Below are 111930 nucleotides of genomic sequence, written 5' to 3'. Positions count from 1 at the left end.
GAACGCGGCGGGGGTGTTGATGCCGGTGCCGACGGCAGTGCCGCCCAGCGGCAGCTCGCGCACCCGCGGCAGCACCGCCTCGAGTCGTTCGACGCCGAGGCGCAGCGTGGCGGCGTACGCCCCCATCTCCTGGCCGAGTGTCACCGGGGTGGCGTCCATGAGGTGGGTGCGCCCGGCCTTGACCGTGTCGGCGAACTCCTCTGCCTTCGCCTCGAACGACGACGCCAGCCGCTCCAGCGCGGGGACGAGGTCGTCGACCACGGCGAGCGTCGCCGCGACGTGGATGCTCGTGGGGAAGGTGTCGTTGCTGCTCTGGGAGGCGTTGACGTGGTCGTTGGGGTGCACCTCTACGCCGGCCTGTGCGGCGAGGGTGGCGATCACCTCGTTGGCGTTCATGTTGGAGCTGGTGCCCGACCCGGTCTGGAACACGTCGAGGGGGAACTCTCCGTCGTGGTCCCCGGCGACGATCGCGTCGGCGGCCGCCACGATCGCGTGCGCCTGCTCGTGGCTGACGACGCCGAGCGCGGCGTTCGCGCTCGCGGCCGCTGCCTTCACGTGCGCCAGCGCTTGGACGTGGCGCGGCTGGAGGGCCAGTCCGCTGATCGGGAAGTTCTCGACCGCGCGCTGCGTCTGCGCCCGCCAGAGTGCCTCGCGAGGAACCTCGACCTCGCCCATCGAGTCGTGCTCGGTGCGTGTCTCGCTCACGACATCGACCGTACCCCGGCACGATGGAGCCATGCGTTCACTCCGTCTCGGGATGGCCGTCGTGCTCGTGGGGGTCGCCTCGGCCTGCTCCGCGCTCGGCGGCGACGACACCGACCCCGCCGCTGATCTCGCGACCGACCTCGCCGCGGCGCTCTCGGAGCACTCGCTGGGGGAGGTGCCGCTGAGTGCCGAGACGCAGCGGGCGGCCTTCGCGGAGCTGGTCGCGCCGCTCGACGAGGTGCCGGTCGCCGTCGACGTCGTCGACGTCCTGGAGGTGGAGGAGGAGGGGCGCGCGGAGGCGACCCTCGCCTGGCGATGGGACGTCTCGGACACCGCGGCGTGGGAGTACGAGACCACCGTGGGGCTGACACAGGGTGGCGACGGCAGCACCTGGGCGGTCGCCTGGTCACCCGACGACCTGGCTCCTGGGCTCGCCGAGGGCGAGACGGTCGGGTTGCGGACACTGGCTCCGCAGCGCGGCGACATCATCGGCGACGGGGGAGAGGTGCTGGTCACCGAGCGCCCGGTCCTGCGCTACGGCCTCGACAAGACCAAGGTGGAAGGCCCGCAGGTCGCGCGCAGCGCGCGCCGGATCGCCCGCGTCCTCGACGTCGACGCGGCGGCGTACGCCGAGCGCGCGGAGGCGATGGGGGCGGAGGCCTTCGTTGAGGCGCTCGTGCTCCGCGAGGACGATGCGCTCGAGGTGCTGCCCGCCTTCCGCCGGGTGCCCGGAGCCCTCGCGGTCCGCGACACCCTGCCGCTGGCCCCGACGCGGGAGTTCGCCGCCGCCCTGCTCGGCCGGGTGGGCCCGGCGACCGCCGAGGTGGTCGAGGAGTCCGGTGGCAGCATCGTCGCCGGCGACGAGGTGGGGCTGTCGGGCCTCCAGGCGCGCTACGACGAGCAGCTGCGCGGCAGCCCCGGCACCGCTGTGGTCGCGCGGGGTGCTGACGACGTGCTGCGGACCCTCTTCGAGGTGCCGGCCACCGACGGCACCGACCTCGTCACCACGCTGTCGTCGGAATTCCAGTCGCGTGCCGAGGTCGCGCTCGCCACCCTCGGCGCAGGTGCTCCGGCTGCCGCGCTGGTCGCGATCCGCCCGTCGGACGGGGCGATCCTCGCCACCGCCAACGGCGAGGGTGCCGCCGGCGCCGACCTGGCGGCGACCGGACAGTACGCCCCCGGCTCGACCTTCAAGGTGGTCAGCTCGCTGGCGCTCCTGCGCAGCGGGCTCGCCGTCGACGACGTCGTGTCGTGCCCGCCGACCACGGTGGTCGACGGCCGCTCCTTCAAGAACTACGACGACTACCCGTCCAGCGCGATCGGCGACATCCCCTTCGTCCAGGCGATCGCGCAGTCCTGCAACACCGCCCTCATCGCGAACGCCGACCGCCTCGCCACGGGTGACCTCTCCGCGGCGGCGGCCGCGCTGGGGCTGGGGGTCGACCACGACCTCGGCTTCGGCGTCTACTTCGGCCAGGTGCCGCCGGCCGAGACCGAGACCGGTGCCGCAGCCGACCTCATCGGCCAGGGGACCGTGCTCGCCAGCCCGTTCGCGATGGCCACGGTCGCCGCCTCCGTCGCCGCGGGCCGCACTGTGCTGCCGGTGCTGCTCCCGGACCACGAGGTGCAGCAGGTCGCGCCGGAGGTGCCGCTGACGGGCCGGGAGGCCGGCACCCTCCGTGGGCTGATGCGGGCCGTGGTGACCACCGGCTCGGGCCGGTTCCTGCTCGACGTACCGGGCGAGATCGGCGCCAAGACCGGCACCGCGGAGTACGGCGAGCCGAACGCTGCCGGCGACCTGCCCACCCACGCGTGGATGATCGCCACCCGCGGCGACCTCGCGGTGGCGGTGTTCGTGGAGACCGGCGTCTCGGGCTCGCAGACCGCCGGGCCGGTGCTGGAGGCGTTCCTGCGCTGAGGGCTCAGGTCCGGCGCGCGAGGTAGAGGAAGTAGTCCTCCGGGCGGTCCTGGAGCAGCACGTGGTGGGCCTGCTCCTCGGCCGTGCCGAAGACCTCCCGCAGCACCGCCAGCAGCTCGGGTGAGGCGCTGGCCGACCACACCACCAGCACCCCGCCGGGGCTCAGCAGCTCGCGGCAGCGGGTGAGGAACTCCGCCTGGTAGACCGACTCGTTGCCGTCGTGGACGAGGTAGCCCGGTCCGTTGTCGACGTCGAGCAGCACCAGGTCGTAGGTGGAGCGTGCCTCGGCGATCGCCATCGTGATGTCGGCGTTGAGGACCGTGGCGCGGGTGTCGGCGAGCACCGCAGGCCCGTGGGGCACGGTGCCGTCGCGCATCCAGCGGACGAGCACCTCCTCGATCTCGACCACCACCGCCCGCTCCACGCGGGGGTCGGCGAGGACGCGCTGGAGGGTGAAGCCCAGTCCCAGCCCGCCGATGAGCACCGACGAGGGCTGCTCGACGAGGGCCAGCGCCTGGGCGGCCAGCTCGATCTCGCTGGTCGTCTCGAGGGTGTCCATCACGAAGACGCCGTTGACACGCAGCTCCAGCACGTCGGCCGCGCTGTCCGACGTACGCCGTCGCAGCACGACCTCTCCGCGCTCGGTCTCGGCCCGGGCGATCTCGACGTTCCCCACGCTGCTCACGCTGTCCACGCCACCATCCTGCCCACGTCGGCGCGGTGCGTCCTCACCCCGGGGTGTCCGCGGGCGGCGCGAAAGTCCTTCTCGCGGGGCGGTCCGCGTTCTACGGTGGTCAGGTGTACACCGTCGGGAGGGCCGCAGCGCTCACCGGCGTGCCGACGGGGACCCTCCGCAAGTGGGAGCAGCGCTACGGCGTGGTGGTCCCGCAGCGGTCCCGGGGCAACTACCGGCTCTACGACGACGACGCGGTGCGTCGCCTCAGCGTCATGCGCAGCCTCGTCGACGCCGGTTGGTCGGCGCAGGAGGCCGCGCGCCACGTGGTCGAGGACCCGGCGGCGGCCGAGGCGCAGCTGCCGCGCCGGGAGGCCACCAGCACCGACGGGCGCGTCGAGGAGCTCGTGGCGTGCGCGGTCGACTTCGACGTCCCGCGGCTGGAGCGGCTGCTCGCCGACGCCTTCGCGGACGCCGACCTCGCGCGCGTGGTCGACGACTGGCTGATGCCCGCGCTCGGCGGCCTGGGGCGGTCGTGGCAGCGCGGTGGGGTGTCGGTGGCCGGCGAGCACTTCGTGACGGCTGCGGTGCACCGCCGGCTCGGCCTGCTCTTCCAGTCGCTGCCACCCGCCCCTCCGACGAGTCCTCGCGTCGTCGTCGGTCTCGCGCGCGGGTCCCGGCACGAGATGGGGGTCCTCGCCTTCGCGGTGGTGCTCCGCGCGCACGGCGTCGCCGTGACCTACCTCGGCGGCGACCTCCCGCTGGAGGCCTGGATCGGGGCGGTCGGGCTGGTCCGGCCCGAAGCCGTCGTGCTCGCCGTGCCGTCCCTCGAGGACCTGCCCGCGGTGCGCGAGGCGGTGGAGGCGCTGGGGGAGCTCACGCAGGTGCTCGTCGGCGGGGCCCACCAGGACGCGGTGTCCGGTGGGGAGAGCCTCGGCCACCTGCCCGGTGCGGCGGCGGTGGCGCTCGCGCAGCGGCTCCACCACGCCCCGGCGCGGGCCTGACGAGGTCAGTTCGCGGCGCCCTCCGCAGGACGCTCGGAGGCGTCGTCGCAGCCCTGGCCGGTCCAGGCATCGCCGACGACCTTGATCTGGCACGTGCTGTCGGTCGAGGGCAGCTCGGACGCGGCCGGACCGGCGAAGAGGACCGAGCCGAGGGCGGCGGCGGCGATGGCGGCGATGCCGGCGGAGCGCAGCCACACGCCGAGGCGCTGGTCCTCTGCAGTGAGCTGGTAGGTGTCCGACATGGTCGCGCTCCCGGGTTGTCCACAGTTTGTCCACTGTTGTGGGTAAGCCGAACGTAGAGGGTCTGTACAGGGTTTGTCCAACGTGGTGTACCTTTTGGGGTGTGTACACCGTCGGCCGCACCTCGCAGCTCACCGGCGTACCCCGCGAGACGCTCCGCAAGTGGGAGCAGCGCTACGGGGTCGTCGAGCCCGTGCGCTCCGAGGGCAACTACCGCCTGTACGACGACGAGTCGGTGCGGCGACTGGCCGTGATGCGCGACCTCGTCGACTCCGGGTGGGCCCCGCGCGAGGCAGCGAGGAAGGTGCTCGAGGACCGGGCCGGCGCCATCGCCGGCGACGCGCCGCCGCCGGGGTCGCCGCTGTCGCACCTGGACGAGCTCGTGACGTGCGGGCAGGACTTCGACGTGGTGCGCCTCGAGAGCACCCTGGACAAGGTCTTCGCGCAGGCCGACCTCGCCGACGTGGTGGACGAGTGGCTGATGCCCTCGCTGGTGCGCCTGGGCGAGGCCTGGCAGCGCGGTGACGTGACGGTGGCCGGAGAGCACTTCGTCAGTGCCGCGGTGCTGCGGCGCCTCTCGCAGGCCTTCCACCAGCTCCCGCACCCCGACGAGGCGCCGCGCGTGCTGGTCGGGCTGGCACGTGGCTCGCGCCACGAGCTCGGCGTGATGGGCTTCGCGATGGTGCTCCGCAGCCGCGGGGTGCAGGTCACATACCTCGGCGCCGACCTGCCGGTCGAGGCCTGGGTCGAGACCGTGCGCGAGCTCGGCCCCGACGCCGTGGTGCTCGCCGTCCCGACGGTCGAGGACCTCCCTGCGGTCCGCGAGGCGGTGCAGGCCATCTCCACGTCCACGACCGTCCTGCTCGGTGGCGCCCACCAGGGGCGCATCGAGGGTGCCGAGGCGCTCGGGCACCAGCCCGGCGTGGCCGCGGCGTCGCTGGCGGACCGCCTCACCGCACGCTGAGGACTACTCCGCCGAGCGCACCCGGATCCCGGCGGTCAACGAGCTCAGCGGCACGGTCACGGCGCCGGACGGGTCGGTGAAGAAGTCGTTGCCCTTGTCGTCGACGACGATGAAGGCGGGGAAGTCCTCGACCTCGATCTTCCAGACCGCCTCCATGCCGAGCTCCTCGTACTCCACGACCTCCACGGACCGGATGCAGTCCTGGGCGAGCCGGGCGGCCGGGCCGCCGATGGATCCGAGGTAGAAGCCGCCGTGCGTGCCGCACGCCTCGGTCACCTGCTTGGAGCGGTTGCCCTTGGCGAGCATCACCATCGAGCCGCCCGCGGCCTGGAACTGCTCGACGTAGGAGTCCATGCGACCGGCGGTGGTCGGGCCGAACGAGCCCGACGGCATCCCCTCGGGGGTCTTGGCCGGACCGGCGTAGTAGACCGGGTGGTCCTTCAGGTAGGCCGGCATCTCCTCGCCGGCGTCGAGACGCTCCTTGATCTTGGCGTGCGCGATGTCGCGCGCCACGACGAGCGGGCCGGTCAGCGAGAGGCGGGTCTTGACCGGGTGCTTCGACAGCTCGGCGAGGATGTCCGGCATCGGCTGGTTGAGGTCGATGGGGACGACCGCGCCGCCCTCGATGTCGTGGGCCAGGCCGGCGTCGGGCATGTAGTGCGCGGGGTCGGTCTCGAGCTGCTCGAGGAACACGCCCTCCGGCGTGATCCTGCCGAGCGCCTGGCGGTCGGCCGAGCACGAGACGGCGATCGCCACCGGGCACGAGGCGCCGTGGCGGGGCAGGCGCACGACCCGGACGTCGTGGCAGAAGTACTTGCCGCCGAACTGCGCGCCGATGCCGAAGGACTGGGTGAGCTCGAAGACCTTCTCCTCCAGCTCGACGTCGCGGATGCCGTGGGCGCTCATCGAGCCCTCGGTCGGGAGGTCGTCGAGGTAGTGCGCGGAGGCGTACTTCGCGGTCTTGAGCGCGAACTCCGCACTGGTGCCGCCGATGACGACGGCGAGGTGGTACGGCGGGCACGCGGCGGTGCCGAGGGAGCGGATCTTCTCGTCGAGGAACTCCATCAGCCGCGTCGGGTTGAGGACGGCCTTGGTCTCCTGGAAGAGGAAGGACTTGTTGGCCGAGCCGCCGCCCTTGGCCATGAAGAGGAACTTGTACTCCGGGACGTCCTTGGCGGGCGTCGCGTAGAGCTCGATCTGCGCCGGCAGGTTGGTGCCGGTGTTCTTCTCCTCGAAGGTCGTCAGCGGCGCGAGCTGGGAGTAGCGGAGGTTGAGCCGGGTGTAGGCGTCGTACACGCCGCGGCTGATGGCCTCGCCGTCGTCGGCGCCGGTCAGCACGCCCTCGGACTTCTTGCCCATCACGATCGCGGTGCCGGTGTCCTGGCACATCGGCAGCACGCCGCCGGCGGAGATGTTGACGTTCTTGAGCAGGTCGAGCGCGACGAAGCGGTCGTTGCCCGAGGCCTCGGGGTCGTCGATGATCTTGCGCAGCTGCGCCAGGTGGCCGGGGCGCAGGTAGTGGCTGATGTCGTGCATCGCCTCCTCGGTGAGCCGGCGGATCGCCTCGGGCTCGACCTTCAGGAAGGTGCGTCCGTCGACCTCGGTGGTGGAGACGCCCTCGGTGGTGATCAACCGGTAGGGGGTCTCGTCCGCGCCGTTGGAGCCGGCGGTCGGGAGGAGGTCGGAGTAGTGGAACTCGGGGCCGGTGGCAGCGGTCGTCACGGGACCTGAGCGTACGCCGCGCCCCGGCCGTGGTGCGACGCGGCTCAGGTGCCGTCGTGCTCCCGCACGTGCACGGTCGCCCCGAGCTTCCTGAGCTCCTCGCGCAGGATCCGGCGCATCGTCTCTCCCATGGCCGGATCGATCCCGCCCTTGCAGTCGACGTAGCCGCGGACGCCGGCGTCGGTCACGATCGGTTCTGCGGTGTAGTTGGGGGTGTAGAGGTCCTCCCCGTCGTGGGCCTCGAACGCGGCGTCGAGCGCCGCGCCGTCCGCGTGCTCCCGCCCGAGCTCGTCCACGAGCATGAACCGGTCGTTGGCCCGCCTGACGGCGGCCACCACGGCCGACTCGGGCGCGGCGCTGGAGACCAGGAAGGACTCCGACTCCGCGTCCAGGACGCCCTCGTCGATGACCACCTCCGGTGGAGCCGGTGCCGGCTCCGGCTTCGCCGTGCGCCGCTGGCTCTCCGCGCGCTCGCGCACCTTGCGCAGGAACTCCTCGTCGGCGGCCGGGTCGGCGGCCGCGAACCGGCCGGGGCGGTCGTACTCGGGGTAGGCGCTCGCGCTCTGCTGGTGGGGGCCGTGGTGGCGTGGGCCGCGCTGCGGGCGGCCGGCGACGAGCCAGGCGATCGACCCCACGAAGGGGAAGAACAGGATCAGCAGGACCCACCAGGTCTTCTGGAGGTGGCGCACCTGGTCGTCGCGACTCGTGATCGCGTCGACGAGGCAGTAGATGCCCAGCACGAGTGGGACGAGGAACAGCACGATCCGCATGTCAGGGCCCCCGCAGGTCGGCCCTTCCGGGGCCGCGGACGCCGACGACGGTCCGGCGCGGCGGCAGCGTAGCGCGCAGGGGGCGCCGCCGGGGCCCGATCGGCGCGCCCGGACCGGCGCAATTGGCGACCAGTGTTCATCGGTCGGACGCGCGACGGCCACGCGGGAGTAGCCTCCGGACCGACGGGACCTACGAGGCTCCGCGCGGCACACCCCGCCGATCCCCGGCAGATGCTCACTGGAGGTCCGATGAACACCCGCAAGATGATCGTCTCGCTCACTGCGACGGCCACGCTCATGTCCGCGGCGGCCTGCGCCGCCCCCGAGCAGGAGAACGACACCACCACCGAGAGCGGGGTGGACGCGGCAGCCGCCACCTCGGCCGAGGACTTCGGTGGCCTGGACGAGCTCGTCCGGGCCGCCCAGGACGAGGGCGAGCTCAACGTCATCGCCCTCCCGCCGGACTGGGCCAACTACGGCGAGGTGATCTCGACCTTCGAGGAGAAGTACGACATCGAGGTCAACTCCGCCCAGCCGGACGCTGCCTCGCAGGATGAGATCAACGCGGCCAACGAGCTCGCCGGCACCGACCGCGCGCCCGACGTCTTCGACCTCGGCCAGTCGGTCGCCCTCGCCAACACCGACATGTTCGCGCCCTATCAGGTCGCGACGTGGGACGACATCCCCGAGGAGTTCAAGGACCCGGACGGCGCCTGGGTCAACGACTACGGCGGTTACATGTCGATCGGCTACGACTCGGCCGTGGTCCCCGAGGTGACGTCGTTGTCCGACCTGCTGGAGCCCGAGTTCAAGGGCAAGGTCGCCCTCAACGGTGACCCGACGCAGGCCGGCGCGGCCTTCAGCGGCGTGATGATGGCGGCCATCGCCAACGGCGGGTCCGCCGACGACATCGCACCCGGCGTGGACTTCTTCACCGAGCTCAAGGAGGCCGGCAACTTCCTCACCGTCGACCCCGACTCGACCACCATCGAGCAGGGCACGACGCCGGTCGTCATCGACTGGGACTACCTCGGTGCGGCCGCCGCGGCCAACGTCGACACGTGGAGGACCGTCGTGCCCGAGGAGGCCGTCGTCGCCGGCTACTACTTCCAGGCCATCAACGCCGACGCGCCGAACCCGGCCGCGGCGCGGCTGTGGCAGGAGTTCCTCTACAGCGACGAGGGGCAGAACCTGTGGCTCGAGGGCGGCGCCCGCCCGGTCCGCGGCGACGCGATGGCCGAGGCCGGCACGATCGACGCCGAGCTCTGGGGTGCTCTCCCCGAGGTCAGCGGCGACCCGGTGGTCCCGACCGACGACCAGACCGTCACGGCCGGCGAGTACCTCGCAGCGAACTGGTCCAAGGCCATCCGCTGAGCGCGCCGACCACCCGTGAGGGGCGGGGACGACGGCTCGCCGTCGCCCCCGCACTCCCGCTCCTGCCGTTCCTCGTCTTCGTCCTGGTCTTCCTCGTCGTCCCGACGCTCACCGTCGTGCTCGGCGCGTTCCAGGACGAGGACGGCGCGCTGACGCTGGGCAACCTCGACGCCCTGACCAGCGAGGCAGCCGTCTCGGCGCTGAAGGGATCACTGATCCTCTCGGCGTCGACGGCGCTCCTCGGTGCGGTGCTGGGCGCTGTGCTCGCCTACCTCGTCGTCTCCCTGCCTCCCCGCAGCCTGCTGCGCCGGGGCACCCTCGCGCTGAGCGGCGTCCTCGCCCAGTTCGGGGGAGTGGTGCTCGCCTTCGCCTGGATCGCGACGATCGGCCAGGTCGGGATCGTGACGCAGCTCGTCAGCGACCTCTTCGGCGCCGATCTCTACGGCTCGGGGTGGCTCTTCGGCCTGCCGGGGCTGGTCGTCGTCTACTGCTACTTCCAGATCCCACTGATGGTGATCGTCCTCGCGCCCGCCTTCGAGGGACTGCGCCCCCAGTGGCGCGAGGCCGCGGTGAACCTCGGGGCGAGCACCTGGTCCTACTGGCGCCACGTGGCCATCCCGCTGCTGACGCCGGCCTTCCTCGGGGCGCTGCTGCTGCTCTTCGCCAACGCCTTCGCCGCCTACGCGACGGCGGCGGTCCTGGTCAGCCAGGGCCAGCCCATCGTGCCGTTGCTGATCCGGCAGGCCATCACCAGCGAGGTCATCCTGGGCCAGGCCAACGTCGGCTTCGCGCTCGCGCTGGAGATGATCGTCGTGGTCACGGTCGTGATGGTGGCCTACAGCCTGCTGCTGCGGCGTACGTCGAGGTGGATGCGATGACCCCGTCGAGGAGCTTCCGGATCGCCCGCGCGGTGCTGCTGCTGGTCTTCGCGGCCTACTTCTTCGTGCCGCTGCTGGCGATGTTCGACTTCTCCACCCAGGTCCGTGGCAGCGCCCCCGGGCGCACGTGGGACAACTGGACCTTCATGTTCCGCGACGAGGACCTGCGGTCCTCCATCGTCGCCTCGCTCCTGCTCGCGCTCCTCACCGTCGTGCTGATGATCGCCCTGCTGGTGCCGACGATGGTGTGGGTCCGGCTGCGCGTGCCCCGCGCCAAGAAGCTGATCGAGTTCCTGTGCCTGCTGCCGCTGACCATCCCGGCGCTCGTGATCGTGGTGGGCATCGGCAACGTCTACTCGTGGGTGACCTACCTGCTGGGCGACAGCGCGCTGGTGCTGACCTTCGCCTACGTCGTGCTGGTGCTGCCCTACTCGTTCCGAGCCATCGACGCCTCGCTCTCGGCGATCGACGCCACGACGCTGTCGGAGGCGGCCAGGTCGCTCGGCGCGGGCTGGTTCACCGTCGTCGTGCGGGTCATCATGCCCAACATCTCCGGCGGCATCCTCGGCGCCGCCTTCATCTCGGTGGCCCTGGTGCTCGGCGAGTACGTCTTCGCCTCGCTGCTCCGATTCGACACGCTGCCGGTGGCGATGGCCGCCCTCTACAAGAGCAACGGGCCCGCCGCCATGGCGGCCGCGCTGGCCTCGATGCTGCTGGTGTCCGCGCTGCTCGTCGGCCTCACCTTCCTCAGCCGTGACCGGCACCGACGCAACCCAGGAGCCTCTTCATGACCGACCACACCTCGTCGCACGGTCTCGCCGTCGCGCTGTCCGACCTCACCCGCGTCTACGGGCCCGTGAAGGCGCTGGACGGGTTCACCCTGGACCTCGCCCCCGGCGAGCTCGTCGCCCTGCTCGGTCCGTCGGGCTGCGGCAAGACCACCGCGCTCCGCATCCTCGCGGGCCTGGACCGGGCCACGTCGGGCACGGTGTCGGTGGGCGGCAAGGACCTGACCCGGGTGCCGGCCAGCAAGCGCGACATGGGGATGGTGTTCCAGGCCTACAGCCTCTTCCCGCACATGACGGTGATCGACAACGTCGCCTTCGGCCTCAAGATGCGCGGGCGCGACGGTGCCTCCCGGCGCACGCGGGCCGGCGACATGCTCGACCTGGTCGGCCTCGGCGAGCACGCCGACCGCTACGCCCACCAGCTCTCCGGGGGACAGCAGCAGCGCGTGGCGCTCGCCCGGGCGCTGGCGATCGAGCCGTCGGTGCTGCTGCTCGACGAGCCGCTCTCGGCCCTCGACGCCAAGGTGCGCGTGCAGCTGCGCGACGAGATCCGGCGCGTCCAGGTCGAGGTCGGGACCACGACGCTCTTCGTCACCCACGACCAGGAGGAGGCGCTCGCCGTCGCCGACCGAGTCGGGGTGATGAACGCCGGTCGCCTCGAGCAGCTGGCCCCGCCCGCAGAGCTCTACTCCGCCCCGGCCAGCCGCTTCGTCGGGGAGTTCGTCGGACTCAGCAACCGGCTGCCGGCCGAGGTCAGGGACGGCGTGGCCGCCCTGCTCGGACGCGAGGTGCCGGTGCTGCCCGGATCGACGACGGGCGCGGGGCACGCGCTCGTCCGTCCCGAGTCGGTGTCGGTCGTGGCCGACGCCGCGGGGACGGCCACCGTGGCGACCGTGATGTTCCTCGGCCCGCTGTCGCGGGTCACCAGCACCCTGGCCGACGGGACGGACGTCGTCGCCCAGCTGGCCAGCTCGGACGCGCTGCGGCTGCAGCCCGGCGACGCCGTACGCCTCGAGGTGGCGCCGACGCCGGTGCTGGTCGTGGCCTGACTACTTCCAGGGCGCGACGAGGGCGGCGAGGTCGGGTGAGAGCTCCTTCTGCAGGAGCGGCCCGAAGGTCACCCGGTGCACGCCCATGACCTGGAGGTCCTCCAGCGATCCGGCGGCGGAGCCCTTGCGGGGGTTGGCGATGACGTTCACCGGACCCGACAGGGCGTCCAGGAGCCGCTGGAGCGAGGGCGCGTCCGGGGCACCGACGGGGTAGGAGCACCGTGAGCCCGCCTCCTCGCACGCCAGCATCCGGGTGATCGCCTCGGCCACCGGGTCCTCGAACCGTTCGGCCTTGATGAAGGCGTCCGTGCGGGCGTTGATCACGAGGTCGACCCCTGCCGCGTCGGCCGCCTGGCGCAGCCCGCCGATGTAGTCGGCGTGCTCGGCGACCGACCGCAGCCGACCGCCCTCGGAGTGCACGGTGTCCTCGACGTTGAGGCCGACGGCCCCGGCCTCGAGCAGGCGCTCGACCAGCTCGGCGGGTGGGACGCCGTAGCCGGCCTCCATGTCCGCGGTGACCGGCACGTCGGGCACCGCGGAGCAGATGCGGCGTACGCCGTCGAGGGCGTCGTCGATCGTCATGTCCTCGTTGTCGCCCTGCCCGCGCGAGTCGGCGAGCGGGTGGCTGCCGATGCTCAGGGCGGCGAAGCCGGCGTCGGCGACGACGCGGGCCGACCAGGCGTCCCAGACGTTGGGCAGGACCAGCGTGGAGCCGGTGTGGTGGAGCTCGAGCAGGGTGGTGGCGCGAGTGGCGGTGTCCATGTCCCGAGGCTCCCACGGTGCTGGGCGCGAGAACAGGGCGGGCATAGATGCTGCGGGTCGCGCGTTCAACCGGCGTGGAGGTCTGGGACTCGCTCGTCGTCGGCGCCGGCCAGGCCGGCCTCGCGTCGTCGTACTTCCTGCGACGTCGCGGGATCGAGCACCGGGTGCTCGACGCCAACCCCCGTGCCGGGGGCGCGTGGCAGCACCGCTGGGAGTCGCTCGGCATGGACGACGTGCACGGTGTCGCGGACCTGCCCGGCTCCGAGGCGCCGCGGGTCTCACGGCTGCCGGCCAACGTCGTCGTGCCGGACTACTTCGACGACTACGAGCGACGCCACGACCTGCCGGTGGTGCGGCCGGTGCGCGTCGATCGTGTCGACAGCGAGGGTGACCTGCTGGTCGTGCGGACCGACCGCGGGGAGTGGCGCACCCGCACCCTGGTCAACGCGAGCGGCACCTGGACCCGGCCGTTCGTGCCCTACTACCCGGGCATCGACACGTTCGCGGGGGAGCAGGTGCACACCGCGGACTACCCCGGGCCCGCGCACTTCCGCGGCCGCCGGGTGCTGGTCGTGGGTGGTGGCGCGTCCGCGGTGCAGCACCTCGGTGAGCTCGCGCCGGTGGCCGACACAATCTGGGTCACGCGGCGCGAGCCGGTGTGGCGCGAGGGCTTCGACGCCGAAGCCGGGCTCGCCGCGGTGACCGCGGTCGAGGAGCGCGTACGCCGTGGGCTGCCGCCGGCGAGCGTGGTCAGCGTGACCGGGCTGGCGCTGCGGCCCCAGGAGCAGGAGGCGGCCCAGCTCGGGGCGTACGACCGGCTGCCGGTGTTCGCGCGCATCGAGGCCGACGGCGTCCGCTGGGCAGACGGCCGCTTCGAGGCCGTCGACGCGATCGTGTGGGCCACCGGGTTCCGTCCCGCGCTCGACCACCTCGCGCCGCTGGGCCTGCGCTCGCACGAGGGCGGGATCGCCCTCGAGCCGGTGCGCGGCAACGTCCAGGGCGCGACGACTGCCGTGCGGGACCCGCGGGTGCAGCTGGTCGGCTACGGCCCCTCGGCCAGCACCGTCGGCGCCTCCCGGGCGGGTCGCCAGGCGGCCCTCGCGGTCTCGCGGCACCTGGCCGCGGTCGCCGCCTGACCTCGAGTCGGGCAAGGCTGGACAAACCTTCACCACCCGTGGGGCACACTCGAGGAATGAAGGGACGGGGGCGTCACCGTGCAGCGGCGGTGGCCTGCGCTCTCGTCGCCTCCGCCTGCACCTCCGCGCCCGCTGGCGCCCCGGGCGACCGGGCCGAACCGTCCGATCCCACGACGAGCAGCACCGCCACCGCCCAGCCGGTCCGCGAGGGCGAGGTCACCCTGGCGTTCGGTGGTGACGTCCACTTCGAGGGAGGGGTGGCGCAGCTCCTCGAGCGTCCGCGCGAGGGTCTGGGTGCGATCGGACGGACGCTGCGCGCCGCCGACGTCGCGATGGTCAACCTCGAGACGCCCGTGACCCAGCGCGGGAGCCAGGACCCCAAGGAGCTCGAGTTCGCCGGCGACCGCTACTGGTTCCGCACCGGCCCGCGGGCCATCGACGTGCTGGACGCGGCTGGTGTCGACGTCGTCAGCGTCGCCAACAACCACGCCGGCGACTACGGAGCCGTCGGGCTCCAGGACACCCTTGCCGCCGGGCGGCAGGGCGGCATCGCGATGGTGGGCGCCGGTAGGGGCGCCGCGGCGTACGCCCCGCACGTCGTCGGGGTGGGCGACCTGGAGGTCGCGTTCCTCGCCGCCGACGGGGTCCAGCGCGAGGGATCCAGCGACGTGTGGTCGGCCCGCCCGGGCGCCCTCGGCACCGCCTCCGCCCGCGGGAGCAACGCCGCCGCGCTGGTCTCCGCGGTCGAGGCCGCATCGGCGCAGGACCAGCTCGTCGTGGTCTACCTCCACTGGGGCAAGGAGTACGAGTCGTGCCCCACCCACTCGCAGCGCCTGCTCGCCCGCGACCTCGCCGACGCCGGCGCCGACGTGGTGGTGGGCAGCCACTCGCACGTCCTCGGCGGTGCCGGCTGGGCAGGTGACGCGCTCGTGGCGTACGGCCTGGGCAATTTCGTCTGGTACCACGATCGCCAGGCCCAGACCGGCGTGCTGTCGGTGACCCTCGACGCCGACGGCGTGGTCGCGAAGTCGTGGACGCCCGCCCGGATCTCGCCGGTCGACGGCCGACCGGTGCCGGTGACGGGAGCAGACCGCGCGCAGGCCGTCGCGGACTTCCGCGCGCGCCAGCGCTGCACCGGTCTCGCCGCCGAGCGTGGTGACGCGCAGGCGGACGACCCGGCGTACGAGTCGTCGGTCAGCCGGATCGACGCCGACCTCGCCCAGCGGATGCGACGCAGCCACCGGCCCGGCTGTCCGGTGCCGCTGCGCGACCTGCGCTACCTGCAGATGACGCACCGCGACTTCGACGGCCGCGCCCGCACCGGCGAGATGGTCGTCCACCGACGCTTCGCCGGTCAGGTGCGCGGGCTCTTCGGTCGTCTGTACGCCGCAGGCTGGCCGATCGCGCGGATGCGGCTCGTCGACGACTACCGCGCCGACGACGACCTGTCGATGGCGGCGAACAACACGTCGGGCTTCAACTGCCGCCGCGTCGCGGGGCAGACCAACTGGTCGCAGCACGCCTACGGCGAGTCGATCGACATCAACCCCGTCCAGAACCCCTACGTCCGGGCGGGACGCGTCGATCCACCCGCCGGTCGCCCGTACGTCGGGATCGACCGGAGCCGCTCGGCCCCCTTCCGGCTCGGCGTGATCAAGAACGAGGACCTGGTGGTGAAGGCCTTCGACCGCATCGGCTGGGAGTGGGGCGGCTACTGGGTCAGCTCGAAGGACTACCAGCACTTCGCGGCTCCCTGACGACTGTCACGGAGCAGCTCCGAGCGGCCTCGCTATCCTGACCGTCATGGGGGAGATCGAGAACCGCCCGCACGACCCGTCGCAGATGCGCATCTCCGACGCCGACCGCCAGCGCGTCGCGGACGTGCTGCGCGACGCGGCGGGCGAGGGTCGCCTCGACCTCGACGAGCTCGAGGAGCGGCTGGAGCTGACCTTCGCCGCCAAGACGTACGGCGAGCTGGTGCCGATCACCCTCGACCTCCAGGCCGCCGGACCGGTCACGCCGCCGGCCGGCGCTCCCGTGCGGCGTACGCCGTCCGGGGTGCCCGCTGTCGGCCACACCTCGTCGACGGCGATCATGGGCGACTGCACGCGCCGCGGCGTGTGGCACGTGCCGGAGCACCACTCGGCGTTCTCGCTGATGGGCAGCGTGACGCTGGACCTGCGCGAGGCGATCCTCGCCGGGCCGCACATCCAGATCAACGCCAGCGCGATCATGGGCGACGTGAAGATCCTGGTCCCCGCGCACATGCACGTCGTCGTCGACGGCACGCCGATCATGGGCGACTACGGCCAGGGCAAGGACCGGGTGCCGGCCGCGGTGGGTCCCGACTCGCCGACCGTGCGGGTGCGCGGCGTCGCGCTCATGGGCTCGGTGCAGGTGCAGCGCCTGCCCGCGCCCGGTACGCCCCGCAAGTACCTCGGCACCTACTGAGGAGCTAGTGGGGGACCTGCTGACGGGTCCGCCTGCGCGAGCGCGCCGGCGCCGCGGTGGACCCGCGCACCACCAGGTGCGTGGGCAGCGTGACCCGGTCCTGGGCCAGGTGGTGGCCGGCGAGGAGGTCGAGCACCATCGTGCTCGCCGCCCGCGCCTGGTCGACCACGTGCTGGTCGATGGTCGTGATGTCGAACAGCGCGCCGAGCTCGTGCCCGTCGACGCCGATCAGGGACACGTCGTCCGCTACGCGCAGTCCGTGACTGCGCAGCGTGGTGGTCGCGGCCACGGCGATGTCGTCGGAGTAGCAGAAGACCGCGGTCGGCGGGTCGGGGAGCGCTAGCAGCTGCTCCATGCCCACGGCGCCCGCGTCGACGCCATACGCGGCCGTCACCACGAGCGCGGGGTCGAGCGGCAGGCCGTGGTGCGCGAGCGCCTCGAGGAAGCCGGCGCGCCGGTGGGCGTCGCTGGCCCACGTGGCACCGTCGGTGTCGCTGGTGCGGATCATGCCGATGCGGGTGTGGCCCAGCGCGACGAGGTGCTCGACCGCCTCCCGGCCGATCGCCACGTCGTCGACGCTGACCGAGGGGAAGTCGCGCAGCCGCGACCCCGCGACCACTACCTCGACGCCCATCAGGTCGAGCCGTTCCTCCTCGTCGGCCCGGATGGGCAGCGTGATCAGCACGACCGCGTCGACCTTGCGGCGGGTCGGCAGGTCGCGGAAGAAGTGGCTGCGCTTCTCCTCGGTGCCGACCTGGTAGACGAGCACGTCGAGGTCGGCCTGGCGCAGCGTCGACTCGACAGTGGCGAGCATCGTGGAGGAGAACCAGCTGTCGAGGCGGGGCAGCACGACCGCCACCCGACGCGTCGCGCCGCGCAGCGAGGACGCGGCGGGGGAGACGACGTAGTCGAGCTCCTCGACCGTGGACAGCACCCGGCTGCGGGTGCGCGGACTGACGCCGGGCAGGCCGCGCAGGGCGCGTGAGACGGTGGCGATGGACACCCCCGCCCGACGCGCGACGTCGGCCATGTTGACGTGACTGGTGTGCATCCCGGGGGCGGGATCGGGCTCTTCGGGCATCAGCGTCCGCCCTTCCGCGGCGCCACTAGAGTGTGAGCGTGACCACGCCCACCACCCCGTCCCCGCTCTCGCTCGGCGTCGCCACGGCGTCGTACCAGATCGAGGGGGCGGTGGTCGAGGACGGCCGCGGCCCGTCGATCTGGGACACCTTCACCGCCGAGCCCGGCCGGGTCGTGGGCGGCGACGACGGCGCCGAGGCCTGCGACTCCTACCACCGCGTCGAGGACGACATCGCCCTGATCCGCGGCCTGGGCGTGGATGCCTACCGCTTCTCCCTGGCGTGGCCGCGCATCCTGCCCGAGGGACGGGGCCGCGTGGAGACGCGCGGGCTGGACTACTACGAGCGTCTCGTCGACGGGCTGCTGGAGGCCGGTGTCGAGCCGGTGGCCACGCTCTACCACTGGGACCTGCCGCAGGCACTGGAGGACGAGGGCGGCTGGCTCGCGCGCAGCACCGCGGAGGCGTTCGTCGAGTACGCCGGTGTGGTGCACCAGCGCCTCGGTGACCGGGTGACGTCGTGGGCGACCCACAACGAGCCGTGGTGCGCGGCCTACCTCGGCTACGCCGCAGGCGTGCACGCGCCGGGTCGCCGTGAGGGCGCAGCCGGGCACCGGGCCGCCCACCACCTGCTGCTGGGTCACGCCTGGGCCCGCGAGGCGCTGCCGGGCGCGCACGTCGGGATCGTGCTCAACCTGGCGCCCGTCTGGCCGGAGACGCCCGAGGCCGCGGACGTCGCCGACGGCGTCGACGCGATCCGCAACCGCGTCTGGCTGGGGCCGCTGGTCGACGGGGCGTACGACGAGCGCCTGCTCGCGATCGCGCCCGTCCTGTCCGACCCCGAGCTCGTCCGCCCCGGCGACCTCGACGCGATCAAGGGCTCCGCAGACTGGCTCGGCATCAACTACTACACGCCGATCCGTCCGGCCCTGGGGACCGGCGAGGGCGAGCACCCCGAGCAGGGTGCCTACCCCGGCGTCGAGCGGCTCGACCTGGTGGTGCGCGAGCCGCGCACCGACATCGGCTGGGAGGTCGAGCCCCGCGGCCTCGAGGAGCTGCTGGTCGAGACCCACCGCCGCACCGGGCTGCCGCTGGTCATCACTGAGAACGGCGCCGCGTGCGCGGACGCCGAGGTCGTCGACGGCCGGGTCGAGGACACCGACCGCATCGACTACCTCCGCGGCCACCTGGCCGCGGTGGACCGTGCGCGGGAGGCCGGCGCCGACGTGCGCGGCTACTTCGTGTGGACCCTCCTCGACAACTTCGAGTGGGCCGAGGGGTACGCCAAGAAGTTCGGTCTGGTGCACGTCGACCGGTCCTCTCCGTCTCTCACGCGGACGCCCAAGGCGTCCTACCACTGGTTCGCCGAGCAGGTGGCGGCGCCCGCTCAGGGGCGTGGCGCCGCCGGCCTGCTCACCCCTTGACGCTGCCGGCCAGCAGGCCGCGCACGAAGTAGCGCTGCAGCGACAGGAACACGATCAGCGGGACCACCAGGGAGACGAACGCTCCTGCCGAGAGCAGGTGCCAGTCCTCGCCCCGCTGGCCGGCCAGGGCCGCCAGGCGCACCGTCAACGGGGACACCGACGGGTTGCCGCCGGCGAAGACGAGCGCGACCAGGAGGTCGTTCCAGACCCACAGGAACTGGAAGATGCCGAACGCCGCGATCGCGGGCGTCATCAGCGGGAGCATGATCTTGGAGAAGATCTGCACGTGCCCGGCGCCGTCGACGCGGGCGGACTCGATCAGTTCCCCGGGGATCTCGCGCATGAAGTTGTGCAGCAGGAAGATCGCGAGCGGCAGCGCGAAGATCGTGTGCGAGAGCCACACGGTGTAGAAGCCGCCGCCAGGGGCATCGTTGCCCGCCAGCGGCATCAGGTTGAACGGCGGGTCCACGTAGAGCCGCAGCAACGGGATCATCGTCACCTGGATGGGGACGATCTGCAGCGCGAAGACCGCGACGAAGAGCGTGTCGCGTCCCTTGAACGGGATCCACGCGAAGGCGTACGCCGCCATCACGGCCAGGCTGATCGGGATCAGGACCGCGGGGATCGTGATGACCACCGAGTTGATCATGTAGGTCGCCAGGTCGATGTCCGCACCGCTGATGACCTGCCGGTAGGAGTCGAGCGTGAACTGCGGGTCGGTGAGCGCGTTCCACCAGCCGTTGGTCTTGACCTCTCCCTCCGGACGGAACGAGGAGACCAGGAGGCCGAACGTGGGCAGGGTCCACACGATCGCGATGACGATCGCGGCGGCCGAGGCCCAGCGTCCGGAGAGGCTCTCCCGGGCCGCGCTGCTCGCGCTCTTGGGGGGAGCGGTCTTGAGCCCGGCCTGCGGAGCCGTGGGTGTCGTGGTGGTCATCGTGCCTCCAGTCGACGCATCTGACGGATGTTGTAGACGACGATCGGCGTCACGAGGACGAAGATCAGCGTCGCGAGCGCCGCACCCAGGCCGAAGTCGAAGGAGCGGAAGCTCTGGACGTAGAACTCGTAGGCCAGGACGCTCGTGCCGAACTGACCACCCGTGGCGGTGCGGACGATGTCGAACACCTTGAGCGTGGTGATGCTGATCGTGGTGAGCACGACGATGAGCGACGGTCGGATGCTCGGGACCGTGATGTAGCGGAAGAGCTTGAGCCCGTTGACCCCGTCGAGCTTGGCCGCCTCGACGATGTCGTCCGGGATCGCCTTGATCGCCGCCGACAGGATCGTCATCGCGAAGCCCGCCTGGACCCAGACGATGATCACGATGAGGAACAGCGTGTTCCACGGCTCGGTGAGCAGGAAGCGGTAGGTGTCGAAGCCGACCGCCTTGAGCATCGCGTTGAGGACGCCGATCTGGTCCTGGTCGGAGCCCTTGTAGTCGTACATGAACTTCCAGATGATCGACGCACCGACCAGCGAGATCGCCATCGGCAGGAAGATCAGCGCCTTGGCGAACTTCTCGAAGCGCGACCGGTCGATGAGGACCGCGTAGACCAGGCCGATGGTCGTCGCGACCAGCGGCGTGAGCACCACCCACAGGGCAGTGTTCTGGAGGACCTGGAGCAGGTCACCGTTGGTGAAGATCGTGCGGTAGTTGTCCAGTCCGACGAAGTTGCCGCCCTCGCCACCGAGGATCGGTTGGTAGGACGAGCCGAAGAAGGACTGGTAGATGGTGCCGGCCGCGGGGTAGAGCAGTCCCACGGCGATCAGCAGCAGCGAGGGGGCGATGAAGGCGGCGGCCTGGACCCGCTCGCCGTTGCGCGAGCGCAGCCGGGCGGTGAGGACCAGGATCAGGCCGGTCACGGCGAAGAAGAGCACGACGGCGATCGCCATCTGGACGAGCTTGTCAGTGGATGTCATCCGGACCTCCTGGTTCGGGGGAGGGAGAACGGGGCGCCCGGGCCTCGGCCCGGGCGCCCCGCTCGCCTGGTCAGCTGGGCCAGGAGTCCTCGATGTTGTCGAGGGTGGTCTGGGTGTCAGCACCCGTGATCCAGTTGGTCATCTCCGACCAGAACGAACCGGCACCGACAGCACCCGGCATCTGGTCCGAACCGTCGAAGCGGAAGACCGCCTCGGGGTCCTGGAGGATCTCCGCGGAGAGCTGGTCGATCGGGCTCTTCAGGTTGGCGATGTCGAGCCCGGTGTTGGCGCTCACCCATCCGCCCGGGGTGGCGATGGCCTTCTCGTTGGCCCACACGTCGGAGGACAGGTAGGTCTGGAACGCCTGGACCTCGGTGCGGTCCGAGAACGCCGCCACGAACTCGCCGCCGCCGAGGACGGGGGTGCCGAACTCGTCGCTGGTGGTCGGGAGGTAGAAGGCGAACACGTCGCCGTTCTCCGACACGTCGGTGCCCTCGGGCCACTGGGCGGCGTAGAAGGACGCCTGGCGGTGCAGGCCGCACTCACCGTCGAGGATCGGCAGGCCGCCCTCCTGGAACGCGGTGGTCGCGATCGACTTCACGTCGCCGATGCCGCCGTTGACGTAGTCGGCGTTCTTGAGGATGCCGCCGACGCGGTCGAGCGACTCGACGATGGCCGGGTCGTTGAAGGGGATCTCGTGGTTGACCCACTGGTCGTAGACGTCGGGGCCTGCGTCGCGCAGGACGGCGTCCTCGAGCCAATCGGTGGTCGGCCACCCGGTCGCGTCACCGGACTCGATGCCGGCGCACCAGGGCTTGACGCCCGCGTCGACCATGTCGTCGGAGAGCGCGAGCATGTCGTCCCACGTCTCCGGGACCTCCCAGCCGTTCTCCTCGAACTGGCCGGGGGAGTACCAGACGAACGACTTCACGTTGGCGCCGAGCGGAGCGGCGTAGAAGGTGTCGTCGACCGTTCCGTAGGACTTCCAGTCCTCGCCGAAGAACTCGTCCACGTTCTCCGAGACCGGGTCGGGCGCCTCCACGACGGCGTCGGTGTCACGGACCAGGGTCTGCAGCAGGCCGGGCTGCGGGATGTAGGCGATGTCGGGGGCGTTGCCGCCCTGCACGCGCACGACGAGCTGGGCCTCGAACTCCGAGGAGCCCTCGTAGGCCACGGTGGCGCCGGTGCACTCCTCGAAGACCTTGTAGGACTCCTTGTGGACCGCATCCTCGGGCGCGATGATCGAGGTGTAGACGCTCACCTCCTTGCCGGTGAGGTCTCCGAACTGCTCGAGCTGGGCGCACTCGGCCTGGCCGGCGCCGGGAGCTTCTCCGCTGACCTCGCCGCCGCCACCGTCGCCACTGTCGTCGGCGCAGGCTGCGAGTCCGAGGCTCGACATCGCGATGACCGCGATGGTGGCCAGTCCCTTGCGGGTCCGTTGGTTCTTCATTCGACGTTTCCCTCTCCTTGGGTGCGGCCACGGCTGGTGAGGTGCCTGGCGCGTCAATCCGGGTGCGATGACCGCCACTGGTGTGACACCCATCACGAAGATGAAAACGTTTGCGCACAGTTTCGTCAACGGTGGCTCGGGTCACGGTTGGGTAACTCTGGACCAGTGGGCGTCCGCCGGACGGCTGCCGGTGACGGCGTCGCCGCAGAAGGCTAGAGTGTCGACCTGTGTGACACGCATCACGCGCGTCCGCAGCACACCTTCCACTCGGATCGTCCGGCACGTACCTGCCGGTGAAGGAGAAGAACAGCTATGGCATCAGTGACGTTCGACAAGGCCCAGCGGTGGTATCCCGGGGCCGACGAGCCGGCAGTCCCCGGCATCAGCCTCGAGATCAAGGACGGCGAGTTCATGGTGCTCGTCGGCCCGTCGGGCTGCGGCAAGTCCACCACCCTGCGCATGCTCGCCGGCCTCGAGGAGGTCAACGACGGGCAGATCTACATCGGTGACCGCGACGTCACCAACGTCCCGCCCAAGGACCGCGACATCGCGATGGTGTTCCAGAACTACGCCCTCTACCCGCACATGTCGGTCGAGGAGAACATGGCGTTCTCGCTCAAGATGGCCAAGGTCCCCGCCGAGGAGCGCAAGCAGCGCGTGGCCAAGGCAGCGGAGATCCTCGGCCTGACCGAGTTCCTCCAGCGCAAGCCCAAGGCCCTCTCCGGTGGTCAGCGCCAGCGCGTGGCGATGGGTCGCGCGATCGTCCGCGCCCCGCAGGTCTTCTGCATGGACGAGCCGCTGTCCAACCTCGACGCGAAGATGCGCGTGCAGACCCGCACCGACATCGCCCGCCTCCAGCAGGACCTCGGCGTCACCACCGTCTACGTCACCCACGACCAGGTCGAGGCGATGACGATGGGCGACCGCGTGGCCGTCATGAAGCTCGGCGTGCTGCAGCAGGTCGACACCCCGCTCAAGCTCTACGACAAGCCCGCCAACCTCTTCGTCGCCGGCTTCATCGGCTCGCCGCAGATGAACCTCCTCGAGGGCATCGCTGCCGAGGACGGCACCGTCAAGGTCGGCGGCTACGCCGTGCCGGTCGACCCGACCGCCGAGCGCAAGATGAAGGGCCGCGTCACGGTCGGCGTACGCCCCGAGAACTGGCGCCTGGTCACGGCCGAGGAGGGCGGTCTGCCCGTCAAGGTCACGGTCGTGGAGGAGCTCGGCGCCGACAGCTTCGTCTACGGCACGTGCGACGTGGAGGGCGTGCCCTCCAACGTGATCGTCCGGATCGCCGGGCGCCACCACCCGCAGAAGGGCGAGATCCTGCACGTCACCACGGACCCCGAGCACGTCCACGCTTTCGACACCGAGACCGGTGAGCGCCTGTCCGACTGAGCGTCCCCGGTCCGTGGCGCGCGGGTCCGACCGACCCGCGCGCCGCGACCCGGCGCCATCGCACAGCGCGTCCCCTCCACCCACGTGACCTCCCGTGACCCGGGTCCCGACCCGGGCTTCGCCGCCCGGCTCGAGGCCCACCTGCCCGACCTCCGCGCCACGCTCGAGCGTGTCTACGGCGACGCCGCGCCAGACGTCGCCGAGCGCCTCGTCGCGATCGCGCGTGCGGCCCACGCCGAGCGCCCCGACGACCTGCGCGCGCTCGACGACCTGCGCCTGCGCGAGCCGGACTGGTTCCAGCGACCCTCGATGGTCGGCTACGCCGCCTATGCCGACCGCTTCGCCGGCACCCTCCGTGGGGTCGGTGAGCGGGCGGCGTACCTCCGCGACCTCGGGGTGGGCTACCTCCACCTGATGCCGCTGCTGACGCCCCGCCCGGCACCCAACGACGGCGGCTACGCCGTCATGGACTACCGCTCCGTGCGCCCCGACCTCGGTGACGTCGACGACCTGCGCGCGCTCACCACGACGCTGCGCGCCGAGGGAATCAGCCTGTGCCTGGACCTGGTGCTCAACCACGTGGCCCGTGAGCACGCGTGGGCCGCGGCGGCGCGCGCCGGCGACCGGGACCGGCGCGCCTACTTCCACGTCCACGAGGACCGTGCGGTGCCCGATGCCTACGAGGCCACGCTGCCGGAGGTCTTCCCCGACTTCGCGCCCGGCAACTTCACCTTCGACGACGAGCTCGACGCCTGGGTGTGGACCACCTTCAACGACTACCAGTGGGACCTCGACTGGTCGAACCCCGCCGTGCTGTGCGAGTTCGCCGACATCATCCTGGCCCTGGCCAACGTGGGCGTCGAGGTGTTCCGGCTCGACGCGATCGCGTTCCTGTGGAAGCGGCTGGGCACCGACTGCCAGAACCAGCCGGAGGTGCACGAGCTGACCCGGGCGCTGCGCACGGTGGCCCGGGTGGCCGCGCCCGCCGTGGCCTTCAAGGCCGAGGCGATCGTCGGCCCGGCGGACCTCCCGGCCTACCTCGGCGTCGGCGAGCACGCCGGTCGGGTGAGCGACCTGGCCTACCACAACGGGCTGATGGTCCAGATCTGGTCGATGCTCGCCTCGGGGGAGGTGGGGCTGGCGACCCACGCCCTCCAGCAGCTGCCGCAGCCGCCGTCCACCACCGCCTGGATCACCTACGTCCGGTGCCACGACGACATCGGCTGGGCGATCGCCGACGATGACGCCCGCGCGGTCGGCATCGACCCCTCCGCGCACCGCCGCTTCCTGTCCGACTGGTACAACGGGTCGTTCCCCGGATCGTGGGCGCGCGGCCTGGTCTTCCAGCACAACGAGGCGACCGGCGATCGGCGCATCTCCGGCAGCACCGCGTCCCTCGCGGGGCTCGAGGCCGGCGATCCGGGCGCGGCGGCGCGGATCCTGCTGGCCTACGCCGTCGTGTGCTCCTTCGGGGGCATCCCGGTGGTCTGGATGGGCGACGAGATCGGCCTGCTCAACGACGCCGGCTGGGCCGACGACCCCGCCCATGCCGACGACAACCGCTGGGTCCACCGTCCCCGGATGCCGTGGGAGGTCGTCGCGGCGGGGAAGGACCCGCACGGCGTCACGGCCGGGCTGCGGCACCTGCTCGGCGTACGCGCGAGCCTGCCGCACCTGCACGCCGCCTTGCCCACCGAGATCTGGGACCCCCGCGACCCGCGGGTGCTGCTGGTCGTGCGCCGCCATCCCGACGGCCCCCTGCTGGCCGCGCACAACGTGTCGGGCGAGGAGGCCTGGGTGGCCGCCGACGTCCTGCTGTGGCTCGGCCTCGACCCCGACGACCTGCGCGACGCGCTGACGGGTGCGGCGCCGTCGGTGCACGACGGTGCCGTACGACTCGCGCCGTACGCCGCGGCCTGGCTGCACGCCGAATCCTGAAGCGCCTACTGACACGGCTCCTGACCTGGCGGGGCCCCGCGAGCAGTGCTCGCGGGGCCCCGGTTCCGCGCCGACCTGCGGGGCCGGACGTGCGTGGTGCGGGTCAGGTCAGGTCAGGTCAGGTGGTGGCCTGGTCCGAGGCCGGCTTGACCTCGTCCTGGGCGTGCCCGACCTCCTCGGCCTTCGCCATCGCGTTGCCGCCGGGGATGATGCCGGCGTTGTCGCTGTCGATGGTGAGGTTCTCACCGGTGGCCGGGTCGAAGAGGTGGATCTTGCGGGCATCGACCCAGATCGTGGCCTCGTCGCCCTCGGCGATCCGGCTGGCACCGTCGAGGGAGACCACCAGCTGCGTGCGCAGCGACTCGCCGTCGAGGTCCTTCTCGAGCTGGGTGAGCTGCTCGCGCACTTCGTCCGGTGCCTCGAAGGGGATGTAGGCGTAGGCCTCGTTGCCGAGCCACTCCACCACGTCGACGGTGGCCTTGAAGGTCGCCTCGTCGGTGACCTTGTCGGCGTCCACGACCGAGGCGTCCTCGAAGTGGTCGGGTCGGATGCCCGCGATCAGCAGGCCCTTGCCCTGGGCCTTCGCGGCTCGCTCCTCGGGGATCGTCACCGTGCCGAACGGCAGCTCGACGCGGTTGCCGTCGACCTTCGCGGGCAGGAAGTTCATCGGCGGGGAGCCGATGAAGCCGGCGACGAAGAGGTTGGCGGGGTTCTCGTAGAGCTCGCGCGGCGTGGCGTGCTGCTGGAGCACGCCACGCTTGAGCACCGCGACCCGGTCGCCCAGCGTCATCGCCTCGGTCTGGTCGTGGGTGACGTAGACCGTGGTGATGCCCAGGCGCTTCTGGAGCCGGGAGATCTCGGTGCGCATCTGCCCGCGGAGCTTGGCGTCGAGGTTGGACAGCGGCTCGTCGAAGAGGAACGCCTCCGCGTCGCGCACGATCGCCCGCCCCATCGCCACGCGCTGGCGCTGGCCGCCCGACAGGTTGCCGGGCTTGCGCTCGAGGTGCTCGTCGAGCTCGAGCGTCTTGGATGCCTCGCGCACCTTCTCGTCGACCTCGGAGTCCGACTTGTTGGCCAGCCGCAGCGGGAACGCGATGTTCTCGTAGACGGTGAGGTGGGGGTAGAGCGCGTAGTTCTGGAACACCATCGACAGGTTGCGGTCGCGCGGGGCGAGGTCGTTGACCTTCTTGCCGCCGATCATCATGTCTCCGTCGGTGATGTCCTCCAGGCCCACGATCATCCGCAGGAGCGTGGACTTCCCGCAGCCCGAGGGCCCGACGAGGATCAGGAACTCGCCGTCCTCCACGTCGATGCTCACGTCGTTGACGGCGGGGAAGCCGTCGCCGTACTGCTTGACGATGTTCTTCATCTCGATGGCAGCCATGAGCTGATCACCCCTTCACTGCGCCGGAGGTGAGGCCGGCGACGATCTTGCGCTGGAACAGCAGGACGATGACGATCACCGGCAGTGTGACGATGACCGACGCCGTCGCGAGCTGCGCGTACGGCGGGTTGAACGGGTCGGGTCCGACGAAGAACGACATCTGTGCCGGCACCGTCCGCGAGGACGTGGTGGAGGTGAGCGAGATCGCGAGGACGAACTCGTTCCACGCGAAGAAGAAGGTCAGGATCGCCGCGGTGAAGACGCCGGGTGCGGCGAGCGGGACGATGACCTTGCGGAAGGCCTGCCACGACGTGGCGCCGTCGACCTGGGCGGCCTGCTCCATCTCCCACGGGATCTCGCGGAAGAAGGCGGAGAGGGTCCAGATCGCCAGCGGCAGCGTGAACGACATGTAGGGGATGACCAGGCCGGGCCAGGTGTTGAAGAGCCCGAACGTGGTCCACATGTCGAAGAGCGGACCCACCAGCGCCACGACCGGGAACATCGCGATCGCGAGGGCGAGGGAGAGCACCAGGCGCTTGCCCTTGAACTCCAGGCGGGCGATGGCGTACGCCGCCAGCGTGGCGAAGATGACCGACAGCAGCGTCGCGATCAGCGAGATGCCGAACGAGTTGATCAGCGCCCGGGTGAAGTCGGGGTTGTCGATGATCGCCTTGTAGTTGTCGAAGGTCGGCTCCTTGGGCAGGAACTGCGCGCTGCCCGCGGCCGTCTCGCCCTCGGACTTGAAGGACAGCGAGATGATCCACGCCACCGGGAACAGGCACCACAGCATGATCAGGGCGAACCCGATCCAGGTGCCGACAGCGGTCTTGCCGCTCGTGTTGCCTGCCATCAGCCCTCACCCCTCGCCTGGGCCAGGTCGACCCGGAACAGCTTCACGATCAGCCATGCCAGGAGCAGCACGGACAGGAACAGCAGCACCGACATCGCCGAGCCGAGGCCCAGCTGCATCTGCTCGATGACCTGGCGGTAGGTGAGGAACGAGATCGACTGCGTCCCCTCCGCGCCCTTGGTCATCACGAAGATGTTGTCGAAGATGCGGTAGGCGTCGAGGGCACGGAAGAGCACCGCCACCATGATCGCCGCGCGCATGTTGGGCAGGATCACCTTGGTCAGCCGCTGCCACCAGGTGGCGCCGTCGACCTTGGCGGCCTCGAGCATGTCCTCGCTGACCTGCGCCAGCCCGGCCAGCAGCAGCAGCGCCATGAACGGCGTGGTCTTCCAGATCTCCGAGACCATGATCGCGAACATCGCGTGCCAGTAGTCACCGAACCAGTTGGTGTCCTCGGCGATCCACGGCAGCCAGCTGAACCACGCGTTGACGAAACCGTTGTTGAGCGAGAACGCGAACTGCCAGGCGAAGGCCGAGACGACCGTGATGATGCCGTAGGGGATGAGGATCGAGGTCCGCATGAGCCCGCGGGCGAAGACGATGCGGTGCATCACCATCGCGAACGCGAAGCCGATGACGAGCTCGACGGCCACGGTGACGACCATGATCAGCACCGTGGTGCCGGTGCTGAGCCAGAACTGGTCGTCGCTGAGGATCGTGAGGTAGTTGTCGACGCCCACGAACGCCCGGTCGTCCGGCGCGGTGAGCCGGTAGCGGAACAGCGACAGGTAGAGCGCCTGCAGCATCGGGTAGGCGGTGACGAGCAGCATGAGCACGACGGCCGGCGCGACGAGCTTGAGCCCGAGCCGGTTCTCCGCCGACGTGCGGTCGCTGACCACCGGCTTGCTGCCCTTGCGGTGGTCCTTGCCGGACTTCTCGGTCTCGGGTGCCACGGCGGTGCTCACAGCAGGTCACCCCCCTTCAGTACGTCCTCGATGAACGTGGTCGACCGCTCGGGGGTCTCGTCGTCGACGGACCGCGGCGGGTGCCAGATGTTCTGGATGGAGCCCGACACGTCGCTCCAGTAGGGCGTCACGGTGCGCGGCGCGGCCGCGTCGACGCTCGTCTGGAAGAGCTCGAGCAGGTCCGCCGGGAACGTCTCCTGGAGGGCCTCGTACTCGTAGCCCTCCGTGCTGGCCGGCATGTTGCCGGTCAGGTCGGCGTTGATGCCCTGGCTCTCCGGGTCGACCAGGCACTGGGCCGCCTCGAGGGCGAGCTCCTGGTCGTCGGAGTAGGCGCTGACGCCGATCCCGATGCCACCGTAGGGCGGGCGGGACTCCTCGCCCTCGACCGTCTGCGGGTAACGGGTGTAGCCGATGTCCTTGGCCACGTCCGGGGCGGTCTCGTCGTAGTTCTTGAAGATGTAGGTCCAGTTGACCAGGAACGAGCCCTGGTCGGAGCCGAAGGTCGAGCCGGCGGTGCCCTCGTTGGACACGCTCAGGTCGGCCGGGGCCGCCTCGGAGGAGGCGAGCTTCTCGATGATGCCCGCCGCCTTCTGGCCGGCCTCGTCGCCGAGGGTGATCTCGGCGTCGACGCCCTCCTCGGGGTTCTCCAGGATCGTGCCGCCCGCGCCCTCGACGAGCGCGTTGATCCACACGACGTAGCCCTCGTACTTGTTGGCCTGCACGCCGATCTTGCCGCCGTTCTCGCTGGCGGCGTCGATGATCTGGTCCCACGTGACGGGCTGCGACATGTCGATGCCGGCCTTCTCCACGAAGGACTTGCGGTACCAGAGGACCTGCGTGTTGGACCAGAACGGGAAGACCACGAGCTTGTCGTTCCAGGTGGCGGCGTCGAGGGCGCCCTGGAAGGTGCCCTGCTGCTCGAGCTGCTCACGTGCGTCCTGCGGCACCTCGGCGAGGAAGCCGGCGTCGGCGAACTCCGCGGTGAAGGGCGGGTCGAGCGACATCAGGTCGATCTCGGGGTCCTTGGCCGCGAGGCGACGGGCCAGCTGGATGCGCTGCTGGCCGGCGTCCTGGGGCAGCACCTGCGTGGAGATCGTGTAGTCGTCGGTCGAGCACTTCTCGGCGACCGCGTCCTGCCCTCCGCTGTCCGGGTTGATGTACCAGACCAGCTCGGGCGTGCCGCTGTCGCCGCCGCACGCGGCGAGCAGGCTGCTCGCGAGCGCGAGCGCGGCCATCGACCCTCCGATCCGCCTCGCTCCTGGTCGACCTCGTGTGCGGGTCGTGGATCGGGATGCCATGCGTCCTCCTCATGAGTGACTCCGGTCACTGGTCTAGCGGCTGGCGCTAGTGTTTGGCAACCGCACCACCGCCCTTCGCATGAGCCCCCGGAAGGACCTGTCGTGAGTCGCTGGATCGCGCCCGGACGCATCAACCTCATCGGTGAGCACACCGACTACAACGACGGCTTCGTCCTGCCCTTCGCCCTGGAGGCCGGCTGCACCGCCACGGTCACCGACGCGCCCGACGGCTGGGCGGTCTCCTCCGCACAGGCTCCGGGCGACGTGGTCGTGCGCCCCTCCGGCCTGGCTGACCGGGAGTCCGTGCCGGACTGGGCGGCGTACGTCCTGGGTGCGCTGTGGCTGCTCCACGACGACGGCGTGGTCGTCCCGCCGCTGCGCATCGATGTCGACTCCGACGTCCCGACCGGTGCCGGTCTGTCGTCGTCGGCGGCGCTGGTCTGCTCGGTCGTGTGCGCGCTCGACGACCACCTAGCGCTCGACCTCGGCCCCGACGGCCGGCTGGCCCTGAGCCGGCGGGTCGAGAACGACGCCGTCGGCGCTCCCACCGGCGGGATGGACCAGCTCGCCAGCCTGCGCGGGGAGGCCGGTCACGTGCTCTTCTGCGACATGCGCGACCTCACCTCGCAGGCCGTGCCCTTCGACCCCGCGGCCTCCGGGCTCGCCGTGCTGGTCGTCGACACCCGGGCGCCTCACCGCCACGCCGACGGGGAGTACGCCGCGCGCCGCGACGGCTGCGAGGAGGCCGCGCGCCGCCTCGGCGTGCCGGCGCTGCGCGACGTGACCGCCGCCGACCTCGACGCCGCGCTGGCCGAGCTGAACGACGACGAGCTGCGTCGCTTCGTGCGCCACGTGGTGACGGAGGACGACCGCGTCCTCGCGGCAGTCGAGGTGCTGCGCGAGGGCCGGGTGGAGGACCTCGGCCCTCTGCTGAGCGCCTCCCACGTCTCGATGCGCGACGACTTCCGCATCACCGTGCCCGAGGTCGACACGGCCGTCGACGCCCTCCACGAGTCGGGGGCGCTCGGCGCCCGGATGACCGGCGGCGGGTTCGGCGGCTGCGTGATCGGCCTGGTGCCCGACACGCTCCTCGACGCGGCCGCTGACGGCGTACGCCGTGCCTTCGCCGAGGCCGGCTTCGGCGAGCCGGCGCTGTTCACCGCGGCGCCGGCGGCCGGGGCGCGGTCGCTCTCCCCGGATATCCGGGGAAACTGAAGCCTCGCCCCCGAAACTTCGCACTGGAACCTCCAGGATCCCCGGATGTCCGGGGATCCCTCGAGGGTCAGGACGCCCGGTCGGCCGTCCGCGCGATCGCCTCGACGAACGTTTCGAACAGCTCCGCCGGCAGGTCGTGGCCCATGCCGTCGACCAGCAGCAGCTCGGCTCCGGGGATCGCGGAGGCGGTGGAACGGCCACCGCTGACGTGGACCATCTTGTCGGCCGTCCCGTGGATGACCAGGGCCGGCACCCGCAGGCTGCGCAGCCGCGGGGTGCGGTCGTCCTGGGTCAGGATCGCGAGCATCTGGCGCACCGCGCCGCTGGCGCTGACGCCGCGGTCGAAGGTGGCCTCGGCGCGGGTGCGGAGCACGTCGGGGTCGGACGCGTAGGCGGCGGAGCCGATCAGCGACCACATGACCAGGCTGCTCTCGACGTAGGCGTCGCGTCCTGCCTTGCGGGGAGCGATGAGCCGCGGCAGGAGCGAGGGGTGCTGCCAGCCGACCGTGCGGCGGCCCGTCGTGGAGCTGATGCTCGTCAGCGACCGCACCCGGGCGGTGTGCTCGATGGCGACGGTCTGGGCGATCATCCCGCCCATCGACACGCCCACGAGGTGCGCGGACTCCAGCCCGAGGTGGTCGAGCAGCGCGACGGCGTCGCCGGCCAGGTCCGACATCGTGTACGGCGTGGTCGCCCGGCCGGTGGCGAATGCCTTCACCAGCTGGTCCGGGCGGGCCGGGGCGTTGATCCGCGACGAGCGGCCGGTGTCGCGGTTGTCGTAGCGCACCACGTGGAAGCCGGCCGCGGCGAGGTGGGCGCAGAAGACCTCGTCCCACCACGTCATCGGCCCGCTGAGGCCCATCACGAGCAGCAGCGGCTCGCCGTCGGGGTCGCCGAAGGTCTGGTAGCACAGCTCGACCTCGGTGCCGACGGGGGCGAACAGCTCCGCCGAGACGGAAGGATCCTCGGTGCTGGGGCGACGCGGTGACATGCCTCCAGTGAACACGACGCATCACCCCAACAGGGGGAAGAGTGACCCACGTCCCCCATTCCTTGCGGGGTCTGGGCTAGGTTCGATGATTGTGACCCAGCGCACAGTGGCGTCGTTCCTGACACCGGAAGGCTTCTCCCAGCCGTCGGTGGCAGCGGTGCTGCGCGAGGGATCGCTGGTCACCGAGGCCTCGCGCTACGCCGTCCAGGCCCTCACGACCCGCGGCGCCCGGCGTCGTACGCCCTACGGCTCGCGCCCGGTGCGCGTCGGCGAGCCGGTGCTGCTGGTCCCGGGGTTCCTGGCCGGCGACTCCTCGCTCGCGCCGATGAGCCGCACCCTGCGCCACGCAGGCTTCCGCACCTACCGCGCCGACATCCGCGCCAACGTGGGGTGCACCCTGGCGGCCGCGGCCCAGCTCGAGGAGCGGCTGGAGGAGATCTCCCAGCGCCGTGGCTCGCGCGTGCGCGTCGTGGGCCACAGCCTCGGCGGCATGCTCGCGCGCGGCGTCGCGGCCCGGCGCCCCGACCTCGTGTCCGGGATCGTGACCATGGGCAGCCCGATGCTCGCTCCCGGCGCGCACCACGCGTCGCTGGCGCGGAGCGTCGACCTCCTGGTGCGGCTCAACCGCGCCGGCCTGCGCAACCTGATGGCCGAGGACTGCGTCGCCGGCCACTGCGCTCAGGAGAGCTTCGAGCAGGCGCGCGCGGTGCTGGGGGCCGACGTCGACTTCACCGCGATCTTCTCGCGCCGCGACGGCATCGTCGACTGGCGCGCGTGCGTCGACCCCGCGGCCGTCGCGGTCGAGGTGCGCTCGTCCCACGTGGGGATGGCCTTCGACCCGGTGGTGATCGCCGCGGTCGCGGTCGCGCTGCGACCGGTCAGCGCGCCGTCAGTTGTCGAAGTCGATCGTGGAGAGATCGCGTAGCTTCGAGAGCCGGTGCTCCGCGGTGATCTCGCGCACCGTCCCGCTGCGCGAGCGCATCACCAGCGAGTGCGTCGTGACGCCCTCGCCGCGGTAGCGCACGCCGCGCATCAGCTCGCCGTCGGTGATGCCGGTGGCCACGAAGAAGGCGTCGTCCCCGGTCACGAGGTCGTCGGTGCCCAGCACGAAGTCGGCGTCGAGGTTGTGCCCGGCGTCCAGCGCGCGCTGGCGTTCGTCGTCGTCCTGCGGCCAGAGCTTGCCCTGGATCTTGCCGCCGATGCACTTCATCGCGCAGGCCGCGATGATGCCCTCCGGGGTGCCACCGACGCCGAGCATCAGGTCGACGCCGGTGTCGGGGCGGGCTGCCATGATCGCGCCGGCCACGTCGCCGTCGGTGATGTACTTGATGCGCGCACCGGTCTCGCGGATGTCCTCCACCAGCCGGGCGTGGCGCGGGCGGTCGAGCAGCACGACGGTGACGTCGTGGATCGACAGGCCCTTGGCCTTCGCCACGCGGGCGATGTTCTCCTTCACCGGCAGGCGGATGTCGACGACGTCCGCGGCCTCGGGCCCGGTGACCAGCTTGTCCATGTAGAAGACCGCGCTGGGGTCGTACATCGTGCCGCGCGGCGACACCGCGAGCACCGCGATGGCGTTGTTCATGCCCTTGGCGGTCAGCGTGGTGCCGTCGATCGGGTCGACCGCGACGTCGCACTCGGGGCCGGTGCCGTCGCCGACCTCCTCGCCGTTGAAGAGCATCGGGGCGTTGTCCTTCTCGCCCTCGCCGATCACGACGGTGCCGCGCATGCCGATCGTCGAGATCATCTCGCGCATCGCCTCGACCGCCACGCCGTCGGCGTCGTTCTTGTCGCCGCGACCCACCCAGCGGCCCGCGGCCATGGCGGCCGCCTCGGTGACCCGCACCAGCTCGAGGGCGAGGTTGCGGTCGGGCTTGCCTGCAGAGGGGCTCATGGCGCGCATGTTATCGACCGCTCGCGGCGCTCAGGCACGGGCTCCGTAGCGGCTCACCGCCGTCGCCTTGGCCGACAGCCACACGTCGCGGCCGGGCGCGAGCCCGAGCTCCGCGGCCGCGGCCGGTGTGAGGTCGGCGAGCAGGTCGGGAGAGGCGTGCACCAGCAGGCGTACGGCGTCGCCGTGCGGCGCGAGGGTGGCGACCGGGCCGCGCCAGCGCAGCCGCGACGACCCCTCCGGCTCGGTCAGCGACACCGTGACCGCGTCGGGGGTGAAGGCGATCAGCTCGTCGCCGTCCGGGACGAGGTTGAGTCCGACCAGGCGCGCGACGTGGGGCGTACGCGGCTCGGCGGCGACCTCGGCCGGGGGACCGACCTGGGCCACCCGGCCCTCGTCGAGCACGAGCACCCGGTCGGCCAGGGTGACCGCGTCGATCGCGTCGTGGGTGACGAGCAGGGTGACGCCGGTGAAGTCGCGCAGGTGCTTGCCCAGCTCGTTGCGCAGCGCCATCTGGGCGGAGACGTCGAGGCCCGTGAAGGGTTCGTCGAGGAGCAGCACGTCGGGGTCGGTGGCGAGCGCTCGGGCGATGGCCACGCGCTGCGCCTGGCCGCCGGAGAGCTCGCGTGGCCTGCGGCCGGCGAGGTCGGCGATCCCGAAGCGCTCCAGCCACGCACGGGCGGTGGCGTCGGCCTCGCGCCGGCCGAGCCCGCGGGCCCGCGGTCCGAAGGCGACGTTGTCGAGGGCGGACAGGTGCGGGAAGAGGCTCTGGTCCTGGAAGACGTAGCCGACCCGGCGGCGGGGGACCGCGCGGTCGGTCCAGTCCTCGTCCCCGACCCGGACCCGCCCGGGCTCGAGGCCGGCGATCGCGCGCAGCAGCGTCGACTTGCCGGCGCCGTTGGGTCCGATGACCACCAGCACCTCGCCGGCTGCGGCGCTGACGTCGGCGGACACCCTTCCCGGGAGGTCGACCCCGACGTGGATCACCGGCCCACCGCCCAGCGCTCGCGCAGCAGCACCAGCACGCCGACCGACAGCACCAGCAGGATCAGGCTGAGGGTGCGCGCGACGGTCGGGTCGGAGTTGAGCGCGACGTAGATCAGGCTCGGCATCGTCTGGGTGGTGCCGGGGTAGTTGCCTGCGAAGGTGATCGTCGCGCCGAACTCGCCGAGGCTGCGCGCCCAGGCCAGCGCACTGCCCGCGAGCACCCCGGGCAGCGCGAGCGGCAGGGTGACGCGGCGGAAGGCGGTCCACCGGTCGGCGCCCAGTGTCGCGGCCACGACGTCGTACGACGCCCCGTGGGTGCGCAGCGCCCCCTCGACGGCGAGGACGTAGAAGGGGAGCGACACGAAGGTGTGGGCGACCACCACGCCGGAGGTCGTGTAGGGGAGCGTGAAGGGCAGGTGCTGCCCGACGAGCCCGCTGCGCCCCAGCGCGGTGACGAGCGCGACGCCCGCCACGACGGGCGGCAGGACCAGGGGGACGAGCACGAGGGCGCGCACGACGCGCCGGCCGCGGAAGTCGACGCGGGCGAGCAGCCAGGCCAGGGGGGTGCCGAGCAGGACGCAGGCCACCACGGTCAGCAGGCTGCTGAGCGCGGTGATCGCCAGCGCCTCGCGCACCACCTGCGAGCCGAGGTGCTCGGGCAGGGTGCGCCACGGGGTGGCCAGGACGAGGGTGGCGAGCGGTACGACGAGCAGCGCGACGCCCACCACGGCGGGGACGAGCAGGACCGCGGGTGCGCGGCCGAGGCGGGGCCCGGTCACGGGGCCGCGACCTCGCCGAAGCCGGCGTCGGAGAAGACCGCCCGTGCCTCCTCGCTCCGCACCAGAGCCACGAAGTCGGCCGCCAGGTCGCCCGTCGCACCGTCGGCGCCGGACAGCGGGGCGACGACGTAGGTGGTGGTGACGGCGTCGGCGTCGGCGATCGCCACCTCCGCCACGTCGTCACCGGCAGCGACGGCGTCGGTGCGGTAGACCAGCCCGGCGTCGGCCTCGCCCTGCACGACCCGCGCCAGCACGGCCTTGACGTCGACCTCCTCGCTCGCGGGCGGGGCGTCGATGCCCGCCGTGGCCAGCAGGGTCTCGGCGGCGGCGCCGCACGGCGCGGTGGAGGCGCAGACGACGTAGTCGACCCCGGAGCCGTCGAGGTCATCGAGGGACGTGATGCCGGCCGGGTTGTCGGGCGGGGTGACGACGGTGAGGCTGTTGCCCACGAAGCCGACGGGTGCCCCGGCGAGCACGCCGGCGTCGTCGGCGACACCCATCGAGGCCTCGTCCGCGGTGGCCAGCACCTGTCCCGGTGCACCGTCGGCCGCCTGCTCGGCGAGCGTGGTGGAGGAGCCGAAGACGAGCTCGACCTCGACGTCGGGGTGCTCGTCCTCGAAGGTCTCGGCCAGTTCGGTGAAGGTCTCGGTGAGGCTGGCGGCGGCCAGCACGGTGAGGGTCTGCCCGTCGTCGCCGTCGGCGCCGCACGCGGCGAGCGGCAGGAGCAGCAGGAGGGCGACGGCCGCGCGCATCACGGGACCTCGACGATCACGTTCGTCGACTTCACGCTGGCGATCGCGCGCACGCCCGGCTCGAGCCCCAGCTCGTCGGCGGCGTCGCTGCTCATCAAGGACACGACGCGGTAGGGCCCGCAGATCATCTCGACCTGGGCCATCACGTGGTCGCGCTTGACCCGGGTGACGATGCCGCTCATCCGGTTGCGCGCGCTCACCGAGCTGGCCCGGGTGCGGTCACGCTCGGCGACCTCGCCGGTCTCGGCCAGGTGCGCGGCCAGGTCGGCGAGGTCCGTGCCGGCCACGGTGGTGCGCCCGCCGTCGCGCTGCGAGGGGAGCCGGCCGGCGTCCACCCAGCGGCGTACGGTGTCGTCGCTGACGGCGAGGATCTCCGCAGCCTCCGCGATTCGGTAGGTGATCACGTCGGCAGTATGCCGCACCTGCGGTCATCACGCGCTGATTCATCCGCTGCTGCGGATGCATCGTGCCCCGCTGGCTGTCGGGCTACCGCGGGGCTGGGAGGATGGAGCCCGTGAGTGCGCAAGGACAGCCGGGCAGGTACAACCGTTCCTTCGGCGGCATGACTGGCGCACTGATCGTGACCGTGCTCTTCGTGCTCGCCTTCGTGACCTGGCGGGGACTGTTCCGCGGTGAGGTCGACGACACCCCGGTCGCCGTCGACTGGCGCGACAGCGTCGAGGTCGCGCAGCAGGCGAACCTCTCGGTCGTGCACCCGCGCGACCTGCCGGCGGGGTGGACCGCGACGAGCGTGGAGCTGGCGGCCGGCGACGACCCGCGGTGGGGCCTCGGGGTGCTCACCGACGACGGCGACTTCGTCGGCGTCCGCCAGCAGGACGCGTCGGTCGACGACCTCGTGGAGCTCTACGTCGACGAGGACGCGGACGCCGGCGACGAGGCGAGCGTGACCTCCGAGGTCGCCGACACCTGGCAGACCTTCACCGACGACGGTGGGGACACCGGCTACGCGACGGAGATCGGCGACGAGGCGCTGCTGGTCTACGGCTCCGCGCCGGCCGGGGACATCGAGGCCTTCATGGGGCTGCTGACCCGTTAGTCCTCGGGCTCGTTGCCCATCGCCTCGTCGAGCCGGGTGCGGGCACCGTCGAGCCAGGACTGGCAGACCTTGGCGAGCGCCTCGCCGCGCTCCCACAGCGCCAGCGACTCCTCGAGGGTGGTGCCACCGGCCTCGAGGGTGCGGACCACCTCGATGAGCTCCTCGCGCGCCTCCTCGTAGCTGGGCTGGTCCGGGGCGGGCTGGGTGGGAGCGTCACTCATCGGGGTCCTCCTGGACGGGGTCTGACGTGCGGGCGTCGGGCTCGACGCGGTCGGTGGTGGCGTGGATCCGGCCGTCGGCGACCCGCACCGAGACGGCCGCACCCGCGGTGGCCTGGGCGACGGACGTGACGACGTGCCCGTCGGCGTCCTGGAGCACGGCGTAGCCCCGCTGGAGGGTCGCGAGCGGCGAGAGGGCCTGGGCCCGGGCGCGCTGGTGGCCGATGTCGTCGGCGGCGCGGTCGAGGCGGTGCGAGAGCGTACGCCGGGCGCGCGCCAGCAGCTCGTCGACCTCGTCGGACCGCACGGCGAGCAGGTTGCGGGGGTCGGCCATCGCGGGTCGTGAGCGGACCTGGACGAGCCACTCCTGCTCGCGCGCGATGCGCTGGGTGATGACCTGGCGCATGCGGTCGCGGGCCCACGTCACGCCCTGCGCCTCCTCGGCCATGTCGGGAACGACCAGCTTGGCGGCGTCGGTGGGGGTGGAGGCGCGCACGTCGGCGACGAGGTCGAGCAGCGGCTGGTCGGGCTCGTGACCGATGGCGGACACCACCGGGGTGCGCATGGCGTGGACCGCGCGGATGACGGCCTCGTCGGAGAAGGGCAGCAGGTCCTCGATCGAGCCGCCACCGCGGGCGACCACGACGACGTCGACGTCCGCGTTGCGCTCGAGGCGCTGCAGCGCCTCGATCACCTCGGCCGCGCACCTCTGGCCCTGCATGGCTGCGTAGGCCACCTCGAACTGCACGGCCGGCCAGCGGCGGCGCGCGTTCTCCAGGACGTCGCGCTCCGCCGCGCTGTTGGGCGCGGTCACCAGGCCCACCCGGCCGGGGAGGAAGGGCAGGTCGCGCTTGAGCTCGGGGGCGAAGAGCCCCTCGGCGGCCAGCAGCTGCCGGCGGCGCTCGAGTCGCGCGAGCAGCTCGCCGAGGCCGACCATCTTGATCTCGCGCGCGGCCAGCGAGAACGAGCCGCGGTTGGCGTAGAAGCTGGGGCGCGCGTGGACGACCACGCTCGCCCCCTCGACCAGGGGCGGGTTCATCGAGTCGAAGAGCGAGCGGGCGCACGTGAGCGTCACCGAGATGTCGGCGACCGTGTCGCGCAGGGTCATGAAGACGGTGTTGACCCCGGGGCGCCGGTTGACCTGGGCGATCTGTCCCTCGACCCACACGCCGCCGAGCTTGTCGATCCACTGCGCCACCGCGTTGGCCACCGCGCGCACCGGGGCCGGGGACTCGGCCGTGGCGTCGCGGAGTGAGGGCACGCGGCGAGGATAGGCGAGGGGTCGGACACTGGTGGGTGGGCCCGTAGACTCGCACCCATGAGCACCGACCTCGGCCTTCCTCCCGTCCTCGACCCCGAGAGCGCGAAGAACGTGCTGCTGGCGGCCCCCCGCGGCTACTGCGCCGGCGTGGACCGGGCCGTGATCACCGTGGAGAAGGCGCTCGACCTCTATGGCGCGCCCGTCTACGTCCGCAAGCAGATCGTGCACAACAAGCACGTGGTGGCCAACCTCGAGTCGCGCGGGGCGATCTTCGTCGAGGAGCTCGACGAGGTGCCGGAGGGCCAGACCGTGGTGTTCTCCGCCCACGGTGTCTCGCCGGCGGTCCACGCGCAGGCCGCCGAGCGCAGCCTCAAGACCATCGACGCCACCTGCCCGCTGGTGACCAAGGTCCACCACGAGGCGCGCCGCTTCGCCTCCGACGACTACGACATCCTGCTCATCGGCCACGAGGGCCACGAGGAGGTCGAGGGCACCGCGGGCGAGGCGCCCGAGCACATCCAGCTGGTGCAGAGCCCCGACGACGTCGACGGCATCGTCGTACGCGATCCTGCGAAGGTGGCCTGGCTCTCGCAGACCACGCTGAGCGTCGACGAGACGCTCGAGACGGTGGCGGCGATCCGCAAGAAGTTCCCGCTGCTGCTCGACCCGCCGAGCGACGACATCTGCTACGCCACCCAGAACCGCCAGCTCGCGGTCAAGGAGATCTCGCCGTCGGCCGACCTCGTGATCGTGGTCGGCTCGCGCAACTCGTCGAACTCGGTGCGCCTGGTCGAGGTCGCCCTCGAGGCCGGCGCGAAGGCGTCCTACCTCGTCGACGACCACACCGAGATCGACGAGGCGTGGCTCGAAGGCGTCGACACGGTGTCGGTGACCTCGGGTGCGTCGGTGCCGGAGGACCTCGTCGAGGGCGTGCTCGCCTTCCTCTCCGAGCGCGGCTACCCCGATGCCAAGGCCGTGCACTCGGCGGAGGAATCGCTGATCTTCGCTCTGCCCCCGGAGCTGCGCCGCGACATGCGCGCAGCCCAGAAGGCCTGAGCAGGAGCCGGTCATGGCCCGCTACGTCGACATCCACCCCGACAACCCACAGCCGCGGCTGGTGTCCCAGGTCGTCGACGCGCTGCGCAGCGACCAGCTGATCGCCTACCCGACCGACTCGGGCTACGCCCTCGGAGCGCAGCTCGGCAACCGCGAAGGTCGTGACCGGATCCTGAAGATCCGCGAGCTCGACGACCGCCACCACTTCACGCTGATGTGCAAGGACTTCGCCCAGCTCGGGCAGTTCGTGCACGTGGAGAACTACGCGTTCCGTGCGATCAAGGCGGCCACGCCGGGGCCCTACACCTTCATCCTGCCTGCTACCGGCGAGGTGCCGAAGCGGCTGATGCACCCGAAGAAGCGCACCGTCGGGGTCCGGATCCCCGAGCACACGCTCGTGTGCGCGCTGCTTGAGGAGCTCGGCGAGCCGATCCTCACCAGCACGCTGATCCTGCCCGGCGAGACCGAGGCGCGGACCATGGGCTGGGAGATCAAGGAGGACCTCGACCACGTCGTCGACGTCGTGGTCGAGTCCGGCGAGGTCACCGCCGAGCCGACCTCGGTGATCGACTGGTCCGAGGCCGAGCCCGTCGTCGTACGCCGCGGGGCCGGCGACGTGGAGCGCTTCGAGGCCTGAGTGGGCGCTTCCTCGCGCTGGGAGCCGCCGACCGGGCACTTCCTCGCGAAAGGGATTGCCCGGTCGGCCCGGTGCAGCGCAACGAAGTGCCCGGTCAGCCGGTCGGCTCGGCGAGCTCGCGCTCGAGCTCGGTCGCGATGTCGGCCTCGCCCTCGCGGTGCAGGCGCCAGGCGAGCCAGCCCAGGCAGAGTGCATAGCCGACGCCGAGGGCGATGCCGTGGGTGGCGACCCCGGAGATGACCGCCTGCAGCACGCTGTCGCTCGGGTCGGCGATCGCGTCGCGGGCGACCAGCGCGACGAAGACGAAGACGGCCGTCATGAGCACCGGTGGGAGCAGCGCCACCATGAAGAAGTCGCGACGGCGCACCAGCGCGGCGAGGCCCAGGCAGAGCACCATGAAGCAGAGGTCGAAGAACAGCGTCAGTCGTCCGACGAGCAACACGTCGATGCTCACCGCGGTGAGGGTGACCGCGACGCCGAGGGACACCACCTGACGGCCGGGCTCGCGCCCGACCTGCCACCACGCCTCGGCCAGTGTCACGTCCTTCAACCTAGGACCGGTCTCACGCTCCCCGGGCGCGGCGCGCCGGGGGCTCACCCGACGAGCGCGCCTGCTGGGAGAGCAGGTCGTCGATCGTGGGCTCCTGCGTCGCACTGCGTACGCCGTCGAGCGCGGCCAGCTCGGGGGCCGCGGCCGAGCGCGGGACCGTCTCGACCTGGCGCGGCTCGTCGAGCGGGACGGTCGTCACGCCGAGCTCGGCGAAGCGGCGTGCGGACACCAGCACGCGACCCTCGAGCGAGCCCATCGCCTGGTTGTAGGCCACGACGCTGGCGTTGAGGGAGCGGCCGACCTTGTCGAGGTGGCCGGCCATGGACCCGAGCCGGGCGTGGAGCTCCTGGCCGAGCCGCTGCACGGCCTGCGCCTGCTCGTTGAGCACCTCGTGCTGCCAGCCCTGGGCGACGGTGCGCAGCAGCGCGATGAGGGTGGACGGCGTGGCGAGCACGACGTTCTTGGCCGAGGCCTGCTCCACCAGGTCGGGCACCGCCTGCAGCGCGGCCTGCAGGATCGCCTCGCCGGGCACGAAGAGGACGACGAACTCCGGCGTGCCGGACAGCGCCTCCCAGTAGCGCCGGGAGCCGAGGTCGGCGACGTGGGTGCGCATGTGCTCGCCGAGCCGGGCGAGCGCCCGGTCGTGCTCGGCCGCGTCGTCGGTCCCGGTCAGGTCGAGGAACGCTGCGAGCGGCGCCTTCGCGTCGACGGCGATGGTGCGCCCGCCGGCGAGCGTCACGACCAGGTCCGGGCGCAGCCGACCGTCGTCCATCCGGACCTGCTCGGCGAAGTCGCAGTGGTCCACCAGTCCGGCCAGCTCGACGGTGCGGCGCAGGTGCAGCTCGCCCCACTGACCGCGCACCTGCGGCTTGCGCAGCGCCGTGGCGAGGGTGGTCGTCTCGCGGCGCAGGGTCTCGGTGGACAGCCGCATGTCGGCGACCTGCTGGTGCAGCTGGGCCTGCCAGGCGACCCGGTCGTGGGCGAGGTCGCTGAGCTGGTCCTGCAGCCGCTCGAGGCCGTCCTGGACCACGGCGTGGTCGGCCACCCGTCGCTCGAGCGCGGCGACGGCCGCGTCGTCGCCGGGGCGGCTGCGGGCCCACAGCACGCCGATCAGCGCGCCGAGGGCGAGGCCGACCGCGAGGGCCAGCGCCAGGACCATCAGGAGGGGGAAGGTGTCCATGGGGCCAGCATGGGCGTCACCACCGACAACGTGGCGGATTTCGTGCGCTCGCTGACCACCGGGCCGCTCGCGGGAGCGGGTGCTCCTCGGCCAGACTGGCACGCGTGACGACCACGACTCCTGCCGGGCGCCCCGCCCCGGGGCCCGCGGACCGCGACCAGCGGGTGCACTGGGCCTGGGTAGTGGCGGGCGTCGCCTTCGTCACCCTCGTCGGCGCCGCGGCCTTCCGCTCGGTCCCGGGGGTGCTGATCGAGCCGCTGAACGAGGAGTTCGGCTGGTCGCACGGCCTGATCGGCTCGGCGGTCTCGCTCAACCTCATGCTCTTCGGCCTGATGTCGCCCTTCGCGGCCGCGCTCATGGACCGCTTCGGCGTACGCCGGGTCGTCGCCGCCGCGCTCACCCTCGTCGCGCTCGGCAGCGGCCTCACCGTGTTCATGACCGAGCCGTGGCAGCTGATCCTGTGCTGGGGACTGCTCGTCGGGCTGGGCACCGGATCCATGTCGATGGCCTTCGTCGCGACGATCACGAGCCGCTGGTTCGTCGCCCGCCGCGGCCTGGTCAGCGGCATCCTGACTGCCGGCAACGCGACCGGCCAGCTGGTCTTCCTGCCGGTGGTGGCCTGGCTGGCGACCGAGCACGGCTGGCGTACGGCGGCGCTCCTCGCGGCCGTCGCCGCGCTGGCGGTGATCCCGCTGGTCCTGCTGCTCCTGCGCAACCACCCGGCCGACCTCGGCCTGCGTGCCTACGGCGCCACCGACGCCGACCCCGGCCCGCCGCCCCACCAGCAGGTCGGGTCCAGCGCCGGGCGCGCGCTGGGCGTGCTGCGCGACGTCGCGCGGAGCCGTACGTTCTGGCTGCTCGCCGGCGGCTTCGCCATCTGCGGGATGACCACCAACGGGCTCATCGCCACCCACTTCGTGCCGGCCGCGCACGACCACGGCATGCCGGCCACGACCGCCGCGTCGCTCCTGGCGGTGGTCGGGATCTTCGACGTCGTGGGCACCATCGCGTCGGGCTGGCTCACCGACAAGGTCGACCCGCGGCTGCTGCTGGTCGGCTACTACGTCCTGCGCGGGGTCGGCCTGATGACGCTGCCGGCCCTGATGTCGCCGCACGTGCAGCCCACGATGTGGGTCTTCATCATCGTCTACGGGCTCGACTGGGTGGCGACGGTGCCGCCGACCGTGGCGCTGTGCCGGGAGTGGTTCGGCGCGTCCGCCGGGCCGATCGTCTTCGGCTGGGTCTTCGCCAGCCACCAGGTCGGCGCCGCGGTCGCCGCGACCGGTGCGGGAGTCGTCCGCGACCTCACGGGCGGCTACGACCCGGCGTTCTACGCCGCCGCCGGCCTCTGCGCGCTCGCCGCGGTGATGTCGTACGCCATCCGCCGCGCGCCGGAGCCCGAGCCGGCGCGGCCCCCGGCCGCGGTCATGTGAGGTCGACGATCACCGGCGCGTGGTCCGACGGCGAGCCGATGCCCTGGGCCGGGTCACGCTCGTCGCGGTCGATGAAGGCCCCTGTGACCCGCGAGGCCAGGTCCGGGGAGCCGAGGACGAAGTCGATCTTCAGCCCGCGGTCGCGCTCGAAGCGCTGGCGGTAGTAGTCCCAGTAGGTGTAGCCCGGCGCGTAGGCGCGGGTCGTCTCCACCCAACCGTCGTCGAGGAAGCCCTGGAAGGCGGCGCGCTCGGGCGGGGTGACGTGGGTCGACTTCGCGAACTGCCGGACGTCGAAGACGTCGTCGTCGGTCGGGCAGATGTTCCAGTCACCGACGAGCGCGGTGGGCACGTCGAGCCACTCGCTGGCGCTCTCGCGGAGCCGGGCCAGCCAGTCGAGCTTGTAGGCGTAGTGCGGGTCGTCGGGCTTGCGCCCGTTGGGCACGTAGAGGGACCACACCCGCACCCCGCCGCAGGTGGCCCCGATCGCCCGCGCCTCCGCGGCGGCAGGGTCGCCGTACGGCGGCATGTCGGCGAAGCCGACCTCGACGTCCTCCAGGCCGACACGCGACAGCAGCGCGACGCCGTTCCACTGGTTGACCCCCGCCACCGCGACCTCGTAGCCGAGCGCCTGGAGGCCCATCAGCGGCAGCTGGTCCTCGCGCGCCTTGGTCTCCTGCAGGGCGAGGACGTCGACGTCGTGGCGCTGGAGGAAGGCCTCGACGCGGTCGATGCGGGAGCGGAGGGAGTTGACGTTCCAGGTGGCGATGCGCACCGCTCCACCCTAGGGAAGGGGTCCCACGCAGGACGTCACGGGGCGGATCCCTCTTGACGCAGGAAACCCTTTACAGATGCGGCCTCCGTGGTGGAGGTTCATCCGCAACGCACTTGTCTCGGGAACTCGTGCCCACCTGCTCGACCCTTTCCGAGATGGAGTGTGTCCACATCCCCCCATCTAGGAGAACAACCACCATGCAGCGCACTCGACTCGGGGCGATCGCCCTCGGTGCAACGGCCCTCCTCGGCTCCGCCCTGGCCACCCCGGCCCTGGCCGCCACGGACTCGGAGATCCCGACGTTCCAGCAGTTCGCGTCCTCGACGTTCAAGGACGCCGACCAGCAGTACATCGTCAACGGCGACGAGCCCATCTCGAGCACCGGTGACCTGAAGGCCTACTACGACCGGATGGTCCACGGCTCGGAGGAGGCCATGGAGGAGGGCCTCGTCGTCAACACCGTCTACGGCGTGGACGACAAGTGGTCGACCTCGCAGGTCGGCAACCTGACCTACTGCGTGAGCACCAAGTTCGGCTCGCGCTACACCGACGTCGTCAACGCGATGGCGGCCGGCGCCCAGCTGTGGGAGGACGCGTCCTCGCGCATCGACTACGTCCACGTCCCGTCGCAGGACGCGAGCTGCACCACCCGCAACAAGTCGGTGCTGTTCTCCGTCGAGCCCGTGCAGACCTCGCAGTACATCGCCCGCGCGTTCTTCCCGAGCACGCCCAAGCGCTCGCGCAACGTGCTCGTCGACGACTCGATCTGGACCTCGGGCTCCTGGACGCCGGCCAACATCATGGGCCACGAGCTCGGCCACACGCTCGGCTTCCGCCACGAGCACACCCGCCCCGAGTCGGGCACCTGCTTCGAGGACAACAACTGGCGCCCGCTGACGCCGTACGACTCGTCCTCGATCATGCACTACCCCCAGTGCAACGGCACGTCGAGCAACCTGAGCATGACCGCCACGGACCGTCAGGGCGCAGCCGCCCTCTACGGCGCCTGATCGGCTAGGCTCGACCGCAGTCGCGAACGCCCCTTCCGTCCCGAGCGGAGGGGGCGTTCGTCATGTCCGCACCACTGCGGCCGGTAGCGTCGACGCGTGTCCACCAGCGCCTCCACCGTCCTCTCCGCCCGCGACCTCGAGTTCCTGCTCTTCGAGTGGCTCGACGTCGAGAACCTGAGCGAGCGCCCGCGCTTCGCCGAGCACGACCGCGAGTCGTACGACGCCCTGCTGGCGCTGTGCGAGGAGATCGCCACCGAGCACTTCGCCACGCACTACCGCAAGAGCGACACCGAGGAGCCGGTCTTCGACGGCGAGAAGGTGCGGCTGATCCCCGAGATCGAGGCCGCGCTGCAGAAGTTCGCCCAGGCCGACCTCATGGGGCTCACCATCGACGAGCAGCACGGCGGGCTCCAGCTGCCGCACGTGGTGGCATCGGCCTGCATGGCGTGGTTCACCGCGGCCAACATCGGCACCGCGGCGTACTCCTTCCTCACCGTCGCCAACGCCGGGCTGCTCCTGGCCCACGGCACCCCCGAGCAGGTCGAGCGCTACGTCCAGCCGATGCTGGAGGGACGCTTCTTCGGCACCATGACGCTCTCGGAGCCGCACGCAGGCTCCAGCCTCGGTGACGTCACCACCCGCGCGGTGCCCGCCGACGACGGCACCCACCGCATCTTCGGCAGCAAGATGTGGATCTCCGGCGGCGACCACGAGATGGGCGACAACATCGTCCACCTCGTGCTCGCCAAGCTGCCCGACGCGCCCGCCGGCTCGCGCGGCATCTCGCTCTTCATCGTGCCCAAGCACCTCGTGTCCGACGACGGCTCGATCGGTGAGCGCAACGACGTCGTGCTCGCCGGCATCAACCACAAGCTGGGCAGCCGCGGCACGGTCAACACCGCGCCGGTCTTCGGCAGCGGCGCCTTCACGCCGGGCGGGGCCGCGGGCGCGGTCGGCTACCTGGTCGGCGAGCCCCACAAGGGCCTGTCCTACATGTTCCACATGATGAACGCCGCCCGCCTCGGCGTGGGGATGTCGGCGACCACGACGGCCTACACGGCCTACCTGAAGTCGCTGGACTACGCCCGCTCCCGGCCGCAGGGCCGCTCGCTGACCGCCGCCGACCCGGCAGGCCCGCAGGTGCCGATCATCCAGCACGCCGACGTGCGCCGGATGCTGCTGGCGCAGAAGTCCTACGTCGAGGGTGCGCTGGCGCTGAACCTCTACTGCTCGCGCCTGCTCGACGAGCAGGCCAGCGCCGAGGACGACGCCGAGCGGCTCGCGACGGGACAGCTGCTCGACGTGCTGACGCCGATCGCCAAGTCGTGGCCGTCGCAGTGGGGCCAGGAGAGCTGCAGCCTCGCGATCCAGGTGCTCGGAGGCTCGGGCTACACCCGCGACCACGACCTCGAGGCCCACTGGCGCGACCAGCGGCTGAACCCGATCCACGAGGGCACCCACGGCATCCAGGCCCTCGACCTGCTGGGGCGCAAGATCCTCGGTGGGGGAGGCGTCGCGCTGATGGCCCTCGCCGGGCGGATCGAGGAGACCGTCGCCCGTGCTGGCGGGCTGGGCGGGGAGCCGGCGGCGTACGCCGATGCGCTGAAGGCCGCGGTCGACCGCCTCGGCGAGGTCACGATGGGCCTGGCCGGTCTCGGCGACCCGGACCGGATGCTCGCCAACGCCACCGTCTACCTCGAGGCCGCCGGTCACGTGGTGATCGCCTGGATGTGGCTCGAGCAGCTGGTGGCCGTGGGGGAGCGGACCGGCGACTTCTACGACGGCAAGCGGGCGGCCGCGCGCTACTTCTTCCGCTGGGAGCTGCCGAAGGTGGCGCCCCAGCTCGACCTGCTCGCCTCGGGCGACACCACGACGCTGGAGATGCGCGAGGGCTGGTTCTAGACAGGCTCGAGGAAGTCCGTCAGCAGTCCGGGCGTCGCCCGGTCTGCCAGCGCGACGGCCACGTCGAGGCGTACGTCCCGCACGAGCACCCGCTCCGCGCCGGCCGCGGTGGTGGCGGTGAGGTCGGCGAGGCCGATCCGGCGCTGCCACCACGACTGGGAGACCACCCAGCCGATGATGCCGTCGGTCTCCAGCACGGTGCGCACCCGCGCCAGCGTGCCGCTCCCGGCGACGAGGTGCCGCTCGTGCAGGGCGTGCCCGAAGTGGCGATACGACGCCTCGCCCGCCGCCGCGGCGAGGAGCAGTGCGGCGACGCCGACGCCGAGCACCCACAGCCACGAGAAGTCGAGGAACCACCAGGCGACGGCCACCACCACGGTGACGTCGACGGCGTTGCCGAGCTGGCGGAACCACGCCCGGCGGTGGGCCTTCGGCCCGTGCTCGACGAGCGGCTCGGTCAGCGGGCCGGGCTGGTCGAGCACCGACTCGCCGACGCCGATCGCGACGTCGCGCGGGCACGGCGGCAGCACCTGGGTGACGCCGTCCTCCACGCCCGTCGCGAGGGTGGAGAGCTCCGCGCCGCCGACCAGGCGCATCAGGAGGGGGTCGACGAGCTCGACCCCGCGCACCTTCGCCTCCTCGACGGTGATCGAGCGCGTCGTGAAGAGCCCGGAGCTCAGGTGCAGCGAGCCGTGCTCGCGCACGAGCCGGAAGCCCCACCACTGCACGACGTAGCCGGCCACGGACACCACCAGCCACAGGACGAGGCCGCCTACGGCGAGCACGAGGGCGACCATCGCGACGGCGAACTGGGTGACCCACTCCCACGCCGACGTGGCGGTCTCCTCGTTCCAGATGGGCAGGTCGTCACCGAACTGCGCCACCACGCCGACGGCTCCGGCGAGCAGGACGAGGCGCGCGAGGCTGAAGGGCGCGAAGCGCAGCCAGGACCAGTCGATGCGTGCGAGCAGGGCGGGCGCCGGCACCGGGGCCACGGGTGCGGCGGTTCCGTCCTCCGCGGGCAGGACCGGGGCGGACGCGGGCTGCTCGGCCTCGCGCCGGCGCAGGAGCGTCGTACGCAGTGCCTGGGCGTCGGCGAGCCTCAGGGCGTCGAGGGTGATCCGGTCGTCGTCGACGCCGGTGCCGACCTGCACCTTCTGCAGGCCCAGGACGCGGTGGAGCAGGGAGGCCTCGAGGTCGACGCTGCGCACCCGGTCGAGCGGCGCGGTCGACGTCGTCTTGTTGAGCACCCCGCTGCGCACCTGGATCTGCGAGTCGGTGAGCCGGTAGTGCGTGGTGAGCCAGGGCAGGGCGCCGAACAGGAGCGGCGCGATGACCACGAGGGGGAAGACGAACGGCCAGAAGCGGGTGTCGCTCTGGCTGATCCCGATCAGCGCGACCACCACGGGCACGATCGCCTGGCCGATCGCCTTGACCGGGTCGAGCAGGAGCTTGCGGGGGCTGAGCCTCGACCACCCTTCGCCCGGCGAGCCGGGGGCGGGGATCACGTCGCGTCGTCCTCGGTCGTGGCGGTGATCGCCGTCAGCCGCGCCACGACGTGGCGTGCGGTGTCGGCGTCGAGGCAGTCGACGGTGATGGGGCCGGCGGCCGACGCAGTTGTGACGGTGATCGACGCGAGGCCGAACATCCGTTGCAGCGCGCCCTGCCGCGAGTCGACGGTCTGCACCCGGCTGATCGGTGCGATCCGGGTCTGCCGGCCGATCCAGCCCTCGCGGGTGTGGACGGCGGTGTCCGTGACCTCCCAGCGGTGCACGCGGAAGCGGATCCGCGGCATCAGCACGACGTGGGCGACCGCGACGACGGCGAGCAGGAGGACCACGATCCCGACCCAGCCCGGCGCGCCCGGGACGACCAGCCAAGCGACGAGCGCGCCGAGGACCAGCAGCCCGTCGCCGATGACCGCCGACACCGTCCAGAAGCCGATCGCCTGCGGCGAGACCTGGTGCGCCGGCTCCCGCAGGACCGGCGTACCCCCCACGTGACTCATGGGGCGAGTCTTGCAGGTGGGCGTGGAGGGCCGTCACTGCGCCGGCGGCCCCTCCGCGGCGCCGGGGCACGTTTCGTCCGGGGGAGCGCCACGCCCGTAGACTCCCCGCCCGTGGCTCTCACCATCGGCATCGTCGGTCTCCCCAACGCGGGCAAGTCGACGCTCTTCAACGCACTGACCAAGAACGACGTCCTCGCGGCGAACTACCCGTTCGCCACGATCGAGCCCAACGTGGGCGTCGTGGGCGTCCCCGACGAGCGGCTGCCGCAGCTCGCGGAGGTGTTCGAGTCGGCCAAGCAGCTGCCGGCCACCGTCGAGTTCGTCGACATCGCAGGCATCGTCCGCGGCGCCTCGCAGGGGGAGGGCCTGGGCAACAAGTTCCTCGCCCACATCCGTGAGTCGGCCGCGATCTGCCAGGTCACGCGCGTCTTCCGCGACGAGGACGTCACGCACGTCGACGGCGAGGTCAACCCGGCCAACGACATCTCGACGATCCAGACCGAGCTGATCTTCGCCGACCTCGAGACCGTCGAGAAGGCGATCGCCCGCCTCGAGAAGGAGTCGCGCAAGGTCAAGGACCTCGTCGCGAACCTCGAGGCCGCGAAGGCCGCCAAGGACGCGCTGGAGTCCGGCACCCCGGTCATCGCCACCGACATGGACCGCTCCCTGCTGCGCGAGCTGTCGCTGCTGACGGCCAAGCCGTTCATCTACGTCTTCAACTGCGACGCCGACGAGCTCGCCGACGAGGCGCTCAAGGACAAGATGCGCGCGATCATCGCGCCGGCCGAGGCGATCTTCCTCGACGCCAAGTTCGAGGCCGACCTCGCCGAGATGGACGACGACGAGATGGCGCACGAGATGCTCGCCGAGATGGGCATCACCGAGTCGGGCCTCGACCAGCTCGCCCGCGTCGGCTTCGACACCCTCGGCCTGCAGACCTACCTGACTGCCGGCCCCAAGGAGACGCGGGCCTGGACGATCAGGAAGGGCGCCACCGCCCCCGAGGCCGCCGGTGTCATCCACACCGACTTCCAGAAGGGCTTCATCAAGGCCGAGGTCGTCTCCTTCGACGACCTGATGGCCGCCGGCTCCATGCTCAAGGCCAAGGAGGCCGGCAAGGTGCGCATGGAGGGCAAGGACTACGTCATGGCCGACGGTGACGTGGTGGAGTTCCGCTTCAACGTCTGAATCGACGCAAAACTGCAGGTCGGGCGGGGTGTGACCGCTTCCAGTCCGCACAGAGTCCGCAACAGTCCTGGCGTGATGGGCTCGAGCTGGCCGCTCGGAGGGCCGATCTCCGGACCCCGGGTGCTGCCAGTGACCCACCCGCGAGGTGCCTCTCTGGCGACGGATTCGGCGCCGCGGTCGAGCAGGGCTGACCAATCGGCTTGCCGCTACGCCAACCCGGACGTACACTTTTCTGTACAGAAAGGTGGACCATGAAGACGATGAGCTACACCGAGTCCCGAGCCCGCTACGCCGAGGTACTCGACAGCGTCACCGACGACCGTGAAGAGGTCGTCATCACCCGCGCCGGTCACGAGCCCGTTGTCATCGTCTCGCTCGAGGACTACGAGTCCCTGCGCGAAACTGCCTACCTGATGCGCTCACCTGCGAATGCTCGACGACTCCTGGATGCGATGGAGAGGTTGGAAGCCGGTCACGGCGAAGCTCACGACCTGCTCGAGACCGACTGACGTGCTGCTCGTCTGGGACGAGAACGCCTGGCAGGACTACCTGTGGTGGCAGGCACAGGATCGCAAGGTCCTCAAACGGATCAACACCCTCCTCGCAGACATCCAGCGCAACGGCAACCAGGGCATCGGCAAGCCGGAGCCGCTCAAGCACGATTTCGCCGGCTACTGGTCGCGACGCATAACCGATGAACACCGTCTGGTGTACAAGATCGCGGATCAGGAAGTGCGCATAGCCGCGTGTCGCTACCACTATGGATAGCGCCCCGGGCCCTGTGACAACCAGGCCCCACCGCCGCTGACATTCACTCGGGACCGGTCCGATCGCGGCGGAAAGACGCAATAGCCGGGGGCGTTCAGATACCGGTGTGATCGCGGATCTTGCCGAACCGACCGTCAGAACCCTCAGGTGTGGCGGTGGGCGCGGGTAGGTCCAAGACGCGCGAGTGGCGCAGGCGCCAGACGAGGTACGCCGTTCCAAGGCGTGTGCGCCCGTAGCCCTCGAATGGGTCGAACCCGAGGGTCGCGTTCACGGTCTCGAGGCGCGACTGCATCGTGCTGTGGTGCACGCCGGCTTCGCGAGCTGCCTGCCGCAACGAGTGCGACCGGACGACCGAAGCCAAGGTCTCCGCGCCCCACGCATAGGCCATCACCGCGTCGACCAGCGCGACGTCGGGCTGGAAGGAGCCGTCCGGCGCGTCGGCGAGCAGCCCGATCAGTCCGCCGAAGTCGTCGGCCAGGACCGACCCGACCGCCGGCGGATCGCACAGCCGCAGCGCGACGAGAGCTGTGCGGAAGGAGTGGTGAAGGTCCTCCACCTCGGTGGCCACCCCGACCCCGCTGGGTACAGCGGTCACCTCGTGTGCACTGGCCGGTAGGACCAGCGCGTGGATTGCACCGAAACGCGTTGCAACGACGTCCTCGGGGCCCTGCGGGTGCTCGGGCCACACGGCGAAGAGCGGCGCACAGACCACTCGGTAGCGCGTCCCCGGACGCAGTCCGAGGGTGATCGCCGAGACGCAGCGGGCCTGAACGTCCACGTCGGGATCGAGCAGCAGGCTCAGGTCGCGGCGGTGGTCGCTCTCACGCCCGCGGCCGTGCCGCATGCGAACCGCCAGGGCGAGTCGCTCCAGCACGATGGCGTCGTTGGGCTGCCGCGCCCCGTTCCGCTCCAACCACACTGTCAGTCCGTCGCTCACATCCTGCTGGAAGGCCGGGTCCACCTCCGGTCGTACGCCGTCCGCGTGATGGCCGCGGTGATCGATGCGCACGGTCCGGGCCGGCGTCTCGGAGTGGAAGCCAGCGACGCAGCCAGAGAGCGATGCGGCAGCGGCAAGCAGCGCGCGCGTGTTGACGTTGCCGACCATGAGCTCGTCGAAGCAGGCGATGACGCGCAGCCCGAGGCTCGCGCTCGGGTCGAGCCGGGCAATGCGGCCGAGCAGCTCCTGCACGACGACCTCCTTCTGCGAGCGAGCGTAGTCCGGTTCTCAGTCGGCGATGATCCGCTCGACCCAGTCGTTCCTAGTCCGGATCATGGCGCGGCCGACGGAGGTATGGGCGGCAAAGATGTCGCATGCGTGGAAGGCCCCCGACCACACGTGCAGCTCCGCGTCACCGCCCGCACGCCAGATCCCGTCTGCGTAGGCGATCGCCTCGTCGCGGAAGATCTCGGCGGCACCCACGTCGATGAACGCCGGAGGCAGGCCCGAGAGGTCCCTTGCGCGGGCGGGGGCGGCGTATTCTGACACCGCTTCGGTGCCGCGGGCGTCGCCGAGCAGAGCGGTCCAGCCGGTCTCGTTGCTGACGCGGTCCCACACGCCGATGCCGTCGAACTGGTGGGTCGAGGCCGTGGTGCCGCGGTCGTCGAGCATCGGGTAGTCGAGTACCTGACCCCGTAGCGCCGGTCCGTCCCGGTCGCGGGCTGCGAGCGCAAGGCCTGCTGCGAGCCCACCTCCGGCGCTCGCTCCTGCGACCACGAGGCGGTCACGCCGCAGGCCCCAATCCCCTGCACGCGAGGCAGCGGCCTCGAGCGCGGTGTACATGTCGTCGAAGGGGTACGGGTGCCGGTGCTCGGGTGCCAAGCGATACTCCACTGTCACGAGGACCGCGCCGAAGTCGGACACCCAGTCGAGGACCAGGTCGATCCCGCTGAAGCGGTCGCCGAACATCAGCCCGCCCGAGTGCGCATACACCACGCCCGGGCGCTCACCAGGCGCATCCTTGGGACGCAGCACCGACACGGCGACCTCATGCCCGTCCGGAGCGACGACCACGTCGTCGGTGCAGACGATGCCCTTGGCAAGGAGGAGGTCATCGATCGGCGGCGCCGCGTAGGACGTACGCATGAAATCAATGAGGTCGGGCGTGATCGTCGGCGGGAACATGCCGCCGACCACCGTCAGGCCGGCCCGCAGCTCGGCGTCGAACGGCGGGCGCGCGACGGGCTGCACCTCGGCTGTCACAGGTCTCTCCGCATCTTGTGCAATCAGCGAATCGCAGTTTGGGCGTCTCAGTAGATCGGCTGGCTCGCCAGCCTGCCACCGCCATGTGGCGGTCGTCACTCCTCCGACCCAGACGTCTTGTCGGTTCCCACTCGCCACCGGTTGGAAGACGGTGGTCGGCAGCCGGACGGAGAAACCGTCCCCGCATTCTGAGGAGCAGCCATGGCCACACACATCGACGGATCCGGGATCGACCGCGTGCTCGCCGACGCCGTGTCGGACGGCGCAGTGCCGCACGTCGCAGCGATCGTCGCCGACCGCGACGGCGTCCTTTACGAGGGCGGCGCCGGGATCCGCATAGCGGGAGAGTCTGATGACCCGGTCGGCACCTCCACCCACTTCCGCATCATGTCGATGACCAAGATGGTCTGCACCGTCGCTGCGCTGCAGCAGAAGGAACGTGGCGAGCTCGACTTCGACGCTCCGGTGGAGGAGTACGTCCCGGACTTCGCCGACGTCAAGGTGCTCGAGGGGTTCGACGGGGACGAGCCCATCCTGGTCGAGCCGCGCACGAAGGCCACGGTTCACCACCTCGTGACGCACACCTCTGGCCTGGGGTACTGGTTCTGGAACGACCAGCTCGTGAAGTACGAAGCGGCGACTGGCGTCCCGAACGTCGTACCCGGGTCGATGGCCGCCTTCGGTGCGCCCATGACGGCGCACCCCGGGGAGAAGTACGTGTACGGCATCAACACCGACTGGCTCGGCCGCGTCGTGGAGGCCGTCGCCGGCAAGAAGCTGGACGCAGTCATTGACGAGGGCATCGCTGGCCCGCTCGGCATGAGCAGCACCACATTTCACCCGGACCAGACGCAGATGGACAACGCCGTCACCGTCCACGTGAAGGGCGAGGACGGCACATGGGCGTCTGCTGGCAACATCCTCAACCCCGAACCCGACTGGTGGGCGGGCGGCCACGGCCTCTTCTCCACCCCCCGCGACTACATCCGCTTCGAGCAGGCGCTCCTGCGAGGTGGCGAGCTCAACGGCATGCGCATCCTGGACGAAGCCACGGTCGACGCCGCCTTCACCAACCAAATCGGCGACCTCGACTTCCCCGCCGAGATCCCGACTGCCGACCCGCCGATCACCGACACGATGTATGCCGGACCCGGCCACAAATGGGGCTACGGACTCCTGCTCAACAGCCACGACATCCCTGGCCGCCGCCGCGCCGGCACCGGGTCGTGGGCAGGGCTCTTCAACACCCACTTCTTCATCGACCGCACGACCGGTATCTGCGCCTCGATCTACACCAACTCGCTGCCCTTCATCACGCGTCACGAGGCCTGGAAGCTCTACGGAGACTTTGAGGAGGCGGTGTACGCCGCGCTCTGATCGGACCGAGCGTGGAACCCATGATGCTCGGGGGTAAGGGAAAGACCGAGGCTCCTCGTGCACGTCTATCGCCCTAGCCGCCTAGCTGTACCCGGCCATCAGGTTGGTAGCTGTCAACAACGCGCGCCCCGGATGCCTTGCCGTCCATCGAGCGCATGCGGAGGTGCTGGCGCAAATGCGGGGAACAGGCTTCCGTGATGGCACTTCCCGAGACGTTCTGCACCGCATCCGGCTGTGAGCGCGTGAGCGGGGGCCCGAGCACCTGTGGGATGAGCTCAAGGTCGAGGCCCTACTGGACCACATCAGCAGCAGCGGCGTCCCGATCTTCTGGGGCTGACCTCGGCGCTCGGAGTAATCTGACGTCATGGCGCTGAGCGAATCGGAGTTCTACGAGGCCGGGATGTCCCTGCCTCCTGGCGTGCGCAAGCACGTCGCTCTCCGATTGCTCGAATCAGTCGACCCGCAGGAGGCGTTCGACCTTGGCTCGGATTCGTGGCTGCACTCCGAGGCCGCCGCCTACGACGGGCTGAAGGCGGACCCATCCAAAGCGATCCCTGCTGAGACCGTCCGTGCCAGCTTCGCGGCCAAGTGGGCCGCCCGTCTATGACGGGCCGGATCAACTACACCCCTCAGGCCCAGCAGCAGCTGCACGCTCTCGACGCATGGATCACCGAGAAGGCGTCGCCGGACGTGGCAGAGCGCTTCGTCTCGGCGATCCTCGATTACATCGACGGCATCCTCGTCTTCCCTCGCGCCGAGCGCGCGACGACGTCAGACCGGGCATGCGGACGACCACCTTCAAGCAGCGCACGCTGATGGCCTACGAAGTCGACGAGTCCTCCGGTGGGCTCGTGGTGAACGTCCTCGGTGTGTTCCACGGCGGCCAGGATTGGGAGGCGTCGCTCCGCCACGAATGAACCGCCACGGCCGCCCACTTTCGACCAGAGCCGGAGGGCCTCGGATCGTCCAGCGGTCCGCAAATAGTCCGCAAGAAGTCCGGCGGAGACCGATTCTCACCGACGACGTCCAACGATCTCGCAAACGCGTTTCCGCAGGTCAGACCGCCTTCTCCGGTCTCAACCAGCGGTGACCGTCAACACCCGACACCCCCGGTTTTCGTTCCGCTTCAACGTCTGAGGGTCCGCCCCGCCGTACTCAGCCCCGCGTCGCGGCCGCGAGCGCGGCGCGCAGCTCCTCGGCCCCGACCCGCTTGGCGGTCGACCCGCTCCACGTGCCGTCGGTGCTGCCGTCGTACGGGAGGCCGTAGGCCGGGGTGTCGGGCTGGAAGCGCCACCCCTCGCTGAGCGGGCCCGCGTCGACGACGTCGTAGCCGATCGTGTCGAGCAGCGCGGTCGCGGCCTGCTTGGCCGAGGCGTCGTCGCCGGCGATCGCGAGCACGCTCCGCTCGTCGCTGCCGGCCGGCGCCTGCGGTCGGGCGAGCGCGCCGAGGTGCTCGGAGAAGATGTTGTTGAAGACCTTGACCACGCGTGCGCCCGGGAGCGTGCGCGCGGTGAGCTCGCTCGCCGTGGTCGACCCGTCGTCGAGGTCGGCGATGCGGCCGTCGCGCTGCGGGTAGTAGTTGCCCGTGTCGAGGACCACGCGTCCCTCGAAGGCCGCGACCGGGAGGTCGCCGAGGGCCTTCAGCGGCACGGTCAGCACCACGAGGTCGCCCGCGCCGGCCGCCTCCTCGGCGGTCGCGGCGCGTGCCCGTGGGCCGAGGTCGGCCACCAGGTCGGCCAGGGTCTCCGGGTCGCGGCTGTTGGCGATGACGACGTCGACCCCGGCGTCCACCGCGAGGCGGGCGACCGTGCTGCCGATGTGTCCTGCTCCGACGATTCCCAGTGTGCTCATGGTGACGTCAACGGTGTCCCCGGACGCGTTGTTCCTGCCGGGATCGCTCCACCGGGCTACCGTGGAGTAACCACCCCACCACGCAAGGACGCCGACGATGACCCGACTGGCCCCGGACACGGTCGTGCTCCACGGCCACGAGCTCTCGTACGTCGACAGCGGCGAGGGTCCCGCGGTCCTCTTCATCCACGGCATCCTCGGCTCCCAGGGCCAGTGGGCCCACCTGGTCGACAAGGTCGACGAGGACCACCGCGTGGTGGTGCCGGACCTCTTCGGCCACGGCGCCTCGGCGAAGCCGACCGGCGACTACTCGCTCAGCTCGCACGCCGCCACCCTGCGCGACCTGCTCGACCACCTCGGCATCGAGCGCGTCACCCTCGTCGGGCACTCACTCGGCGGCGGGATCGCGATGCAGTTCTACTACCTCTTCCCCGAGCGGGTGGACCGCCTCGTGCTCGTCTCGAGCGGCGGGCTGGGCCGCGAGGTCAACCTCGTGCTGCGCTCGGCCACCCTCCCCGGCGCCGAGCAGGTGCTGAGCGTGATCGCATCGGCGCCGGTGCTCGACAAGGTCGAGGCACTCGGCCGCGGCGCGCAGAAGGTCGGCTGGAAGCCGGGCGCCGACATCGGCGCGATCTGGCGCGGCTTCACCTCCCTCGGCGACCGCCACAGCCGGCGCGCGTTCCTCGCCACCACCCGCGCGGTGATCGACTTCGGTGGGCAGAGCATCAGCGCCCACGACCACCTCGGCGCGGTGACCCCGCCACCGACGCTGATCGTGTGGGGCTCGAAGGACCGGATGATCCCCGCCTGGCACGCGCTCAGCGCGCAGCGGGCCGTGCCCGGCTGCCGGGTCGAGCTGTTCGAGGGGGCCGGGCACTTCCCGCACCTCGACGACCCCGGCCGCTTCGCGCGAGTGCTCCGGGAGTTCATGTCAGCCGACGGCTGAGGGCTCGCGCCACTCGTCCTCCAGGAGGGCGAACACCAGCTGGGTGGCCCAGACGCCCTTGAAGTCCGCGCCGTCGACGTGGCGCGCCTCCTGGCGGAAGCCGAGGCGACCGAGCAGGCGGACGGACGCGTCGTTGCCCTCGATGACGACGGCGCTGACCCGGTGGAACCCCAGCCCGTCGAGGGCGAGGTCGAGCACGGCGGTCGCGGCCTCGGCGGCGTACCCCTGCCCGTGGACGTCGCGGGCGAGGGCGAAGCCGAGCTCGCCCTGGCGCTCGGAGGCCCACTTCAGCAGCACCTCGCCGATGACGCGGCCGGTCTCGCGGTGCTCGACGGCCAGCACCAGCCACTCGCCGGGCTCGCGGAGCGCTGCCTGGTCGAGCTTGACCGCCAGCGTCTCGGCGGTGGCCGCGCGGTCGCGCACCGGCCAGGGGACGAAGCGGACCACGTCCGCATCGCCGTGGAAGGCAAGGAGGTCGTCGAGGTCGTCGGGACGGTGTGCTCGCAGGAGGAGGCGCTCGGTCTCGATCGGGAGGTCGGGCTCGAGGCCGGTCACAGGGCGAAGTGCCCCGGCGCCAGGCTGCGCAGCACGCAGAGCTCGTTGCCCTCCGGGTCGGCCAGCACCACCCAGGTCTCCTCGCCCGTCTGCCCGACGTCGGCGTGCGTGGCGCCCAGCGCCAGCAGCCGCTCGACCTCCTCGTCGCGGGAGCGGTCGACGGGGGAGAGGTCGAGGTGCATGCGGTTCTTGGCCACCTTGTCCTCGGCGACCGCGGCCAGGAACATCGTCGGCGGCACCGGTCCGGTGCGGACGGCGTCGAGCAGGGCCTGGTCGCTCGCGCGGGCCGGTCCGATCTCCACCAGGCCGGGCTCGCGGTGGAGCACCACCCAGTCGAGGGCCGCGGTCCAGAACTCGGCGAGCCGGTCGGGGTCGTGGCAGTCGAGGGAGATCTCGGTCAGTCGGGAGGCCATGCGTCGATCCAAGCACGGCGCATACTGGTCGGGTGTTCGCCCGCAGGCCCGCCTCCGTGTCCGCCGCCGAGGGTGCCCGCGCGGCCGACGAGGGCCGCGTCGTCGTCTACTGGCGCAAGGGCTGCCCGTTCTGCAAGCGGCTCCAGCTCGTCCTGGGTCGCAAGGTGCGCGAGGTGGTGTGGGTCGACGTGTGGGCCGACGACGAGGCCTCGGCCTACGTCAGGAGCGTGAACGACGGCGACGAGGTCGTGCCGACCGTGGTCATCGCCGGCGCGCCGCACACGAATCCGCCGCCGCGACAGGTGCTCGCCGCGCTCTGAGATCAACCAGCCGCGTACTCCCGGGCGATCGCCGCGCCGAGGCGCGCGTTGTGCTCCACGAGCGCGATGTTGGCCGTCAGCGAGCTGCCCTCGGTGATCTCGACGATCCGTCCGAGCAGGTAGGGGGTCGCGTCCTTGCCGCGGATGCCGAGTGCGTCCATGTCGGCGAGCGCGCGGTCGATGATCGCGCCGATGTCTTCGGCCGGGATCTCCGACTCCTCCGGGATCGGGTTGGCGACGACGACTCCGCCGGCCAGCCCGAGGTCCCACTTGGCGCGCATCAGCGCGGCGACGTCGGCGGGGGAGTCGAGGCGCATCGGCGCGGCGAAGCCCGACCAGCGGGAGAAGAACGACGGGAAGTCGTCGGTGCCGTAGCCGACGACCGGGACGCCGAGGGTCTCGAGCTTCTCCAGCGTGAGCCCGATGTCGAGGATGCTCTTCACCCCGGCGCAGACCACGGCAACCGACGTCGTGGAGAGCTCGGTGAGGTCGGCCGAGACGTCGTACGTCGTCTGCGCGCCGCGGTGCACCCCGCCGAGCCCGCCGGTGACGAAGACGCCGATGCCGGCCAGGGCAGCGAGCCGCATCGTCGAGGCGACGGTCGTCGCGCCGTGCAGGCCGCGCGAGACGACGTAGGGCAGGTCGCGGATGGAGACCTTGATGACCGAGTCGTCGGAGGCGAGGAGCTCCAGGTCGTCGGGGGTCAGGCCGATGGTGGGCCGGCCGTGGAGCACCGCGATCGTCGCGGGGACGGCGCCGCCCTCGCGGACGATGCCCTCGACGGTGCGGGCCATCTCCACGTTCTGCGGGTAGGGCATGCCGTGGCTGATGATCGTGCTCTCCAGCGCGACGACGGGCTGCCCGGACGCGAGCGCGTCGCGGACCTCGTCGGTGACGGTCAGGTTCAACGATGCTCCCTCGTGAGGTGGTGCATGGCCTCGGCCAGGTCCGGCCGGACGGTGTGGGGGCTCTGGATGGTCGCGGCAGCGGCCCGGTGGCCGTCACGTGCCGCCTCGACGGGGTCGCCGCCGCGCAGCCAGGCCGCGACCCATGCGGCGAGCATCGCATCCCCCGCGCCGGTGACGTCGACGACCTCGGCCGGGGCGGCGGCCAGGTGCACCGGCTCGTTCCCGCGGCTGCACATCCACGAGCCGTCGGCCCCGTGGCGGACCCACACGTGCTCGACGCCGCGGGCGTGGAGGTCGGCGACCGAGTCGCGCCAGTCGGTCGCGGCGCGCCCGGTCAGCGCCGCGAGCTCGTCGGTGTTCGGCGTGACGAGGAAGAGGTCGTGGACCAGGTCGGCCAGCCGGGCGGCCTTCGCCACCGAGACCGGCTCGAAGGCCAGCGGCACCCCTGCCTGCGCGGCGGCCGCGACCACGCGCGTGGCCTGGCCGTGCGCGAGGTTGCCGTCGAGGACCACGAGCGCCGCGTCGGTGAGGTGCACGGTCTCGAGGACCAGCTCGTCGACCACCGCCATGTCGGACACCGCGGCCACCAGCTCGCCGCGGTCGTCGAGGACCGCGGTGTAGGTGCCGGTCGCGCCCGGCACCCGGCGTACGGCCGCCACGTCCGCGCCGCACGCCGCGGTGGCCCGCAGCGCCTCGTCGCCGAAGGTGTCGTCGCCGACCGCCGACACCAGTCGCACCGGCGCGCCGAGCAGGCCGAGGCAGGCGGCGATGTTGCGCCCGACCCCGCCGGGGGAGATGCGGGTGCGGCCCGGGTTGCTCGTCGCGGCGACGAGCGGGGCGGACGTGCGCGCGACGACGTCCATGTTGGTGCCGCCGACGACCACCACCCACTGCTTCACGCGGCCGATCCTGACAGACCAGGCGGCGGGTCGCTCAGATCTCGTCGTCGACGTACGCCGGACGCGCCACGCGCAGGCCCGCGAGGGTCAGCGGCACGGACGTCAGCGCGAGCAGCACGAGCACCAGCTGCCAGTCGCCGGTCGCGTCGTGGAGCAGCCCGACAGCGAAGGGCCCGACCGCGGCGAGGGCGTAGCCGATGGGCTGCACGAAGCCGGACAGCTGGGCGGTGACGGACGGGTGGCGGGTGCGCGCGGTGATGAGCGCGATGGCGGTCGGGAAGGCGAGCCCGGAGAAGCCGAGCAGCAGCGCCCACAACCACGGGAGCGTGGCCGGGGCGAGGAGGAGCCCGGCATAGCCGAGGAAGAGGGAGACGCCGAAGGACACCATCCAGGCGTGCAGGCCGCGGTCCCGGGCGATGACGGTGGGCATGGCGAGGGCACCCAGGATGCCGACCCCCGACAGCAGCGCCTGCAGCGCGCCCGCGGACGAGGCGGACAGCCCGGCGTCGCGGTAGATCTGGGGCAGCCAGCCGAACTGGACGTAGGCGTGCATCGACTGGATGCCGAAGAGCACGGTCAGCGCGATCGCGGTGCGCGAGTGGGCGATGCGCCCGCTCGGGGCGGGACCGCCGCTGACGCTGTGCTCGGACGGCGAGCGGCGCTCGCGCAGCGCCAACCAGCCCCACAGCGGGGCCGCCACCAGGAGGACCAGGCCCCACATGCCGAGCCCGACGCGCCACGATCCGGTCGCTTCGGTGACCGGCGCCGTGACGAGCGCGCCGAGCGTGGCGCCGACGACGAGGCCGGTGCCGTAGACGGTCATCAGCACCACGGCGTGGCCGTGGGCCTTGATCCACGCCGGGACGATCACGTTGCAGACGGCCATGCCGGCCAGCGCCAGCACGGTGAGGACGAGCAAGATCGGCACGCTGTCGGTCGTCACCCTCAGCAGCAGCCCGACCGCAGCAGCGGCGAGGCCGACCGCGACGGACGCGGTCATCCCGACCCGGCGCGCGAACCCGACGGCCAGCGCCCCGACCAGGCCGAAGCACAGGCCCGGCAACCCGGTCATCGCGCCGGCCACACCGGCGGTCATGCCGAGCCCCTCGCGCACCTCCTCCAGGACCGGTCCGGGCGAGGACGCGCCGGCACGCAGGTTGATGGAGACGAGGACGACGGCGGCGAGGAGGAGCCCGAACGGGACAGCGGCGCTGCGGGTGGGGCGGGTGTCAGCGTCGGGCACGTGCGCCGACTCTAGACACCGCGATTCGGGCCACCGATCTGGGCAGCACCAGCAGTGCGCCGAGGACCAGTGTCGCGACGACGACGAAGGCCGTCGCCGTGCCCTGCCCCGCGGCCTGTCGCAGCACCATGCCGCCGACCAGCGCCCCGAGCCAGACCACCACGCCCGAGGTCACCGCCGCGGGCGGGCGACGGGTCGCGGCCAGCGCAGCCCAGGCGAGCAGCGCGCCGACGAGGAAGGGCCAGGCCGTCGACCACCAGCCACCGGCGGTGAGGGTGCCGTAGTGGCTGAGCCGGCCGACGACCGCGAAGACGCCGACGAGCAGGAGGTCGATCAGCAGCCACATGCCCGCCAGCCTAGGGAGCGCGCGGATAGTCTCGGCGCATGAGGTGGGGCGCATGAGGTCGACGGTCCACTGGGGTGTCGCGCACGGCCTGCCGACGCTCCTGCTGCGCCGCGCCGCCGACCGCGGCGACCTCCAGGCCCGGCTCATCCGCGTCGGCTCGCTCGGCACCGACGACGTCTTCGACCTCGTCGAGGAGATCCGGTCGCGCGGTCCGCTCTACCGCTCGCGGATCGGCCACGTCGCCACCAGCCACGCTGCCGTGCGCCACCTCCTCACCAGCGACGACTTCCGCACCGGCCTGCCGACGACGCAGGGGCCGGTCGGGCGGATCGCGCGGTGGGCGGCGCCGACCACCCTCCACCCGGTCGAGCCGCCGTCGCTGCTGGTCACCGAGCCGCCCGACCACACCCGCTACCGCAGGCTGGTCACGCGCGTCTTCACCATGCGCGCCGTCGAGCGGCTGCGCGAGCGCACCGAGGAGATCGCCGCGGACCTGCTCGACGCCCTGGAGCCGCGCGCGTCCGGACCGGTGGACCTCGTCGAGGCCTACTGCGCGCAGCTGCCGGTCACCGTCATCGCGGAGGTGCTCGGGGTGCCCGAGCGCGACCGCGCCCGCGTCCTGGAGTTCGGCTCCGCCGCGGCGCCGAGCCTCGACCTGGGCCTCGGGCTGCGGCGCTACCGCTCGGTGTCGCGGGCGCTGGCGGACTTCGACGCCTGGCTCGGCCACCACCTCGACCACCTGCGCCGCCACCCCGGCGACGACCTGCTCAGCCAGCTGGTCGCCGTACGCGACGACGGCGCCGGCCTGAGCGAGACCGAGCTCAAGGCCACGGCGGGCCTCGTGCTCGCGGCAGGCTTCGAGACCACCGTGAACCTGCTCGGCAACGGCATCGCGCTGCTCCACGACCACCCCGAGCAGCGCGCGCGGGTGGTCGCCGACCCGTCGCTGTGGACCAACGTCGTCGAGGAGGCCCTGCGCCTCGACCCGCCGGTGCTGCTGACCGGCCGGATGGCGGTGCGGGACACCGAGGTGGCCGGGCAGCCGGTGCGGGCGGGCTCGATGGTCACCGCGATCCTCGCCGGCGCCAACCGCGACCCCGAGGTCTTCGCGGACCCGACCCGCTTCGACGTCGCGCGGGTCAACGCACGCGAGCACATCGCCTTCTCCGCCGGTCGCCACCACTGCCTCGGCGCGCAGCTGGCGCGGATGGAGGGCGAGGTGGGGCTGCGGGCGATCTGGCAGCGCTTCCCCGACCTGCGCCTCGAGCCGGGGGCGCGGCGGCGCGAGACCCGCATCCTGCGCGGCTTCGAGACGCTTCCTGCCACGTTGCGGCCCTGAGGGAGCAACCGACGGGGTAGGTTCCCCCGGTGCCGATCCGGGGAGCAGTACGCCTGCTCGTGCTGCTGCTGACCGCTGGGGTCCTGTCCGTCGCGGGGCCCGCTCTCGCCGCCGAACCGGTGCCGCGACCCGTCCTCGACGTCGACTTCCCGGACCCCGCGGTCGTCTCCGCGCCGGGCGGTCTGGTGGCGTACGCGACGGGCGACCGGGTGCCGCACGCGTGGTCGCGCAGCGCCGACGGCCCGTGGCGGCGCGGCGGCAGCCTGCTGTCCCACCGGCCGTCGTGGTCGCGCGACGGTGGCATCTGGGCCGTCGACGTGGCGCGGGTGCGTGGTCGCTGGCTGCTCTACTACGCCACCCCGGTGAAGGGGATGGGCGAGCACGGGCGCTGCATCGGCGTCGCCCGCTCGACCTCGGCGCGCGGGCCGTTCCGCCCGGTCGGGCGCGCCCCGCTCGTCTGCCCGTCCTACGCCGGCACGCCGACCGCCCAGGACCCGCTGCTGCCGCGCGACCCCACGCTGCCCCGCGCCGGCGTGATCGACCCGTCCTTCTTCCGTGACGTCGACGGGACGGCGTACCTGCTCTACAAGACCGACCGGATCCCCTCCACGCTGCGGATCGTGGCGCTGACGCGCGACGGTCAGTCGGTGGGCGCAGGAGCGACCAGCGTGGAGCTGGTGCGCTCGCCCGGCGTCATCGAGAACCCGGTGCTCACCCCGCGCCCCGAGGGCTACGTGCTCCTCATCTCGGAGGGCGACTGGACCCGCTGCGGCTACCGCACCCGCTGGCTGCGCTCGACGGCGTTGCTCGACTGGACGCTCGCGGAGAGCGGGACCCTGCTCGACACCGCGACCACCGGGCTGTGCGGCCCCGGCGGCGCCGACCTGGTCGAGACGCCCGACGGGCGCACGCTCGCCTTCCTGCACGGCTGGACCTGTCGCGGCACCACGCTCCCGTGCGCCGGCACCGGCAAGTGGGACCACAAGCCGCGCCAGCGAGGGCTGCGGTCGATGTACGCCGCCCGCCTCGACTGGGTCGGTGGGCTGCCCGTGGTCGCGGAGTGGCTCCGCGCGCGCTGAGGCTCCCTCGACCTAGGCTCGGGTCCATGCCTTCCGAGTGGGACACCCACACCGCCCTGACCGCGACCGGCGACGGACTCTTCGGCGCCGACCTCGACGCCGGTTGGCTCGTGGGCGGGGGCGTCAACGGCGGCTACCTCCTCGGTGTGGTCGGAACCGCGATCGCCGAGGCCGTGCCGGCGAAGCCGCACCCGCTCGCGGTGAGCGCCCACTACCTGTCTGCCGCACGGCCCGGATCCGCGCAGGTCTCGACCCGGGTGCTGCGCGAGGGCGGCTCCGTCGCGACCGTGTCGGCGGAGCTCGCCCAGGAGGGGTCCACCCGCATCAGCGTCCTGGCGACGTACGGCGACCTGCGCGCCATGCCGGACGACGTCGCCACCACGGCCGAACCCCCGCGGCTGCCCCCGCTCGAGGAGTGCGTGGCCGGCTCGCTGGCGCCCGAGGAGACGCGCCGCGTGGCTCCGGTGATGGACCGCTTCGACATGCGGTTCGACCCGGCGTGCATCGGCTGGGCCATGGGCGCCCCCAGCGGTCGCGGGCACATCCAGGCCTGGTTCCGGATGGCCGACGGCCACGACGTCGACCCGGTCGCCCTGCTCATGGTCTGCGACGCGCTGCCGCCGGTCACCTTCGACCTCGGCCGGCCCGGCTGGGCCCCGACCCTCGAGCTCACCGTCCACGTCCGCGCCGTCCCGGCGCCGGGGTGGCTCCGGGTCTCGCACCGGACCCGCAACATCGCCGGCGGCATGTTCGAGGAGGACTGCGAGGTCTGGGACTCGGCCGACCGCCTGGTAGCCCAGAGCCGCCAGCTGGCGATGCAACCCCGCGCCTGACCTGCGCGCTTGCGGTTGAGTCGCTGGGAGACTCAACCCGTATCCCGGGCGTGTCGCGGTGGCGGTCCCGCCTCGTCCTCGCCCTTGAGTCTCCCAGCGACTCAGCCGCGAGTCAGCCCCGAGTCAGCGGAACCAGGCCCGCTCCATCGCGACGATCCAGCGCCGTCGCGGGTGCTCGGTGAGCGACCAGATGCGGTCGGTGGACGGCCAGTAGGACAGGTCCTCCGGGCCCATCGGCAGCGCGCAGCGGCGCCGCCGCATCGACCCCGGCCGACCGGCGTACACGCTGCCGGGCATCCACGGGCCGTGGGAGACGCTGACGTGGAAGCGTCCGGCCGCGATCACCGCTCCCTGCATCTGCCGCACCCCGCCGTCGTCGAGGGCCAGCGGCCGGGAGAACCCGTCGTCGCCGGTGGAGAGCTGCCACGTCGTCGGGTCGAGGGGGTAGCGGGCCAGGCGGGTGGTCGCGCCGGCGCGCAGGGCGTACTCGCCCGCGACGAGCGCCGGCGGGTCCGAGCTCCGGTCCAACGACATGAAGGAGTAGCGCAGCTTCTCGTGGCCCTCGTCGGTGAAGGCCTGGTGGGTGAACCGCACCGGCAGGACGTATCGGTGGCCGAAGGAGTGGACCGCGGTGCCGTCGACGCCGAGACGGTCCGGGTGGTCGTCGTCGCCGGGGACCCGCATGATGTCGTCGACGCGGGCGGTGACGAAGCCGCGGCTGGTGGCCGCGACGTGCAGGTAGGGGCCGGCCCAGACGATGCCGCCGGCGTGGATGTTCATCGGCCGCAGCACCAGGCGGCCGTCCTCGTCGAGCACCGGGGAGACCAGCAGCACGTGGCGGTAGGTGCCCGCGTCGAGGTCGACGAAAGTCACCCGCGAGCCGCGCTTGGTGCCGTCGCGGCCCGTGGAGTACCACGTCGTGACCAGCACCCGGCGGCCGTCGACGTCCTCGGTGTCGGAGGCGTCGGCGCTCGTCGAGATGCCCTGGGGGTACCACTGCTCGTCCCGCTCGTCGTAGTCGTCCCAGCGCCACGCCTCCCGCACCGCGCGCCCGAGCAGCCGGGGCACCCGGGCGCGCCGGACGCGGTACTTCAGGTCGGCGAGCAGCCCCCCGAGGCCGGCGGGCTCGCCGAGGAGCTCGGCGAGGGCGGCGATCTCCCGCACGTTCTCGTCGGTGCGCTGCAGGTGCACCCCCTCGACGTACGGCATCTCGGACGCGGTGGACATGGGGTGACCCTAGCCAGCCGGGGGCGGGGCACAATCACCCCCGTGAGGGCGATCTTCTTCGACGAGGACGACGCGCAGGCGGTCGTCGCGCGGCTGCGTGCCGACGGATTCGAGGCGCACGTCGAGCGTGAACGGCTGGCCGGCGAGGACGACGACGAGGACCACCCGTGGGCGGTCGTGAGCGACGCCCCGGCCTTCATGCTGGAGGTCCTGGTGGACACCCACGACGGCTGGCTCGACGAGGACGACGGAGGTCCCGGCACGGGTGCGGAACACAGCGACCCCCTCCCGCCGTTGCACCTCCCGACCGCGCCGAAGCGCATCAAGCGCCCCGACCTAGGCTGAGGAAACATGACCGACCGCCGCATCCTGCTCGTCCACGCCCACCCCGACGACGAGTGCATCGGCACCGGGGCCACCATGGCCCGCTACGTCGACGAGGGCGTCGGCGTCACCCTCGTCACCTGCACCGCCGGTGAGATGGGCGAGGTGCTCGTGCCGGACCTGTCGCACCTGGCCTTCGAGGAGAAGGGCGGCCTGGGCGAGCACCGTCGCGGCGAGCTCGACGAGGCGATGAAGGTCCTCGGCGTCACCGACCACCGCTTCCTCGGCGGCTTCGGCCGCTTCCACGACTCCGGCATGGCCTGGCACGAGGACGGCCACGCGGTCGCGGCCGAAAAGATCCCCGACAACGCCTTCTGGACCGCCGACCTCAACGAGGCCGCCGACGAGCTGGTGAAGGTCATCCGCGAGGTCCGGCCCCAGGTCCTGGTGACCTACGACCAGTTCGGCGGCTACGGCCACCCCGACCACATCCAGGCCCACCGCGTCGCCATGTACGCCGCCCAGCTGGCCGCCGCGCCGTCCTACAAGCGCGAGCTCGGCGAACCGCACGACATCGCGAAGATCTACTGGACGGCGATGAGCGAGTCGCGGATGCGCGCGAGCCTGCGGGCGCTGCGCGAGTCGGGCGACGCCGAGACCTTCAAGGGCATGGAGCCCGACGGCAAGCTGCCTGCCTTCGTGACCCCGGACGAGCTCATCAGCGCCCGCGTCGACGGCTCGAAGACGGTCCAGCGCAAGATGGACGCCCTCGCCAAGCACGACACGCAGGTGGAGACGGACGGGGGCTTCTTCTCAGGAGCCGAGAGCGGCCACGCGTGGTGGTCGGAGGAGTTCTACCGCCTCGTCAAGGGCACCCCCGGTCCGATCGACGCGGACGGCTTCGAGGACGACCTCTTCGCAGGTCTGTGAGGCCGCTGGCCGCTGTCCCGGCCGCCCTGCTCGTCGGCGCCGTCTCCGGTGCCGCCGGGACGCTGCTGCACCAGCAGTGGTGGGGACTCGCCCTCGCGATGGGCACCGGTCTCGTCGTGCTGGCCTGGCTGCCGCCCGGGGTGGTCCGCCTCGCCTTCGCCCTCGGGTGGTGGGTCCCGGTCGCACGCGGCGCGCTGGAGCGCCCGGCGGGCGGCTTCCTGATCTCCGCCGACACCGCCGGCTGGTCCTTCCTCGCCGGCTCCGCGGTCCTGCTCCTCGCCGCCCTCGCGACGGTCGCGTCGGGTCGTCGGCGCCCCGCGGACCGTTCCGGGGATCACGGGGTTCGGCGCACGGCGACCTAAACTCGCGGCGTGCCGAAGAACCAGCAGCGTCCCGACGGCCAGCCCCGCGACAAGGCTGGTGCCTCTGTCGTCGTGTGGCTGCTGCTCGGCCTCGTGGTCCTGTTCGGAGGGCTCTACGTCGCCGCGCACTACGTCGCGGGCGACAAGGTGCCGCGCAACACCACCGTGTCCGGCGTACGCATCGGCGGGCACCCGCAGGGCGAGGCCGCGCAGCGCCTGCAGGCAGGGCTCGCGGACCGGGTGAACCGGCCCATCGCCACCACCATCGAGGGCGAGCAGGTCGCGATCGACCCGGCCCGCGCGGGCCTGGCGGTCGACTACGACGCCTCGGTCGCCGAGGCCGGCGGCGAGCGCAGCTGGGACCCGGTGCGCCTGTGGAACTACTTCACCGGCGGCGACGACTTCGAGGCCGAGGTGGAGGTCGACGAGACGGCGTACGACGCCCAGCTCGCCGAGCTCGACCAGCAGCACGGCGCCACGCCCCGTGACGGCGCCGTGGCCTTCGACGGCATCGACATCCGCACCACCAAGGCGCGCACCGGCAAGGCGCTCGACCCGAGCGAGACCCTCGCCGCGCTGCAGCAGGCCTACCTCGAGGACTCCCCGGAAGTCGTCGCGCTGGAGAGGTCGGAGGTCGCCCCCGACATCGACGCCGGTGACGTGCAGGAGGCGCTCGACGGCTTTGCCTCACCCGCTGTCGCGGCGCCGGTGACGCTGGTGTTCGAGGGCTCCGAGGTCAAGGTCTTCCCCGAGGACTACACCGCCGCGCTGAGCCTGGTCGCCACCGACGGTGAGCTCGTGCCCACCCTCGACGCGAAGGCGCTGACCGCGGTCGTCGACACCCGGGTCACCAGCGGCGCCCCGGTCGACGCGACCGTCGCCCTCGTCGACGGACGCCCGCAGGTGGTGCCCGCCCGTCCGGGCGTGACCTTCGACCCCGCCGAGCTCGAGGCAGGCTTCCTCGACGCGGTCGCCCGTCCGCAGGGCGAGCGCCGCATCGACCTCACCGCCACGGTCGCGAAGCCGGACTTCACCACCAAGGAGGCGCGGGCGCTGAAGGTCCGCGAGGAGGTCTCGTCCTTCACCACCTACTTCCCCTACGCGGAGTACCGCAACATCAACATCGGCCGCGCCGCGGAGATCATCGACGGCACCCTGCTGAAGCCGGGCGAGACCTTCTCGATGAACGACATCGTCGGGGAGCGCACCGAGGCCAACGGCTTCACCGAGGGCTTCGTCATCAACGACGGCATCCTCGTGGAGGACCTCGGTGGCGGTGTCTCCCAGATGGCGACCACGCTGTTCAACGCGATGTTCTTCGCCGGCCTCGAGGACGTCGAGCACAAGCCGCACTCCTTCTACATCGACCGCTACCCGGTCGGCCGCGAGGCCACGGTCGCGTGGGGGGCCATCGACCTGCGCTTCACCAACGACACCCCCTACGGCGTGCTCGTCGACACCTCGTTCACCGACTCCACGCCGTCGTCGTCCGGCGCGGTGACCGTCACGATGTACTCGACGAAGCACTGGGACATCACCACGACGACGAGCGGCCGCTACAACCTCACCCAGCCCGAGGTGCGTCGCCTCGACACCCCCGACTGCTACCCCAACGAGGGCTACGGCGGCTTCGACGTGGACGTCGTGCGCTACTTCCGACCGGTCGGGGCGAACACCGAGACCCGCGACGACGAGGTCTTCCGCACCACCTACACGCCGAGCGACACCGTCATCTGCACCAACCCCGACGCCGCCGACGAGTAGGCCGCCTACGGCGCCAGCCGGTGCAGGTCGCGCGGGAAGAGCGTGACCTCGCGGACGTTGGCCGCCTCCACGAGGCGGGCCACCCAGCGCTCCAGCCCGATCGCGAACCCGCCGTGCGGCGGCATCCCGTGTCGGAACGCCCGGAGGTAGGACTCGTACGCCGACGGGTCCTCGCCGCGCGCCCGGATCGCGCGCTCGTAGTCGCCCGGCCGGTGCAGCCGCTGGCCGCCGGTGACCAGCTCGAGGCCGCGGAAGAGCAGGTCGAAGGAGTTCGACCACCGCTCGTCCCCGGGCTGCGGGTGCGTGTAGAACGGCCGCTTCGCCATCGGGTAGCCCTCGACGGCGACGAAGTCGCTGCCGTGCTCGGCCAGCGCCCACGCACCCAGCGCCCGCTCGTGCTCGGGCGCGAGGTCGGGCTCGTCCGCCGGTGCCCCGACCAGGGCGAGCGCGTCGGCGAAGTGGACGACGGGGATCTCCTCCGGTACGACGGGCAGCCGGGCGCCGGTGAGCGCCAGGGCCTGCTCCGCCTCCGCCGCCGCGCCGACCATCCCGGCCAGCGCCTCGCGCAGGACCCGCAGCACGTCGCGGTGGTCCTCGATGAAGCCGAGCTCGACGTCGAGCGAGCGGTATTCCGCCAGGTGGCGCACCGTGTCGTGGGGCTCGGCGCGGAAGACCGGCCCCACCTCGTAGACCCGCTCGAAGACCCCGACCAGCTGCTGCTTGGCGAACTGCGGGCTCTGCGCCAGGTGGGCAGGACGCCCGAACCAGTCGACGGTGAAGACCGACGAGCCGGACTCGGTGGCCGTCGCGACGATCTTCGGGGTGGCGACCTCGGTGAAGCCCAGCGCGTCGAGGGTGGCCCGGAAGCCGCGCAGCGACGCCGCGGCGAGCTCCCAGCGCGCCTTCTGCGCGGGGTGGCGCCACAGCACGGGGGCATGGTCGAGCAGCGTCGGCAGCGAGACGTCGAGCGAGGGCCGCCACAGCTCGGCAGGAGGTGTCGCGGCGTCGTCGGTCAGCGGCTCGACGTACGCCTGCGTGACCTCGATGCCGCCGGGTGCCTGCGCGTTGGCGGTGGCGGTGCCGGTGACCCGGACGGTCGTCTCCACCGGGGACCCGGGGGCGGTGCTGGACAGGTCGTGGCAGAGCGTTCTCATGGATTCCTCCTGGCGTGGTGAGGCCCAGGAGGTGTGGGCGGAGGGCTGGGTCGCGGTGCCACCACACCTTCGCCGGCGGTCCCGTGGGTGCCGGCCTCTCGTCGATGACGTCGTACGCACGGACGGCGCTGCTCTGCCTCCGGGGGAGGAGGGGGTTCGTCACGCCCCGCGTCGTCGGACAGGAGCGTAGGTCGATCCGGCGGGTCGCGGCGACCGGTTTTCCTCAGCGCGCGACGAGGTAGCGGTTGGTGTGGTGCGTGGTGAAGCCGTGCTGCTCGTAGAGCGCGATCGCGCCCGCGTTGTCGGTCTCGACGTGCAGCAGCGCCGTGGTCGCGCCGAGCGAGGCACCCCAGTCGAGGACCTCCGCCAGCACGGCGGTGGCCAGGCCCCGGCGCCGGTGGGCGGCGTCCACCACGAGCGACTCGACCAGCAGCCAGTCCCCGGACAGCACCCCGCGCCCGGAGGCAGCACCTCCGTCCAGCGCCACCGCGACGGAGCCCGGCAGTTCCTCGACCTCGGCCGGGACGTCGGGAGCAGCCGAGCGCACTGACCTCAACGCCCGCGCCACGGACGCCAGCTGGGCGTGCGCGTCGCCGTCGCCCATCGGCGCGAACCCGAGGGGTGCCAGCGTCTGCTCGACCTGCGATCCGCGCTGCACCTGCACCGTCGGCACCTGGTCGAGGGCGTCGTAGAAGCGGCGTACGCCCCACGCGGCGTCCGCCCACCCGATGCCCGGGTCGTCCATGGCGAGCGCGGAGTTGCCGCGTCGGCGGAGCCGGCCGCCGTGCGGGGGAGAGGCCCGCAGCTGCCACTGCCCCAGCGGCTCGGTGGTGATCGACGTCCAGAGCGCCGCGACGTGCTGCTCGACCTCCTGCGCGGCGACGCGGGCGCGCACCGACGCGCGCGGCGGAACCGGCTTGCCGGTGACCACGTCTGCCAGGCGGATCTCCACGGGGCCGTGCCGCTCCCGGTCGACCGTGAGCGAGTCCGCGCCCCACTCGGTGCAGGTGCCGAGGACGTCGGTGGCGCGGCCGTCGGGGAGCAGGTGGCGCACCACGACCCGCTGCCCGACGACGTGGGGACCGAGGCCGTGCCTGCCCACGCCAGTCTCGTCTGACTGGGGTTCCGGCGCATCGGTCATGGCGAGATACTAAGGTTGCCCGCGTCCCACCCCGTGCCCCCTCAGGAGGATCCGGTGACCTACGTCATCGCCCAGCCGTGCGTCGACCTCAAGGACCGCGCGTGCGTCGACGAGTGCCCCGTCGACTGCATCTACGAGGGCAAGCGGATGCTCTACATCCACCCCGACGAGTGCGTCGACTGCGGCGCCTGCGAGCCGGTCTGCCCGGTCGAGGCGATCTTCTACGAGGACGACACCCCGGAGGAGTGGAAGGGCTACTACGACGCCAACGTGCACTTCTTCGACGACCTCGGCTCGCCCGGTGGCGCCGCGAAGATGGGCGTCATCGACAAGGACCACGAGCTCGTCGCCGCGCTGCCCCCGCAGGAGCACGACGAGTGACCTGCGCCTTCGGTGGCTGAGGTGCGAGCGGAGCGAGCCTCGAAGCCACTCGTCTCGCAGCGCCTCCCGGACTTCCCCTGGGACAAGCTCACCGCCCACGCGGCCACGGCCCGCTCGCACCCCGACGGGGTGTGCGACCTGTCGGTGGGCACCCCGGTCGACCCGACTCCGCAGGTCGTCCAGGACGCGCTGCGTGAGGCTGCGGACTCGCCGGGCTACCCGACGACCATCGGCCTCGAGGCCACCCGTCGGGCAGCGATCGACTGGCTGGCCCGCCGCCACGGCGTGAGCGGGCTCGGGCTCGACGGCGTGCTGCCGGTGATCGGCTCCAAGGAGCTCATCGCCTCGATGGCGGTGCACCTCGGCATCGGTGCCGGCGACCTGGTCGGCTACCCGGCGCTGGCCTACCCGACGTACGAGGTGGGCGCGGCGCTCGCGGGTGCCGACAGCCTCGCCACCGACTCGCTGACCGCGTTCGGCCCCCGCACGCCGCGGCTGCTGTGGATCAACAGCCCGGCCAACCCCAGCGGCCGGGTGCTGCCGCTGGAGCACCTGCGCAAGGTGGTCGACTGGTGCCGCGAGCGCGGCACGCTGCTGGTCTCCGACGAGTGCTACCTCGAGTGCGCCTGGGAGGGTGACGCGCCCCTGTCGGTGCTCGACCCGCAGGTCAACGGCGGCTCGCTGGACGGCATCCTCGCCGTCCACTCGCTGTCCAAGCGGTCCAACCTCGCGGGCTACCGTTGCGCCTTCGTCGCCGGTGACCCCGCGGTCGTGGGCGAGCTCCTCGCGGTCCGCAAGAACCTCGGCCTCCAGATGCCCGCGCCCCAGCAACGCGCGATGATCGCCGCGCTGGAGGACGACGACCACGTCGCCGAGCAGCACGCCCGCTACGCCGCCCGGCGTGCGACCCTGCGGGCGGCGCTCGAGGCCGCGGGCTTCCGCATCGACCACTCCGAGGCCTCGCTCTACCTCTGGGCGACCCGCGGGCAGGACTGCTGGACGACCGTCTCCGAGCTGGCCGAGCGGGGCATCCTCGTGGCGCCCGGCGAGTTCTACGGAGCTGCCGGACGCGAGCACGTACGCGTCGCCTTCACGGCCACCGACGAACGGGTCGAGGCGGCGGCCGCGCGGCTGCGCGGCTGAGGAGTCAGTCGAAGACGTCCACGTGGACGTGGTCGCGGTGCTCGAGGATCGCCCGGTCGCCGCCCGACGACGACGGCACGCGGTAGTCCCGCCAGCCGTCGCCCGCCCACGACCCGGCCTGCCAGATGCGGTCGTCGAAGATGATGGTCCTGATGTCGAGGCGGTCGGCGTTGGCGACGAGGTAGGACGCCATCGCCCAGCCCCGCTTGGTGTTCTCGGCGTTGATCGGGCGGAAGAACACGTCGACGGCCCGCCCCTCGTAGTGGGCCGATCCCTCCATGTGGCCGCTCGAGACGCCGCCCGGCTCGAACCCGCCGAGCGACAGCTGGCCGAAGCGCTGCTCGAGGTCACGGCGTACGACGGTGGCGCGCGGCACCAAGCCGGTCTCGTCGAGCTCGTCGCTGGCCTCGTCGGCGTCGCCCGGCACGTCGCACCACAGGGCGCCCGGCGAGTTGCCGGTCAGCGCGGAGGCCAGCGTCCGGCCGTCCTTCTCGTGGTCGGCGTAGGCGTCGGGGTAGGCCGAGCGCTGCACCTCCTGCGCGGCGACCGTGATCTCCATCGTGTCGTAGCCGTCGACCTGCGCGAGGGCGTCGTAGAAGGCGTTGGTGGCGTAGACGGGGTCCGTCAGCTGCTCGACGGTGCCCCAGCCCTGCGACGGTCGCTGCTGGAAGAGGCCGACGGAGTCGCGGTCGCCGTAGTCGATGTTGTAGAGCTTCGACTCCTGGTAGGCCGTGGCCAGCGCGATGCTCGCGGCGCGCGCGGGCATGCCGCGCTCGACCGCCACGGCCGTGATGAGCGCGGCGTTCTCGGCCTGCTCGAGGTCGACCTCGACGGTGTGGCCGTCTACCTCCGCGGTGCACCCGCTGGTGTCGAGGATCGACGGCACCCCGCCGCGATCGACGACGACGAGCGCGGTCGCCACCGCGCCGGCGGCCACGAACGCCCCGATCGCGGCCTGGCGCAGGGACGGCATGGCTAGTTGGCGTGCAGTGCCGCGTTGAGGGCGATCCCGTCGCCCTTCCACGGCACTGCCTCGATGGCGCCGCTGACCGAGTTGCGACGGAAGAGGATGTTGTCGACCCCCGAGAGCGTGGCCGCCTTGACCACCTGCGGCTTGCCGTCGATGTCGTTGACGGTGACCTTGGTGCCGGCGGTGACGTAGCAGCCGGCCTCGACGACGCAGTCGTCGCCGAGGGAGATGCCGATGCCGGCGTTGGCGCCGAGCAGGCAGCGCTCGCCGACGGAGATGACCTCCTTGCCGCCTCCCGACAGCGTGCCCATGATCGAGGACCCGCCGCCGACGTCGGAGCCGTCGCCGACGACCACGCCGGCGGAGATGCGGCCCTCGACCATCGACGTGCCGAGGGTGCCGGCGTTGAAGTTCACGAAGCCCTCGTGCATGACGGTCGTGCCCTCGGCGAGGTGGGCGCCGAGCCGGACCCGGTCCGCGTCGGCGATGCGTACGCCGCTGGGCACGACGTAGTCGACCAGCCGCGGGAACTTGTCGACCCCGAAGACGGTGACGTGCTGGCCGGACGCGCGCAGCCGGGCACGGGTCGTCTCGAAGCCCTCGACCGCGCAGGGGCCGGCGGAGGTCCATACGACGTTGGTGAGCAGCCCGAAGACACCGTCCATCGACATGCCGTGCGGCTTCACCAGCCGCGTCGAGAGCAGGTGCAGCCGCAGCCACACGTCCTCGGTCGTGGCCGGGGCGTCGCCGAGGTCGGCGATCTCGACCAGGCGCACCTCACGGCGTACGCCGCGGGCCCCGTCGTCACCCTCGAGCGCAGTCAGCTCCGCCGGGGCCTCGCCCTCGGTCGCGCCGAGGACGGGGGAGGGGAACCACGCGTCGAGGACGGTGTCGCCGTGCAGGGTCACGAGGCCGTAGCCGGAAGCAGCAGTCACGCGGCAAGGGTACGGAAGCGGCCCCACCCGGCCGGGTGGAGGGCTACTGCCCGGCGCGGCCGTCCACGCACTCGCGCACGAGGTCGGCGTGCCCGCAGTGGCGGGCGTACTCCTCGACCATGTGGACCACGATGTCGCGCACCTCGACGGGATCACCGTGCACGTCGACGATCGTGTCGAGGTCGGTGCGCTCGAGGACCTCGCGGGCGTATGCGATCTCGGACTGCCACAGCGCGTGCGACTCCCGCACCAGCTCGTCGTCGGCCTCGGGGAAGGTGAAGCCGGCGTCCTCGGCCTCGTCGCCGAACAGCCGCGGCAGGTCCATCCGCGCCTCGATCACCCGGCGGAACCAGCTCTGCTCGACCCGTGCCATGTGCCGCACCAGCCCGAGCAGCGAGATGTTCGACGGCGGCACCGCCTTCGTCGCCAGCTGCGCAGCGTCGAGGCCGTCACACTTCAGCGCCAGCGTCTGGCGGTAGTGCTCGAGGTAGCCCACCAGGCACTCCCGCTCGCCGCGCGTCGGCCCCAGCTGCATCCGGGGGTCCTGGTCGGTCGGGAGCCACATGCCGTCGTACCCGGGGTTCGCCATGGGGTCAGCCAACCGCACGCCTCGCGGGGTAGTCCACCGGGATATGGCTGGTAGTCCACCGGGAAGTGGCTGCCTCGACGGCGTCCTGACGACCAGATGGCGGTGGACTACGCCGACCACATCAGGTCAGACCAACTTGCTCTGTGGATGACCTGCTGGGCGGACGTGACGTGGGAAGGCTTTCCACGTGTTCGCCCCGAAGCCCTTCCACCGACGCAGACCCGGCCTCGTCGGTCCGATCCGGATGGACCCCACTGGGAGCACGGGACCCACACGCGGTCAGGCTCGCGGGCCCGAGTGGCGCAGGACGAGCCACGGGTTGTACGTCCCGGCTGCGGTCGAGGTCACTCCTGAGCAACGGATCGTCGAGGCGGCCGCCGTCCTCCGCGCTGACGAGGCGGTGACGGGGTGGGCCGGCCTGCGGTGGCAGGGCGCGGCGTGGTTCGAGGGCACGGACGGGCAGAACGGCCCGCGCGACGTGCCGCTGCTGGCACGCAGGGACCGCGCGGCGCCGAGCGGAGCAGTGGTCAGCCAGGAGTTCCTCCACCCGGACGAGATCACGACTGTCGACGGCGTTCCCGTCACACTCCCCGTGCGGTCGGTGGTCCACGAGATGAGGTACGCCGTTGCGCTGGGCGAGGCCGTGATCGCGCTCGACATGGCCTGCTACTCCGACCTCGTCAGCCTCGCCGAGGTGGCGGCGTACGTCGGGGCGCTGGGGCCGGTGACCGGGATCCAGCAGGCACGCGACGCCCTCGCCCTCGGCGACGAGAACTCGTGGTCACCCAAGGAGACGGCTATGCGGGGTGTCTGGACGAGGCGGGCCGGGCTGGTGCGACCTCTGTGCAACGCGCCGGTGTTCACGCTGGAGGGACGTCATGTCGGCACGCCCGACCTGATCGACCCCGTCCTCGGCCTGGTCGGCCAGTACAACGGCATCGACCACCTCTCGATCGCCGGAGCAGCGGCCGACACGAAGAAGGACGCTGCCTACCGCGAGCTCGGGCTCGAGACGGTGTCGATGCTCGTCACCGACTTCGCTGACCTCGACGACTTCACCCGGCGGCTGCTGGAGGCTGCTCGGCGAGCGGCGCGGCGGACTGCCCCACGGCTGTGGACCGTCGCGCCGCCGACATGGTGGACGCCGACGGACACAGTCGCGCGCCGGCGGCGGCTCGACGCGTTCGAGCGTGAGCGGGTGCTGCGCTACCGGCGTACGGCCTGAGGCGTGTCCGGGGCTCGGTGCCGGCCGTCCCCGACGTGCCGGGGTAGTCCACCGGGAAGTGGCTGGGGCGGCGGACCTGGAGCAACCAGATCCCGGTGGACTACCGCGAGCGAACGACCACATCCCGGTGGACTACCCCGGGCCAGGCAGGCACGTTCCCCCACGCCAGCTGCACACCTGCGCCAGACTCCGACCCATGAAGACGCGTCGCCGCTGGATCCGCGTGCTGGACAAGCCCGTGCGGGTGGAGGAGTCGATCACGTTCGAGGTGCCGCGCAGCGCGGAGGAGGTGTGGGACTTCATGTGGGACCCACAGTCGCTCTTCGTCATCGAGCCGGACGTGACCTACGCCGGCACGCTGCCCGGCACCCCCGACCGCCAGGTGGGGGAGGTCCAGGTGTCGATGCACCGCACCGGCCCCGAGCGGCAGCTGACCGCGCTCGAGGTGGTCGCGATGGAGCCCGGCCGGACGGCGACGACCCGCACCCTGACGGCCGCACTCCCCAGCGGCGGACGTCTCGACGTCGAGCCGACCGGCGAGCACTCCTGCCGGCTGACCCAGCGCTTCCACACCGACGTGCCGGTCGGCGTCGAGGTCGGCTACGTGGAGATCCAGCGGGCCGGCCTGCGCGAGTCGGCGCTCGAGCTGAGGGAACGGGTGCTGCGCCACTTCGGCAACTGATTCGCGCGTGCCCGAGCACACGCCGTACGATCGCCGCAGGCGTCTGAGCCGTCATCAGCGGCGAGCCTCGGGAAGAACGGGTACGGCGATCCGGCCGCGGCCCCACTAGACCCCGACGGGTGCGGCCCGACACAGCCGGAACGAGCGGTCGTCTCCCCGCCGGGGAGCGGCAAGCGAGGTGGTACCGCGGTCTGCAGATCGTCCTCGTGGTGAAGACCCGAGACGTACGACGCACCGCGAGGAGCACCCTGATGGCCTATCCCAAGGTCTCGCACACCGACGCCACGACCGTCGCGAGCAGCCCCCGCTTCCCCGAGATCGAGGAGGCGGTGCTGGCCTACTGGGAGGCCGACGACACCTTCCGCGCGAGCGTCGAGCAGCGCGAGGCGGGCGCGAGCGGCGACAACGAGTTCGTCTTCTACGACGGCCCGCCCTTCGCCAACGGCCTGCCGCACTACGGCCACCTGCTCACCGGCTACGTCAAGGACCTCATCCCGCGCTACCAGACGATGCGCGGCAAGCGCGTCGAGCGCCGCTTCGGGTGGGACACCCACGGCCTGCCGGCCGAGCTCGAGGCGATGCGCCTCAACGGCATCAAGACCACCGACGAGATCGTCGAGCTCGGCATCGAGAAGTTCAACGAGGCCTGCCGCCAGTCCGTGCTGAAGTACACCGGCGAGTGGCGCGACTACGTCACCCGACAGGCGCGCTGGGTCGACTTCGACAACGACTACCGCACCATGAACCCCGAGTTCATGGAGTCGGTCATCTGGGCCTTCAAGCAGCTGCACGACAAGGGCCTGGTCTACGAGGGCTTCCGCGTCCTGCCCTACTGCTGGCAGGACGAGACGCCGCTGTCCAACCACGAGCTGCGCATGGACGACGACGTCTACCAGATGCGCCAGGACCCGGCCGTCACCGTCGGCTACGACGTCACCACCGACGGTCCGTTCAGGGGCGTCAAGGTCCTCGTCTGGACGACGACCCCGTGGACCCTGCCGTCCAACCTCGCGGTCATGGTCGGCGAGGACATCGACTACGTCGTCGTCACCTCCGACGGCCCCACCGGCAACCCCGAGCGCTACCTCATCGCCGAGGCCCGGCTGGCCTCGTACGCCCGGGAGCTGGGCGAGGCGCCCGAGGTCACCTGGCGCGGGACGGGCGCCGACCTCGTCGGCCTGGAGTACGCCCCGCCGTTCAGCTACTACGCCGGCCACGAGCGCGCCTTCCGCCTCGTGCCCGCCGAGTTCGTCACCACCACGGACGGCACCGGGCTGGTGCACACCGCCGGCGCCTTCGGTGAGGACGACAAGGTCGTCACCGACCGCGAGGGCATCGAGGCGGTCATGCCGGTCGGCAAGGACGGGCGCTTCACGTTCCCGGTCACCGACTACGAGGGCATGCAGGTCTTCGACGCCAACCTCCACGTCATCGACCACCTCAAGGCCGCGACCCGGGGCGAGGGGGAGACCGGCTCCGTCACCCCCGGCACCGTCCTGGTGCGCCGCGAGACCTACGACCACTCCTACCCGCACTGCTGGCGGTGCCGGCAGCCCCTGATCTACAAGGGCGTCTCGTCGTGGTTCGTCGAGGTGACCAAGGTCAAGGAGCGCCTGATGGCGCTCAACCAGGACATCCGCTGGGTGCCCGACCACATCAAGGACGGCCAGTTCGGCAAGTGGCTGGAGAACGCCCGCGACTGGTCGATCACCCGCAACCGCTTCTGGGGCAGCCCCGTCCCGGTGTGGAAGTCCGACGACGAGCACCACCCGCGCGTCGACGTCTACGGCTCCTTCGACGAGATCGAGCGCGACTTCGGCACCCTGCCGCGCGACAAGGACGGCAACCCCGACCTCCACCGCCCGTTCGTCGACGAGCTGACGCGTCCCAACCCGGACGACCCGACGGGGAAGTCCACGATGCGGCGCGTCACCGACGTCCTCGACGTGTGGTTCGACTCGGGCTCGATGAGCTTCGCGCAGGTGCACTACCCGTTCGAGAACAAGGACTGGTTCGACCACCACTTCCCCGGCGACTTCATCGTCGAGTACATCGGCCAGACCCGCGGCTGGTTCTACACGATGCACGTCCTGGCCGGCGCGATCTTCGACCGACCGGCCTTCTCGACGTGCCTGAGCCACGGCATCGTCCTGGGCAACGACGGCCAGAAGATGTCGAAGTCGCTGCGCAACTACCCCGACGTCCGCGAGGTCTTCGACCGCGACGGCGCCGACGCGATGCGCTGGTTCCTCATGTCGAGCCCGATCCTGCGCGGCGGCAACCTCGTCGTCACCGAGCAGGGCATCCGCGACTCGGTCCGCCAGGTGCTGATCCCGCTGTGGAACAGCTGGTCCTTCTTCACCCTGTACGCCAACGCGGCGGGCGGCGGCGCCGGCCACGAGGCGACCTGGCGCACCGACAGCGCGCACCCGATCGACCGCTACATCCTGGCCAAGCTGCGCGACTACGTCGCCGCGATGACCGACCAGCTCGACAACTACGAGGTGGCGGCGGCGTGCGACTCGACGCGCAGCTTCCTCGACGTGCTGACCAACTGGTACATCCGTCGCTCCCGCGAGCGCTTCTGGGACGAGGACGCCGACGCCTTCGACACCCTCTACACCGTGCTCGAGGTCGTCTGCCGGGTCACCGCGCCGCTGATGCCGCTGACGACCGAGGAGGTCTGGCGCGGCCTCACCGGCGAGCGCTCGGTGCACCTGGCCGACTGGCCGGCCGCCGAGGACCTGCCGGCCGACGACGCGCTGGTCGCCTCGATGGACACCGTCCGCGACGTCTGCTCGGCCGGATCGGCGCTGCGCAAGGCCGCGAACCTCCGCAACCGGCTGCCGCTCTCGCGGCTGACGGTCGTCACAGAGGCCGACCTCACCGGCTTCGACTCGCTGGTGGCCGACGAGCTGAACCTCAAGTCGGTCGAGCTCTTCGCGACCGACGCGCCCGAGGCAGCGGCGTACGGCGTCTCGCAGCGCCTCACGGTCAACGCCCGCGCGGCCGGCCCGCGCCTGGGCAAGGACATCCAGCTCGCGATCAAGGGCTCCAAGTCCGGCGACTGGTCGGTGGCCGAGGACGGCACCGTCACCGCAGGTGGGCTCGCGCTCGTCGAGGGGGAGTACGCCCTGGAGACCGTCGCCGGCTCGTCGGCCGACGACACCGCCATCGGCATGCTGCCGCGCGGCGGCTTCGTCGTCCTCGACACCGCCGTGACGCCGGAGCTCGAGGCCGAGGGCACCGCGCGCGACCTGGTGCGTGCGGTGCAGCAGGCCCGCAAGGACGCCGGGCTCCAGGTGAGCGACCGGATCGCGCTGACGATCTCGGCGCCCGCCGCCACCCTGGACGCCGCGCGGACCCACGAGGCCCTGATCGCCGAGGAGACGCTCGCCACCAGCGTGGCGTACGCCGATGCCGACGAGGTGGCCGTCGAGGTCGCCCGGGCCTGACGCACACGACATCTCGGGGGAGACGTACGCATGGACGGACCGACCGACATCGACGCGCTGGCCGAGGCGCTGCGCGAGGACGGCGTGGTCATCGACCGCGTCATGGGCAGCGGTGAGGCGCAGGAGGCCGAGGACCGCATCTCCGCACTCGTGCGGGAGGTGCCGTTCCCGGTCTACGTCGCACTGGTGGACGCGCCCGACGGCCTTCCGTCCGACGCGGTGGCGTCGGTCGACGCACTCGCGGGTCTGCTCAACAGGCGCCTCGGCGACGGGCTCTACGTCCTCGACACGACCGAGGGGATCCAGCGGGTCTACTCCTACGGCCTCGATGCCGATCCGGTGCGCCTGAGCATCGGCGCCGGGAGGAACACCGACCTCCTCGACGAGACCATGCAGGAGGTCGGTGGCTACCGGATCCAGACCGAGGACTACATCTACCCGCCCGCCTTCGCCAAGGCGGAGATGCAGGCGGTGGCGGCCGGGGACCTGGTCGACCTGGCGCGCGGACCCGACGACGGCGAGTACCCGGCGACGGTGACCGCCGCCGAGGCCGAGGAGGTCGCGCGGCGCGCGCTGGAGGTCGAGGCGGTGGCGTCGTGGCGGCCCGGGGCGTCGCGCTTCGTCGAGGTCCGCTCGGCCTCCCGCGGCCTCTCGGCGATCGTCGGTGGGCTCTCCGCGCTGGTCATCGCGCTCCTCCTCGGCCAGACGCTGCGCGGCTGGCCGCGCACCGGACGGTCCAGTGGGGCCAGGGGCAAGGGCGCGGACCGGGCAGCAGCTCCTCCGGCAGCCGTCCCGCTGCCGGTGCTCGAGGACGAGCGCCGCCGCGCGACCCGCCTCGCCGATGCGCTGGCGAGGGCGATCGAGAGGACCGACTGGGAGCGCCTACGCGACCGCGACCTGGCCGACCGTGCCCTCACCGCCCGTGACGCCGTCGAGCCGCTGCTGCAGTCGGCGGACGTCGCCGACGTCATCGGTGCGCGCGTCCTGGCCCAGGTCGGGATGCACGACCTCGGCCGTGGCCGCCGGGGCGAGGGGCCGCGGCTGGTGCCGTGCTTCTTCGACCCCCGTCACAGGGAGGCGACGACCTTCGCGGCGTGGCGGCTGGGCGACGGCGAGGTCGACGTGCCGTGCTGCGCCGCCTGTGGTTTGGCGATGGCTCACGACGGGCACCCGCCCTACCTGAGCCTTCCGTCCCGGCGTGGCGCGCAGCCCTACTGGGAGCGTGACGACGTGTGGTCGCGCACCGGGTTCGGCTCGATCTCCGACGACCTCGCCCGCGACGTGCTCGCCGATCGGGCGGGGGAGCGGTGAGCGCGGCGCACGCGGGGCCGCTGAGGCGGGCCGGCTGGTGGATCGGGGCGGTGGTCGGCGTGGTCGCCGGCTCCGCCCTCGCCGTCGTGGTCCAGGACTGGCAGGAGGCACGCGAGACCTCCGACGTGGCGGCGCGCGCAGAGGTGTTCCACCGTGAGGACACGGTGCCACCTCCGGTCGACGCGATCCGCTCCCTCCTCGCCCAGGACTCGCTCGTCGCCGTCGACCCCCTCCTCGTGGACCGGGTGTCCGAGGACGACGTGGCGCGGGCCGAGGCGATCCTCGCCGACGCGCCGGTCCCGGCCCGGATCGCCTATCTCGCCTACCCGCGGACCGGCGACGTCGGCTACACCCCGACCGGCGCGGCCGTGCAGTGGAGCACCGCGGTCGGGGAGGTGGGCCACTACGTCGTGCTGTGGGACGACGGCGGGACCGAGCCGACGGCCGTCGGGCTCGAGGAGCACTACGTCGACGCACGAACGCAGGGCCAGCCCGGTCCGGCGCTGGTCCGGCTCGCGGCGGAGATGGCGGCCTGGGAGGCCGTGCCCCTCCGCACCGAGCCCGACGAGGCGAGCGACCAGGACTACTGGGGCGATGCGGGCGGTGGACTCGCAGCCGCGGGGCTCATGGGTGCCTTCGGCGTCGTGCCGGCCTTCCTGGTGCTCCGCTGGTACGTGGGAACCCGACGACGGAAGGCCGCCTGATGGATGAGATCACCGATGCCACGATCGCCGAGATCGAGCAGGAGCTGGCCGGTGACGGGGTGTGGATCGAGCCGTCCTTCGCCACCACCCACGGGATCTCGGCCGCCGACGAGGCGCGCATCGAGGAGGCGGTGGCCTCCACAGGGCGCGCCGACCTGAAGGTCGTCCTCGTCGAGGTCGACAGCGGCGACGATCGGTTCCAGGGCAGCTTCGCCAACCTCAGCGCCTGGCTCCACGACGACGCGGGCGGCGACGCCACCTACGTCGGGTGGAACCGGTGGAGCGAGCCGGAGCTGAGCGTCCAGGCGTTCGGCGACCAGCCCGGCACCATGTCCGTCGCCAACGTGGCCAACCACGAGCACCCCGACGACGTCGCCGACCAGGTGGTCCGGGTGCAGGAGCTCCTCGACGACGGCAACGCCGACGCGCTGTGGGCCGAGGTCCCCGACGACGAGAAGTACTCCTGGACCGCCGACGAGGGCGTGCAGGCCTCCGAGGTCGTCGGCGGGCTCGGCATCGTGGTGGCCCTCGCTGTGGTCGTCGCCGCGATCGTCGCGTGGCGTCGGCGGCGCCGCGCCCGCCCCTCGGGCTTCACCCTGCCCGCCACCGTGCTGCACACGGTGCGCGCCGCCGAGGACCGGCGGCTGCGCCAGCAGGCCGACGCCGAGGTGCTCGCTCTGGGTGAGGCGATCGGCAGCGGCGAGCCGGGCGACAGCGCCCACGCACTCGACGCCTGGCAGCAGGCGCTCGACCACTACGCCGCTGCGCGGTCGGTCCTGTCGCAGGCCGCCGTCCCGGCAGACGTCGTCGGCGCACTCGTCCTGGCCCGCCGCGGGGACGAGGCACGCTCGCGCGCGCAGCAGCGGAAGCCCTCGGCCTGGACGCCCCGGCCCGCCTGCTGGTTCAACCCGCTCCACGAGGGCCGGACCAGCGAGGTCGCCTGGCGCGACGCGGACCGCGAGGTCGACGTGCCTGCATGCGCGGCGTGCGCCGCCGACGTACGCGACGGTCGCGAGCCGCGCGACATCCTCGACCTCATCGAAGGTGACCGCACCGTCCACTACTTCCGCCTCGACCTCGGCGCGTGGACCCGTACGGGCTACGGGTCGCTCGAGCCCGACCTGCTCGGCGCCCTGCGATCCAGCGGGAAGGGCGCGCTGCGCGGCCGGGGGACCCGGGGCCGCCGCGGCACGGCTGGTTGAATCGAGCCATGGCCCACCTCGACCTGTCCGCCGACGTCGTCACCCTGACCCAGCAGCTCGTCGACATCTTCTCGGTGTCCCACGAGGAGGAGGAGATCGCCGACGCGGTCGAGTCCGCCCTGCGCGGCCTCCCGCACCTCACCGTCACCCGGCGCGGCCACACGATCGTCGCCCGCACCGAGCTCGGCCGCGGCGAGCGCGTGGTGATCGCCGGTCACATCGACACCGTGCCGCTCAACGACAACCTGCCCTCGCGCCTCGAGGACGGCGTCCTGCACGGCCTCGGCAGCTGTGACATGAAGGGCGGCGACGCGGTGATGCTCAAGCTCGCCGCCGACGTGACCGAGCCCAACCGCGACCTGACCTTCGTCTTCTACGAGGCCGAGGAGGTCGACTCGGTCCACAACGGGCTGCGCAAGCTCACCGAGAGTGACCCGCACCTGCTGGAGGCCGACTTCGCGATCCTCATGGAGCCCAGCAACGCTGCCGTCGAGGCGGGCTGCCAGGGCACGATGCGCGTCGACGTCCGCACCACCGGTGAGCGCTCCCACAGCGCGCGCAGCTGGAAGGGCGTCAACGCCATCCACCTCGCCGGGCCCGTGCTGGCGCGGCTCAACGACTACGTCGCGCGCGAGCCGGAGATCGACGGCCTGACCTACCACGAGGGCCTCAACGCCACCGGCATCCGTGGTGGGGTCGCCGGCAACGTGATCCCCGACGAGTGCGTCGTCGAGGTCAACTTCCGCTTCGCCCCCGACCGCAGCGAGGCCGACGCCGAGGCCTTCGTCCGCGACTTCTTCGAGGGCTACGACGTCACGGTGACCGACCTGGCCGCCGGCGCGCTGCCCGGCCTCGACCGCCCGGCCGCCAAGGCCTTCGTCGAGGCCGTGGGCGGCGAGGTGGCGCCGAAGTTCGGCTGGACCGACGTCGCGCAGTTCACCAGGCTCGGGATCCCGGCGGTGAACTTCGGCCCCGGTGACCCGATGTTCGCCCACAAGCAGGACGAGCACGTCCCCACCGAGCACATCGAGCGCTGCGAGCGCCTCCTGAAGGACTGGCTGGCATGAGCGACCGCTCCCACGACCGGATGAAGGGCCCCGTCATGACCCGCCGCAGCCAGGTCGAGGAGGGCACCACCACCGACCAGCGGCTCCTCGACTCCCGCGGCCCGAGCGACTGGGTCCACACCGACCCGTGGCGGGTGCTGCGGATCCAGGCCGAGTTCGTCGAGGGCTTCGGCGCGCTCGCCGAGCTCGGGCCGGCGATTGCCGTCTTCGGCTCGGCCCGCACCCCGGCCGACCACCCGTTCTACGCGATCGGCGAGGAGGCCGGACGCAAGCTGGCCGAGGCCGGCTTCGCGGTCATCACCGGCGGTGGCCCGGGCGCGATGGAGGCGGCCAACAAGGGCGCCTGCGAGGCCGGGGGAGTCAGCGTCGGCCTCGGCATCGAGCTGCCCTTTGAGTCCGGGCTCAACCAGTGGGTCGACAAGGGCATCAACTTCCGCTACTTCTTCGCCCGCAAGACCATGTTCGTCAAGTACTCCCAGGGCTTCGTGGTGCTGCCCGGCGGGCTCGGCACCTTCGACGAGCTCTTCGAGGCGCTGACGCTGGTGCAGACCCAGAAGGTCACCTCGTTCCCGATCGTGCTGATCGGCACGGACTACTGGCAGGGCCTGCTCGACTGGCTGCGCGGCACCGTGCTCGCCGAGGGCAAGATCAACGCCGAGGACCTCGACATGCTCGTGGTGACCGACGACGTCGACGAGGCCGTTGCGCTGATGGTCGCCGCCCGCGAGGACCGCTTCCCGACACCGCCGCCGGAGCGTCCCGAATGATGTGGCTGTTCGCGGCACTGATCGTCCTCGCCATGGCCGGCGTGGCGATGGTGGCCTCGGGCCACGGCGGGTCGATGGCGCCGGCGTACGACGACCGCCCCGACCTCGCGCTGCCCGACGACCGGCCGCTCGAGGCGCGCGACCTGCGCCGGGTGCGGTTCCCCCTCGCGCTGCGCGGCTACCGGATGTCCGACGTCGACGCGCTGCTCGCGCGCCTGGCGACCGAGCTGGAGGACCGGCCCGAGGACCGGACCGGCCCCCCGACCGACCACGGCCCCGCCGCCGACGGCTCGTCTGGCGAGCCGGCTCGCGACTAGGGCAGACTGCACGGCCATGTCGTTCCCGATCGTCGTGTGGATCCTCACGGCCCTCGCCGCCGTGGCGATCGTGCTGACCCGCCTCCGCCTCAAGGGCGACGGCGCGGCCGGCCAGTTCACGATCAGCAGGCGGGTGCCGCTCGCCCACTTCGTGGCCGGCGTGCTCGCGCTCGTCCTGTGGCTGGGCGTGCTGGTGTCGCCGGAGGACTCGTTCCTCGGAGGACCGTTCGTCGGCATCCTCGCGATCGCCTGCTGGTGGGTCACCGCCATCTGCGGGCTCCTGGTCCTGGCCCGCTGGCTGCCGTCGCGGGGGCGGCACGTGCCGGCCGCGGCGGGCGACAGCTGGAGCGACGGGCCCGGCCTCTCCCTGCTGGCCCACCTCGGCATGGTGGTCGGCGTGCTGGTCTTCACCTACGCCTACCTCACCGCCGCCGTCTGATGCGGCGTCTCGTCACCGCTGTGCTCGTGGCGCTCGGCCTCGCTGTGCCTGTGCCCGCGGTCGCGGCGCCTGCTTCAGAGGATCGCCCCGCCGTGGTCGAGGCGCGCACCATCGGCCACTCCGTCAAGGGCCGTCCGATCCGTGCCTGGCGCCTCGGCGAGCCGGGCAGGCGCCGGATCGTGCTCGTCTCGACGATGCACGGCGACGAGCCCCACACCCGGGCGATCCTGGAGACGCTGCGCGACGGTCGCGCGATCCGGGGCGTCGACCTCTGGGTGGTCCCGACCTTCAACCCCGACGGGCTGGCGCGCGGCACCCGGCGCAACGCCCGCGGCGTCGACCTGAACCGCAACTTCCCCCACCGCTGGAAGGATCTCGACGGGCGCTACGAGTCCGGCCGCGGGCCCGCCAGCGAGCCCGAGACGCGGGCGGTGATGGCGTTCCTCGAGGAGATCGACCCGGTCCGGGTGGTGAGCTTCCACCAGCCGCTCAACGGCGTCGACACCGACACCAAGGACCCGCGGTTCGCCCGCCGCCTGGCCCGCGCCCTGCGCCTGCCGCGCACGTCCCTCGACTGCGGCGGGCTCTGCCACGGCACCATGACGATGTGGTTCAACCACCGCATGCGCGGCTCGGCGCTCACGGTCGAGTACGGCGCGCGCCCCTCGCGCCACCGGATGGTCGTGCAGGCCCCGCGCCAGCTGCTCGGTGCCCTCGGCGCGCACCGCACCTCGCGCGGCTGACGCCCCCTCTGGTCAGCGCCCCTGGAAGGCCGGCTTCGCCTTGGCCATGAAGGCCGTGACCGCGGCGAGGTGGTCCTCGGTGCCGCCGGTGAGCGCCATCTTCTCGGCCTCGAAGGCGAGCGACTCCTCGAGCGGGTGCGAGGCGGCGTACGCCACTGCCTGGCGGATCGAGCCGAACGCGACGGTCGGCCCGGCGGCGAGGCGGGCAGCGAGCTGCCCGACGGTGGCAGCGAGCTCGGCCTCCGGCACGACCTGCGTGGCCAGGCCCAGCTCGAGGGCCTCGGTCGCGGAGACGGTGCGGGGGAAGTAGAGCAGCTCCATCGCCTTGGCGCGGCCCACGAGGCGCGGCAGCGTCCAGCTCGACCCGGTGTCGCAGGACAGCGCGACACCGGCGAAGGAGGTGTTGTAGCCGGCGGTGTCGACCAGGATCCGGAAGTCGGCGGCGAAGGCCAGGCTCGCCCCCGCGCCCGCGGCGACGCCGTTGACCGCGGCGATCACTGGCTTGGCCATTGTGGACAGCGCCAGCATGATCGGGTTGTAGTGCTTCTCCACCGTGTCCGACAGCGGCACGTCAGCCTCGCCGGTGAGGCCTGCGAGGTGCTCCTTGAGGTCCTGCCCCACGCAGAAGGCGCGGCCGCTGCCGGTGAGCACGACGCAGCGCACGGCGGGGTCGTCGGCGACGCGCCGCACCGTCTCGAGGAGCAGGTCCTTCGTGGCGACGTCGAGGCCGTTCATCGCCTCGGGCCGGTTGAGGGTGATGGTGGCGACGGCGTCGGAGACGTCCAGGAGGACGGGAGCAGGGCTGGTCATGAGGGCAGTCTGCCCGACGCAGTTCGCCTGTCCGGGTGCCCTGTGGTGCCGATCACGCCCGTCATGGGGGATAATGGAGGAGTACGACGCCGATCGAGGTGGCCAGGCACGACTCAGCCGCCTCGATTCGCATGTGATGAGCCTCCATCGCCGAACCGATGGCAGAACAGGAAGAGGTGCGCCGATGGCCGCCATGAAGCCCCGCACGGGCGACGGACCCCTCGAGGTCACCAAGGAGGGGCGCGGCATCGTCATGCGCGTCCCGCTCGAGGGCGGTGGGCGTCTGGTCGTCGAGCTGAACGCCGACGAGGCACGCGCTCTCGGCGACGCCCTCAAGGACGTCGTCGGCTGATCGTGGCCATCCCCCAGCTGCCGACGCAGGTCTCCCCGCCCGAGTTCGCCCTCAGCCCGGCGCTGCCCCACCAGATCGGTGGCGCCGAGGTCTGGGCCTTCCCGGTCCTTCCCGGCGACGACGGCCCCCTGCTCGGGCCCGGCGCCGACGAGGCCTCGGAGCTCCTCGGGACCGACCTCCTCGCCGCGCTCGACGCCGCCCGGGCCACCGGGCGCACCGGTGAGGTCACCACGGTCCCCGTGGCCGGCCTCCCGTCGGCCGACGACGTGAGCGTCGTGCTCCTCGTCGGGGTGGGCGAGGCGTCGGTGACCGACTTCCGGCGCGCCGGTGCCGCCCTGGCGCGAGCGACCAAGGACCGCGTCAGCGTCGTCACCTCGGTCGCGGCGATCGCTCCTGAGGACGGGCTCGGCGCCTTCGTGGTCGGGGCCATGCTGGGCTCGTTCGCCTTCCACTGGCGCTCCACCGGCCCGCGCGAGCAGCCGGTCTCCCGCATCGTGCTCGCCGACGTCACCGACGACGGTGCCGACGACGAGCTCGCCCGGGCGATCGCCCTCGGCGGGGCCGGATGGCGCTCACGCGCCCTGGCCACGGTCCCGTCGAACCTGAAGACGCCGGCATGGCTGGCCGAGCAGGCCGTCGAGGTCGGCGAGGCGGCAGGTCTCGAGGTGCGCGTCTGGGACACCGACCAGCTCGCCGCCGAGGGGTTCGGCGGCATCCTCGCCGTCGGCGGCGCCTCGGCCCACGGGCCGCGGCTGATCCGCATGGACTACACCCCCCGCGGGGCGACGAAGAAGGTCCCCACCGTCGTCCTCGTCGGCAAGGGCATCACCTTCGACACCGGCGGCCTCGACATCAAGCCCAGCGAGGGCATGCTGACGATGAAGCGCGACATGAGCGGCGGCGGCGCGGTCATCGCCGCGATGGCCGCCCTGCGCGACGTCGACTGCCCGGTGCGCGTCATCGGCCTGGTCCCGGCCGCCGAGAACGCCGTCAGCGGCACGGCCATGCGCCCCGGTGACGTCATCACCCACTTCGGCGGGCGCACCTCCGAGGTCAACAACACCGACGCCGAGGGCCGCCTCGTCCTCGCCGACGCGATGGCGTACGCCGTCTCCGAGCTCGCGCCGACCGTCCTGGTCGACGTCGCCACCCTCACCGGCGCGATGAAGGTCGCGCTCGGGCAGTGGACCGGTGGCTACTTCGCCAACCACGAGGGCCTCGCCGCGCAGGTCGAGGCCGCCGCCGTCTCCTCGGGCGAGAACGTCTGGCGGATGCCGCTGGTCACGGACTACGAGGAGCGCGTCGCTTCCAAGATCGCCGACGGCGACAACGCCGCCGGCGGCGCGGGCGCGATCACCGCAGCCCTGTTCCTCCAGCACTTCGCCGGCGACGTCCCCTGGGCGCACGTCGACTTCGCCTCCGCCGCCGAGTCCCCGGCCGACCGCCACGAGTGGACGGCCGGCCCCAGCGGCTTCGGGCCCCGCCTGCTGCTCGCCTGGCTGGGCTCCGAGGACCCGCTGGACGGGATCGCCTGATGCGGGTCCTCGGCTGATGCTGGGCCTGACCGTCCGCTGGTCGCTCGTCGACGCCGCCGAAGGCGTGGAGGAGGAGCTCGCGACCTACGTCGCCGAGACCTCGCACGCGCGCTTCACCGGCATGTCCGGACTGCGCTTCAAGACCTGGCGGTCCGTGCCGGGGCAGTGGTTCGAGGGCTGCTACGTCTTCGCCACCGACGAGGCGCGCGAGGAGTTCCAGCGCACCTTCGCCGCGGGCGCGGACGAGTCGCCGGGATCGCGGATCATCGGCTCGTCGCCGGTCCTCATCGAGGCGTGCGACATCGTCGCGGTCGCCGAGGGCTGGGACGGCTTCGTCGCCGCACCGCGCGCCTGAGCGCCGCCGGAGGTCAGGCCTCCGGGGCCCATTCCTTCTTGGCGGCCAGCAGGCCGTCGCCGACGGGCAGCAGCACCGGCACCAGCGCGTCGTGCTCGAGGATCGTGCGACCGAGCTCGCGGATGGTGACGGTCTCGTCGTCGCGCTGCGCCGGGTCGGCGACGCGGTCGTGCCACAGGGCGTTGTCGAAGGCGACGATGCCGCCGGGGCGCAGCAGCCGCAGCGCCTCCTTGAGGTAGGCGGCGTACTCGCGCTTGTCGCCGTCGCAGAAGACGAGGTCGTAGTGGCCGTCGGTGAGGCGGGGGAGCACGTCGAGCCCGGCGCCGGCGATGGTGCGGGCGCGGTTGCCGGGGATGCCCGCCTCGGTGAAGGTCTCCTTGGCGAGGCGCTGGTGCTCGGCCTCGATGTCCACCGTCGTCAGCACCCCGTCGGCGCGCATGCCGCGCAGCAGCCAGAGCCCGGAGACGCCGGTGCCGGTTCCGATCTCCACGACGGCGCGCGCGTCGAGCACGGAGGCGAGGAAGCGCAGCGCGGCTCCGACGCCGGGGCCGACGGGGGAGACCCCCACCTCCTCGGCACGGCTGCGGGCGGCGGCCAGGATCTCGTCCTCGGCCACGAACGACTCGGCGTAGGACCAGCTCGCGGGCTTGATCGGGGTGGTGTGGTGGGGCACGGGCGGACTCTATCGCGCGCCGGGCCACGCGCGTGGCCGGGAACACACGCACCACCCCGGTCGTTGGAGGCAGTGCGCCCGCGATACCGCGGGTGGCCGGACCCCGAAGTTCTTGGGTGGACCGCATGAGGTTCACAGGGAACTCTCAGGCGTGACGCCTAGCGTCAGGAAGGACAGCGAACCGTTGCAGCTGCGGTCGAGGAAGTCGAGCCAGGGAGCGCCCGTGGGCGAGCAGGTCGGCACCACCACGAGTCAGGTCCCGACCTGGGACGAGGTCGTCGAGCAGCACTCCGACCGCGTCTTCCGCCTGGCCTACCGCCTCACCGGCAACCGGCCCGACGCCGAGGACCTCACGCAGGAGGTCTTCGTGCGTGTCTTCCGGTCGCTCGACACCTACACCCCCGGCACCTTCGAGGGCTGGCTGCACCGCATCACCACCAACCTCTTCCTCGACGGGGCGCGACGCAAGCAACGGATCCGCTTCGACCCCCTCTCCGACGAGCGCGCCGCCCGGCTCACCAGCGCGGCCCCGGCTCCCGAGCTGGCCTTCGCCGACCGGACCTTCGACGACGACATCGAGACCGCGCTCGCCACGCTGCCCCCGGACTTCCGCGCCGCCGTCGTGCTGTGCGACGTGGAGGGCCTGAGCTACGAGGAGATCGCCGAGATCATGGGCGCGAAGCTCGGCACCGTCCGCTCGCGCATCCACCGGGGCCGCACGATGCTCCGCACGGCCCTCGCGCACCGCGAGCCCACCGAGGGACGCCAGCGCTACTCCGGTCCACACCAGCCGCGTGGGACGGTGTGAGCATGAGCCACCTCGGATCGCGCGTCAGCGCCCTCCTCGACGGCCGCCTCGCGCCGGAGGAGGAGGAGCGCTGCTGGAGCCACGTCCACGGTTGCCACACCTGCCGTGACCTCGTCGAGCAGGAGGGCTGGGTCAAGACCCAGCTCGCCCAGCTCTCGATGGGCGACTCGACGGCCTCCCACGACTTCAAGACCTCTCTCCTCGGCCGCTGTGCCGCTGCCTCGGGCTCTCCGTCGCCGTTGACGCCCGCTGCCTTCCCGGTCGCCGGTCACCGTCCCCGTCGCGGCCTCGTGGCCATCGGAGGCGGTGCGGCCAGCGCCTGCGTCGTCGGTGTCCTCGTGCTCGGTGCCGCCGGTGCGCCCCGCGTGGACCCCCGTCCGCCCACCACCGACCTCACCCGTCCGACCGTCCCGGCGACCCCCGCGGTCAACGTCGACGACCGGTCCGCCCGCGGGCCCGTGTCACCCTCCCGGACGCCCCTGGCCGAGCGCCTCGTGGCGATCCGGGAGAAGATTGCTCCGTGAGCGACGAGCGCGAGCCGGACGACCAGGCGTACGACGACCCCTCCGACGGCCCGACCCACGACGGGACGGAGCCGACGCAGCCCCTCGCGGGGTGGCGCGACCCCGCGTCACGGACCGAGGAGCGCGCGACGGCGCCCGAGCCGGCGCCCGAGGCCGGACCGGCACCCGAGCCGGCGGTGCAGCCCGACGGCCTGCCCTACGGCCGCGACGAGAACATGCTCGCCGGACCGCCCCCGTCCGCCGACGAGACCTCCGACCAGCCGCCCGCCACCATCGGGGACGCTGTCGAGCAGCGTCCGGACGGGCCGGCGGCGCCGACCGTGCCGATGCGGCAGGGTCCCGGTCCCGGCCCGTGGTTCGGCCCCGGCCCCAGCCCCTACGGCCAGCCCGCTCCGGGCCAGGCCCCCTACGGCCAGCCGCCCTACGCCCGGTCGCCGTACGCCCGGCCCGCGTCCACGCGACGCCTCCCGCTGTGGGTGTGGCCGGCCGTCGCGTGCCTCGCCCTCGTCGTGGGCATCCTCGGCGGCCTCGCCGGCGGCGCGCTCCAGGACGAGCTGGCCTCGCAGCGCGGCACCAACGACAACGGGCTCGGGGGAGTGCGCACGCAGGCTGCCGCGCCCCTCGAGGCCGACAACGGCTCGGTCTCGGCCGTCGCCCAGGCGCTGCTGCCGAGCACGGTGCAGATCCTCGCCGAGCTCGACGGCCAGGCCGCCGGCGCCACCGGCTCCGGGTTCGTGCTCGACCGCGACGGCCACGTGGTGACCAACAACCACGTCGTCGCGTCGGCCGCCGCGGACGACGGGTCGATCATCGTCATCGACCAGGCGGGTCAGCGCCGCGAGGCGACCGTCCTGGGCCGCAGCGCGGTCTACGACCTCGCCGTGCTGACCGTCGAGGACGCCGGATCGCTCGAGCCGGCGGCGCTCGGGGCGTCCCAGGTGCTGCGTGTCGGCGAGTCCGTCGTCGCCTTCGGTGCCCCGCTCGGCCTGAGCCAGACCGTCACCTCCGGCATCGTCAGCGCCCTGAACCGACCGGTCACCACGTCGGGGGAGTCCGACGACGAGTCGTCGTACATCAACGCCGTCCAGACCGACGCCGCGATCAACCCGGGCAACTCCGGCGGTCCGCTGGTGAACCTCGCCGGCGAGGTGGTGGGGGTCAACTCCGCCATCGCGACCACCGGCGGCGCGTCCGGGGAGTCCGGCAACATCGGCGTGGGCTTCGCCATCCCGATCGAGCAGGTCCGCACGACGGTGGACCAGATCCTGCGCACCGGCAGGGCGGAGTACCCCGTCATCGGGGCGCAGGTCCGCACCGGTGGCGAGCCCGACGCGGAGGGCGCGACGATCACCGAGGTCATGCCCGACACCCCGGCCGAGCGGGCCGGCCTCCAGCAGGACGACGTCATCACCTCGGTCGACGACCAGCCCGTCAACGACGGCATCGCCCTCATCGTGGCGATCCGGACGCACCTGCCCGGCGAGACCGTCGAGATGTCGGTCGTGCGCGGTGGCGAGGAGCGGGTCGTTCAGGTCGAGCTCGACGGCAAGGTCGGCTAGTCAGTCCCTCGCCTGGTCCGCACCGGCGTCCGCCTCGACGAAGGGGTGCTGGTCGACGAAGGTGCGCGTCTCGGCGTACATCCGCTGGATGAAGTCCTCGAGCTGCACCCGCTCCACGCGCCACTGGCCGCGTCCGCCGATCTTGATCGCCGGCAGGTCGCCGCGACGCACGAGCGCGTAGACCTGCGCGCTCGAGGTGTTGAGCACCTCGGCGACGTCGGCGAGCGTCAGGAAGCGGGGGTCGTCGGCCATGGGGTCATGGTGCCACCGAGGCGGTCGCGCCCGTGGCCGACCTCCCGGTGCCTGTGGAGAGACAGGTGTGAACTCGGCGCGGCATGGCAATGATGGCCCCGTGTCTCGGATCCTGTCTCGGAACTCCTCGCGCCATCCCTCCCGCACCACCGGCGGCCTCGACGTGCCGCCGGCGACGCGTGCCACCCGTCCGGGCTGGCGCGACCCGCGGTTGTGGATCGGCGTCGCCCTCGTCACCGGCTCGGTCGTCGCCGGGGCACGGATCCTCGCCGGCGCCGACGACATGACCCAGGTCTGGTCGGCCTCCACCGACCTCGTCGCCGGTCAGACGGTGGGCGCCGACGACCTGGAGGCGACGCGCGTCCGCTTCGGCGACGACCTGGACCGCGAGCTCTACCTCGCCGTCGGCGAGGAGCTCCCGGCCGCCCTGACGCTGACCCGCCCGCTGGCGGCCGGCGAGCTGGTGCCGGCGGCTGCGCTGGGGGAGGCCGCCGACGAGGACGCGGTGGCGGTGTCGATCGCCGTGGCCGCCGAGCATGTGCCGCCCGACGTGGTCCGCGGCTCACGGGTCGACGTCTGGGTGATCGGCGAGGGCACCCTCGGCACCGGCGGCGGACGACGCGGTGCGGGTGCAGAGCCCGTGCTCGAGGACATCGTCGTGCTCGACGCTCCCGTCGTCGCCGACTCCTTCGCGTCCGCGACCAGCCGGCAGCTGGTGCTCTCGGTCCCCGTCGACGAGGAGGAGTCCCTCGGCCTCGTCCTCGCGGCCAGTGGGGACGACCGCGTCCGGGTCGTCGGCCGGGGGTGAGGTCGTGATCTGCGTGCTCGTCATGGCTGCGGGCGAGGCCTGGGAGTCACCCGCCCTGGCTGACCTCGAGGCGCGCCCGGGCGTGGTCGTGCTCAAGCGCTGCGTCGACGTGGACGACCTGCTCGCAGCGGTGTCCAGCGGGCAGGCCGACGTCGCGGTGGTGTCCCTCGACGCCCCCGGGCTGGACCCGGCATCGGTGTCGCACCTGCGGCGCCACGCCGTCCGGCCGGTCGCCGTGACCACCTCCGCGTCGTCCGACGTCGACGTGCGCGAGCGCGCCCAGCGGCTGGGCATCACCGCGGTGGTGGGCTCCGAGGAGCTCGCGACGCTCCCCGACGTCGTGGTGACGGTCGAGGACGCGGCCGACACCAGGGTGCGTCCCGCCGACCCGTCCCCCGGCCGGGCGGTGCCCGCCCTCGCCCCGGTGGCCTCCGCGACGGAGGCGGGCCGGGTGGTGGCCGTGTGGGGCCCCGCCGGCGCCCCCGGACGGACGACCGTGGCCACCCACCTCGCCTGCGAGCTCGCCGGCCGCGGGACGGACGTGGTCCTGGCGGACCTCGACCCCTACGGCGGTGCGGTGGCTCAGCAGCTCGGGATCCTCGACGAGGTCTCGGGCCTGCTGTCGGCAGCGCGACTGGCCGCAGCCGGACACCTCGACGAGCGCTTCACCTCGGTGTGCCGCGGGGTGGGTGACCACCTGGCCGTGGTGACCGGCCTCCCGCGGGCGGACCGGTGGCGCGAGGTCCGGACCGCGCAGGTCGAGCAGCTCCTCGAGCGCTCGCGCGACCTCGGCCAGGTCGTCGTCGACACGGGCTTCTGCCTAGAGGACGACACGGCATCCGACTTCGGTGGGCGCCCGAGCCGCAACGCCTTGACACTGACCGCCCTCGAGCAGGCCGACGAGATCGTGGTGGTGGGCGCGGCCGACCCTGTCGGCCTGGCGCGGCTGGCCCGCGGGCTGGTCGACCTGCGCGCGCAGGCGTACGCCGCCCCGGTGCGGGTCGTCGTGAACCGGATGCGTCCCTCGATCGGGTGGTCGGAAAAGGAGATCGCCGGCATGGTCGAGGGCTTCACGCGGGCGGCGGGACTGCACTTCCTGCCCGAGGACCGACCTGGTCTGGACCGTGCGCTGGTGGCGGGGCTGCCGGTGCGGGAGGTCGGGGACTCGGTGCTGGGCCAGGCGCTTGCCACGCTCACCGACGCGGTGTTCCCGGCATCCGTCGTGCCCGAGCAGGGCCGGGGGAGGAGGAGCGCGCGGGCACGCCGGAGACGAACCCGGTGAAAATGGTGCTAAACCTCAAGATTCAACTTAGATTGGGTTCTGATTCCAAGGAGAACCCACGTGATTTCTGCTCCGCGCGCCGGCGTCTTCGCCCTGACGGCGCTCGCCCTGACCGCCACGCCAGCCCTCGCAGCGCCCGTGGCGCGCGGGACCACGACCGACGACGTCATCGTGGGCCGGGCCAAGGCGGACCGGATCATGTCCCTCGGCGGCCGCGACCGGGTGCGCGGCTACGGCGGTGACGACACCATCTATGCCGGCAAGGGCCACGACGTCGTCTACGGCGACGGCGGCAACGACTGGATCACGCTGCAGCCGGGCGACGACTGGGTCGCGGGCGGCCTCGGCAACGACAAGGTCGACGGCGGCCAGGGCGACGACGTGATGTACGGCGGCGAGGGTGACGACATCCTGGCCTCCAACACCGGCAACGACGTCGTCTACGGCGAGGTCGGCAACGACCTCCTCGGCGGCAACGACGGCGACGACCGCCTCATCGGCGGCGAGGGCTCCGACAAGATGATCGGTGGCGCCGGCAACGACTGGATCGACGGCGGCGCCGGCGACGACGGCGCCATCCAGGGCGGCGCGGGCAACGACGTGCTCGTCGACGGCGACGGCCACGACTGGCTGATCAAGGGCGACGAGGGCGACGACGTCGTCTTCCTCGGTCCGGGTGCCGACAAGGTCTTCACCGAGCAGGGCAGCGACACGATCTACGTCCTGCCCGACGGCTCGGTCGACAAGATCCGCTGCGACGACGGCGGCCAGGAGCAGGGCCAGTCCGACCGGGTCGTCTTCGTCGGCTGGCGTGACCCGCTCGACGTCGTCGACCCCTACGGCACCTGTGAGTTCGAGATGACCGTGACCGACCTCCCGGCCGGCTGGCCCTACGGTCCGGTCACCGCGCCTGCGCGTCAGGCCGCGAACAACAGGTAGAGCCCACCCACGGTGAAGCCGACCATCGCCACGAGCAGCGGGAGCTGACCGGTCAGCTGGTGGCGCCGGGGGAGCAGCTTGATGGCGCGATCGTGTGCTGCGACGACACCGACGACGTGCCCGAGGGCGACCGCCACCACCTTCGTCACGGCGAGGAACGTCGGGTGCGTCGAGAGCCAGTAGTCGACCGCCAGGTCGGCGGTGCCGAGGTAGTCGTCGCCGCGGGTGAACGGGTCGCTGAGCTGGATGATCGTCAGCTGTCCGTACTCGACGAAGTAGGTCAGGTAGTGGGCGACGATGTAGCCCACGATGATCGGCACGACCGAGTGGGCGAAGAGGTCGGGCAGCGCCCGGCGCGGGGTCTCGCTGGTGACGCCGGTGGCCATCGTGGCCAGCGTCAGCACGAGCGCGACGCCGGCTGAGAAGCACACCAGCGCCAGGGTGTCGGGCAGCACCCGCGACGCCGACATCGACTGCACGAGCTTGAGCCAGGGAGTGGACTCCCGGAAGGAGTCGAAGGCCGTGCTGCCGAAGAGGATGCCGACGACCGCGACCAGGCCCGGGCGCGCGACCAGCGTGTCGAGGTTGGCCAGCGGGCTGCGGATCACGAGCCGGCCCTCGCGGCGACCCCAGACCGACAGCTTCGCCACGAGCGAGGAGTAGACCTCGAAGGGGTCCGCGCGGGCGAGGAACGTCGTGCCCCACACCGCGGAGCCGATCAGCATGATGCCGAGGTAGGCCGCGACCCACAGGCGTACGGGACCGAGGTCGGTGGAGGCGGGGTAGACCAGCTCGAGCCAGACGAAGGCGAAGAGTCCCGCTGCCGCCGGCCAGTAGCCCAGGCGTGCGGGGTAGGCGTACAGCCCCTGTCCCTCGGGCACGCCGGAGATCCTGGCGAAGAGCATGGCGATCGTGCGCGCCGGGCTCACGGCCTTGAAGAACTCACCGAACAGCAGGGACGCAGGGACCAGCCCGACCCACAGCAGCACGTAGAAGGTGCCGAGGAAGGGGTTGGTGAGGCTGTCCTTGCCGAAGACGGCCGCGGCCCCGACGTAGAGGAAGAACGCCATGCCCAGCACCCGCGCTGCGACGGCCAGCGCTCGCGAGGACACCAGCCGGTCGAGCCAGGCGGGCGCGGGCCTGCCGCTGGTCGCCGCGTCGTAGCGCGGCTCACGCCACGCGACCGCGAGGACGGTGAAGGAGATCACCAGTGCCGCGACCGCGCCGGCGATGGCCAGCTCGGAGGGGATCGGGAGGTCCTTGGCGCCGCCCAGCCCGTGGGCCGAGATCGCGCCGCCGGCGCCCGGGCTCAACGGACTTCGAGCTGGAGCACGATCGAGTCGGGGTCGTGGCTCTCGACCTCGACCACGCCGGGACGGTCGACGGTGATCTCGTGCTCGGAGGTGCCGGCCTCGTAGGCCAGGTCCTGCTCGGGGGTGCTGTGCACGTGGAGCTCACCGGCCTCGTCGGCGGTGACCTGCAGGACGAGTGTCTGGCCGACGGCCATCTCGACACGCTCACCGTTCGGCGTGAAGGTGTCGCCCTCGCGGGTCACCTCGACGGTCACGGTGTCGTCGCCGGTGTCCTCGCTGCCTGACTCGTCCTCGGAGGTCGAGGAGCTCGGGGAGGAGCTCGGGGAGGAGCTCGGGGACTCGCTCGCCGCCGGGCTTCCCGTCGCGGGGTCGGCGTCGTCACCGCAGGCGCTGAGGCTCCCGGCGAGGACGAGGACGAGGGGGGCGAGGCGCGCGAGACCGCGACCGGACACAGGTTTCTCCTAACGACTGTTCCACGAGTGACGGTGGCCACGGCTCACGCCGTGCCAGCGCCTCTGCCAGAATCCCATGCGGGACAAGCCATCGACGACTCGGCCTCAGGAAGGGGCGCACCCCATGAGCGAGCGCAGCGAGCACGTGCATGAGTGATCGGCTCGGGCCGCGGGACCTGGCGATCCTGGCCGCCGAGTCCCCGACAACGCCCATGCACAACGCGACGGTCGAGGTCTTCGACCCGGGTGACTCCGGCTTCGACCACGACCGGCTGGTCGAGCTGATCGCCGACCGCATCGCGTTCGTGCCGCGCTACCGCCAGCGGCTGCAGGTGGTGCCGGGACGCCTGGCCAACCCGGCCTGGGTGGACGACGAGAACTTCGACCTCGGCTACCACGTACGCCGCTCCGCGCTGCCGCGCCCGGGCACCATGGACCAGCTCCGCGAGCTCGTCGCGCGCATCGCCTCACGCCCGCTCGACCGCAGCCGTCCGCTGTGGGAGTGCTACTTCGTCGAGGGCCTGGCCCACGGACACATCGCGCTGCTCACCAAGAGCCACCAGATCCTCGTCGACGGTCGCGAGACCGTCGACATCGGGCAGGTGCTGCTGGACACCTCGCCCGACCGCTCGACCCTCGGGCACGACGACGACTGGCGCCCCCGGCGTACGGCCGGTCCGGTGGCGGCTGCCCTCAACGCGGTCACCGACAGCCTCGAGAGCCCTCGCACGCTGTGGTCGACGACCCGGGCCAACGCCGAGGCGATGGGCCGTCAGGCCTCGGCCTCGGGTGCCCGTGTCGCGGAGGTCGCCAGCGCGCTCGCCGGCCGCGGTCCGGTGCACTCCACGCCGGTGCACCGCAAGCTCTCCCAGCAGCGCCGCTTCGTCGCCGTACGCACCGAGCTGGCCGACTACCGCGCGATCCGTGAGGTGCACGGCGGCACCGTCAACGACGTCATCCTCGCCACGATCGCCGGCGGCCTGCGCGGCTGGCTGATGGCGCGCGCGGAGTCGATGGCGGGACTGCGGACCATCAAGGCGATCGTGCCGATGTCGGTCATCGACGACGAGCTCGAGGCCACCTCGCTCGGCACCCAGATCACCGGCCACCTCGTCAACCTGCCGGTCAGCGAGCCGAGCCCGGTCGTCCGCCTGCACCAGGTGAGCTACGACCTCAGGGCCCACCGCGACAACGGCCGCAACGTGTCGGCCCGGAGGCTGTCGGGCATCGCGGGCTTCGCCCCGACGACCTTCCACGCGCTCGGCTCGCGCCTGGCCGCCGCCGAGCTGCGCCACGGCTTCCACATGTCGATCACCAACGTGCCGGGCCCGCAGTTCCCGCTGTACGCCGACGGCGCGCGGATGCTGGAGTCCTACCCCGTCCACCCGCTGCTGCCCGACCACCCGCTGGCCATCGGCGTGACGTCCTACGACGGCGGGGTGTTCTACGGCATCACCGCCGACCGCGACGCCGTCGCCGACGCGGACACGCTCGGCCAGTGCGTGCTCGAGTCGCTGGAGGAGCTCAAGGACTCCGCCTCGGACTCGCGCCCGCGCGCACCCCGAGGACGCAAGAAGTGACCCGCCGCTACGTGCCCAGCACCCTGCCCCGCCTGGCCGAGGACTGGGAGCGCGAGGGTCCGTCCCTGACCGATCCCGTCCTGGCCGAGGACGACGGCGAGGAGACCGAGTACGCCGCCCTGATGACCGCCGCCGACGCCTCTGCGGAGCTGGTGGCGGGACTGCCCGCCGGGCAGCGTCGCCGGGTGGTGGTGGTCGTCGAGACCGCCACCACCGACGCGCCCGCGACGTGGCGTGAGGTGGTGGCCGTGCACGTCGACGACCGCGACGACGCGCACCCCGACGACGACCTCGCCTGGTGGGCCACCCAGGAGGTCGGCGACCTCCTCACCGGTCGCTGACGCAGGCACTTTGAGGCACCGGTCAGTCTCTGACACGATCAGCGGCATGGACGCGATCACCTTCCCGCCGGCCCCCACCAACGAGCCCAACCTCACCTACGCCCCCGGCAGCCCGGAGCGCGAGGACCTGGTCGCGGAGCTGGCCCGGCTCGAGGGCGAGGAGCGCAGCTTCCCCGCCGTCATCGGCGGTGAGCACCGCGACGGTGGCGGCGCGGAGATCAAGGTCGTGCAGCCCCACGACCACGCCCACGTGCTCGGCACGCTGAAGAACTCCACGACCTCCGACGCCGAGGCGGCGGTCAAGGCCGCGGCCGACGCCGCGCCGGCGTGGCAGGCGATGCCGTTCGACGAGAAGTGCGCGATCATCCTCAAGGCCGCCGACCTGCTCGCCGGGCCGTGGCGCCAGCGGCTCAACGCCGCGACCATGCTCGGCCAGTCCAAGACGGCCTTCCAGGCCGAGATCGACGCGGCGTGCGAGCTGATCGACTTCTGGCGCTTCAACGTCCACTACGCCAAGCAGATCCTCACCGACCAGCCGATCGCCAACAGCCCCGGCATCTGGAACCGCACCGACCACCGCCCGCTCGAGGGCTTCGTCTACGCGATCACGCCGTTCAACTTCACCGCGATCGCCGGCAACCTGCCCACCGCTCCGGCGCTGATGGGCAACACGGTGATCTGGAAGCCGTCGCCGACCCAGCAGCTCGCTGCCTCGCTGACGATGGAGCTGCTCGAGGAGGCCGGTATGCCGCCCGGCGTCATCAACATGCTGCCCGGCGACGGCCTCGACGTGTCGAAGGTGGTCATGCCGCACCGCGACCTGGCCGGGATCCACTTCACCGGCTCGACGCCGACGTTCCAGCACCTGTGGCGCACGATCGGGGAGAACATCGAGGGCTACCGCGCCTACCCGCGGACCGTCGGCGAGACCGGCGGCAAGGACTTTATCGTCGCCCACCCCTCGGCCGACCCCGACGTGCTGCGGGTGGCAATGATGCGCGGTGCGTTCGAGTTCCAAGGCCAGAAGTGCTCGGCCGCCTCACGGGCCTACGTCCCGCGCTCGGTCTGGGTGAGGATCAAGGACCAGCTGATCGCCGACACTGACGCGTTGTCGATGGGCGACGTCACCGACCTGTCCCACTTCATGGGAGCGGTGATCGACCAGCGGGCCTTCGACAAGCACAAGGTGGCCATCGAGCGGGCCCGCGCCACGGACGGGCTCGACATCCTCGCCGGCGGGCAGGTCGACGACTCCGAGGGCTTCTTCGTGCGCCCCACCATCGTCGAGGGCGGCGACCCCACCGACGAGATGTTCAGCACCGAGTACTTCGGCCCGATCCTCGCCGTCCACGTCTACGACGACGACCGCTTCGAGCAGGTCGTCGCGCAGATGGAGTCGTTCGCGCCGTACGCCCTCACCGGGGCGATCATCGCCCAGGACCGTGCGGCCATCGCCTGGGCGCGCAAGACGCTGCGCTTCGCCGCCGGCAACTTCTACATCAACGACAAGCCGACCGGTGCGGTCGTGGGCCAGCAGCCGTTCGGCGGAGGCCGGGCGTCGGGCACCAACGACAAGGCCGGCGCTGCGGTCAACCTGCTGCGCTGGACCTCGCCGCGCTCGATCAAGGAGACGTTCGTGCCGCCGAAGGAGCACCTCTACCCGCACCAGGGCTGAGGTCGCCCGCCACGACGGGGTGGGGGAGGATGGGGTCGTGATCGACCCCGTCCTCCGCCCGCTGTGGCACATGGGTGCCCTGCACCCGTTCGAGCAGGTGCTCACGCTGCTGCTCGCCTTCGGGCCGTTCGTCGTGCTCGGGCTCGTCGTCCGCGCGCGCCGGCGCGAGGACGCGGCCGAGGAGGAGCGTCAGGCCCTGGCGAGGGACGAGGCCCGGCCCGACGTCAGCGGCTGAGCCACTCCACGCCGACCTGGTGCTCGACGTCGAGGGCGTGGCCGATCATGTCGGCGATCATCGCCTCGATCTTGCCGCCGACCAGGGGGATCTTCACGCTGACGTCGAGCTCGACGGTCTCCGTGGTCGTGTCGCCGGACTCGACCAGCACCAGCGTGCCGACCGCCTCGCCCGGCTTGCCGGGGATGGCCAGCTCCACGTCGGCACCGTGCGCGGAGGTCCAGGTCTCGGTCTGCACGATCACGATCTCGTCGCCGACGAACTTCTGGGCGAAGGAGGGGATGTCGTCGGCGGAGCGCACCTGCTCGATCCGCGCCACGTCGCCGTCGATGGCGACCGAGCCGCGCTTGACGCGCTGGCGCTCGAGCACCGCCTCGCGGAAGGCGGGGTCGTCGAGCATGGCGGCCACGGCGTCGGCGGAGGCGTCGTAGGTGAGCTTCTTGGAGAGCTTCTTCATGGCACCCATCATGGCCCAGCAACAGCCTCCACCCCCCTGTTGTGAGCGTCACACGGCGGGTCCTATGGTCGGTGGGTGGCCACGCCCGAGGAGACCAAGGACCAGCAGCTCGACGCCGCGACCCGGGCTCGCCCCGCATGGGGTGACCTGCTCCGCGCCTACTACCGGCACGTCGCACCGGAGGAGGTCGCCGAGCGTTCGCCGGAGGACCTGCTCGGTGCTGTCGCCTCGCACCGCGAGCTGGCTGCCTCCCGGCCGCAGGGCACCGCCGCGGTCCGCGTCGTCACGCCCACGAGCGCCGAGTCCGGCTGGTCGGCCTCGGGCCGCTCGGTCGTCGAGGTCGTCACCGACGACATGCCGTTCCTCGTCGACTCGGTGACCATGGAGCTCAACCGCCAGGGCCACAACGTGCACGCGGTGATCCACCCGCAGTTCACGGTCGAGCGCGACATCACCGGCGAGCTGCAGGAGGTGGCCGTCCACGTCGTCGAGCCGCGTGCCGGCACCGCCGAGTCCGGTGCCGAGTCCTGGATGCACGTGGAGATCGACCGCACCGACGACGACGAGGCCGCCGAGATCACCGAGGGCGTGCAGCGGGTGCTGCGCGACGTACGCGAGTCGGTGGAGGACTGGGCCAAGATGCACGCCCAGGTGCTGGCCGTGGTCGACCAGCTCGACCAGGACCCGCCGCCGCTGGCGGACGCCGAGCTGCGCGAGGGCCGCGACTTCCTCACCTGGCTGGCCGACGACCACTTCACGTTCCTCGGCTACCGCGAGTACCTGCTCGAGGCCGAGCAGGGGGCGCCCGACGAGTGCGGGCTGCGCGCCGTGCCCGGCTCCGGGCTCGGCATCCTGCGCAGCGACCAGGACCTGTCGAGCTCGTTCGCCAAGCTGCCGCCGCTGGCGAAGGCCAAGGCCCGCGAGAAGACGCTGCTGGTGCTGGCCAAGGCCAACTCCCGCGCGACCGTGCACCGCCCGGCCTACCTCGACTACGTCGGCGTCAAGACGTTCGGCGCGGACGGCGAGGTCGTCGGTGAGCGCCGCTTCCTCGGCCTGTTCTCGAGCGCGGCCTACACCGAGTCCGTCACCCGCATCCCGGTGCTGCGCTCGAAGGTCACCGAGGTGATGCGCCACGCCGGCTTCGACCCGCGCAGCCACGCCGGCAAGGCGCTGATGGACACCCTGGAGAACTACCCCCGCGACGAGCTGTTCCACACCTCGCCCGACGAGCTCGCCCCGATCGCACAGGACGTGATGTTCGCCCGCGAGCGTCGCCAGCTGCGGGCCTTCGTGCGCCGCGACACCTACGGCCGCTACGTCTCGGTCCTGGTCTACCTGCCGCGCGACCGCTACAGCACCGCCGTGCGCGAGCGCTTCTCCGACATCCTGCGCGAGGACCTCGGCGGCGAGCACGTCGAGTTCACCGCCCGCGTCAACGAGTCCACCACCGCGCGCGTGCACTTCGTCGTCCACCCGCCCAAGGGCGACCACATCCCCGAGATCAACGTCCCCGACCTCGAGCGCCGCCTGACCGAGGCGTCGCGCTCGTGGCGCGACGACTTCATGGCCGCCGTGGTGGGCGAGTACGGCGAGGACCGCGGGTCGCGGCTGGCCAGGGCCTGGGCCGACGCGTTCCCCGAGGCCTACAAGGAGGACTACCAGCCCCAGCGCGGGTCTGCCGACGTCGGCCGCATCGAGGCGATCGAGGGCCCGGTGGGCATCGACCTCGCGCTCTTCGACCAGGACCAGCAGTCCGGCCTCTACCGCCGCGGCGAGTCGCGCCTCAAGGTCTTCCGCGTCGGTGAGCCGCTCTCCCTGAGCACGATGCTCCCGATGCTCACCTCGATGGGCGTCGAGGTCGTCGACGAGCGCCCCTACGAGCTCGCGGGCCTGGGCCGGCCCACCTACATCTACGAGTTCGGCCTGCGCCACGGGCGTACGCTCCCGCCCCACGAGCGCACCCTCTTCGCCGAGGCGCTGCGGGCGGTGTGGGACGGCTACAACGAGATCGACGGCTTCAACCAGCTCGTCCTCGCCGCCGGGCTGACGTGGCGCCAGGCCACGGTGCTGCGGGCCTACGCGAAGTACCTCAAGCAGGGCAACTCGCCCTTCGCCCTCGACTACATCGAGGAGGCGCTGCGCAACAACGTCGACATCACGCGGCTGCTCGTCGAGCTCTTCGAGGCGCGCTTCGACCCCGGTCGCGGCGACCGCGCGCTCGAGGCCGACGCCGAGGCCCGCACCGCCAAGGTCGAGGCGATCGAGGAGCGACTGGCCAAGGCGCTCGACGACGTGGTGAGCCTCGACCACGACCGCATCCTGCGCTCCTACCGCACGCTCGTGCGCGCCACGCTCCGCACGAACTTCTTCCAGCGCACCGCCGAAGGGCAGGTGCACAACTACATCTCCTTCAAGCTCGAGCCGTCGGCGATCCCCGACCTGCCCGAGCCGCGCCCGCGCTACGAGATCTTCGTCTACAGCCCGCGCGTGGAGGGCTCGCACCTGCGCTTCGGCTCGGTCGCCCGCGGTGGCCTGCGCTGGTCGGACCGACGCGACGACTTCCGTACCGAGGTGCTCGGCCTGGTCAAGGCGCAGATGGTGAAGAACACCGTGATCGTGCCGGTCGGTGCGAAGGGCGCGTTCTTCTGCAAGCAGCTGCCCGACCCCTCCGACCGCGACGCGTGGCTGGCCGAGGGCGTGGCCTGCTACAAGACCTTCATCTCCGGCCTGCTCGACATCACCGACAACCTCGTCGACGGCGAGACCGTGCCGCCGACCGGGGTGGTGCGTCACGACGGCGACGACTCCTACCTCGTGGTGGCCGCCGACAAGGGCACCGCGACCTTCTCCGACATCGCCAACGGCGTGGCCAAGGACTACGGCTTCTGGCTCGGCGACGCCTTCGCCTCCGGCGGCTCCGTCGGCTACGACCACAAGGCGATGGGCATCACCGCCCGAGGTGCGTGGGTCTCGGTGCAGCGCCACTTCCGCGAGATGGGCATCGACTGCCAGCGCGAGGACTTCACCGCGGTCGGCATCGGTGACATGTCCGGCGACGTCTTCGGCAACGGCATGCTCTGCTCCGAGCACACCCGGCTGGTCGCGGCGTTCGACCACCGCGACATCTTCATCGACCCGGCGCCCGACGCCGCGTCGTCCTACGCCGAGCGGCGCCGGCTCTTCGATCTCCCGCGATCGAGCTGGAAGGACTACGACACCTCGCTGATCTCCGAGGGCGGCGGCGTGTGGCCGCGCTCGGCGAAGTCGATCCCGGTCTCCGCGCAGGTGCGCGAGGTGCTCGGCCTCGGCTCCGGCGTCACCGCGCTCACGCCGGTCGAGCTGATGAAGGCGATCCTGCTGGCGCCGGTCGACCTGCTGTGGAACGGCGGCATCGGCACCTACGTGAAGTCGTCGGAGGAGACCGACGCCGACGCCGGCGACAAGGCCAACGACGCCATCCGCGTCAACGGCGAGGACCTGCGCGCCCGCTGCATCGGCGAGGGCGGCAACCTCGGCTTCACCCAGCTCGGCCGGGTGGAGTACGCCCGCTACGGCGCCGGCGGCAAGGGCGGTCGGATGAACACCGACTTCATCGACAACTCCGCCGGGGTGGACACCTCCGACCACGAGGTCAACATCAAGATCCTGCTCGACCGCGTGGTGCGCTCGGGTGCGATGGACGAGTCGGCGCGCAACGTGCTGCTCGCCGAGATGACCGACGAGGTCGGCTCGCTGGTGCTGCGCGACAACTACGAGCAGAACCTCGCGCTCGCCAACGCCGAGGCCCACGCGCCGTCGCTCCTGCACGTGCACGAGGAGTGGATGCGGGCCCTGGAGAAGCGCGGCGTGCTCAACCGGGAGCTCGAGGGGCTGCCCAGCACGCGCCAGGTCAAGCGCCGCCTCGACCGCAAGCAGGCGCTGTCGGCGCCGGAGCTCTCGGTGCTGATGGCGTGGACCAAGATCGTGCTGGCCGACGAGCTGATCGGCTCGGACCTGCCCGACGACCCCTACCTGCGCGAGGACCTGCTGGCGTACTTCCCGAAGCAGATGGTGCCCGACCTCCAGCAGGCGATCGAGGACCACCCGCTGCGCCGCGAGATCATCGTGACCCAGGTCGTCAACGACCTCGTCAACGGTGCCGGCATGACCTTCTGGCCACGGCTCCAGGGCGAGACCGGTGCGAGCCCGGCCGACCTGACCCGCGCGAACTTCGTGGCTCGCGAGATCTTCGGCTCGCTGCCGCTGCGCCAGGAGATCGCCGCCCTCGACAACCAGGTGCCGGCCGAGCGCCAGACCCGGATGCGCATCGAGATGCGCACCCTGGTCGAGCGCGCGTCGCGCTGGCTGGTCACCAACCGCCGGCCCCCGCTGGACTCGAGCGCGACCGTGGAGTTCTTCCGCGGCCCGGTGCAGACGGTGATGGCCGAGCTGCCCGGCATCATGAGCGGCCGCGAGCTCGACGACTACCGCGCCCGCGAGAAGCGGCTCACCGACCACGGCGTGCCCGCCGACCTCGCCTCGCGCGTCGCGGTGCTGGCGTCGGCGTACGCCCTGCTCGGGATCGTGGAGACCGCCGACCGGCTCGGCCTCGACCCGGTGGAGGTGGCCCGCGTCCACTTCGCCCTCGGTGAGCGGCTGGGCCTGCCCGCGCTGGTCGAGCGCATCTTCGCGCTGCCGCGCGACGACCGGTGGCAGACCATGGCGCGCGCCGCGGTCCGCGACGACCTCTACGGCGTGCACCAGCAGCTCACCGCGCAGGTGCTGGAGTCGACGAGTGCCGACGACAGCGCCCCGGCGCGGGTCGCTGCGTGGGAGGACTCCGAGGAGGAGCTGGTCGCCCGTGCCAGTGCCACCCTCGAGGAGATCTGCCGCGAGGAGACCGCCGAGCTGGCCCGGCTGTCGGTGGGCCTGCGGGTGGTGCGCGGCCTGCTGTCCTGACGGACGCCTCGACCTGAGGCCCGGACGTCATGGCGAGTGGTCGTCCGGGCAACCACCGGCCATGACGTCCGGCGCGGGTCAGAACAGCAGCAGCGCGGCGACCACGCCGGCGGCCACGACGGCCCAGCGGAAGACCGCGTCGGGCAGCTTGCGCCCGATCCGGGCGCCGACGTAGCCGCCGACCAGGGAGCCTGCCGCGAGCGTCACCACGACGTCCCAGCGCGGCTCGGCCACGACGATGAAGATGAGGCCCGCGACGATGTTGCCGACCATCAGCGACAGCGTCTTGAGGCCGTTCACCACCCGGAGCTCGAGGTCGGTCCCGAGCCCGAGGACGGCGACCATCATGACGCCGGCCCCGGCGCCGAAGTAGCCGCCGTAGACGCCGGTCACGGTGGCGAACGCCGTCGTGGCGGGGGACATGTGGCGGCGCTCGGCGCGCACCTCGCCGTGGCGTGCCTCATGGCGCTCGCGCAGCCACCGGGCGATCCGGGGCTGTACGCCGACCAGCAGGCAGGTGAAGAGGATCAGCCACGGCACGATCGCCTCGAAGACGCCGGGAGGCAGGCCGAGCAGCAGTGCTGCCCCGGCGACGGCCCCGAGGGCGCAGACGAGGACGATCGCCCGGGCGATCGGGCCGGCCTCGCGGACCTCGTCGCGATAGCCCAGGACGCCGCCCAGGCCGCCGGGGATCAGGCCGAGGGTGTTGGAGACGTTGGCGACGACCGGCGGCAGCCCGAGGGCGACCAGGACCGGGAAGCTGAGCAGGGAGGCGACCCCGACCGTGGATGACAGCACGCCGGCGCCGAATCCGGTCGCGACGACCAGGATGCCCTCGAGCAGGGTCACTGCGTGCTGCGGGCCGGTGGCGGGCAGAGAACTCCCGCTACCAACACACTGTGGAGTGCGGGGTCGAGGTCACGCCAAGAGCGTCGCAAGGACGACCAGCGCCAGTGTCGTGAAGACCTTCATGGTGAACCCCCGAGTGATTTGTGTGTGAGCTTGATCCTAGGGACTGCGCACGCGTGCGGGGAAGCCGTTCTGCCAGTCACGGGTGTCCGGTCGCGTCGGAAGTTGCCGTGGCAGCCCTCGGAGACCCTGCGGGAGGATGGCCCGCATGACCGGCCCCCTCTCCGACCTGCTCGTCGTCGACCTCACCCGCGCGCTCGCCGGACCGCACGCCACGCAGATGCTGGGCGACCTCGGTGCCCGCGTGATCAAGGTGGAGGCGCCCGGCAGCGGCGACGACACCCGCGGTTGGGGACCGCCGTTCGTCGGCGACCCCGACGCGCGCCAGTCGACCTACTTCCTCTGCACCAACCGCAACAAGGAGTCCATCGCCCTCGACCTCAAGGACGAGGCCGACAAGGACGTCCTGGTCGGGCTGGTCGAGCGCGCCGACGTGCTCGTGGAGAACTTCCGCACCGGCGTGCTCGAGCGCCTCGGCCTGGGGATCGAGGAGCTGATGCGCCGCAACCCGCGCCTGGTCGTCCTCTCGATCACCGGCTTCGGCCACGACGGCCCCGAGGGCGGCCGCGCCGGCTACGACCAGATCGCGCAGGGCGAGGCCGGCCTGATGTCACTGACGGGCTCGGGTCCCGACGACCCGCAGCGCGTCGGCGTACCGATCGCGGACCTGCTGTCGGGGATGTACGGCGCCTACGGAGTGATGGCCGCGCTGCACGAACGCGAGCGCACCGGCAAGGGCACCGTGGTGCGTACGTCCCTGCTGGCCTCGGTCGTCGGGGTGCACGCCTTCCAGGGCACCCGCTGGACCGTGGCCGGCGAGGTCGGCCGGGCGCAGGGCAATCACCACCCCTCGATCGCGCCCTACGGCCTGTTCCACTGCCGCGACGGCGCGGTGCAGATCGCGCTGGGCAGCGAGGGGTTGTGGAAGAAGTTCTGCGCGGGCTTCGGCCTCGACCCCGACGCCGAGGGCCTGGCCACCAACGGCGAGCGCGTCGCGCGCCGCGAGGACGTGATCGCCCTCGTCGAGCAGGCCTTCGCCGAGTGGGACGCCGAGCCGCTGCTGGCCCGCCTCGCCGAGATCGGGATCCCCGCGGGCAAGGTCCGCAGCCTCGACGAGGTCTACGAGTGGGACCAGGTC

The 111930-nt window shown here is 72.0% G+C and carries 113 protein-coding genes (2 of these 113 running past the window's edge); 64 read left to right on the top strand and 49 right to left on the bottom strand.

Annotation, left to right across the window (positions count from 1 at the left end):
- A protein-coding gene (locus IRX98_RS05410; protein ID WP_224274528.1) for a class II fumarate hydratase crosses the window boundary here: on the bottom strand, positions 1–738 show its 5' portion. The gene continues 678 nt to the left of window position 1, outside the view; the window shows 738 of its 1416 coding nt (coding positions 1–738); its start codon is at positions 736–738; its stop codon lies beyond the left edge, outside the window.
- Here IRX98_RS05410 and IRX98_RS05405 point away from each other — a divergent pair.
- Entirely contained in the window at positions 737–2623 is a 1887-nt protein-coding gene (locus IRX98_RS05405; RefSeq protein ID WP_224274527.1) for a penicillin-binding transpeptidase domain-containing protein, read from the top strand. The genes IRX98_RS05410 and IRX98_RS05405 overlap by 2 nt on opposite strands.
- A 4-nt stretch (positions 2624–2627) precedes the next feature.
- On the opposite strand, the gene IRX98_RS05400 is transcribed toward IRX98_RS05405, so the two are convergent.
- Positions 2628–3317, bottom strand: a complete 690-nt coding sequence (locus IRX98_RS05400; RefSeq protein WP_224274526.1) for a spermine/spermidine synthase domain-containing protein — start codon at positions 3315–3317, stop codon at positions 2628–2630.
- Between the two features lie 104 nt (positions 3318–3421).
- Between IRX98_RS05400 and IRX98_RS05395 the strand changes: the two genes are divergently transcribed.
- Positions 3422–4300: a MerR family transcriptional regulator gene (locus IRX98_RS05395; protein WP_224274525.1), complete on the top strand. Its 879-nt coding sequence runs from the start codon at positions 3422–3424 to the stop codon at positions 4298–4300.
- 5 nt (positions 4301–4305) lie between these two features.
- Here the strand turns inward: IRX98_RS05395 and IRX98_RS05390 are convergent, their stop codons facing one another.
- Entirely contained in the window at positions 4306–4542 is a 237-nt protein-coding gene (locus IRX98_RS05390; protein WP_224274524.1) for a hypothetical protein, read from the bottom strand.
- 101 nt (positions 4543–4643) lie between these two features.
- Between IRX98_RS05390 and IRX98_RS05385 the strand changes: the two genes are divergently transcribed.
- On the top strand, positions 4644–5504 hold the full coding sequence (locus IRX98_RS05385; protein WP_224274522.1) for a MerR family transcriptional regulator: 861 nt from the start codon (positions 4644–4646) through the stop codon (positions 5502–5504).
- A gap of 3 nt (positions 5505–5507) precedes the next feature.
- Here the strand turns inward: IRX98_RS05385 and IRX98_RS05380 are convergent, their stop codons facing one another.
- Complete coding sequence (locus IRX98_RS05380; protein WP_224274520.1) at positions 5508–7226, bottom strand: fumarate hydratase; 1719 nt, start codon at positions 7224–7226, stop codon at positions 5508–5510.
- A gap of 44 nt (positions 7227–7270) precedes the next feature.
- Positions 7271–7996, bottom strand: a complete 726-nt coding sequence (locus IRX98_RS05375; protein ID WP_224274518.1) for a PLD nuclease N-terminal domain-containing protein — start codon at positions 7994–7996, stop codon at positions 7271–7273.
- A gap of 249 nt (positions 7997–8245) precedes the next feature.
- On the opposite strand from IRX98_RS05375, the gene IRX98_RS05370 reads away from it, so the two are divergent.
- From IRX98_RS05370 to IRX98_RS05355, 4 genes are all read left to right on the top strand, one after another.
- Positions 8246–9370, top strand: a complete 1125-nt coding sequence (locus IRX98_RS05370; protein WP_224274515.1) for an ABC transporter substrate-binding protein — start codon at positions 8246–8248, stop codon at positions 9368–9370.
- A gap of 116 nt (positions 9371–9486) precedes the next feature.
- On the top strand, positions 9487–10248 hold the full coding sequence (locus tag IRX98_RS22540) for an ABC transporter permease (RefSeq protein ID WP_224274513.1): 762 nt from the start codon (positions 9487–9489) through the stop codon (positions 10246–10248).
- The gene (locus tag IRX98_RS05360) at positions 10245–11039 is read left to right on the top strand and encodes an ABC transporter permease (RefSeq protein ID WP_224274511.1); all 795 of its coding nucleotides are present in this window, start codon (positions 10245–10247) and stop codon (positions 11037–11039) included. The genes IRX98_RS22540 and IRX98_RS05360 overlap by 4 nt, the downstream gene beginning before the upstream one ends.
- Positions 11036–12085 carry an ABC transporter ATP-binding protein gene (locus IRX98_RS05355; RefSeq protein WP_224274508.1) on the top strand — a complete coding sequence of 350 codons (1050 nt, stop codon included), beginning with the start codon at positions 11036–11038 and terminating at the stop codon, positions 12083–12085. Before IRX98_RS05360 ends, IRX98_RS05355 begins: the two co-directional genes overlap by 4 nt.
- On the opposite strand, the gene IRX98_RS05350 is transcribed toward IRX98_RS05355, so the two are convergent.
- Entirely contained in the window at positions 12086–12847 is a 762-nt protein-coding gene (locus IRX98_RS05350; RefSeq protein WP_224274506.1) for an isocitrate lyase/PEP mutase family protein, read from the bottom strand. It lies immediately after the preceding gene.
- 47 nt (positions 12848–12894) lie between these two features.
- On the opposite strand from IRX98_RS05350, the gene IRX98_RS05345 reads away from it, so the two are divergent.
- Genes IRX98_RS05345 through IRX98_RS05335 form a run of 3 tightly spaced genes read left to right on the top strand, consistent with a single transcriptional unit; the run spans position 12895 to position 16434 of the window.
- Entirely contained in the window at positions 12895–13983 is a 1089-nt protein-coding gene (locus IRX98_RS05345; protein ID WP_224274504.1) for a flavin-containing monooxygenase, read from the top strand.
- A gap of 56 nt (positions 13984–14039) precedes the next feature.
- Positions 14040–15740, top strand: a complete 1701-nt coding sequence (locus IRX98_RS05340; RefSeq protein ID WP_224274501.1) for a CapA family protein — start codon at positions 14040–14042, stop codon at positions 15738–15740.
- A 46-nt stretch (positions 15741–15786) separates the two neighbouring features.
- Positions 15787–16434, top strand: a complete 648-nt coding sequence (locus IRX98_RS05335) for a DUF1707 SHOCT-like domain-containing protein (protein ID WP_224274499.1) — start codon at positions 15787–15789, stop codon at positions 16432–16434.
- Between the two features lie 4 nt (positions 16435–16438).
- Here the strand turns inward: IRX98_RS05335 and IRX98_RS05330 are convergent, their stop codons facing one another.
- Positions 16439–17515, bottom strand: coding sequence for a LacI family DNA-binding transcriptional regulator (locus IRX98_RS05330; RefSeq protein WP_224274496.1), 1077 nt, complete (start codon positions 17513–17515; stop codon positions 16439–16441).
- Positions 17516–17553: 38 nt separating this feature from the next.
- On the opposite strand from IRX98_RS05330, the gene IRX98_RS05325 reads away from it, so the two are divergent.
- Positions 17554–18936 (top strand): GH1 family beta-glucosidase, encoded by a 1383-nt coding sequence (locus tag IRX98_RS05325; RefSeq protein WP_224274494.1) that lies wholly within the window; start codon positions 17554–17556, stop codon positions 18934–18936.
- Here IRX98_RS05325 and IRX98_RS05320 read toward each other — a convergent pair.
- From IRX98_RS05320 to IRX98_RS05310, 3 genes are all read right to left on the bottom strand, one after another.
- Positions 18926–19873 (bottom strand): carbohydrate ABC transporter permease, encoded by a 948-nt coding sequence (locus IRX98_RS05320; RefSeq protein WP_224274492.1) that lies wholly within the window; start codon positions 19871–19873, stop codon positions 18926–18928. The genes IRX98_RS05325 and IRX98_RS05320 overlap by 11 nt on opposite strands.
- Positions 19870–20856, bottom strand: coding sequence for a carbohydrate ABC transporter permease (locus tag IRX98_RS05315; protein ID WP_224274490.1), 987 nt, complete (start codon positions 20854–20856; stop codon positions 19870–19872). Before IRX98_RS05315 ends, IRX98_RS05320 begins: the two co-directional genes overlap by 4 nt.
- A gap of 70 nt (positions 20857–20926) precedes the next feature.
- Complete coding sequence (locus IRX98_RS05310; RefSeq protein WP_224274488.1) at positions 20927–22306, bottom strand: ABC transporter substrate-binding protein; 1380 nt, start codon at positions 22304–22306, stop codon at positions 20927–20929.
- A gap of 312 nt (positions 22307–22618) precedes the next feature.
- Here IRX98_RS05310 and IRX98_RS05305 point away from each other — a divergent pair, with 312 nt between their 5' ends.
- Positions 22619–23704, top strand: a complete 1086-nt coding sequence (locus IRX98_RS05305) for an ABC transporter ATP-binding protein (protein ID WP_224274486.1) — start codon at positions 22619–22621, stop codon at positions 23702–23704.
- A 309-nt stretch (positions 23705–24013) separates the two neighbouring features.
- The gene (locus IRX98_RS05300; RefSeq protein WP_372456033.1) at positions 24014–25642 is read left to right on the top strand and encodes an alpha-amylase family glycosyl hydrolase; all 1629 of its coding nucleotides are present in this window, start codon (positions 24014–24016) and stop codon (positions 25640–25642) included.
- Positions 25643–25760: 118 nt separating this feature from the next.
- Here IRX98_RS05300 and IRX98_RS05295 read toward each other — a convergent pair whose 3' ends face one another.
- Genes IRX98_RS05295 through IRX98_RS05280 form a run of 4 tightly spaced genes read right to left on the bottom strand, consistent with a single transcriptional unit; the run spans position 25761 to position 30076 of the window.
- A complete protein-coding gene (locus IRX98_RS05295; RefSeq protein ID WP_224274484.1) occupies positions 25761–27026 on the bottom strand; it encodes an ABC transporter ATP-binding protein in 1266 nt (421 codons plus the stop codon).
- 7 nt (positions 27027–27033) lie between these two features.
- Positions 27034–27876 carry a carbohydrate ABC transporter permease gene (locus IRX98_RS05290; RefSeq protein WP_224274483.1) on the bottom strand — a complete coding sequence of 281 codons (843 nt, stop codon included), beginning with the start codon at positions 27874–27876 and terminating at the stop codon, positions 27034–27036.
- Complete coding sequence (locus IRX98_RS22535; protein WP_224274482.1) at positions 27876–28841, bottom strand: carbohydrate ABC transporter permease; 966 nt, start codon at positions 28839–28841, stop codon at positions 27876–27878. The genes IRX98_RS05290 and IRX98_RS22535 overlap by 1 nt, the downstream gene beginning before the upstream one ends.
- Complete coding sequence (locus tag IRX98_RS05280; protein ID WP_224274481.1) at positions 28838–30076, bottom strand: extracellular solute-binding protein; 1239 nt, start codon at positions 30074–30076, stop codon at positions 28838–28840. Before IRX98_RS05280 ends, IRX98_RS22535 begins: the two co-directional genes overlap by 4 nt.
- Positions 30077–30241: 165 nt before the next feature.
- On the opposite strand from IRX98_RS05280, the gene galK reads away from it, so the two are divergent.
- Complete coding sequence (galK, locus tag IRX98_RS05275; protein ID WP_224274479.1) at positions 30242–31354, top strand: galactokinase; 1113 nt, start codon at positions 30242–30244, stop codon at positions 31352–31354.
- A gap of 67 nt (positions 31355–31421) precedes the next feature.
- Here the strand turns inward: galK and IRX98_RS05270 are convergent, their stop codons facing one another.
- A complete protein-coding gene (locus tag IRX98_RS05270) occupies positions 31422–32345 on the bottom strand; it encodes an alpha/beta fold hydrolase (RefSeq protein WP_224274477.1) in 924 nt (307 codons plus the stop codon).
- A gap of 91 nt (positions 32346–32436) precedes the next feature.
- Here IRX98_RS05270 and IRX98_RS05265 point away from each other — a divergent pair, with 91 nt between their 5' ends.
- Entirely contained in the window at positions 32437–33270 is an 834-nt protein-coding gene (locus IRX98_RS05265) for an alpha/beta fold hydrolase (protein WP_224274475.1), read from the top strand.
- Here IRX98_RS05265 and glpX read toward each other — a convergent pair.
- Genes glpX through IRX98_RS05240 form a run of 5 tightly spaced genes read right to left on the bottom strand, consistent with a single transcriptional unit; the run spans position 33235 to position 37158 of the window.
- Positions 33235–34239 carry a class II fructose-bisphosphatase gene (gene glpX / locus IRX98_RS05260; RefSeq protein ID WP_224274472.1) on the bottom strand — a complete coding sequence of 335 codons (1005 nt, stop codon included), beginning with the start codon at positions 34237–34239 and terminating at the stop codon, positions 33235–33237. The genes IRX98_RS05265 and glpX overlap by 36 nt on opposite strands.
- 30 nt (positions 34240–34269) lie before the next feature.
- A complete protein-coding gene (locus IRX98_RS05255; RefSeq protein ID WP_224274470.1) occupies positions 34270–35223 on the bottom strand; it encodes a sulfate/molybdate ABC transporter ATP-binding protein in 954 nt (317 codons plus the stop codon).
- Entirely contained in the window at positions 35220–36002 is a 783-nt protein-coding gene (gene modB / locus IRX98_RS05250) for a molybdate ABC transporter permease subunit (RefSeq protein ID WP_224274467.1), read from the bottom strand. The genes IRX98_RS05255 and modB overlap by 4 nt, the downstream gene beginning before the upstream one ends.
- The gene (gene modA, locus IRX98_RS05245; protein ID WP_224274465.1) at positions 35999–36754 is read right to left on the bottom strand and encodes a molybdate ABC transporter substrate-binding protein; all 756 of its coding nucleotides are present in this window, start codon (positions 36752–36754) and stop codon (positions 35999–36001) included. The genes modB and modA overlap by 4 nt, the downstream gene beginning before the upstream one ends.
- The gene (locus IRX98_RS05240) at positions 36754–37158 is read right to left on the bottom strand and encodes a TOBE domain-containing protein (protein ID WP_224274462.1); all 405 of its coding nucleotides are present in this window, start codon (positions 37156–37158) and stop codon (positions 36754–36756) included. The genes modA and IRX98_RS05240 overlap by 1 nt, the downstream gene beginning before the upstream one ends.
- Positions 37159–37268: 110 nt before the next feature.
- Between IRX98_RS05240 and IRX98_RS05235 the strand changes: the two genes are divergently transcribed.
- Positions 37269–37811, top strand: coding sequence for a DUF4245 domain-containing protein (locus IRX98_RS05235; protein ID WP_224274459.1), 543 nt, complete (start codon positions 37269–37271; stop codon positions 37809–37811).
- Here the strand turns inward: IRX98_RS05235 and IRX98_RS05230 are convergent.
- The gene (locus IRX98_RS05230; protein ID WP_224274457.1) at positions 37808–38032 is read right to left on the bottom strand and encodes an exodeoxyribonuclease VII small subunit; all 225 of its coding nucleotides are present in this window, start codon (positions 38030–38032) and stop codon (positions 37808–37810) included. The genes IRX98_RS05235 and IRX98_RS05230 overlap by 4 nt on opposite strands.
- Complete coding sequence (gene xseA / locus IRX98_RS05225; protein WP_224274455.1) at positions 38025–39290, bottom strand: exodeoxyribonuclease VII large subunit; 1266 nt, start codon at positions 39288–39290, stop codon at positions 38025–38027. The genes IRX98_RS05230 and xseA overlap by 8 nt, the downstream gene beginning before the upstream one ends.
- Positions 39291–39347: 57 nt before the next feature.
- Between xseA and IRX98_RS05220 the strand changes: the two genes are divergently transcribed.
- Together IRX98_RS05220 and IRX98_RS05215 are read left to right on the top strand one after the other, a co-directional pair.
- Positions 39348–40346 (top strand): 4-hydroxy-3-methylbut-2-enyl diphosphate reductase, encoded by a 999-nt coding sequence (locus tag IRX98_RS05220; RefSeq protein ID WP_224274453.1) that lies wholly within the window; start codon positions 39348–39350, stop codon positions 40344–40346.
- A gap of 13 nt (positions 40347–40359) precedes the next feature.
- Positions 40360–40983: an L-threonylcarbamoyladenylate synthase gene (locus tag IRX98_RS05215; RefSeq protein WP_224274450.1), complete on the top strand. Its 624-nt coding sequence runs from the start codon at positions 40360–40362 to the stop codon at positions 40981–40983.
- A gap of 94 nt (positions 40984–41077) precedes the next feature.
- Here IRX98_RS05215 and IRX98_RS05210 read toward each other — a convergent pair whose 3' ends face one another.
- Together IRX98_RS05210 and IRX98_RS05205 are read right to left on the bottom strand one after the other, a co-directional pair.
- On the bottom strand, positions 41078–41524 hold the full coding sequence (locus IRX98_RS05210) for a DUF6542 domain-containing protein (protein ID WP_224274447.1): 447 nt from the start codon (positions 41522–41524) through the stop codon (positions 41078–41080).
- 22 nt (positions 41525–41546) lie between these two features.
- A complete protein-coding gene (locus IRX98_RS05205) occupies positions 41547–42713 on the bottom strand; it encodes a DNA recombination protein RmuC (RefSeq protein ID WP_224274445.1) in 1167 nt (388 codons plus the stop codon).
- A 104-nt stretch (positions 42714–42817) separates the two neighbouring features.
- Between IRX98_RS05205 and IRX98_RS05200 the strand changes: the two genes are divergently transcribed.
- The gene (locus IRX98_RS05200) at positions 42818–44146 is read left to right on the top strand and encodes an MFS transporter (protein WP_224274443.1); all 1329 of its coding nucleotides are present in this window, start codon (positions 42818–42820) and stop codon (positions 44144–44146) included.
- On the opposite strand, the gene IRX98_RS05195 is transcribed toward IRX98_RS05200, so the two are convergent.
- Positions 44139–44918, bottom strand: coding sequence for an exodeoxyribonuclease III (locus IRX98_RS05195; RefSeq protein ID WP_224274441.1), 780 nt, complete (start codon positions 44916–44918; stop codon positions 44139–44141). The two genes, IRX98_RS05200 and IRX98_RS05195, sit on opposite strands and share 8 nt — an antisense overlap.
- Before the next feature lie 197 nt (positions 44919–45115).
- Here IRX98_RS05195 and IRX98_RS05190 point away from each other — a divergent pair, with 197 nt between their 5' ends.
- The gene (locus IRX98_RS05190) at positions 45116–45928 is read left to right on the top strand and encodes a M57 family metalloprotease (protein ID WP_224274439.1); all 813 of its coding nucleotides are present in this window, start codon (positions 45116–45118) and stop codon (positions 45926–45928) included.
- A gap of 96 nt (positions 45929–46024) precedes the next feature.
- Positions 46025–47830: an acyl-CoA dehydrogenase gene (locus tag IRX98_RS05185; protein ID WP_224274436.1), complete on the top strand. Its 1806-nt coding sequence runs from the start codon at positions 46025–46027 to the stop codon at positions 47828–47830.
- On the opposite strand, the gene IRX98_RS05180 is transcribed toward IRX98_RS05185, so the two are convergent.
- Positions 47827–49338, bottom strand: coding sequence for a PH domain-containing protein (locus IRX98_RS05180; RefSeq protein WP_224274434.1), 1512 nt, complete (start codon positions 49336–49338; stop codon positions 47827–47829). The two genes, IRX98_RS05185 and IRX98_RS05180, sit on opposite strands and share 4 nt — an antisense overlap.
- Positions 49335–49838, bottom strand: coding sequence for a PH domain-containing protein (locus tag IRX98_RS05175; protein WP_224274433.1), 504 nt, complete (start codon positions 49836–49838; stop codon positions 49335–49337). The genes IRX98_RS05180 and IRX98_RS05175 overlap by 4 nt, the downstream gene beginning before the upstream one ends.
- A 111-nt stretch (positions 49839–49949) precedes the next feature.
- On the opposite strand from IRX98_RS05175, the gene ychF reads away from it, so the two are divergent.
- The 3 genes from ychF to IRX98_RS05160 all read left to right on the top strand — a co-directional run bounded on the left by ychF (position 49950) and on the right by IRX98_RS05160 (position 51794).
- Complete coding sequence (gene ychF, locus IRX98_RS05170; protein ID WP_224274432.1) at positions 49950–51026, top strand: redox-regulated ATPase YchF; 1077 nt, start codon at positions 49950–49952, stop codon at positions 51024–51026.
- A gap of 260 nt (positions 51027–51286) precedes the next feature.
- Positions 51287–51535 carry a type II toxin-antitoxin system Phd/YefM family antitoxin gene (locus IRX98_RS05165; RefSeq protein ID WP_224274431.1) on the top strand — a complete coding sequence of 83 codons (249 nt, stop codon included), beginning with the start codon at positions 51287–51289 and terminating at the stop codon, positions 51533–51535.
- A 1-nt stretch (position 51536) separates the two neighbouring features.
- The gene (locus IRX98_RS05160) at positions 51537–51794 is read left to right on the top strand and encodes a Txe/YoeB family addiction module toxin (RefSeq protein WP_129474320.1); all 258 of its coding nucleotides are present in this window, start codon (positions 51537–51539) and stop codon (positions 51792–51794) included.
- A 94-nt stretch (positions 51795–51888) separates the two neighbouring features.
- Here the strand turns inward: IRX98_RS05160 and IRX98_RS05155 are convergent, their stop codons facing one another.
- Both IRX98_RS05155 and IRX98_RS22525 read right to left on the bottom strand, forming a co-directional pair.
- Positions 51889–52983 carry a helix-turn-helix domain-containing protein gene (locus tag IRX98_RS05155; RefSeq protein ID WP_224274430.1) on the bottom strand — a complete coding sequence of 365 codons (1095 nt, stop codon included), beginning with the start codon at positions 52981–52983 and terminating at the stop codon, positions 51889–51891.
- A 36-nt stretch (positions 52984–53019) separates the two neighbouring features.
- Positions 53020–54093: an alpha/beta hydrolase gene (locus IRX98_RS22525; protein WP_224274429.1), complete on the bottom strand. Its 1074-nt coding sequence runs from the start codon at positions 54091–54093 to the stop codon at positions 53020–53022.
- 102 nt (positions 54094–54195) lie between these two features.
- Here IRX98_RS22525 and IRX98_RS05145 point away from each other — a divergent pair, with 102 nt between their 5' ends.
- From IRX98_RS05145 to IRX98_RS05135, 3 genes are all read left to right on the top strand, one after another.
- Complete coding sequence (locus IRX98_RS05145) at positions 54196–55371, top strand: serine hydrolase domain-containing protein (protein ID WP_207082455.1); 1176 nt, start codon at positions 54196–54198, stop codon at positions 55369–55371.
- Positions 55372–55735: 364 nt separating this feature from the next.
- Positions 55736–55978 carry a hypothetical protein gene (locus tag IRX98_RS05140; RefSeq protein ID WP_224274426.1) on the top strand — a complete coding sequence of 81 codons (243 nt, stop codon included), beginning with the start codon at positions 55736–55738 and terminating at the stop codon, positions 55976–55978.
- Positions 55975–56187, top strand: coding sequence for a type II toxin-antitoxin system RelE/ParE family toxin (locus IRX98_RS05135; RefSeq protein WP_224274424.1), 213 nt, complete (start codon positions 55975–55977; stop codon positions 56185–56187). The genes IRX98_RS05140 and IRX98_RS05135 overlap by 4 nt, the downstream gene beginning before the upstream one ends.
- 339 nt (positions 56188–56526) lie before the next feature.
- On the opposite strand, the gene IRX98_RS05130 is transcribed toward IRX98_RS05135, so the two are convergent.
- Positions 56527–57408: an NADPH-dependent F420 reductase gene (locus IRX98_RS05130; protein WP_224274421.1), complete on the bottom strand. Its 882-nt coding sequence runs from the start codon at positions 57406–57408 to the stop codon at positions 56527–56529.
- On the opposite strand from IRX98_RS05130, the gene IRX98_RS05125 reads away from it, so the two are divergent.
- Positions 57320–58168 carry an alpha/beta fold hydrolase gene (locus IRX98_RS05125; RefSeq protein WP_224274419.1) on the top strand — a complete coding sequence of 283 codons (849 nt, stop codon included), beginning with the start codon at positions 57320–57322 and terminating at the stop codon, positions 58166–58168. The genes IRX98_RS05130 and IRX98_RS05125 overlap by 89 nt on opposite strands.
- On the opposite strand, the gene IRX98_RS05120 is transcribed toward IRX98_RS05125, so the two are convergent.
- Positions 58154–58723 carry a GNAT family N-acetyltransferase gene (locus IRX98_RS05120; RefSeq protein ID WP_224274417.1) on the bottom strand — a complete coding sequence of 190 codons (570 nt, stop codon included), beginning with the start codon at positions 58721–58723 and terminating at the stop codon, positions 58154–58156. The genes IRX98_RS05125 and IRX98_RS05120 overlap by 15 nt on opposite strands.
- The gene (locus tag IRX98_RS05115; protein WP_224274415.1) at positions 58720–59136 is read right to left on the bottom strand and encodes a VOC family protein; all 417 of its coding nucleotides are present in this window, start codon (positions 59134–59136) and stop codon (positions 58720–58722) included. The genes IRX98_RS05120 and IRX98_RS05115 overlap by 4 nt, the downstream gene beginning before the upstream one ends.
- A 32-nt stretch (positions 59137–59168) precedes the next feature.
- Between IRX98_RS05115 and IRX98_RS22520 the strand changes: the two genes are divergently transcribed.
- Positions 59169–59456, top strand: a complete 288-nt coding sequence (locus IRX98_RS22520) for a glutaredoxin domain-containing protein (RefSeq protein ID WP_224274413.1) — start codon at positions 59169–59171, stop codon at positions 59454–59456.
- A 2-nt stretch (positions 59457–59458) separates the two neighbouring features.
- Here the strand turns inward: IRX98_RS22520 and IRX98_RS05105 are convergent, their stop codons facing one another.
- The 4 genes from IRX98_RS05105 to IRX98_RS05090 are packed head-to-tail and all read right to left on the bottom strand — an operon-like array spanning position 59459 to position 62852.
- Positions 59459–60364: a pseudouridine-5'-phosphate glycosidase gene (locus IRX98_RS05105; protein ID WP_224274410.1), complete on the bottom strand. Its 906-nt coding sequence runs from the start codon at positions 60362–60364 to the stop codon at positions 59459–59461.
- On the bottom strand, positions 60361–61263 hold the full coding sequence (locus IRX98_RS05100) for a carbohydrate kinase family protein (RefSeq protein WP_224274408.1): 903 nt from the start codon (positions 61261–61263) through the stop codon (positions 60361–60363). The genes IRX98_RS05105 and IRX98_RS05100 overlap by 4 nt, the downstream gene beginning before the upstream one ends.
- A gap of 34 nt (positions 61264–61297) precedes the next feature.
- Entirely contained in the window at positions 61298–62506 is a 1209-nt protein-coding gene (locus IRX98_RS05095; RefSeq protein ID WP_224274406.1) for an MFS transporter, read from the bottom strand.
- On the bottom strand, positions 62493–62852 hold the full coding sequence (locus tag IRX98_RS05090) for a DUF3054 domain-containing protein (protein WP_224274403.1): 360 nt from the start codon (positions 62850–62852) through the stop codon (positions 62493–62495). Before IRX98_RS05090 ends, IRX98_RS05095 begins: the two co-directional genes overlap by 14 nt.
- Positions 62853–62904: 52 nt before the next feature.
- Between IRX98_RS05090 and IRX98_RS05085 the strand changes: the two genes are divergently transcribed.
- The 3 genes from IRX98_RS05085 to IRX98_RS05075 are packed head-to-tail and all read left to right on the top strand — an operon-like array spanning position 62905 to position 66103.
- Complete coding sequence (locus IRX98_RS05085) at positions 62905–64191, top strand: cytochrome P450 (protein WP_224274401.1); 1287 nt, start codon at positions 62905–62907, stop codon at positions 64189–64191.
- Between the two features lie 29 nt (positions 64192–64220).
- Positions 64221–65270 (top strand): glycoside hydrolase family 43 protein, encoded by a 1050-nt coding sequence (locus tag IRX98_RS05080; RefSeq protein ID WP_224274398.1) that lies wholly within the window; start codon positions 64221–64223, stop codon positions 65268–65270.
- 26 nt (positions 65271–65296) lie between these two features.
- Positions 65297–66103, top strand: a complete 807-nt coding sequence (locus IRX98_RS05075; protein ID WP_224274396.1) for an acyl-CoA thioesterase — start codon at positions 65297–65299, stop codon at positions 66101–66103.
- A gap of 123 nt (positions 66104–66226) precedes the next feature.
- Here IRX98_RS05075 and IRX98_RS05070 read toward each other — a convergent pair whose 3' ends face one another.
- Positions 66227–67330, bottom strand: a complete 1104-nt coding sequence (locus IRX98_RS05070; protein WP_224274394.1) for a hypothetical protein — start codon at positions 67328–67330, stop codon at positions 66227–66229.
- A gap of 42 nt (positions 67331–67372) precedes the next feature.
- Between IRX98_RS05070 and IRX98_RS05065 the strand changes: the two genes are divergently transcribed.
- The 4 genes from IRX98_RS05065 to IRX98_RS05050 are packed head-to-tail and all read left to right on the top strand — an operon-like array spanning position 67373 to position 70710.
- Positions 67373–67675, top strand: a complete 303-nt coding sequence (locus IRX98_RS05065) for a hypothetical protein (protein ID WP_224274391.1) — start codon at positions 67373–67375, stop codon at positions 67673–67675.
- Between the two features lie 6 nt (positions 67676–67681).
- Positions 67682–68584, top strand: coding sequence for an N-acetyl-1-D-myo-inositol-2-amino-2-deoxy-alpha-D-glucopyranoside deacetylase (gene mshB / locus IRX98_RS05060; protein ID WP_224274388.1), 903 nt, complete (start codon positions 67682–67684; stop codon positions 68582–68584).
- Positions 68581–68946 (top strand): hypothetical protein, encoded by a 366-nt coding sequence (locus tag IRX98_RS05055; RefSeq protein WP_224274386.1) that lies wholly within the window; start codon positions 68581–68583, stop codon positions 68944–68946. Before mshB ends, IRX98_RS05055 begins: the two co-directional genes overlap by 4 nt.
- A gap of 9 nt (positions 68947–68955) precedes the next feature.
- On the top strand, positions 68956–70710 hold the full coding sequence (locus IRX98_RS05050) for a VanW family protein (RefSeq protein ID WP_224274384.1): 1755 nt from the start codon (positions 68956–68958) through the stop codon (positions 70708–70710).
- A gap of 5 nt (positions 70711–70715) precedes the next feature.
- On the opposite strand, the gene aspS is transcribed toward IRX98_RS05050, so the two are convergent.
- Entirely contained in the window at positions 70716–71864 is a 1149-nt protein-coding gene (aspS, locus tag IRX98_RS05045) for an aspartate--tRNA(Asn) ligase (RefSeq protein ID WP_224274383.1), read from the bottom strand.
- Between the two features lie 223 nt (positions 71865–72087).
- A complete protein-coding gene (locus IRX98_RS23340) occupies positions 72088–72966 on the bottom strand; it encodes a GNAT family N-acetyltransferase (RefSeq protein ID WP_224274382.1) in 879 nt (292 codons plus the stop codon).
- Positions 72967–73059: 93 nt separating this feature from the next.
- Here IRX98_RS23340 and fdxA point away from each other — a divergent pair, with 93 nt between their 5' ends.
- Together fdxA and dapC are read left to right on the top strand one after the other, a co-directional pair.
- Positions 73060–73386, top strand: a complete 327-nt coding sequence (gene fdxA / locus IRX98_RS05035; protein WP_056604759.1) for a ferredoxin — start codon at positions 73060–73062, stop codon at positions 73384–73386.
- 21 nt (positions 73387–73407) lie between these two features.
- Entirely contained in the window at positions 73408–74529 is a 1122-nt protein-coding gene (gene dapC, locus IRX98_RS05030; protein ID WP_224274381.1) for a succinyldiaminopimelate transaminase, read from the top strand.
- Positions 74530–74533: 4 nt separating this feature from the next.
- On the opposite strand, the gene IRX98_RS05025 is transcribed toward dapC, so the two are convergent.
- From IRX98_RS05025 to IRX98_RS05015, 3 genes are read right to left on the bottom strand one after another with little or no spacing between them, the layout of a single operon-like run.
- Positions 74534–75502, bottom strand: coding sequence for a VldE C-terminal domain-containing protein (locus tag IRX98_RS05025; protein WP_224274380.1), 969 nt, complete (start codon positions 75500–75502; stop codon positions 74534–74536).
- 2 nt (positions 75503–75504) lie between these two features.
- Complete coding sequence (dapD, locus tag IRX98_RS05020; RefSeq protein WP_224274379.1) at positions 75505–76434, bottom strand: 2,3,4,5-tetrahydropyridine-2,6-dicarboxylate N-succinyltransferase; 930 nt, start codon at positions 76432–76434, stop codon at positions 75505–75507.
- Positions 76435–76477: 43 nt separating this feature from the next.
- Entirely contained in the window at positions 76478–77023 is a 546-nt protein-coding gene (locus IRX98_RS05015) for a DinB family protein (protein ID WP_224274378.1), read from the bottom strand.
- Positions 77024–77342: 319 nt separating this feature from the next.
- Here IRX98_RS05015 and IRX98_RS05010 point away from each other — a divergent pair, with 319 nt between their 5' ends.
- The 11 genes from IRX98_RS05010 to IRX98_RS04960 all read left to right on the top strand — a co-directional run bounded on the left by IRX98_RS05010 (position 77343) and on the right by IRX98_RS04960 (position 88935).
- Positions 77343–78248 carry a hypothetical protein gene (locus IRX98_RS05010; RefSeq protein ID WP_224274376.1) on the top strand — a complete coding sequence of 302 codons (906 nt, stop codon included), beginning with the start codon at positions 77343–77345 and terminating at the stop codon, positions 78246–78248.
- 196 nt (positions 78249–78444) lie between these two features.
- The gene (locus IRX98_RS05005; protein ID WP_224274374.1) at positions 78445–78930 is read left to right on the top strand and encodes an SRPBCC family protein; all 486 of its coding nucleotides are present in this window, start codon (positions 78445–78447) and stop codon (positions 78928–78930) included.
- A gap of 251 nt (positions 78931–79181) precedes the next feature.
- Positions 79182–82385, top strand: a complete 3204-nt coding sequence (ileS, locus tag IRX98_RS05000; RefSeq protein WP_224274372.1) for an isoleucine--tRNA ligase — start codon at positions 79182–79184, stop codon at positions 82383–82385.
- Positions 82386–82415: 30 nt separating this feature from the next.
- Positions 82416–83696: a hypothetical protein gene (locus IRX98_RS04995; protein WP_224274371.1), complete on the top strand. Its 1281-nt coding sequence runs from the start codon at positions 82416–82418 to the stop codon at positions 83694–83696.
- A complete protein-coding gene (locus tag IRX98_RS04990) occupies positions 83693–84400 on the top strand; it encodes a hypothetical protein (protein ID WP_224274370.1) in 708 nt (235 codons plus the stop codon). The genes IRX98_RS04995 and IRX98_RS04990 overlap by 4 nt, the downstream gene beginning before the upstream one ends.
- Complete coding sequence (locus IRX98_RS04985) at positions 84400–85602, top strand: hypothetical protein (RefSeq protein ID WP_224274369.1); 1203 nt, start codon at positions 84400–84402, stop codon at positions 85600–85602. The genes IRX98_RS04990 and IRX98_RS04985 overlap by 1 nt, the downstream gene beginning before the upstream one ends.
- Before the next feature lie 8 nt (positions 85603–85610).
- On the top strand, positions 85611–86669 hold the full coding sequence (dapE, locus tag IRX98_RS04980) for a succinyl-diaminopimelate desuccinylase (protein ID WP_224274368.1): 1059 nt from the start codon (positions 85611–85613) through the stop codon (positions 86667–86669).
- On the top strand, positions 86666–87436 hold the full coding sequence (locus IRX98_RS04975) for an LOG family protein (RefSeq protein WP_224274367.1): 771 nt from the start codon (positions 86666–86668) through the stop codon (positions 87434–87436). Before dapE ends, IRX98_RS04975 begins: the two co-directional genes overlap by 4 nt.
- A complete protein-coding gene (locus IRX98_RS04970; RefSeq protein WP_224274365.1) occupies positions 87433–87753 on the top strand; it encodes a DivIVA domain-containing protein in 321 nt (106 codons plus the stop codon). The genes IRX98_RS04975 and IRX98_RS04970 overlap by 4 nt, the downstream gene beginning before the upstream one ends.
- Before the next feature lie 16 nt (positions 87754–87769).
- Entirely contained in the window at positions 87770–88192 is a 423-nt protein-coding gene (locus tag IRX98_RS04965; RefSeq protein WP_224274363.1) for a hypothetical protein, read from the top strand.
- The gene (locus IRX98_RS04960) at positions 88192–88935 is read left to right on the top strand and encodes a M14 family zinc carboxypeptidase (protein ID WP_224274361.1); all 744 of its coding nucleotides are present in this window, start codon (positions 88192–88194) and stop codon (positions 88933–88935) included. The genes IRX98_RS04965 and IRX98_RS04960 overlap by 1 nt, the downstream gene beginning before the upstream one ends.
- Positions 88936–88947: 12 nt before the next feature.
- On the opposite strand, the gene IRX98_RS04955 is transcribed toward IRX98_RS04960, so the two are convergent.
- Positions 88948–89745 (bottom strand): enoyl-CoA hydratase/isomerase family protein, encoded by a 798-nt coding sequence (locus tag IRX98_RS04955; RefSeq protein ID WP_224274359.1) that lies wholly within the window; start codon positions 89743–89745, stop codon positions 88948–88950.
- A 184-nt stretch (positions 89746–89929) separates the two neighbouring features.
- Here IRX98_RS04955 and IRX98_RS04950 point away from each other — a divergent pair, with 184 nt between their 5' ends.
- The 3 genes from IRX98_RS04950 to IRX98_RS04940 are packed head-to-tail and all read left to right on the top strand — an operon-like array spanning position 89930 to position 91987.
- Complete coding sequence (locus IRX98_RS04950) at positions 89930–90097, top strand: DUF3117 domain-containing protein (protein ID WP_082587569.1); 168 nt, start codon at positions 89930–89932, stop codon at positions 90095–90097.
- A gap of 2 nt (positions 90098–90099) precedes the next feature.
- Positions 90100–91632 (top strand): leucyl aminopeptidase family protein, encoded by a 1533-nt coding sequence (locus IRX98_RS04945; RefSeq protein WP_224274357.1) that lies wholly within the window; start codon positions 90100–90102, stop codon positions 91630–91632.
- Between the two features lie 16 nt (positions 91633–91648).
- Complete coding sequence (locus IRX98_RS04940) at positions 91649–91987, top strand: hypothetical protein (protein ID WP_224274355.1); 339 nt, start codon at positions 91649–91651, stop codon at positions 91985–91987.
- Positions 91988–92000: 13 nt separating this feature from the next.
- On the opposite strand, the gene IRX98_RS04935 is transcribed toward IRX98_RS04940, so the two are convergent.
- On the bottom strand, positions 92001–92660 hold the full coding sequence (locus IRX98_RS04935) for an O-methyltransferase (protein ID WP_224274353.1): 660 nt from the start codon (positions 92658–92660) through the stop codon (positions 92001–92003).
- Positions 92661–92883: 223 nt separating this feature from the next.
- On the opposite strand from IRX98_RS04935, the gene sigE reads away from it, so the two are divergent.
- Genes sigE through IRX98_RS04920 form a run of 3 tightly spaced genes read left to right on the top strand, consistent with a single transcriptional unit; the run spans position 92884 to position 95551 of the window.
- Positions 92884–93468 carry an RNA polymerase sigma factor SigE gene (gene sigE, locus IRX98_RS04930; protein ID WP_372456018.1) on the top strand — a complete coding sequence of 195 codons (585 nt, stop codon included), beginning with the start codon at positions 92884–92886 and terminating at the stop codon, positions 93466–93468.
- A gap of 2 nt (positions 93469–93470) precedes the next feature.
- Positions 93471–93992, top strand: coding sequence for an anti-sigma factor family protein (locus tag IRX98_RS04925; protein WP_224274351.1), 522 nt, complete (start codon positions 93471–93473; stop codon positions 93990–93992).
- A complete protein-coding gene (locus tag IRX98_RS04920; protein ID WP_224274349.1) occupies positions 93989–95551 on the top strand; it encodes a S1C family serine protease in 1563 nt (520 codons plus the stop codon). The genes IRX98_RS04925 and IRX98_RS04920 overlap by 4 nt, the downstream gene beginning before the upstream one ends.
- Here the strand turns inward: IRX98_RS04920 and IRX98_RS04915 are convergent, their stop codons facing one another.
- Positions 95552–95803: a helix-turn-helix domain-containing protein gene (locus IRX98_RS04915; protein ID WP_224274347.1), complete on the bottom strand. Its 252-nt coding sequence runs from the start codon at positions 95801–95803 to the stop codon at positions 95552–95554.
- Between the two features lie 100 nt (positions 95804–95903).
- Between IRX98_RS04915 and IRX98_RS04910 the strand changes: the two genes are divergently transcribed.
- Genes IRX98_RS04910 through IRX98_RS22510 form a run of 3 tightly spaced genes read left to right on the top strand, consistent with a single transcriptional unit; the run spans position 95904 to position 98832 of the window.
- Positions 95904–96611: an SAF domain-containing protein gene (locus IRX98_RS04910; protein ID WP_224274345.1), complete on the top strand. Its 708-nt coding sequence runs from the start codon at positions 95904–95906 to the stop codon at positions 96609–96611.
- 4 nt (positions 96612–96615) lie between these two features.
- Positions 96616–97893 carry a CpaE/TadZ family protein gene (locus IRX98_RS04905; protein WP_224274343.1) on the top strand — a complete coding sequence of 426 codons (1278 nt, stop codon included), beginning with the start codon at positions 96616–96618 and terminating at the stop codon, positions 97891–97893.
- Positions 97894–97953: 60 nt separating this feature from the next.
- Complete coding sequence (locus tag IRX98_RS22510; RefSeq protein ID WP_224274341.1) at positions 97954–98832, top strand: calcium-binding protein; 879 nt, start codon at positions 97954–97956, stop codon at positions 98830–98832.
- Here the strand turns inward: IRX98_RS22510 and IRX98_RS04895 are convergent.
- Together IRX98_RS04895 and IRX98_RS04890 are read right to left on the bottom strand one after the other, a co-directional pair.
- Positions 98811–100145, bottom strand: a complete 1335-nt coding sequence (locus IRX98_RS04895; protein WP_224274339.1) for a hypothetical protein — start codon at positions 100143–100145, stop codon at positions 98811–98813. The two genes, IRX98_RS22510 and IRX98_RS04895, sit on opposite strands and share 22 nt — an antisense overlap.
- Entirely contained in the window at positions 100142–100597 is a 456-nt protein-coding gene (locus IRX98_RS04890) for a hypothetical protein (RefSeq protein ID WP_224274337.1), read from the bottom strand. The genes IRX98_RS04895 and IRX98_RS04890 overlap by 4 nt, the downstream gene beginning before the upstream one ends.
- A 149-nt stretch (positions 100598–100746) precedes the next feature.
- Here IRX98_RS04890 and IRX98_RS04885 point away from each other — a divergent pair, with 149 nt between their 5' ends.
- Genes IRX98_RS04885 through IRX98_RS04870 form a run of 4 tightly spaced genes read left to right on the top strand, consistent with a single transcriptional unit; the run spans position 100747 to position 104428 of the window.
- A complete protein-coding gene (locus IRX98_RS04885; protein ID WP_224274336.1) occupies positions 100747–102177 on the top strand; it encodes a wax ester/triacylglycerol synthase family O-acyltransferase in 1431 nt (476 codons plus the stop codon).
- A complete protein-coding gene (locus IRX98_RS04880; RefSeq protein ID WP_224274335.1) occupies positions 102174–102518 on the top strand; it encodes a DUF6912 family protein in 345 nt (114 codons plus the stop codon). The genes IRX98_RS04885 and IRX98_RS04880 overlap by 4 nt, the downstream gene beginning before the upstream one ends.
- Before the next feature lie 46 nt (positions 102519–102564).
- On the top strand, positions 102565–104193 hold the full coding sequence (gene pruA / locus IRX98_RS04875; protein ID WP_224274334.1) for an L-glutamate gamma-semialdehyde dehydrogenase: 1629 nt from the start codon (positions 102565–102567) through the stop codon (positions 104191–104193).
- Positions 104194–104230: 37 nt separating this feature from the next.
- Positions 104231–104428 (top strand): hypothetical protein, encoded by a 198-nt coding sequence (locus IRX98_RS04870; protein ID WP_224274333.1) that lies wholly within the window; start codon positions 104231–104233, stop codon positions 104426–104428.
- Here IRX98_RS04870 and IRX98_RS04865 read toward each other — a convergent pair.
- A complete protein-coding gene (locus IRX98_RS04865; protein WP_224274332.1) occupies positions 104418–104885 on the bottom strand; it encodes a DUF2505 domain-containing protein in 468 nt (155 codons plus the stop codon). The two genes, IRX98_RS04870 and IRX98_RS04865, sit on opposite strands and share 11 nt — an antisense overlap.
- Positions 104886–104960: 75 nt before the next feature.
- Between IRX98_RS04865 and IRX98_RS04860 the strand changes: the two genes are divergently transcribed.
- The gene (locus tag IRX98_RS04860) at positions 104961–109823 is read left to right on the top strand and encodes an NAD-glutamate dehydrogenase (RefSeq protein WP_224274330.1); all 4863 of its coding nucleotides are present in this window, start codon (positions 104961–104963) and stop codon (positions 109821–109823) included.
- Between the two features lie 78 nt (positions 109824–109901).
- Here the strand turns inward: IRX98_RS04860 and IRX98_RS04855 are convergent, their stop codons facing one another.
- Complete coding sequence (locus IRX98_RS04855; protein WP_224274328.1) at positions 109902–110672, bottom strand: sulfite exporter TauE/SafE family protein; 771 nt, start codon at positions 110670–110672, stop codon at positions 109902–109904.
- A gap of 268 nt (positions 110673–110940) precedes the next feature.
- Between IRX98_RS04855 and IRX98_RS04850 the strand changes: the two genes are divergently transcribed.
- Positions 110941–111930: the 5' portion of a CaiB/BaiF CoA transferase family protein gene (locus IRX98_RS04850; RefSeq protein ID WP_224274325.1), read on the top strand. The gene runs 186 nt beyond the window's last position; only the first 990 of its 1176 coding nucleotides appear in the window; it begins with the start codon at positions 110941–110943; its stop codon lies off the right edge, out of view.

Origin of the sequence: Nocardioides lacusdianchii, from assembly GCF_020102855.1 — a bacterium.
Taxonomy (GTDB): Bacteria; Actinomycetota; Actinomycetes; order Propionibacteriales; family Nocardioidaceae; genus Nocardioides; species Nocardioides lacusdianchii.
The sequence above is the reverse complement of the archived record's forward strand: the minus strand, read 5'-3'. Positions and strand labels throughout refer to the sequence as shown.

Excerpts from the sequence above, each read along its gene's own strand:
- IRX98_RS05405 (WP_224274527.1), top strand. The coding sequence starts at position 737 with ATGCGTTCACTCCGTCTCGGGATGGCCGTCGTGCTCGTGGGGGTCGCC.
- IRX98_RS05390 (WP_224274524.1), bottom strand. The coding sequence starts at position 4,542 with ATGTCGGACACCTACCAGCTCACTGCAGAGGACCAGCGCCTCGGCGTG.
- IRX98_RS05375 (WP_224274518.1), bottom strand. The coding sequence starts at position 7,996 with ATGCGGATCGTGCTGTTCCTCGTCCCACTCGTGCTGGGCATCTACTGC.
- IRX98_RS05370 (WP_224274515.1), top strand. The coding sequence starts at position 8,246 with ATGAACACCCGCAAGATGATCGTCTCGCTCACTGCGACGGCCACGCTC.
- IRX98_RS05360 (WP_224274511.1), top strand. The coding sequence starts at position 10,245 with ATGACCCCGTCGAGGAGCTTCCGGATCGCCCGCGCGGTGCTGCTGCTG.
- IRX98_RS05355 (WP_224274508.1), top strand. The coding sequence starts at position 11,036 with ATGACCGACCACACCTCGTCGCACGGTCTCGCCGTCGCGCTGTCCGAC.
- IRX98_RS05350 (WP_224274506.1), bottom strand. The coding sequence starts at position 12,847 with ATGGACACCGCCACTCGCGCCACCACCCTGCTCGAGCTCCACCACACC.
- IRX98_RS05345 (WP_224274504.1), top strand. The coding sequence starts at position 12,895 with ATGCTGCGGGTCGCGCGTTCAACCGGCGTGGAGGTCTGGGACTCGCTC.
- IRX98_RS05340 (WP_224274501.1), top strand. The coding sequence starts at position 14,040 with ATGAAGGGACGGGGGCGTCACCGTGCAGCGGCGGTGGCCTGCGCTCTC.
- IRX98_RS05335 (WP_224274499.1), top strand. The coding sequence starts at position 15,787 with ATGGGGGAGATCGAGAACCGCCCGCACGACCCGTCGCAGATGCGCATC.
- IRX98_RS05330 (WP_224274496.1), bottom strand. The coding sequence starts at position 17,515 with ATGCCCGAAGAGCCCGATCCCGCCCCCGGGATGCACACCAGTCACGTC.
- IRX98_RS05320 (WP_224274492.1), bottom strand. The coding sequence starts at position 19,873 with ATGACCACCACGACACCCACGGCTCCGCAGGCCGGGCTCAAGACCGCT.
- IRX98_RS05315 (WP_224274490.1), bottom strand. The coding sequence starts at position 20,856 with ATGACATCCACTGACAAGCTCGTCCAGATGGCGATCGCCGTCGTGCTC.
- IRX98_RS05310 (WP_224274488.1), bottom strand. The coding sequence starts at position 22,306 with ATGAAGAACCAACGGACCCGCAAGGGACTGGCCACCATCGCGGTCATC.
- IRX98_RS05305 (WP_224274486.1), top strand. The coding sequence starts at position 22,619 with ATGGCATCAGTGACGTTCGACAAGGCCCAGCGGTGGTATCCCGGGGCC.
- IRX98_RS05300 (WP_372456033.1), top strand. The coding sequence starts at position 24,014 with ATGGTCGGCTACGCCGCCTATGCCGACCGCTTCGCCGGCACCCTCCGT.
- IRX98_RS05295 (WP_224274484.1), bottom strand. The coding sequence starts at position 27,026 with ATGGCTGCCATCGAGATGAAGAACATCGTCAAGCAGTACGGCGACGGC.
- IRX98_RS05290 (WP_224274483.1), bottom strand. The coding sequence starts at position 27,876 with ATGGCAGGCAACACGAGCGGCAAGACCGCTGTCGGCACCTGGATCGGG.
- IRX98_RS05280 (WP_224274481.1), bottom strand. The coding sequence starts at position 30,076 with ATGGCCGCGCTCGCGCTCGCGAGCAGCCTGCTCGCCGCGTGCGGCGGC.
- IRX98_RS05270 (WP_224274477.1), bottom strand. The coding sequence starts at position 32,345 with ATGTCACCGCGTCGCCCCAGCACCGAGGATCCTTCCGTCTCGGCGGAG.
- glpX (WP_224274472.1), bottom strand. The coding sequence starts at position 34,239 with ATGAGCCCCTCTGCAGGCAAGCCCGACCGCAACCTCGCCCTCGAGCTG.
- modA (WP_224274465.1), bottom strand. The coding sequence starts at position 36,754 with ATGCGCGCGGCCGTCGCCCTCCTGCTGCTCCTGCCGCTCGCCGCGTGC.
- IRX98_RS05230 (WP_224274457.1), bottom strand. The coding sequence starts at position 38,032 with ATGAGTGACGCTCCCACCCAGCCCGCCCCGGACCAGCCCAGCTACGAG.
- IRX98_RS05220 (WP_224274453.1), top strand. The coding sequence starts at position 39,348 with ATGAGCACCGACCTCGGCCTTCCTCCCGTCCTCGACCCCGAGAGCGCG.
- IRX98_RS05215 (WP_224274450.1), top strand. The coding sequence starts at position 40,360 with ATGGCCCGCTACGTCGACATCCACCCCGACAACCCACAGCCGCGGCTG.
- IRX98_RS05205 (WP_224274445.1), bottom strand. The coding sequence starts at position 42,713 with ATGGACACCTTCCCCCTCCTGATGGTCCTGGCGCTGGCCCTCGCGGTC.
- IRX98_RS05190 (WP_224274439.1), top strand. The coding sequence starts at position 45,116 with ATGCAGCGCACTCGACTCGGGGCGATCGCCCTCGGTGCAACGGCCCTC.
- IRX98_RS05175 (WP_224274433.1), bottom strand. The coding sequence starts at position 49,838 with ATGAGTCACGTGGGGGGTACGCCGGTCCTGCGGGAGCCGGCGCACCAG.
- IRX98_RS05165 (WP_224274431.1), top strand. The coding sequence starts at position 51,287 with ATGAGCTACACCGAGTCCCGAGCCCGCTACGCCGAGGTACTCGACAGC.
- IRX98_RS05145 (WP_207082455.1), top strand. The coding sequence starts at position 54,196 with ATGGCCACACACATCGACGGATCCGGGATCGACCGCGTGCTCGCCGAC.
- IRX98_RS05140 (WP_224274426.1), top strand. The coding sequence starts at position 55,736 with ATGGCGCTGAGCGAATCGGAGTTCTACGAGGCCGGGATGTCCCTGCCT.
- IRX98_RS05135 (WP_224274424.1), top strand. The coding sequence starts at position 55,975 with ATGACGGGCCGGATCAACTACACCCCTCAGGCCCAGCAGCAGCTGCAC.
- IRX98_RS05125 (WP_224274419.1), top strand. The coding sequence starts at position 57,320 with ATGACCCGACTGGCCCCGGACACGGTCGTGCTCCACGGCCACGAGCTC.
- IRX98_RS05130 (WP_224274421.1), bottom strand. The coding sequence starts at position 57,408 with ATGAAGAGGACCGCGGGACCCTCGCCGCTGTCGACGTACGAGAGCTCG.
- IRX98_RS05115 (WP_224274415.1), bottom strand. The coding sequence starts at position 59,136 with ATGGCCTCCCGACTGACCGAGATCTCCCTCGACTGCCACGACCCCGAC.
- IRX98_RS05090 (WP_224274403.1), bottom strand. The coding sequence starts at position 62,852 with ATGTGGCTGCTGATCGACCTCCTGCTCGTCGGCGTCTTCGCGGTCGTC.
- IRX98_RS05085 (WP_224274401.1), top strand. The coding sequence starts at position 62,905 with ATGAGGTCGACGGTCCACTGGGGTGTCGCGCACGGCCTGCCGACGCTC.
- IRX98_RS05075 (WP_224274396.1), top strand. The coding sequence starts at position 65,297 with ATGCCTTCCGAGTGGGACACCCACACCGCCCTGACCGCGACCGGCGAC.
- IRX98_RS05070 (WP_224274394.1), bottom strand. The coding sequence starts at position 67,330 with ATGTCCACCGCGTCCGAGATGCCGTACGTCGAGGGGGTGCACCTGCAG.
- mshB (WP_224274388.1), top strand. The coding sequence starts at position 67,682 with ATGACCGACCGCCGCATCCTGCTCGTCCACGCCCACCCCGACGACGAG.
- aspS (WP_224274383.1), bottom strand. The coding sequence starts at position 71,864 with ATGAGAACGCTCTGCCACGACCTGTCCAGCACCGCCCCCGGGTCCCCG.
- IRX98_RS05025 (WP_224274380.1), bottom strand. The coding sequence starts at position 75,502 with ATGCCGTCCCTGCGCCAGGCCGCGATCGGGGCGTTCGTGGCCGCCGGC.
- IRX98_RS05015 (WP_224274378.1), bottom strand. The coding sequence starts at position 77,023 with ATGGCGAACCCCGGGTACGACGGCATGTGGCTCCCGACCGACCAGGAC.
- IRX98_RS05005 (WP_224274374.1), top strand. The coding sequence starts at position 78,445 with ATGAAGACGCGTCGCCGCTGGATCCGCGTGCTGGACAAGCCCGTGCGG.
- ileS (WP_224274372.1), top strand. The coding sequence starts at position 79,182 with ATGGCCTATCCCAAGGTCTCGCACACCGACGCCACGACCGTCGCGAGC.
- IRX98_RS04995 (WP_224274371.1), top strand. The coding sequence starts at position 82,416 with ATGGACGGACCGACCGACATCGACGCGCTGGCCGAGGCGCTGCGCGAG.
- IRX98_RS04985 (WP_224274369.1), top strand. The coding sequence starts at position 84,400 with ATGGATGAGATCACCGATGCCACGATCGCCGAGATCGAGCAGGAGCTG.
- dapE (WP_224274368.1), top strand. The coding sequence starts at position 85,611 with ATGGCCCACCTCGACCTGTCCGCCGACGTCGTCACCCTGACCCAGCAG.
- IRX98_RS04975 (WP_224274367.1), top strand. The coding sequence starts at position 86,666 with ATGAGCGACCGCTCCCACGACCGGATGAAGGGCCCCGTCATGACCCGC.
- IRX98_RS04970 (WP_224274365.1), top strand. The coding sequence starts at position 87,433 with ATGATGTGGCTGTTCGCGGCACTGATCGTCCTCGCCATGGCCGGCGTG.
- IRX98_RS04965 (WP_224274363.1), top strand. The coding sequence starts at position 87,770 with ATGTCGTTCCCGATCGTCGTGTGGATCCTCACGGCCCTCGCCGCCGTG.
- IRX98_RS04960 (WP_224274361.1), top strand. The coding sequence starts at position 88,192 with ATGCGGCGTCTCGTCACCGCTGTGCTCGTGGCGCTCGGCCTCGCTGTG.
- IRX98_RS04955 (WP_224274359.1), bottom strand. The coding sequence starts at position 89,745 with ATGACCAGCCCTGCTCCCGTCCTCCTGGACGTCTCCGACGCCGTCGCC.
- IRX98_RS04950 (WP_082587569.1), top strand. The coding sequence starts at position 89,930 with ATGGCCGCCATGAAGCCCCGCACGGGCGACGGACCCCTCGAGGTCACC.
- IRX98_RS04940 (WP_224274355.1), top strand. The coding sequence starts at position 91,649 with ATGCTGGGCCTGACCGTCCGCTGGTCGCTCGTCGACGCCGCCGAAGGC.
- IRX98_RS04925 (WP_224274351.1), top strand. The coding sequence starts at position 93,471 with ATGAGCCACCTCGGATCGCGCGTCAGCGCCCTCCTCGACGGCCGCCTC.
- IRX98_RS04915 (WP_224274347.1), bottom strand. The coding sequence starts at position 95,803 with ATGGCCGACGACCCCCGCTTCCTGACGCTCGCCGACGTCGCCGAGGTG.
- IRX98_RS04885 (WP_224274336.1), top strand. The coding sequence starts at position 100,747 with ATGAGTGATCGGCTCGGGCCGCGGGACCTGGCGATCCTGGCCGCCGAG.
- pruA (WP_224274334.1), top strand. The coding sequence starts at position 102,565 with ATGGACGCGATCACCTTCCCGCCGGCCCCCACCAACGAGCCCAACCTC.
- IRX98_RS04865 (WP_224274332.1), bottom strand. The coding sequence starts at position 104,885 with ATGAAGAAGCTCTCCAAGAAGCTCACCTACGACGCCTCCGCCGACGCC.